This window comes from Streptomyces sp. NPDC059582, from assembly GCF_042735715.1.
Lineage (GTDB): Bacteria > Actinomycetota > Actinomycetes > Streptomycetales > Streptomycetaceae > Streptomyces.
The window spans coordinates 54,923-164,410 of sequence record NZ_JBHWCC010000014.1 but is presented as its reverse complement, the minus strand read 5'-3'; the positions used below and the strand labels follow the sequence as shown (position 1 = coordinate 164,410).

The following is a 109,488-nucleotide window of genomic DNA, read 5'->3' as shown; positions in this document are numbered from 1 at the left end:
GGTCACGCGGCGGGGGCACCGTCGTGTCGTGGGCGGGGCAGCGCGGGGCGGGTCCCCCGTTGGGCCGTCTCCGAGGACGACCAGATCGGCGCGCTTGCCCGGCGTGAGGCTGCCGATGCTGTCCTCCCCGTGGCAGGCGAAAGCCCCTGCCACGGTGTACGCGCGCAGGGCCGCGTCGACCGTGACGCCCTCGTCCGGCCCGATCACCTGCCCCGACGCGGAGGCACGCTCGACCATGAACTGGACGGCCCGCAGCGGCGATCCGTCTGTGACCGGCCGGTCGGAACTGCCCACCAGGGTGATGCCGTGCTCCAGGAACCCCCTCCCCCGGTACAGCCACGGCGCCCGCCGCGCGCCCGTGATCGCGGCGTAGTCGTCGCCGAAGGACCGCATCGTCCAGGCCGACCATCCGGCCCCGCCGGATGCCGGGGTCGTGGGCCACGGGGCGGTCCGGATCCAGGGTGAAGAAGCGTGCGTTGGTCAGTCTCGTGCACAGCATCGCTCGGTTCAGCCGGTCCGCTCCATGCGCTCCACCAGGCTCTTGGGCCGCATGTCGGTCCAGTTGGTCTCGATGTGCTCCAGGCACTCCTGGCGCGCGGCGGGGCCGTGCACGACGCTCCAGCCGGCCGGCACGTCGACGAAGTCGGGCCACAGGCTGTGCTGGCCCTCGTCGTTGACGAGCACGGTGTAGAGGCTGTCGGGGTTCTCGAAGGGGTTCGTCATCAGGTGTTCCGCTCCGTCTCCGGGGTGGGTGGGTGGGATCGGTCGGGATCAGTGCGAACGCGGGGTGGACCCGGCCCGGTCGACCAGGGCGCGCAGCGCGCGGAACCAGGTCTGCGCCAGGTCCTGGACCGACTCCTCGGGAAGCACCCCGGGGGCGAAGGTCCAGTGGGCGGTGAGGCGGGGACCACCGGGGAGGTCCTCGGTGAGGGAGTTCACGGTCAGGGCGTGGGACAGGGGCATGTCCGGGTCGCCGTCCAGGTCCGCCGCGTCGTCCTCGGGGGCGTACGACCAGTCGGTGGCCTCGGGGACCCCGAAGCGGCCCATGTAGTTGAACTCGATCTGGGGGCTGTCGAGTCGGGCGAGGCGGGGCCCGGTGACCGGGTTGAGGTGGCGTAGCAGACCGTGACCGACGCCCGCCGACGGGAGGGCGGCAAGGTGTTCCCGGACGCGTCCCAGCGCCTCGTCGAGCGCCGTTCCGCCCGCGAAGGCGTCGGCCAGGTCGACGGCGCCGGGGTCGAGCCGGACGGGGACGACGCTGGTGAACCAGCCGACCGTGCGGGACAGGTCGTCGTTGCCCGCGAGTTCCTCCTCGCGGCCGTGCCCCTCCAGGTCCACCAGCACTCCGCCGCCCTCGCCGCCCTCGGTGCGCCGCCCGCGCCAGTCGGCGACGGCCAGCGCCAGGGCGGTCAGCAGCACGTCGTTGACGGTCGCGCCGAACGCGCTCGGCACCCGGCTGAGCAGCGGCGCCGTGTGGTCCGCGGGCAGGGTCAGGGACAGGCTGCGCGAGGTGGCGGTGACGTCGAGTCGCGGGTCGAGCGGCCGGGTCACGGGGAGCGGGGCCGCGTCGGCCAGGATCGCGGTCCACAGCGGCAGTTCGTCCTCCCGGGCCGGTTCCTGGGCCCGTTCGGCGAGCAGCCGCGACCAACGGCGGAACGACATGTCGACCGGGGCGAGCGCCGGGGTCCGGCCGGCGGCGACCTCCTGCCAGGCGGCGGCGAGGTCGGGCAGCAGGACGCGCCAGGAGACACCGTCGACGACCAGGTGGTGGACGAGCAGGAGCAACCGCCCCGGCGCGTCCCGGCCGGCGTCGAACCAGACGCCCTGCACCATCCGCCCCGCGTCGGGGTCGAGTCGGTCCTGCGCGGCGCCGGCGTGCTCGGCGACCGTCGCCCGCAACGCGGGCTCGTCGGCGCCCGCCACATCCACCCGCACCAGCCAGGACGCCGCGTCCAGCCGACCGGGCGGCGGCACCTGGAGCGACCATCCCTCAGGGGGGCCGGTACGGGCCAGACGCGCCCGCAGCAGATCGTGCCGGTCCGTGACCGCCTGGAGTACGGCGTGCAGTCCGGCCGGGTCTAGGGCCGCGGGCGTCTGGACGAAGGCGGCCTGGTGGTAGGCCGCGATCGGGCCGCCCAGCTCCCGCAGCGCGTGCATGATCGGCGTCAGCGGCACGATGCCCGAGCCGTCGTCGTGCGCCGGGCCGGCCGTCTCCGGGCCCAGCTGCACGGCGACGGCGGCCAGGGCGGCGACCGTGCGGTGCTGGAAGACCTGGCGCGGGGTGACCCGCAGTCCGGCGGCACGCGCCCGGCTCACCAGCTGCATGGCGACGATGCTGTCGCCGCCGAGCGTGAAGAAGTCGTCGTCGGCGCCGATCTCGGGCAGGCCGAGCACCTCGGCGAAGTGCGCGCACAGCGCCCGTTCGAGGTCGTCGGCGGGCTTGCGGCCGCCCGCCGCGAGGGTGAACTCGGGCACCGGCAGCGCCTTGCGGTCGAGCTTGCCGTTGGACAGCAGCGGCAGCTCCGCCAGGACCAGTACGGCGGCCGGGACCATGTAGTCCGGCAGCGCGGCGGCCACGAAGGCGCGCAGTTCGGCCGGGTCCGGAGCCGGGGCTCCGTCGGCGGGCACGACGTAGGCGGCCAGCTGCTTCAGCCGGGGCCGGTCCTCGCGCGCCACCACCACGACCTGTCCGACTCCCGCGTGCCGGTCCAACACCGCTTCGATCTCAGCCAGTTCGATGCGGAAGCCGCGGATCTTGACCTGGTCGTCGGCGCGCCCGAGATAGTCGAGCCGCCCGTCCGCGCACCAGCGGGCCAGGTCGCCGGTGCGGTACATGCGGGTGCCGGGAGCGCCGTACGGGTCGGCGACGAACCGCTCGGCGGTGAGGTCGGGCCGGCCGAGGTAGCCGCGGGCCAGGCCCTCGCCCGCGAGGTACAACTCGCCTGTCACGCCGAGCAGTACGGGCCGCAGGGCCGCGTCCAGGACGTAGGCGCGGGTGTTGCCGACCGGGCGGCCGACCAGCGGGCGGTCGCTCTCGCCGACGCGGGCGGCCAGGGCGTCGACGGTGGCCTCGGTGGGCCCGTATAGGTTGAACGCGGCGGTGGACTCCAGCGCGGCCAGTTCGCTCCACAGCGCGTCCGGCACGGCCTCGCCGCCGACGCCGACCACCGCGAGCGGGCAGCTGCCGTCCTTGATCAGTCCAGTGTCGGCCATCTGGGCCAGGAAGGACGGCGTGACCTCGATGAAGTCGAGCCCCTGGCGCCTGATCGCCTCGGCGGTCAGCTCCGGGTCGCGCCGGGTCTCGTCGTCCAGGATGTGCAGGGCGTGCCCGTCGAGCAGCCACAACTGCGGCTGCCAGGAGGCGTCGAAGGAGAACGACCAGGCATGCCCGACCCGCAGCCGGCGCCGTCCGGTGGTCTCCTTGGCGAGGTCGTGCAGCGTGCGCCGGTGGCTGTGGAAGAGGTTGACCACGCTGCGGTGGCACACCACCACGCCCTTGGGGCGGCCGGTGGAGCCGGAGGTGTAGATGACGTACGCGGGGTGGTCCGGGTCGGGTCCGGCGGCCGGGTCGGCGACGGGCTGTGCGGCCAGCCGTACGGCCGTCTCGTCCGTGTCCAGGAGCAGGCGCGGTACGTCGCTGTCGGGCAGGTCCGCGGCGAGTGCCACGGTGGTGAGGACGAACCGGGGCCGGGCGTCGTCGAGCATGGCGAGGACGCGCTCGGCGGGCAGGTCGGCGTCGACGGGCAGATAGGCCGCGCCCGCCTTCAGGACGGCGAGGATCGCCAGCATGAAGTCCGCCGTGCGCGGCAGCGACAGGGCGACCACGGTCTCGGGCCCCGCGCCGTGCTCGCCGAGCAGCCCGGCGAGCCGGTTGGCGCGCTCGTTCAGCTCGGCGAAGGTCCACACGGCGGGTCCCGCGACCACGGCGACCGCGTCCGGGGCTTCGGCGACCTGTGCCTCGAAGAGCGCCGGAACGGTCGTGGGCGCGCCGGGGGCGGCGGGCAGGGCGGTGGCGTTCCAGGTCTCCAGGACGGTGTGCCGGTCCCCGGCGGTGAGCAGGTCGACCCGGCCGAGCGGCTGCCCGGTGTCGGCGGTCATCGCCTCGAAGAGCCGGACCATCGCGGCGGAGATCCGCTCGACCATGGGCCGGTCGAACAGGTCCTCGCGGTACTCGGCGGTGAGCGTCAGCCGCTCGGCGGGCTCGACGGCCCAGGTGAACGGATAGTGCGTCGAGTCCCGGTGGTCGCGCACCCCGGTGCGCAGCCCGTCGTCGGCCCCGAGGCCGGGTCCGCCCGCATCGGGGTAGGACTCGAACACGATGAGCGTGTCGAACAACTCGCCCAGTCCGGCTTGCCGTTGGATGTCGGAGAGTCCGACGTGCTGGTGCGCGATCAACTGCGACTGCTCGTCCTGGAGGCGGTCGAGGAACGCCGACAGCGTTTCCCGGTCGTCGACCCGGACCCGCACGGGCACGGTGTTGATGAACAGGCCGATCATCGACCCCACACCGTTCAGGTCCGGCGGCCGCCCGGCGACGGTCGCGCCGAAGACGACGTCCGTGCGTCCGGTGAGCCGGGCGAGCACGATGCTCCAGGCGCCCTGGACCAGGGTGTTGACGGTCAGACCGCGCGAACGGGCGAGTGCCGTCAGGGCCTCGGTGAGTCGCGGGGTCAGCAGCGTGGTGCGGGTCGCGGGCACCGCCGGAGTCCGGTTGGGGTCGGCGGGCACGAGGTGCGTGGGCTCCGCCAGGCCGTCCAGCGCGCCCGCCCAGGCGGCGGCGGAGACCTCGGCGTCCTGGCGGCCGAGCCAGGCCAGGTAGTCGCGGTACGGCGCCGGGGCCGGAAGTTCCCTGCCCGCGTACAGGTCGGACAGCTCCCGGGTCAGCTGCGGCACCGACCAGCCGTCCAGCAGCAGGTGCTGGTGGGAGAGGACCAGCCGGTGCCGATCCGCTCCGACTTTGACCAGCATCAGGCGCAGCAGCGGCGGTTCGGCCGGATCGAACCGGCGCCGCTCCTGGGTCAGACAGCGGGTCCACCGCTCCTCCTGGGCGGTGCCGTCCAGGTCCGAGAGGTCGACGTGTCGCCAGGGCAGCACGGCCGTACGCGGCACCACGGCGACCGGCCGGCCCGAGGCGAGATAGCGGAAGGCGGCCCGGAGGTTGCCGTGCCGGTCGAGCAGCGCCTGACCGGCACGGCGCAGCCGCCCGCTGTCGAGCGGGCCGTCGAGGTCGTACGACACCTGCACGGTGTAGACGTCCGGGCCGTCGGCGCCGGAGTCGAACGAGGCGTGGAACAGCAGTCCCGCCTGGAGCGGCGACAGCGGCAGGACGTCGACGGCGCCGAGGCGGGCGAGCTCCGCGCGCTCGGCGTCCGTCCGCGCCGCGAACAGGTCGGCGTCGGACGAGGTGCCCGCGCGTCCGTCCAGGTCACCGGCGACGGCGGCCAGCCCGGCGGCCGTCTTGTGCCGGAACACGTCGCGGGGGCTGATCGCCAGCCCGGCCGAGCGCACCCGGGCGACGAGCTGCATCGCGACGATGCTGTCACCGCCGAGCGTGAAGAAGTCGTCCTCGACACCGACCCGTTCCAGGCCCAGGACGGCCGCGATCAGGCGGCACAGCACCTCCTCGCGCGCGGTGCGGGGCAGGGTGCCGGTGGTCTCGGCGGCGAAGTCGGGGGCGGGCAGGGCCTTGCGGTCGAGCTTGCCGTTCGGGGTGAGCGGCAGCGCGTCGAGCGGGACGAAGGCGGCCGGGACCATGTGCTCGGGCAGCACGGCCGCCGTGTGGGCGCGCAGCGCCGCGGACTCGGGCGCCGCGTTCGGGGCCGGGACGACGTACGCGACGAGCCGCTGTGCACGGGCGACGACGCAGACGCGGGCCACCGCCTCGTGCCGGGCGAGGACGGCTTCGATCTCGCCGGGTTCGACGCGCAAGCCACGGATCTTGACCTGGTCGTCGGTACGGCCGAGGTACTCGACGACGCCGACGTCGGTCCACCGGGCGAGGTCGCCGGTGCGGTACATCCGTGAGCCGGGAGCGCCGTAGGGGTCCGCCACGAACCTCTCTGCCGACAGCCCGGGCCGGTCGAGGTATCCGCGGGCGAGCTGGACACCCGCGAGGTAGAGCTCTCCGGCCACCCCCGGGGGAACCGGCCGCAGCGCACCGTCCAGGACGTACAGCCGGGTGTTCCACACCGGGCGGCCGATCGGGACGGTGCCCGCGCCGGGCGTCACCCGGATCGCCGTGACGTCGACGGACGCCTCCGTCGGCCCGTACAGATTGTGCAGTTCGGCCGGCAGCAGCGTGTGGAAGCGGTCGACGAGGTCGGCGGGCAGGGCCTCGCCGCTGCACAGCACGCGGCGCAGCGCGGTGCGGCGCGCGGCCGAGGGCTCGTCCAGGAACGCGCGGAGCATCGAGGGGACGAAGTGTGCCGTGGTGATGCCCTGTTCCCGGATCAGCCGGGCCAGATACGCCGGATCCCTGTGCCCCTCGGGCCGGGCGACCACCAGGGTCGCCCCGGTGATCAGCGGCCAGAAGAACTCCCACACCGACACGTCGAAACTTGACGGCGTCTTCTGCAACACCCGGTCCCCGGCGCTCAGTCCGTACGTGTCCTGCATCCACAGCAGCCGGTTGACGATGCCCTCGTGCGGCACCACCACGCCCTTGGGACGGCCGGTCGAACCCGACGTGTGGATGACGTAGGCGGGGTTCGACGGGTCGTAGGAGGTGGGCAGTTCGCCCTCCGGGCCGGCCGGCAGCCCGCCCTCGACGACACACACCGGTCGGGCGTCCTCCAGCATGGACGCGAGCCGTCGCGGCGGTTGGTCGGCGTCCAACGGCAGATAGGCGGCACCGGCACGCTGCACCGCGAGCAGAGCGACGACGAGATCCGTCGAGCGCGGCAGCGCGACGGCGACCGTGCGCTCCGGGCCCGCGCCCAGGCCCGCCAGCACCCGCGCCGTGTGCTCGACGCGTGCGTCCAACTCCGCGTACGTCAGGCACTGTTCGCCGAAGACCAGGGCAGGTGCGTCGGGTGTCCGCGCCACCTGCGCGCGGAACAGCTCCGGCAGCGTGGTCGGCACCACGTCGTGGGCCGTGTCGTTCCACCGCTCGACGACCAGTTGCCGCTCGCGCTCGTCCAGTACTTCGAGATCGCGTACGGGCCGGGCCGGGTCGCCGGCCACCTGTTCCAGCAGCCGGACCAGTCGGCGGGCAAGCAGTTCGGCCGTGCCGTGGTCGAAGAGGTCGGCGCTGTACTCGATCCAGCCCTGGATGCCCTCCCCCTCGCCCTGCTCGATGAAGTCGAAGCTCAGGTCGAACTTGGCGCTCCGCTGTCCGAGCGGTTCGCGCCGGGCCGTCAGGCCCGGGAGGTCGGGGGTGCCGCCGGGGTCGCCGAGGTGGACGACCATCACCTGGAACAGCGGGTGCCGGGCGAGAGAGCGTTCCGGGTTGAAGGCCTCGACCAGCCGTTCGAAAGGCAGGTCCTGGTGGTCGTAGGCCGCGAGGTCGCTCTCACGGACCCGGCGCAGGAGTTCGGCGAAGCCGGGGGTGCCGGACAGGTCGGTGCGCAGCACCAGCGAGTTGACGAAGAAGCCGACCAGGTCCTCCAGTGCCTCGTCACCGCGTCCGGAGACCGGCGCCCCGAGGGGGATGTCGTCGCCCGCGCCGAGCCGGTGCAGCAGTGCGGCGACGGCGGCCTGGGCGACCATGAACATGCTGGCGCCCTCGTCGCGGGCCAGGTCGCGCAGCGACCGCTGCAGGTCCGGGGTGATGGTGAAGCCGACGGTGCCGCCCGCGTGGCCGGACTCGCGCGGACGCGGCCGGTCGGTGGGCAGTGTGAGTTCCTCGGGGAGCCCGCGCAGTCGTTCGGTCCAGTGGGTGAGCAGTTCGTCGGCGCGCCGCGCCAGCAGCTCGTCCTGCCAGAGGGTGTAGTCGGCGTAGGTCGCGGGCAGCGGTCGCCAGTCGGGCGCGCGGCCGGCCGCGCGGGCCGCGTAGGCCGTGCCCAGGTCGGCGAGGAGCGGCCGGTCGGACCACTCGTCGGTGGCGATGTGGTGGAGCAGGAGCAGCAGGATGTGTTCGTCCGGGCGGCCGGTCTCGAACAGGGTGACCCGCAAGGGCAGTTCACTCGTCAGATCGAAGCCGTGGGCGGCGGCCTCGGCCAGCCGTCCGGCAGGCTCGGTGGCGATCGTGATCCGGGCCTGCTCCGGTGCCAGGACGTGCTGGTACGGCAGGCCGTCGGCGTCCATGGGGAAGACCGTGCGCAGGGTGGCGTGCCGGGCGACCAGGTCGCCCACCGCCGCTTCCAGCGCGGCGCGGTCGAGCGTGCCGGTGAGCCGCCAGGCGGCGGGGATGTTGTAGACGGGGGTGGGTCCCTCCACCTGGTGGAGCAGCCACAGCCGGCGCTGGGCGGAGGACAGGGGCAGCCGGGCGGGGCGGGTCCGGTCGGCGGTGAGCGCGGGGCGGGCGGCCGTGCGTGCCTCGCCCAGGCGGGCGGCGAGCCGGGCCACCGTCGGCGCGTCGAAGACCGTGCGCAGCGACACCTCGGCGTCCAGGGCGGTACGGACACGGCTGACGAGGCGCATCGCGAGCAGCGAGTGGCCGCCGAGGGCGAAGAAGTCGTCGTCGACGCCGACGCGGTGCACACCCAGTACGGCGGCGAACTGCTCGCACAGCACCTCCTCGTGGAGGGTGCGGGGCGGGCGGCCGCCGGGGGTGGCCGCGGGGTCCGGTGCGGGCAGCGCGGCGCGGTCCAGCTTGCCGCTGATCGTGCGGGGCAGCGCGTCGAGCGGGACGAAGGCGGCGGGCAGCATGTGCTCGGGCAGCGTGGCCGCGAGGTGGGCGCGCAGCGACGCCGGGTCGATGGTGGCGGCCCCGGCGGGGACCGCGTACGCGACGAGCCGGCGCGCACCAGGGGTGTCCTCGCGCACGAGGACGGCCGCCGCGGCGACCGACGGGTGCGCGGTGACGGCGGACTCGATCTCGCCGAGTTCGATACGGAAGCCGCGCAGCTTCACCTGTTCGTCGGTGCGGCCGAGGAACTCCAGGGTGCCGTCGGTGCGGCGCCTGGCGAGGTCGCCGGTGCGGTACATGCGCTCGCCGGGGGCACCGTACGGGTCGGCGACGAAGCGTTCGGCGGTGAGCGCGGGGCGGCCCAGGTAACCGCGGGCCAGTCCCTCGCCCGCGAGGTACAGCTCGCCGGGCACGCCGACGGGCGTGGGGCGCAGCCGGTCGTCGAGGACGTGGACGCGGATGTTGTCGACCGGCGCGGCCCAGGCGGGGCGTCCGGTGTCGCCGGCGTGCCGGCCGTACGCGTCGACGGCGCACTCGGTGGGTCCGTACAGGTCGTGCGCGGCCGTGCCGGGCAGGTCGGTCAGCCGTCTCCACAGTGCGGCCGGGGTGGCCTCGCCGCCCACCGTGAGCACGGCCGGGACCCGGCCGCCGGGGGCGAGGAATCCGTGGTGGAGCAGCTCGCCCAGATAGGTCGGGGTGAGGTCGACGTAGTCGATGCCCCGGTCGTCCAGGAGGTCGAGCAACGCGGCCGGGTCGAGCATGGTGGCCTCGTCGGCGATGTGCAGCTCATGTCCGGCGAGCAGCCACAGCAGCGGGTCCCAGGACCCGTCGAAGCTGAACGAGGCCGTGTGGACGGCCCGCAGGACCTCCCGGCCGGTGTCCCCGACGGCGGGTCCGATCAGATCGCGCAGATGGGAGCCGAAGAGGTTGCTCAGCCCGCGGTGGGTGCCGATCACTCCCTTGGGGGTGCCGGTGGAGCCGGAGGTGTAGATGGTGTAGGCGGCGGCCTCGGGGTGGTACGTACGCGACGGCAGACGGTCCCCGGCCGGCAGCGGTCCGTCGAGGAGCAGCGGCTCGACACCGGCCGACGCCGGCAGCCGGCCGGCCAGCGCGGTGGTGGTGAGCAGGCAGACCGGTGCCGCGTCGGCGACCATGGACTCCAGTCGGTGGGACGGATGTCCGGGGTCGAGCGGCAGATAGGCGGCGCCCGCGCGGAGCACGCCGAGGATGGCGGGAAGCATGTCCCGCCGGGGCAGGACCAGGGCCACCACCGTGCCCTCGCCGGCGCCGTGTCCGAGCAGCAGGGCGGCGATGGCGTCGACGCGGGCGGACAGTTCGGCGAAGGTCAGGCTCCCGGCGGCGGTGACCAGGGCGGTGCGTCGCGGGTGCATCGCGGCCGTGGCGGCGAACAGTTCGGGCACCGCCCGGGTCTCCACCGGGTGGGCGGTGTCGTTCCAGGCGCCGGTGGCCGCCGCGCGCTCGGCTTCCGTGAGCAGGTCGAGAGCGGCGAGCGGCAGGTCCGGGGCGTCGGCGGCGCGTCGCAGCAACAGCAGGAGCCGTTCGACCACGAGCGCGGCGGTCTCCGGGTCCAGCAGGTCGGTGGCGTACTCCAGAAGCAGGGCGACGCGTCCCCCGGCGCCCTGGTCGACGAAGGTGAAGTCGAGGTCGAACTTGGCCGTGCCGGTGTGCATGTCGAACCACTCGGTGGGCAGGCCCAGCAGGTCCGGGTCGCCGTCGGGGCGGTGGTGGTAGCCCAGCATGACCTGGAAGAGCGGGTTGCGGCCCGCCGCACGCGCCGGGTTGACCGCCTCGACGACCGCGTCGAAGGGCAGGTCCTGGTGCTCGAAGGCCACCAGGTCGGACTCCCTGACCCGGGACAGGAGTTGGCGGAACGTGAGGTCCGGGCCGGACAGGTCGGTGCGCAGCACGAGTGTGTTGACGAAGAAGCCGACGAGTTCGTCGAGGGCGCTGTCCGTGCGGCCCGCGATGGGTGCGCCGAGCGGGATGTCGTCGCCCGCGCCGAGGCGGTGCAGCAACGCGGCCGTGGCGGCCTGGAACAGCATGAACATGCTGGTCCCGGTCGTCCCGGACAGTTCGCGCAGTGCCGCGCCCACCTCGGTGGGCAGCTCCCGGCGCAGGACGGCGCCCTGTCCGGTGGGCTCGGCGGGACGCGGCCGGTCCAGGGGCAGGGCGAGTTCCTCGGGCAGGCCGCGCAGGGTGTCGGTCCAGTGCGCGAGCTGCCGTGCGCCGACCTGGTCGAGGAGCTGTGCCTGCCAGAGGGTGTAGTCGGCGTACTGCACGGGCAGCGGCGCGCGGTCCGGCTCGGTGCCGGAGATCCGGGCCGCGTAGGCCGCGTCCAGGTCGGCCAGGAACGGCCGGTCGGACCACTCGTCGGTGACGATGTGGTGCAGTACCAGGGCCACCACCCAGTCGTCCGCCGCCAGCCGGAACACCGCGACGCGTAGGGGAAGTTGACGCGCCAGGTCGAACGGGTGGCGCTGGGCCGCCTCGATCAGGGCGGGCAGCTCCGCCTGCGTCCGGTCGGTCACCGTGAACGGGAACTCCGCCTCGTGCGCGGGAAGGATGCGCTGGTAGGGCTCACCGTCCTGCTCGGCGAAGACCGTACGGAGCGACTCGTGCCGCGCCACGACGTCGTGCAGGGCCGCTCGCAGCGCGACGAGGTCGAGTCCGCCGCGCAGCCGGAGGACCAGCGGGAAGTTGTAGGCGACTCCGCCGCCGGTGATCCGCTCCACGAGCCACAGCCGGCGCTGGGCCGCGGAGAGCGGGATGCGCTCGGGCCGGTCGCGGAAGGGGGTGACAGCCGGGCGGGCGGGGCGCCCGCCGTCCGCACGGGCCGCCAGGAGTTCGGGGGTGGGAGCCTCGAAGAGGTCGCGGATCGCCAGCTCGGCGCCGAGTTCGGTGCGGGCCCGGCTGATCAGCCGCGTGGCGAGCAGGGAGTGCCCGCCCAGGTCGAAGAAGCCGTCCTCGGCACCGACCTCCGGCAGTCCCAGCACCTCGGCGAAGAGCCGGCAGAGCACCTCTTCCTGCGGGGTGCGCGGACCCCGGCCGGTGCCCGGCGCGACGGCCGGTTCGGCGTCGGGCAGCGCGCGGACGTCCAGCTTGCCGTTGTCGTTCATGGGCAGCCGGTCGAGGGTGACGAAGGCGGCCGGGACCATGTAGTCGGGCAGGCGGGTCTTGAGGTCCTCGCGCACCCGGCGGACCAGCGCGTCCGTGTCGCGGGCGGCCGTCGGGGAGTTGGCGTACGGAGGCTCGCCGCCGCCGGTCCGGTAGAGACCGGCGGTCACCCGGGGCTCCCGGTCGCCGCGGCTGAACACGGCTTCGTAGTGGCCGAGTTCGCGCGACCAGGTGGTGCGGACGCGGTACCCGAGCGAGGCTCCGAGCGCGTGCAGCTCCTCCGGGTCCACTCCCCCGCCGAGCACGTCCGGTCCGCCGATCCCGTCGGCTCCGCCGGCGTCCACGCCGACGGCCCTGCCCGCGTCCAGCGCGTCCTGCGCGGCCAATTCCCCGGCGGTGCGGGCGTCGGGCACTGCCGTGACGCGCAGCCGCTCCGGCCGCTGCTCGCGCAGCCGCTCTTCGAGGCCACCGGAGGACCAGGCCAGCTCCGGGGCGTCGGCGAGCTCGAAGGGGTCGGCGCCCTCGCGGTAGAGGACGGCGTCGTAGCGGTGCCGGGACAGCTCGTTGTGGTGGTGGCCGCGCTTGGTGCGCAGGTCGACACCGTGGCCGAGGGTGGTGAAGTAGTCCGGGTCGACGAGGAGTTCCTTCTCGAGCCGCAGTCCGCGCTCGGCCGCCTTGCGGATGGTCTCCGGGTCGGCGTCCGCTGTCGCCCGGGTGAGCTGGACCGCGGTGTGGAAGGTGCGGGCGAGCCGCAGGTTGCGCACGTCGCCGACGAACAGCGCACCGCCGGGCTTCAGCAGGCGCATGGCGCCCTGGACGACCTCGGTGAGGTAGTCGACGCCAGGGAAGTACTGGATGACGGAGTTGAGGACGACGGTGTCGAAGTAGTCCTCGGGCAGGCCGTCGGTGTCGTGGGCGGGACGGCAGCGCAGCTCGACCTTGGCGGCCAGCTGCGGATCCTGGCGCAGGTCCTCGCCGAGCTTGCGGATCACGGGTGCGGCGAAGTCGGTCGCCCAGTACGCCTCGGCCTCCGGGGCGAGGCGCGACAGCAGTAGGCCGGAGCCGACGCCGATCTCCAGGACGCGGCGCGGGCGCAGTTCGCGGATGCGGGCGACGGTCCGCTCCCGCCACTCGCTCATCTCCTCGAAGGGGATGGGCTGTCCGTCGTAGCTGCTGTCCCAGCCCGCGTAGTCCTCGGTGAAGAGGGCGGTGCTGATCCGCTCGTACTCGTCGGAGTAGACGTCCTGCCATTCGCCGACGTGCTCACGGGCGGCCGACTGCGCTTCCTCGCCGGAGCGTTCGGCGGGGACGACATAGCCGATCAGTCGCCGGGTACCGGGGGCGGAGGGGTCGTCGCGGGCGATCACGGCGGCCTGGGCGACCCGGGGGTGCCGGCTGAGCACGGTCTCGATCTCACCGAGCTCGACGCGGTGGCCGCGGACCTTGACCTGGTCGTCGGTGCGGCCGAGGAAGTCCAGGTTGCCGTCGGCGTTGCGGCGCACGAGGTCGCCGGTGCGGTACATGCGCTCGCCGAGGGCCCCGAACGGGTCGGCGACGAAGCGTTCGGCGGTCAGACCGGGCCGGTCGAGATAGCCGCGGGCCAGTCCGATGCCGGCGATGTACAGCTCGCCGGGCACGCCCTCGGGCACCGGCCGCAGCCAGGCGTCCAGGATGTGGGCGCGGGTGCCCCGGATCGGGCGGCCGACGGTCGGGGTGGCGCTGTCGAGGGTGCCGCCGCCGAGGGTGTTGATCGTGTACTCGGTGGGGCCGTACAGGTTGTAGCCGTAGGTGCCCTCGGTGTCCCGCAGCCGGTTCCACACCGTCTCCGAGACGGCCTCGCCGCCGAGCAGCACCAGCGGCGGCCGGTGGCCCTCCAACAGGCCCTGTTCCATGAGGAGATGGGCGTACGTGGGGGTCACGTTGACGACGTCCACGCGATGCGTCTCGCAGTACGCGACCAGGGCCTCGGCGTCGCGCCGCAGCTCCTCGTCGCAGATGTGCACCTCATGGCCCTCCACCAGCCAGAGCAGTTCCTCCCACGACATGTCGAAGGCGAAGGACACGGTGTGCGCGATGCGCAGCCGCCGGCCGCCGGCCGCCGCGATGGCGGGAGCGAAGATCTCCTTCTGGTGGTTGAGCTGCATGTTCGTCAGACCGCGGTACGGGGTGACGACGCCCTTGGGGCGGCCGGTGGAGCCGGAGGTGTAGATGACGTACGCAGGGTGCTCCAGGCTGAAGGTCCGGCGCGGCGGATCGGCGGGGAGCGCGGCGAGTTCGCCCGTCACGGCCGGATCGTCGAGGAGGAGGCGGGGCGTCGCGGTGGCGGCTCGTGTCAGGCGTGCCGAGACGGCGCGGGTGCAGAGCAGCAGGGCCGGGCGGGCGTCGTCGAGCATCGTCGCGAGCCGGTCGTCCGGGTAGTCCAGTTCGAGCGGCAGGTAGGCCGCACCGGTACGCAGCACGGCGAACAGGGCGACGACCATGTCGATGGAGCGGGGCAGGCCGAGGGCGACGATCCGCTCGGGCCCGGCGCCCCGGGCCAGCAGGAGCCGGGCCACACGGTTGATACGCGTGTCGAGTTCGGCGTAGGTGAGGGTGGTGTCGCCGAAGACGAGAGCGGTGGCGTCGGGGGTGGCCGCGGCCTGGCCGGTGAGCAGGTCGGCGATGGTGTCCTCGGGGTCGCCGACCTGGCTCGCGGCCCGTTCGCGGGCCAGCTCCGCGCGTTCGGCGGGCAGCAGCGGGTCGAGACGGCCCACCGGGGCGGTCAGGTCGTCGCCGAGGCGTTCCAGCAGCAGGGTGAAGCGGTCGAGGAGGGCTTCGGCCCGCGGGCGGTCGACGACGTCGGACCGGTGGGCCAGCATGACCTGGATGCGCTGCCCCGGCGTGACGACGAGGTTCACCGGGTAGTGGGTGGCGTCGACATTGGCGACGGCGGTGGCGCCGTGCCGCTCGGCGAGTTCGGCGAGCCGCTCCTCGGTGTCGCTGTTGCGCAGCACGAACAGGGTGTCGAAGAGCCGCCGGTGGCCGGTCTCGGCCTGGAGGACGCCCAGGCCCAGGTACTCGTACGGCATCACGGCGAGCCGTTCGTCCTGGACGCGGCGCAGCAGGTCGAGGACCGGCTCGGCCGGGTCGTAGGCGATCCGGGCGGGGACGGTGTTGAGGAACATGCCGATGACGTGCTCGATGTCGGGCACCTCGCTCGGCCGCCCCGCGACGGTGGTGCCGAAGACGACGTCTGTACGGCCGGTCGCACTGGCCAGGGTCAGGCCCCAGGCGGCGGTGAGCACCGAGTTGAGGGTCAGGCCGTGCCGTCGCGCCGCGTCGCGCAGCCGCTCGCCCAGTGCCGCCGGGAGGGTCGCGTCGAGCCGCTCGGGGATGTCCGGTTCCAGGCCCTGGTCGGCGGCGGCCAGGAGGGTGGGCTCCTGCAGACCCGCGAGGGCGGCGCGCCAGACGCCGGTGGCGACCTCGGTGTCCTGGACCTCCAGCCAGGTCAGGTAGTCCCGGTACGAGCCCGGCGCGGGCAGCGCGACGGCGTCACCGCCGGACTCGTACAGGGCGAAGAGCTGGTCCAGGAAGATCCAGGCGGACCAGCCGTCCCACAGCAGCAGATGGCGGCCGACGACCAGACGGTCGCCGCGCTCGGCGCCGAGCCGGACGATCAGCATGCGGAAGAGCAGCGGGCGGGTCAGCTCGAAGCGCCGGGTGCGTTCCGCGTCCATCAACTCGACCAGCCGCGCGTTCTGTTCGGCGGCGGACAGGGTCGACAGGTCGACCTCTTCGAGCGGGATCTCCGGGTCGCGGACGATGAACTGGACCGGCTGGCGCAGCCCCTCGCTGGTGAACCCGGCGCGCAGGCCGGGGTTGCGCGCAAGCAGCACCCGGGCGGCCGTGCGCAGCCGGTCCGCGTCGAGCGGGGTGGCGAAGTCGAAGGACTCGTGGACGGTGTAGACGTCCAGGGCGCTGTCGTCGTACGTGGAATGGAAGAACAGGCCTTCCTGGAGCGGGGCCAGCGGCCAGATGTCCTCGACGGGGCCGGGGCTGAGCCGGTGGACGCGCTCGGTCTCCTCGGCGGTGAGGGCGAAGGCCGAGGTGAGGGCACGGGTCGGCGCGACGCTGACGGCAGCGGCGGCGAGGGCTGCCGGGGTGCGGTGCTCGAAGACGTCACGGGGGTTCAGTTCCAGGCCGGCGCGGCGGGCGCGGCTGGAGACGCCGATGGAGGTGATGCTGTCGCCGCCGAGCATGAAGAAGTCGTCGTCGACGCCGACCTCGGCGAGTCTCAGGACCGCGGCGAAGATCTCGGTGAGGGTCCGCTCGCGCTCGTTCCGCGGGGCACGCGTCTCAGCCCGTACCGTCCGCGGGGCGGGCAGCGCGGCCCGGTCGAGCTTGCCGTTGGGCGTCAGCGGCAAGGCGTCCAGGACGACACAGGCGCCGGGCACCATGGGCGCGGGCAGCGACTCGGCGAGCGTGGCCAGGACTTCGCCGGGTTCGAGCGCGGCACCGCGGGCGGGGACGGCGTAGGCGACGAGGGCGCCGCCCACGACGGTGACGGCGGCCTGCGCCACCGCGGGCTGCCGGGTCAACGCGGCCTCGATCTCGCCGAGTTCGACGCGGTTGCCGCGGATCTTGACCTGGCGGTCGGTGCGGCCCAGGTACTCGATGACACCGTCGGCGCGGCGGCGCACCAGGTCGCCGGTGCGGTACATGCGCGTGCCGGGGTCGCCGTAGGGGTCGGCGACGAACCGTTCGGCGGTCAGACCGGGGCGGGCGTGGTAACCGCGGGCCAGCTGGACCCCCGTCAGGTACAGCTCGCCGGGGACCCCTTCGGGGGCCGGACGCAGGCAGGGGTCGAGGACGCGCAGGCCGGTGTTCCAGACCGGACGGCCGATGGGGACCGTGGTGCCAGGGGGGCCAGAGATGTCGAGGATGCCGGGAGTGCCCGAGGTGCCAGAGCTGCCCGAGGTGCCGTCGTAGAGGTGGTGGGTGACGTCGACCGCGGCTTCGGTGGGGCCGTAGAGGTTGTGCAGGGGCACGCCGGTCAGCTCGTGCCAGCGGGCGGCGGCCGCGGCGGGCAGCGCCTCGCCGCTGCTGAAGACGCGGCGCAGGGAGGCCGCCCAGGCGGGGTCGGCGGTGATCTCCTCGGCCTGGAGGAAGGCCTCCAGCATCGAGGGCACGAAGTGCAGTGTGGTGACCCGCCGTGCGCGGATCAGGTCGGCCAGATAGGCCGGGTCGCGGTGTCCGTCGGGGCGGGCGAGCACGACGCACGCGCCCTCGCGCAGGGCCCAGAAGAACTCCCAGACGCTGACGTCGAAGGCGGCCGGTGTCTTCTGGAGCACCCGGTCGTCGGCGGTCAGCCCGTACTGGCCCTGCATCCAGGCGAGCCGGTTGACGATGGCGCGGTGGGTGACGACGACACCCTTGGGGCGGCCGGTGGAGCCGGAGGTGTAGATCAGGTAGGCCGGGTCGTCGGGGTCGCCGGGGGCCGACGGGCCGACGGGGGACGACGGGCCGACGGGCTCCGCGTCGGACGGGGTGTCCAGGAGGAGCGCGGTGAGGTCGCGCACCGACGGCAGTCGTGGAGCGGTGGCGGCGGTGGTGACGACCGTCGTCGCGGCCGAGTCGGTGAGCATGTGGGTGACCCGGTCGGCGGGGTGGTCCAGGTCGACGGGGAGGTAGGCCGCGCCGGACTTCAGCACGCCGAGCAGGGCGACCATGAGGTCGGCCGAGCGCGGGACGGCGACCGCGACGACCGTACCCGGCCCGGCGCCCCGGGAACGCAGCCGGTGCGCCAACTGGGCTGCTCGGACGTCGAGTTCGCGGTAGGTGAGGGCCTCTTCCCCGTGGACGACCGCGAGGGCGTCGGGGGTGCGGGCGACCTGCGCCTCGAAGGAGGCGGCGAGGGTGGTCTCCGCCACCTCGACGCGCGCGCCCGCCGGGTGGGCGTCGGCCAGTTCCTCCGCCGAGAGCAGTTCGAGCCCGGCGGCGGTCTGTCCGGGGTCGGTCGCCAAGGCGTTCAGGATGCGGGCGAGCCGGTCGGCGATCCGGCGTACGGCCGGGGCGTCGAGACGCTGGGCGTGGTGCTTGAGCCGCAGATCCAGCCGGCGGCCGGGCTTCACGACGATCGCGAGCGGGTAGTGGACGGCGTCGTGGAACTCGTGGCCGGTGAGGCGGACCGTGCCACAGTCGTCGGCGAGGCCGGGCGCGGCCGGGTAGTTCTCGAAGACGACCAGGGTGTCGAAGAGTTCGCCGCTGCCCGCGAGTCCGGCGACGCGCTGGAGCTCGGCGAGTCCGAGGTGCTGGTGGTCCAGCAGCCGGGCCTGTTCGTCCTGGAGCCGGACGAGCAGCTCGCCGAGCGTGTCGGCGGACTCCCAACGGAACCTGGTGGGCAGGGTGTTGATGAAGAGGCCGATCATCGACTCGATGCCCTCGACCTCGGCGTCCCGGCCGGAGACGGTGGTGCCGAACACCACGTCCTGCCGGCCGGTCAGCCGCCCGAGCAACAGGCCCCAGGCGCTCTGCACGACCGTGCCGAGGGTGACACCCAGCTCACGGGCGCGGGCCGCCAGCCGGGCGGTGGTCTGCTCGGACAGTTCGACGCGGACCTGCGCGGGCTCGATCGGTGTGCCGTCGGCGGGCGTCCCGACCAGCCGGGTGGGCTCCTCCAGTCCGGCCAGGGCGGTGCGCCAGGCCGCCCGGGCGGTCCCCCGGTCGGCCGCGGCCAGGCTGCGCAGATACGAGCGGTACGGCGTGACCTCGGGCAGGGCGGCCGGGGTGTCCCCGTAGCACGCCATGAGCTCGCGGTGCAGCACGGGCAGCGACCAGCCGTCAGCGACGATGTGATGAAAGGTCAGCAGCAGCCGGCTGCGGTTCCCGGTGAGACGCACGAGCGCGCAGCGCATCAGCGGCGGCCTGGCGAGGTCGAAGCGGCGGGCGCGCTCGTCGGCGGCCGCGGCGTCGGCGAACTGCGCGCCGACCTCTGCGTCCTGGGCACGGAGGTCGACCTCGCGCCAGGGCAGTTCCACTCCCGCGGCCACGATCTGTACCGGCCGGCCGTCGCCGAGCGGGCGGAAGCAGGAGCGCAGCGGCGCGTGCCGGTCCAGGACGCGCTGGGCGGCCCGGCGCAGGGCCACGGCGTCGACCGGCCCGGACAGTTCCAGGGCCTGCTGGACGACGTAGGCGTCGTGGTCCGAGCCGTCCACCACGGAGTGGAAGTAGAAGCCCTCCTGGAGCGGGCTCAGGGGTGTCAGATCCTCGACGGTGAGCGGGTGTCCGCCCTGGAGTTCGGCGCGTTCGGCGTCGGTCAGCCGCAGCAGGGGGGTGTCGTCCTCGGTGCCGGACGGGTCGGCCGCCTCGGCGGCGGCCTCGGCGAGCGCGGCGACCGTGCGGTGCCGGAACACGTCTCGGGAGCTGAGGCGCAGTCCGGCCCTGCGGGCCCGTACGAGGAGCTGGATGGCGGTGATGCTGTCGCCGCCGAGGGCGAAGAAGTCGTCGTCGATGGTGACCGAGCGCAGGCTCAGCACCTCGGCGCAGGCCGCGCACAGCAGCTCTTCGCGGGCGTCGCGGGGCGGGCGGCCGGAGCTGAGGGCGGCGTAGTCGGGTGCGGGCAGCGCGGCGGCGTCGAGCTTGCCGCTGGGGGTGACCGGGAGGCGGTCGAGGGGGACGACGGCCGCGGGGACCATGTACTCGGGCAGCCGCTCGGCAGCGTAGGCGCGCAGGGACTTCATCAGGGCGGTCACGTCGCGGAAGGGGGCCGGCCGGTTGGCCTTCGGGACGGTGCCGTTCGCCTCGTAGAGTCCGGCGTGCGGCGGCTCGCCGAGGGTGTAGAGCACGTCGAGGCCGCCGTCGTCGGCGGCGCCGTTCCAGGTGACGGCGACCCGGTGCCCGTGCCGGGCGCCGAGCGCGTGGAACGCCTCGGGGTCCGGGGCGTCGGTGGGTGCCGGGGTGCGGCTGCTGTCGTCGAGGGTCGTCAGTGCGGCGAGGTCCTCCGCCAGACGGGCGTTGGGTACGGCCGTGACGCGCAGCGGGGCGTGGCAGTCGGCGAGCAGCGCGTCGAGGGTGTCGAGGCCGGCCAGCGCGGTCCAGGGGACGACGTGCGGTACGCCGGTGTCCGCGACCGGGGTGTCGCGGTCGGCGCGCTTGCGGAGCACCACGTCGTAGCGGTAGCGGGTCAGCTCGTTGTGGTGGCTGCCGCGCTTGACGCGGACATCGGCGTCGAAGCCGTCCAGCGTGGCGAAGAAGTCGGGGTCGAGGAGCAGTTCACCCTCCCACGCCAGCGACCGCTCCACGGCGGTGCGCAAGGCCTGTTTGTCCTGTGGGTCGGTGGCCCGGCGGGTCTCCACGGCTGTGCGCAGGCAGCGCAGCAGACGGGCGTTGCGCACGTCGCCGACGAACAGGCTGCCGCCGGGGGCGAGCAGTTCCCCGGCGGCGCGCAGCACCTCGGCGAGGTAGTCGGCGCCGGGGAAGTACTGGGCGACGGAGTTGAGGACGACGGTGTCGAAGTGGCCCCGGGGCAGGCCGGTGGTGTCGTGGGCGGGCCGGACGCTGAGCCGGACCCGGTCGGCGAGCCCGTCCACGGACTCCACCTGGGCCCGGAGGGCGCGCACCGCTTCCTCGGCGAGGTCGGTGCCCCAGTACGTCTCGCAGCCGGGTGCGAGGCGGGAGAGGATCAGGCCGCTGCCGACGCCGATCTCCAGGACCCGGCGGGGTGCGAGTTCCTCGATGCGGGCGACCGTGGCCTCGCGCCACTCCCGCATCTCCTGCACGGGGATGGGCAGGCCGTCGTACATGCTGTTCCAGCCCGCGAAGTTCTCCCGGAAGCCGCGGGAGTCCTCCCGCCGGCCTTCGGCACCCGCGGCGGCGTAGAGCAGTTCGTGGAGGTCCTTCCACTCCTGGACCTGCTCGGCGGCGTCCCGTTCCGCCGAGTTCTCCAGCGAGGGGACGACATAGGCGGCGAGCCTGCGCTCGCCGGGGCGGTCCTCGCGGATCACGACCGCCGCCTGGTCGACGGCCGGATGCCCGCGCAGGACGGACTCGATCTCGCCGGGCTCGATACGGAAGCCGCGGATCTTCACCTGGGCGTCGGCCCGGCCGAGGAACTCCAGGCGTCCGTCGGCCTTCCAGCGCACCAGGTCGCCGGTCCGGTACAGCCGCTCGCCGGGTTCGCCGAACGGGTCGGCGACGAAACGCTCGGCGGTCAGGTCGGGCCGCCCGAGGTAGCCGCGGGCCAGTCCGGCGCCGCCGAGGTACAACTCGCCCGGCACGCCTGTCGGCACCGGCTTCAGACGACCGTCGAGGACGTAGCCGCGGGTGCCGGGGTCGGGGACGCCGATGGGCACGACGGTGCCCGCGGGGGTGTCGGGGTCGCACAGACCGAGGGTGGAGTTGGTGGTGGCCTCGGTGGGGCCGTACGCGTTGAACATCATCCGGCCGCGGGCGTAGCGGCCGACCAGTTCGGGCGAGACCCGCTCGGTGCCGGCCAGCAGGGTGGCGGGCGGCAGTTCGACGTCCTCGGGCATCGCGGCGAGCAGGGCCGGGGGGAGGATCATGAAGGTGATGCCGTGCGCGTGGGCGAAGTCGGCGAGCAGGGTGCCGGGCACGCGCAGTTCGGTGGGCACGACGACGAGCCGGCCGCCGGAGAGCAGGCCGAGACACAGGTCCCAGAAGGCGACGTCGAAGCTCGGTGAGGCGAACTGGAGCACCCTGCTGTGCGGTCCGACACCGAACCGCTCGGTCTGGGTGGCGACCAGCCCCGCGACACCGGCGTGGGAGAGCACCACGCCCTTGGGGCGGCCGGTGGAGCCGGAGGTGTAGATCACGTAGGCGGCGCCCGCGACCGACAGCGGACCGCGGTCGGCGGCGCCCGGGTCGTGGCCGGGGCGGACCGCCAACTCCCGTACGGTGTCGGGCGCGTCCAGGACCACCAGGTCCATGCCGTCGCACGGGGGGATGTCGGCGGCCAGCTCGGCCGTGGTGATCAGGCAGGCGGGGGTGGCGTCGGCCAGCATGTGGGAGATGCGGTCGGTCGGGTAGTCGGTGTCGACCGGGAGGTAGGCGGCGCCCGATTTCAGCACGGCGACCTCGGCGACGATCAGTTCGGCCGAGCGGGGCATCGCGAGGGCCACGACCCGTTCGGGTCCGGCGCCCCGCGCGATCAGGGCGTGGGCCAGCCGGTTGGCGCGCTCGTCGAGTTCGGCGTACGTCAGCCGGGTGTCCTCGAAGACCAGCGCGACGGCCTCCGGCCGCAGGCGCACCTGTGCGGCGAACATCTCGGGCCAGGTGCGCGGGGGAACGGTGTGGTCGGTGTCGTTCCACTCCTTCAGGATGCGGTGGCGTTCCTCGGCGCCGAGCAGCTCCAGTTCGCCGACGGGGGCGTGCGGCCGGGCCAGGGCGTCGGCCAGGAGGGTGGCGTAGTGGTCCGCGGTCCGCCGCGCGGTCGCGGTCTCGAAGAGGTCCCGACGGTAGGTCACCCGCATTTCGGTCGGGCCGACTTCGAGCGTCAGGTCCAGCGGTGCCCGTGTGCCGCTTTCGGACCCGGTGTGCAGCGAGGTGTTGAAGAAGAGGCCGCCGCCGCGGGTGGGCTCCGGCCGCAACCGGGCGGCCAGCACGTCCGGTTCGACCCGGTGCGCCCGCGCTTCCGCGACCGCCTCGGCCACCCTGCGCACCAGTTCCGCGAATCCGGTACCGCCGTCCAGCGCGACCCTGAGCGGCAGCCCCTCGTACCCGACGGTGATGTCGCGGGCGCCTGCGTAGCGGTGCAGCAGCGCCACGTACGCCGCCAGCAGGGTCGCCTCGTCGGCCGTGCGGTCCAGTGCGCGACTCAGGGTCCGCCGCTCTCCGGCCGGCCCGGCCGGATACGGGAAGTCGGCCGGCAGGGCCACCTCTTGGGGCAGCGGATCGAGCCGGCGGCGCCAGTACTCCGCCGCCGCGCCCTCGTCGAGACCGGATACACGTTCTTCGATGCCGGACACAGGTGACCGTGCCTCCCGAATGCGCGGAACCGGCTCAGCCGGAGGATCGCGGTCATACTAAGGTAAGGATTACCTAACCAAAAGCCCCTGGTCTCGGCGCGCGCCATCTCGCCCACTACGATTAAGGTCTGCCTAACCTAAGGGAGTTGGCTGTTGGAGACCGCACGGTGACCGGGGGCAAGCGGGTCCGCCCGGTCCTCCTCGTGGCGCTGCTGAGCGCCGCCCTGATCGGGCTCTGCCTGCTGTCGATCGCGGTGGGCGCGGCCGGGATCCCACTGGACCAGGTGCTACGGGCGCTGTTGGGCCGTCCGCCGAGCAGGCTCGTGGAGAACATCGTCTGGACGGCACGCGTGCCCCGCACCGCGCTGGGCCTCACCGCCGGGGCGGCCCTCGGGCTGTCCGGCGCGCTCATGCAGGCACTGACACGTAATCCGCTCGCCGATCCCGGGGTGCTCGGGGTGAGCGCCGGCGCCTCGTTCGCCATCGTGCTGGCCGTGGGGGTGCTGGGGCTCGGCTCCTTCCACGGATACGTCTGGTTCGCCTTCGCGGGCGCCCTCGCGGCGAGCGTGCTCGTCTACCTCCTCGGCAGGCTGGGGCGCTCCGGTCCGACCCCGGTCAAACTGGCGCTGGCGGGCGTCGCGGTGACCTCGATGCTGTCCTCCCTCACCAGCGCGATCGCGCTCACCGATCCGGACGCGCTGGACCGCTTCCGCTTCTGGTCGGCGGGATCGATGGCCGACCAGGACGGCGCCACGGTCCTGCGGATCCTGCCCTTCCTCGCCGTCGGCACCGTACTGGCCCTGGCCTGCGCCCCGGCACTCAACAGCCTGGCCCTGGGCGACGACGTGGCGGCCTCGCTCGGCCGGCGGCTGGGCCTGGTCCGGCTCCAGGGCGTCACCGCGATCACCCTGCTCACCGGCGCGGCGGTCGCGGTCATCGGCCCGGTCGTCTTCATCGGACTGGTCGTCCCGCACATCGCCCGGGTGCTGGCCCGGGCCGCCGGCATCGGCCCGGACCACCGCTGGCTGCTGCCGCTGTCGGCCGCGCTCGCCCCCTGCCTGCTGCTCACCGCGGACATCGTCGGCCGGATCGTCGCCCGGCCCACCGAGGTCCAGGCGGGGGTCGTCGTCGCCTTCATCGGCGGCCCGTTCTTCATCGCGCTGGTCCGCCGCCGGCGCCTGGCGGAGGTGTAGCCGTGCCCGACTCCCTCTCCGCCGCGGACACGGCGAAGTCGCCCGCGGACGCCGCCGGTTCACCCGTGCCGCACCTCCCCTCCTCCTTCCGTGCCTACCAGCTGACCGTGCCGCCCGTATCCGGGATGTTGCGACCCCGGCTGGTGGCACTGTGCCTGGTACTCGGCGCCGGCGCCTTCCTGCTGTTCTGCTGGGGCCTGACGATCGGCGACTACCCGATCTCGTTCACCGACGTCGTACGGGCCCTGGGCGGCGCCGGCGACCCCGGCACCGTACTGGTCGTGCAGGACCTGCGGCTGCCGCGCGCCCTCGTCGGACTTCTGGCCGGGATCGCCTTCGGTGTCTCCGGCGCGCTGTTCCAGACCATGACCCGCAATCCGCTGGCCAGCCCGGACATGATCGGCCTCACCCAGGGGGCCGGCACCGCCGTGGTCGCGGGACTCGTCCTCGGCTGGGACGCGGGCCTGGGCACCCAGACCCTCGGACTGTTCGGCGCGCTGGCCTCGGCGCTGCTCGTCTACGTCCTGGCCTGGCGGCACGGCACCACCGGCTACCGGATCATCCTGGTCGGCATCGGGGTGTCCTGGATGTGCGCCAGCGCCACCGACTACCTGATGGCCAAGGGCGGACGGTTCGAGGCGCAGGCCGCCCTCGGCTGGCTGGTGGGCAACCTCAACGGCCGTACCTGGGGCGAGACCCGGCCGCTCGCCGTCGCCCTGCTGGTCCTGCTGCCGACGGCGCTGCTGCTCGGCCGGCTGCTGCGCACCCTCCAGCTGGGCGACGACGTCGCCACCGGCCTCGGCACCCGGGTGCAGCCCGTACGGCTCGCCATCCTGCTCACCGGGGTGGGGCTGATCGCCTTCGCCACCGCGGCGGCCGGTCCCGTCGCCTTCGTGGCGCTGGCCGCCCCGCAGATCGCCCAACGGCTGGCGCGCACCGCCTGGCCGCCCACCGTCGCCTCGGGGTTCACCGGGGCCGTGGTGGTCCTGGGCAGCGACCTCATCGCCCGCACGCTCGTCTCCGGCACGGAACTGCCGGTCGGAATCGTCACCGGCGTCCTCGGCGCGCCGATCCTGCTCTGGCTGCTCGTCCGCGCCAACCGCGCGGGTTCAGGAGGTTGATCCCATGTCGGCTGATCCCCTGTCGGCTGATCCCTTGACGGCTGACCCGACCGATCCGACCGACCGCGGGCCGGCCGCCGGCCCGGACCTGCGGGCGAGCGGCCTGCGACTGGCCTACGACAGCCGGCTGGTGGTGGACGGCCTGGACCTGGTCGTCCCGCCGGGCCGGATCACCGCCATCGTCGGCGCCAACGCGTGCGGCAAGTCCACCCTGCTGCGCGCCCTGGCCCGGCTGCTCACCCCGCGGGCGGGCACCGTCCAACTGGACGGCCGGGCACTGCACTCGCTGCCGTCCAGGGAACTCGCCCAACGCCTGGGCATCCTGCCGCAGAGCCCGGTCGCGCCCGAGGGACTGACCGTCGTCGACCTGGTCAACCGCGGCCGCTCACCGCACCAGACCTGGTGGCGGCAGTGGTCGCGGGCCGACGAGCAGGCCGTGAAGCAGGCCTTGGCCGCCACCGGGATGACCGGCCTCGCGGATCGGCCGGTCGACGAGCTCTCCGGCGGACAGCGCCAGCGCGCCTGGATCGCCATGGCGGTCGCGCAGGGCACCGAGGTGCTGCTCCTGGACGAGCCGACGACGTATCTCGACCTGGCGCACCAGATCGACGTGCTGGACCTGATCACCGACCTCAACCGGCGGGAGAACCGCACCGTCGTGATGGTGCTGCACGATCTCAACCAGGCCTGCCGCTACGCCGACCACGTCGTCGCCATGAAGTCCGGACGGATCGCGGCCCAGGGCACCCCGGCCGAGGTCATCACCGTCGAAACGGTGGAGGACGTCTTCGACCTCAACTGCCGGATCACGACGGACCCGGTCAGCGACACCCCGCTGGTGATACCGATAGGGCGCCACCACGCGGCGCCCTCCCTGGAGGCGGCGACGCGGGCCGCGGACTGAGCGCGCCGCACGTCCCGGGTCCGGGGCGGTCGCACGGGCGCCCCGTCGACCATCCCCCGCCGCGCGCGGGCGGCTGTCCGGTCGCGTCCGGCAGGATCGTCGTGCCGGTCCCCGCCGCGCCGGACAGACCGTCCAGGAGGGCGTGCGAAACGCGGCCGTCGAGCACCCGGACGCGCCCACACCGGCGCGCACGGCCCGCAGGCACGCCTCCGTCTTGGGCGCCATGCAGTTCTGGGGCCGGCCTGGCGCAAGGGTGAGCACGTCCCGGGCGAAGGCGCGCCGGAGCGCGTCGTCGGTCATGGCGTGGTCGCCGTGCTTGACGACGACCGTACGGCCGCGCGGGGGAGCGAGTGGGGTGGCCCGGTCGGTGAGTCCGAGCGCGCCGCTCAGGGGCCGGCGGTGAGGTAGCCGCCCATGGTGCGGAAGTAGTCGGTCGCCGCGAACTCCGCGCCGTCCTCGGTGCGTACCCGCCGGACCAGCAGTCCGGGCAGCCGGCCGCTCCTGGCCTGGGCACCGGCGACGACGACGACGCCGTCGCCCTCCCGGATGAAGATCCGGCCCGGAGTGCCTCCGTAGCGGCCCTGCGACACCGCGGCCTCGACGACGCGGATCCGTTCGCCATGGTGGTGGGTGAAGGCGTTGGGGTACGGGTCGGACTGGGCACGCACCAGACGTTCCAGGTCCTCGGCCGGCCAGGTCCAGTCGATCCGGCTGTCCGCCAGGGACCGCTTGTGGAAGAAGCTCGCCCGGCTGCGGTCCTGTGGTATCCAGCGGGCCCTGCCGGAGGCGATCAGGTCGAGGGACTCCGTCACCACCGGCGTGATCAGGTCGACGGTGCGGTGGAACAGGTCGGTGACGGTGTCGGTGGCGCCGACCGGCACCGCCCGCTGCAACAGGATGTCGCCCGCGTCGAGTTCGGCGTTCATGCGGTGCGCGGTGACGCCGACCTCGCGCTCGCCGTTGATCAACGCCCAGATGAGGGGCGAGAAGCCCGCGTAGGCCGGCAGCAGCGAGTCGTGGACGTTGAGCGTGCCGTGCGGAGGGAGGTCGAAGACCTCCGGCGGCAGAACGGTACGCCAGTTGTTGGCGACGATGACGTCCGGCGCCGCGTCCCGCAGCGCGGCGAGGAGTTCGGGGTCGTCGGGCCGGTTGCGCAACAGCACCGGGATGCCGTGCTTCTCGGCGAGGTCCGCCACGGAGTCGTCCCAGATCTTCTCGTACGCGTGCTCGCTCTTGGGATGGGTGACCGCCAGCACCACCTCGTGGTCGGACTCCAGCAGAGCCTGGAGCGTGCGGTGCCCCCAGGTCTGATAGCCGAACATGACGACCCGCATAGTCGATCCTCTCACCGAGACCACCATTGCAAGGTAAGGCTAACCTTATTTACCATCAGGGGCGCCCAAGGGAAGGGAAGTTGCGGTGAACGCACTGCACGACGAACCTGACGCCATCCACGATGTGCTCGGCATAGGTTTTGGCCCGTCGAATCTCGCGCTGGCCATAGCAGTTGAGGAGCACAACGGCCGAGCCGCCCCCGAGGACCGGATCAGCGCGGGATTCCTGGAGCGGCAGCCCTCCTTCGGGTGGCACCGCGGGATGCTGATCGACGACGCGACGATGCAGGTCTCCTTCCTCAAGGACCTGGTCACGATGCGCGACCCGACCAGCGACTTCACCTTCCTGTGCTTCCTTCGGGAACGTGGCAGGCTGGTGGACTTCCTGAACGCGAAGACGCTCTTCCCGCTCCGGATCGAGTTCCACGAGTACTTCGCCTGGGCGGCGGCCCGGCTCTCGCACGTCGTCGAGTACGACGCCGAGGTCGTCTCCGTCGAGCCGGTGATGTCGGACGACGGCGAGGTCTGCTGGTTCGACGTGACCAGCCGTGTCCCCGGCGCCCCGGAACGCACCGTCGTCCGGCGGGCCCGCAATCTCTCGGTGGCCGTCGGCCTGGAGCCCCATCTGCCGCCGGGCACCGTCCTGTCGGACCGCATCTGGCACAACAGCGAACTCGTCCCGCGGGTGGGCGAGTTGGCCGGGTCCGGCGCCCCGGTCGGCCGTGTGCTGGTGCTCGGCGCGGGCCAGAGCGGAGCCGAGGCGGTGGACTATCTGCACCGGTCGTTCCCCGGGTCGGAGATCGTCGCGATCTTCGCCAAGTACGGGTACACGCCCGCCGACGACAGCCCCTTCGCCAATCGGATCTTCGATCCCGAGGCGGTGGACGTCTACTTCCGCTCGACACCGGAGGTGAAGCAGTCTCTGGTCGACTACCACCGCAGCACCAACTACTCGGTGGTCGACATGGATCTCATCGAGTCGCTGTACGCCACCATGTACCGCGAGAAGGTCCTCGGCCAGGAGCGCCTGCTGCTGCGCAACGTCTCCCGCATCCGGGACGTGCGCGCCCTGGAGGACCGGCTGGACGTCACGGTGGAGTACCTGCCCACCGGCGAGCGGGAGGTGGTCTCCGCCGACCTGCTCGTCCATGCGACCGGCTATCGCCCCAGAGACCTGGACTCCCTGCTGGGCAGGGCGTCGAAACTCTGCCTGCGGGACGACAAGGACGCCGTGCTCGTCGGCCGCGACCACCGGTTGGAGTTCTCCCCCGAGGTCACGGCCGGCATCTATGTGCAGGGCGCGACCGAACACACGCACGGCCTCACCTCCACCCTGCTGTCCACCACCGCCGTGCGCTCGGGCGAGATCCTCGACTCCCTGCTCGCCCACCGCGCGAGCGACACGGCCGCCAGGGCCGGCTGCACCGCCTGAACCAGCCGACGGGCGCCGCCCGTTGGCCTCGCGCAGGACGGCGCGCACCCGCGTACCGTCCTGCCGCGCACGGCCACTCCGCCTTCTCCCGCCCACACCGAGCCAAGCACTCGTACTTAAGGTAGCCTCGCCTAAGTTTGCCGCCGTCCGATCCCGGAGGGGTGTGGATGAGTCCTTCATATCCGTCGGGACGCGACGTCCTGCGCGAGGCGGTCGGACGCCAGCGCGGACGCGTCGCGCTCAGCGCCCTCCTCGGCTCCGGACACCAGATCGGCGAGGCCCTCGTGCCGGCCCTGATCGGCGTCGTGATCGACCGGGCCGTCACCCGGTCCGACACCGGCGCCCTCGTCCTGTGGCTCGCGGTCCTCGCCGTGGTCTACACCGGACTGGCCCTGAGCTTCCGCTTCGGCGCCCGGGCCGGCGAACTCGCCGCCGTCCAGGCCGAACACACCCTGCGCGGCGCCCTCGTACGACGGGTTCTGCACCCCGGCGGCGGAGCGGAGGAGGGCCGGCTGCCCGGAGCACTCGCCAACGTCGCCACCGAGGACGCCAAGCGGGTCGGCGCCGTCAACCTGGCGCTGATGTCCGGGATCTCGGCCCTGGTCGGCATCGCGACCTGTGCCGTCGTCCTGCTGCGCATCTCGGTCACCCTCGGCCTGGTGGTGCTGCTCGGCACTCCTGTGCTGATGTGGCTGGGACATCTGCTGAGCAAACCGCTGGAGACCCGCAGCGAGACCGAGCAGGAGCGCGCGGCCCACGCCGCGGCCGTCGCCGCCGACCTGGTCACCGGGCTCCGCGTACTCAAGGGCATCGGCGGCGAGTCGACTGCCATCGCCCGCTACCGCACCACCAGCCGCGACTCCCTGCGGGCGACCCTGCGCGCGGCCCGGGCCCAGGCCTTCCAGAGCGGCATGGTGCTCGCGCTGACCGGCTGCCTGATCGCCGCCGTCGCCCTGGTCGGCGGCCGCCTGGCCGCTCAGGGCGGCATCAGCCTGGGCCAGTTGGTGTCGGCGGTCGGGCTCGCCCTGTTCCTGATCGGCCCGCTGGAGGTACTCGCCTGGGTCAACGCCGAGCTGGCCCAGGGCCGCGCCTCGGCCGCCCGGATCGCGGAGGTCCTGGCCGTCCCGCCCGCCGTCACTGCGGGCGGCGGCCCGCTGCCGCAACCGGTGCGCGGCGCCGTACGGCTCAGCGGCCTCAGCCACGGCGGGCTGCACGAGGTGGACCTGGACATCGAGCCCGGCGAGTTGCTCGGCGTGGTCGCGACCGACCCGGCGCACGCGGCGGATCTGCTTCGTTGCCTGGCCCGGCGGACCGACCCCGACGCCGGAACAGTGGAACTGGACGGCGTGCCCCTGCGGGACCTGGACCCCGCCGAGATCCGCACGGCGCTGCTCGTGGCCGAGCACGACGCGGATCTCTTCGAAGGTACCGTCCACGGCAACGTCACGTCCGCCGCCCCCGCGTGCGGCGACCCGGAACCGGCGATGGCGGCGGCCGGAGTGGCCCAGGTCGCCGAGGCACTGCCGGACGGCGCCCGCACGGCGGTCAGCGAGCGCGGCCGCTCCCTGTCCGGCGGGCAGCGCCAACGGGTCGCCCTGGCCCGCGCGTTGGCGGCCGACCGACCCGTGCTCGTGGTCCACGATCCGACCACCGCGGTCGACGCGGTCACCGAGGCCCTGATCGCCTCGGGCATCCGCGAGATCCGCAAGGGCCGCACCACGGTACTCGTGACGACCAGCCCCGCACTGCTCTCGGTCACCGACCGGGTGGTACTCATCCACGCCGGACGGGTCACCGACACGGCCTCGCACGCCGACCTGGTACGCCGTCACGAGACCTACCGCTCGGCGGTCCTGGCATGAGCGACACCTCGGCGCGCCCGGACGAGGAGACGATGAACGCCCGCGAGCTGCTGCCCACCGCGACCCCGGCCGAGACCCACGCCGCGGTCCGCGAACTGGTGCGCCCGCACCGGGGACCGGCCGTCGGCGCCTTCGCGGCGATGCTCGCGGCCACCGCCGTCGGGCTGCTCGTCCAGCCGTTGCTGGGACGCCTGGTGGACCTGGTGGCCGAGCGGCGGCCGCCCGGGGATCTCACTCTTCCAGTGGTCCTGCTGGTCCTGGTCGCCGTCACCCAGGGCGCCACCACCGCGCTCGGTCTGTCGCTGACCTCCGGACTCGGCGAGACCGTACTCGCCCGGCTGCGCGAGCGGTTCGTGGATCGGGCCCTTCGGCTGCCGCTGGAGCAGGTGGAGAAGGCGGGCACGGGAGATCTCAGCGCCCGCGTCACCCGGGACGTCTCGGTGGTCGGCGAGGCCGTACGCTCCGCCCTGCCCGAACTCGCGCGCTCCCTGCTGGCCATCGTGCTGACCCTGATCGCGATGGCGGCGCTGGACTGGCGCTTCCTGCTCGCCGCCCTGATCTCGGTCCCCGTCCAGGCGCACACCGCCCGCTGGTACGTGCGCAACGCCGTGCCGCTCTACGCCCGGCAGCGGATCGCCACCGGCGACCAGCAGCAACAGCTGCTGGACACCATCGCCGGCGCCGGCACCGTACGGGCGTTCCGGCTGGAGGAGCAGCACACCGCACAGGTCACCGAACGTTCCTCGGCCGCCGTCGAGTTGACGATGCGCGGGGTACAGCTGGTGCTGCGCTTCTACAACCGGCTGCATGTCGCGGAGTACACGGGACTCGCCGCGGTGCTGGTCACCGGGTTCCTGCTGGTGCGCGGCGGATCCGTGTCCCTCGGCACCGCGACCGCCGCGGCCCTCTATTTCCACAGTCTGTTCACGCCGGTGAACTCGGCGCTGGTGCTGCTCGACGACGCCCAGTCGGCCACGGCCGCGCTCGCCCGGCTGGTCGGGGTCGCCGACCGGGCCGCCACCGGGGAGGACCGGCGGCCGGTCGCCGCGTCCCGGACGTTCGACCCCGACGCGGCTCCCGGGACGGTCGGCGTGCACGGCGTCCACCACGCGTACGAGCCCGGCAGGCCGGTGCTGCGGGAGATCGACCTGACGCTCCGGCCCGGGGAACGGGTGGCCCTGGTCGGCCCGAGCGGCGCGGGCAAGACCACCCTCGCCAAACTCGTCGCCGGAGTGCACCGGCCGACGTCCGGCTCGGTACGGCTGGCCGGCCCCGGCCCGTCCGGCCATGACCTGCCGGTGGCCCTGGTCACCCAGGAGACACACGTGTTCGCCGGGTCGCTCAGCGAGGATCTGCGCCTGGCCCGGGCCGCGGCCTCCGACGACGAACTGCGCGCGGCGCTGGCCGTGGTCGACGCGCTGGACTGGGCCGAGGCGCTGCCGCGGGGACTCGACACGGTCGTGGGCGAAGGGGGCCACCGCCTGACTCCCGCCCAGGTCCAGCAACTCGCGCTGGCCCGCCTGGTGTTGGCCGATCCGCCGGTGGCCGTGCTCGACGAGGCCACGGCCGAGGCCGGCAGCACCGGCGCCCGGGTGCTGGAGAAGGCCGCCGCCCGGGCCGTCGAGGGCCGCACGGCACTCGTCGTCGCCCATCGCCTCACCCAGGCCGCCGCAGCGGACCGGGTCGTCGTCATGGAGGACGGCCGGATCGTGGAGAGCGGCACCCACGACGAGCTGTGCGCGGCGGACGGGACCTACGCCTCCCTCTGGCAGGCGTGGTCCGGCACGCGCGCGACAGCCGACCAGCCCCACACTCCGCCACCGCCCCGACCATGAAGGACCACTGATGCTCGGCTCTCTCCGAGGCACACGGCTCGCCGCGGCGCTCGCCTCCGTACTGATGCTCTTCGCCACCGTCGCGGCCTGCGGCTCCTCAGGGAGCTCCGAGGCCGGTTCCGAGAAGACCACGGCCGCCGCGAGCAAGGCCTTCCCCGTGACCATCGCGCACAAGTACGGCAGCACCACCGTCGAGGCCGAACCCCAGCGGATCGTCACGGTCGGCCTGACCGACCAGGACGCCGTGCTCGCCCTGGGCAAGGTTCCCGTCGGCACCACCGAGTGGCTCGGCGGCTACAAGGGCGCCATCGGCCCCTGGGCCGCCGACAAGCTGGGCGACGCGGCGACGCCGACCGTACTGAAGGACACCGGCACCGGCCCGCAGACCGAGAAGATCGCGGCGCTGCGCCCGGACCTGATCCTCGCGGTCTACGGCGGCCTCACCGAGGCGCAGTACGACACCCTGTCGAAGTTCGCCCCGGTGGTGGCCCAGCCGAAGGAGTACAACGACTACGGGGTGCCGTGGCAGCAGCAGACCGAGATCATCGGCAAGGCGCTCGGCCAGGAGGCGAAGGCCACGTCGCTGGTGAGCGGCGTGGAGGCCGACTTCGAGGCCGCGACCGCGAAGAACCCGGTGTTCACCGAGTCCAGCGGTGTCGTGGCCACCCCGTACGAGGGCATCTTCGTCTTCGGCAGCCAGGACCCCCGCTCGCGCGTCCTCACCGATCTCGGCTTCACGCTGCCGTCCGACCTGGACAAGGTCATCGGTGACGAGTTCGGTGCCAACATCAGCAAGGAGCGCACCGACCTGCTGGACACCGACGCCGTCGTGTGGATCGCGGCCGACCCGGCCAAGGACGAGGCCAAGCTCCACAAGGACGCCCTGTACGGCGACCTCGAGGTGGCCCGGCAGAACCGTGAGGTCTACCTCAAGGAGAGCAGCGACTACGGCAACTCCGTCTCGTTCGTGACGGTGCTGAGCCTGCCGTACATGCTCGACCGGCTGGTGCCGCAGCTGGCGGCGGCCGTCGACGGCGACCCGGCGACGAAGGTGCCCGCACCGGCGGCCTGAGCACACCCGGCCGAACCGGCGCACCGCGGCCGGGACACCGAGACACCGCGGCCGGGAAAACCGACGCACACCGGCCGGGGACACGGACCACCCGTTCCCCGGCCGCGATCGTCCCCGTGACCCGCAGTGGTGGCCTGATCTACTGAAGGGCGTCCCCTCGTGAGACGCTTGAAACAGGCGGTGCCGCACATGCTCGGGGTGCCTCATCGCGCGAGGAGCGAGATGAGCACCTCCAACGTTCGCCTCGACGACGGGTCATCCGTTCTGGACGCCCTGGCCACCGCGGTGCTCGATGAGCGGGGTACCGTGCTGCGCTGGTCGCCCGCGGCGGCGCGGCTGCTGGGACACACGGCGGCGGCGGTCTGCGGCCACCCGGTCCGGGACCTGGTCGTCGGCACCCCTGACCTCGCCCGCGCGGTCCCGCCGGCGGATCCCCGGGCGCCGGCCGCGGGCCGGGCGCTGCTGCGGCACCGGGACGGCGGCACCGTCGATGTCGTCTTCAGGGTGACAACGCTGGAGGGGACCGCCGAACTGCTGGTCCTGGCGGCCCCCACCGCGTGGGTGAGCGAGCAGGAACAAGCCGTCTCGCTGCTGCACGCGTTGCTGTCGCAGGTCCGGATCGGCATGGCCATCCACGACACGGATCTGAATCTCGTACGGACCAACGCCACCGCAGAGATGTTCGGCGGCCCGCCGCTGCCGCCCGGCAGCCGGCTGCGCGAGGTACTCAGGGCGGAGGACGCCGACACCGTCGAGACCGCGCTGCGGCTGGTGCTGGAGTCGGGCGCGCCGCAGATCCTCCGGGACCAGCGGATCAGGTCGTCCGAGGTCCCCGGGCGGGAATGGGACATGTCGATCTCCGCCTTCCGGCTCGAGAACGCGCACGGGACCCCGACGGGGATCGCGGTGGTGTTCCTGGACACCACCGCGGAGCTACGGGCCCGACGGGACCTGAACCTGCTGCGCGAGGCCGCGGCCCGCATCGACAGTTCGCTGGATGTCGAGCGCACCGCGCAGGAGCTGACGAAGGTGGTCGTCCCGGTCCTCGGCGACCACGCGATCGTCGACCTCGCCGAGGCCGTGCTCAGCGGTGAGGTTCCGCCGAAGTGGCCGGGCGGCGGAAATCCCCATCTGCGTGTGGTGGCCTCGGCCACCGGCTGGTGGCCGCCGCGCGTGCGGCAGGGTGATGTCCTGCCCCCGCTCCCCGACCACCCGTTCCTGCGGCGTGCCCAGCGCGGCGAGGTGGTCATCCTGAGCCGCGACGAGGTCTGCGGCGCGCTCGGCGATCCGGAGCTGGTCGCGTCGCTCGTCCCGGAGGACCTGCACTCCGTGATGATCACGTCGTTGACGGCGCGCGGCCACACGCTCGGCGACGTGTCGGTCTGGCGGGTGGGGTCGTCCGAACCGTTCACCCGGCAGGAGGCCGACCTGCTGAGGGAGATCGCCTCCCGGGGCGCGCTGGCCGTCGACAACGCCCGCCGCTACACGCGGGAGCACCGCGCGGCCATGGCGCTCCAGCAGCGCATGCTGCCGCCACCGACGACCGACACCCCGGCGGCGGAGACCGCGGGCATCTACCGGCCCGCGGGCGGCGGGGCGGAGATCGCCGGCGACTGGTTCGACGCCATCCGGCTGCCCTCGCTGCGGCTCGCCCTGGTCGTCGGGGACGTGGCGGGGCACGGCCTGGCGGCCACCGCCACGATGGGGCGCCTGCGCACCGCCGTCCACACCCTCGCCGACCTGGAACTGGAGCCCGACGAGCTGCTCACCCGGCTCGGCGATCTGGTCCAGCGCCTGACGGCCGAGGCACCCGGCGGCCCTCAGGACACGGTCGGCGCCACGTGCCTGTACGCCGTCTACGATCCGGTCACCTGCCGCTGTGTCCTCGCCAGTGCCGGGCATCCGCCGCCCGTGGTGACGCGATCCGACGGCACCACGCGGCTCGTCCAGCTCTCTCCCGGCCCTCCGCTGGGGGTGGGCGGCCTGCCCTTCGAGAACACGTCGATCGACGTCGAGCCGGGCAGCCTGGTCACCCTGTACACCAAGGGCCTCATCAACCGCGGCAACGGCGTCGACAGCGGGCTGCGCAACCTGATGGACACCCTCACCTCGCGGTGCCGTCCCAGTGATCCGCTGCCGGACACCGGCCGTGCCATCCTCAGGGGACTCGGCGACCAGCCGACCCGTGACGACACCGCGCTGCTGCTGGCCCGCACCCGGGCCGTGCCGATGGAGAACACGGCCCGCTGGGAGTTCCCCGCCGACCCGGCCGTGGTGGCCGACGCCCGGGAGGCGGCGACCCGGCAGCTGGCCGCCTGGGGCGTCGACCAGCTCGCCTTCAGCACCGAGCTCGTGGTCAGTGAGCTGGTCACCAACGCCGTCCGGCACGCCTGCGGGCCCGTCCGGCTCCGCCTCATCCGTGATGACGTACTGGTGTGCGAGGTCACCGACCCCAGCAACACGCAGCCCCGGCTGCGGCGCGCCCGCACGACCGACGAGGGCGGGCGCGGGCTGTTCCTGGTGGCCCAGCTCACCACCCGCTGGGGCTGCCGGTACGGGCAGCACGGCAAGACCATCTGGACGGAACAGCCCCTGCCCGAACCGGACGGCGCGCGCGGCGTCGCCGTCGCCGTCGCGGACCAGGCCGCCCTCGGCTGACGGAGACCGGCGCGAGGCGCGGAGCGGGTGTCACGCGGGCGAGTCGGCGGGGAAGGGGGCGGGGTAGGGCTCGGCGAAGTCGGCCGAGCGGGCGACCTCGCGCCACTTCAGGTCCGCTTCGAGGAGTCCGCGGTCCAGCATGACGGCCCCTTCGGCCGCGTTGACGCCCAGGGGCAGGTTGTGCGGGATGTCGCGCCGCTTGGCGACCTGGACGAGGATCTCTGCGGCCCGGACGGGATCGCCCGCGGGTCCCTCGCCGTTCTGCCGCAGACGCGCGTTGAGGGCGCCGACCGTCTCGGCGTACTCCTGCGGGATGTCGTGGACGACCATCGAGGATCCGGCCCAGTCGGTACGGAATCCGCTGGGTTCGACGACCAGGACCCGCACGCCGAACGGGGCGGTCTCGGCGCGCAGCACGCGGCTGAAACCGTCGATGGCGAACTTGGCCGCCTGGTAGGAGGCGATCCCCGCAGAGCCGCCGACCCTGCCGCCCATGGACGAGAACTGCATGACCAGCCCGCCCTTCTGCGCGCGCAGAAGCGGTATCGCGGCCTTCGTGACGTTGTACACGCCCCAGAAGTTCGTCTCGAACTGCGCGCGGAAGTCGGCGTCCTCGGTGGTCTCGATCGGCGAGACGTTGGCGTACCCGGCGTTGTTCACCAGGACGTCGATCCGGCCGAAGCGCTCGCGCGCCTCGGCGAGGGCCGCGCGAGCCGCCTCGGGGTCGGTCACGTCGAACGCGATCGGGCGGATCCGGTCGCCGAACTGCTCGACGAGGTCGTCCAGTTGCTCGGGGCGGCGGGCGGTGGCGGCCACGAGGTCGCCGGCTTCGAGGGCCGCGCGAACGAGGGTACGGCCGAAGCCGCGGGAGGAACCTGTGATGAACCATGTCTGCTGCATGGAATTAGTGAAACAGTGTTGCGCTAATAACGCAACACCGTTCCGCTAATAACAGAACGCTGTTCCACTACCATGGGCGCGTGGCTACCTCCGAGTTTCAGCGCGCCCGCTCACCCGAGGCCAAGCGCCTGCGCGAGGCGTCGATCCTGGAGGCCGCCCGGGAGCTCGGACGGGAGCACGGCATCAGGAACGTCACCCTGACGGACATCGCCACCGCGGTCGCGATGCACAAGTCGGCCCTGCTGCGGTACTTCGAGACGCGCGAGGAGATCTTCCTGCGCCTGACCGCCGAGGGCTGGCAGGAGTGGTCGCGGGCGCTCTCCGCGCGACTGCGCGAGAGTGCGGACACCGATCCGGGCCCGGCAGCCGTGGCGCAGGCGTTCGCCGCCACGCTCGCCGCCCGTGGCATGTTCTGCGACCTGCTCGCCCACGCGCCGCTCAACCTCGAGCGCAAGGTCTCGCTCGACGCGGTGCGCGACTTCAAGCTCGCCACGCTCGCGGCCCGTGAGCCGATCGTCGAGGCCGCCCGCGAGCATCTGCCCGGACTGAGCGACGACGACAGCGTCGACCTGATCGCGACCGCCGTCGCGCTGGCCGGGGCGATGTGGCAGATCGCGAATCCGGGTGCGGAGGTCGCCGCCCTCTACCGCAGCGACCCCCGTCTCGCCCACGCCGTCGTGGAGGTCGAGCCCCGTATCGCCCGGATCCTGACCGCGACGATCAGCGGGATGACCGGTCGGCGGCCCGACCGGCCGACGTCGCCCGCCTGACCTCTCCGAGCCGCCCGAGCCCCCCTCCCGCCGCCGATGGTCGCAGTCCGGACCGAAGTCGGGTCGAGCACCCGGTCGGGCTCGGGGCGACCGGGATCAGTCGGCGGGTTTCTCCCAGACCGAGACGTGCCGGCGGCTCTCGCCGGTGAAGGCCTCCCGCGTCCATCCGGCCCAGCGCTCCCGCGGGCGCAGCCCCGCGAGCTGGGCCATCAGGTCGAGTTCCGAGGGCCACACGTACCGGAAGGGAATCGACCTGTACGTGCCTCGGCCGTCGACGACCTCCACGTAGTTCGAGCTCGTCGCCTGGGTGGCGGGGTCGTAGACGTCGAAGGCCCATCGTGTCGGACTCACGTGGAAGGGCACGACGTTCTGTCCGACGGGGAGCTTGCGCAGTTCGGGAATCATGACCTCGACGGCGAAACAGCCGCCCGGTTCCAGGTGGGCCGCCACGTTGCGGAAACAGGCCACCTGCCCGGCCTGCGTCGTCAGATTCATGATCGTGTTGAAGAGCAGGTACGCGACCGAGAACGTCCCGTCCACCCTCGTCGTCGCGAAGTCACCGATCGTGACGCCGATCGCGGCACCGCCCGGCTTGTCCCGCAGCCGCGCGACCATCGCCCGGGACAGGTCGATGCCGTGGACGGGGACTCCGCGGCTCGCCAGGGGCAGCGCGATGCGGCCCGTCCCGATGCCCAGCTCCAGGGCCCGGCCACCGCCGGCCAGCGCTGCCAGGAAGTCGACCGTGGCGTCCACGACACTCGGCTCGAACATGTCCGCCGACGACTCGTCGTAGGCCGCCGCCACCCGCTCTCCGAAGTAACCGTCCTCATCGTCCATCGCGCGACCGTACTGCGGCGGCCCCGCACGGCGCGCGCCGTTTTTCGCGCTATCCGGCGGCCGTGCCGGCCGCCGGGAGTTCCAGCCGCAGTTCGTAGCCGCCGTCGGCCGTCGGACCGGAGGTGACGGTCCCGCCGAGGAGCTCGGCGCGCTGGCGCAGGCTGACCAGCCCGTAGTGCGCGCTGGGCAGGGGCAGGGCGGGCCGGGTGGGTGCGGTGTTGGTGACGGTGACCCGTACGGCGCTGCCCTCGTGGTGGACACACACCGTGGCGGTGGCGCCGGGAGCGTGTTTACGGGTGTTGGTCAGCGCCTCCTGGACCGTGCGGTAGACGGCGCGCTGGACGGTCGGCTGCAGGCCCTCGGGCAGGTCCGTCGTCAGCTTGGCCTCGATGCCGCTGCTGCCGACCAGCTGTTCGAGGTCGGCCAGGGAGGGCTGCGGGGTCAGCTCGGCGGGACGCCCGCCGGAGGCGCGCAGGACACTGACCATGTGGCGCAGCTCGTCGAGGGTCTGGACGCTGAGCCGCCGGATGGTGCCGGCCGCCTCCTTGGCCTCCGGGTCCTGGGTGCCGACCTGAAGCGCTCCGGCCCGTACCGCGATCAGGCTGACCTGGTGGGAGACGACGTCGTGCATCTCTCGGGCGAGCTGGGCCCGCTCCCTGGCCAGCACGGCCTGGGCGGTAAGCAGCTGCTCGTGGTCGCGGGCCTCGGAGATCTCGGCGAGTCGCAGCGACAGGTCGCGGCGCGTCTGGACCAGCTGGCCGAGGAAGACGGGCGCGGCCGCCGTCGCCGCGGTGTAGCCGAGCGTGATCAGCGTGGTCGCCTGCGTCAGATCGAGATCCGGCGCGGGCCACGAGGTCATGTCGCTCAGGGTGAAGGCCAGGGCACAGACGGCCAGGAGAGCCCGGTGACGGCTGATCGAGGCGAGTGTGTACAGCGCGATCAGCGTGGCGATGGTCGCGTCGGAGAGGAGGACCGCCGGAATGGTGAGGAGGAAGGTGAGCAGCGGCCGGCGGTGGCGCAACAGCAGGGCGAAGGCGGCGCCGAGGGCACAGACCATGCGCAGCTCCTCGTGCGCGGTCCAGTGCACCCAGATGTCGAACAGCGACACCACGACCGGCAGCGCGAGGTCCAGCAGCAGCGTGGGCAGACGGCGACGAGTCATCCGGGGGTGCCTCCCTCCTCCTTGAGGAGGCCGGCCCGCTGGGCGAGCAGGGCGGCCTGGACGCGGCCGCCCACCTCCAGCTTGGTGAGGATGGCGCTGACGTGGTCCTTGACCGTGCCGGTGCTCAGGTGCATCCGCGTGGCGATCTCGGCGTTGGACAGTCCCTCGGCGACGCGGACGAGCACGTCACGCTCACGGTCGGTGAGCCGTTCGAGACCGCCGGTGTCACGATCCTGCGGACCGGCGTCCAGGTAGGCGTCCACCACGGTCCTGGTCACCTTGGACGACAGCACGGTGCCGCCGTCGGCCAGGGAACGCACCAGGAACGGCAGCTCTTCGGGGTCGGTGTCCTTGAGCAGAAAGCCCGCGGCGCCCGAGCGGAGTGCCGTCGCCACGTACTCGTCCATGTCGAACGTCGTGAGCATGGCCACCACCGGAGGGTTCGGGAGCCCGCGGAGTTCGGTCAGGACGGTGAGTCCGTCGACGTCCGGCATCCGGATGTCCAGCAGGACCACGTCGGGGGCCGTCTCCTGCGCCGTCCGCAGTGCCTGGCCGCCGGGAACCGCCGCGACGACCTCGATACCTTCGGCGGTGTCGAGGATGCGCTGGAAGCCCATACGGATCAGAGCCTCGTCGTCGACCACCAGTACCCGGATCACCCGTGCTCCACTCGCCATCGGACCACTGTCCGATTCGTACCACGTCGCGGCGGGCGCCGCCCGGTGCCCGACCCGCGGGCGGCGGCCAGCCAGTCGGCGGGGGTGGTTCCGGACACCTGCCGGATGGTCGCGACCGACCCCGCCCACGGACTCTGGAGTACATGACGCACGCCACACCGTCGACCGTGCCGCCCGTCGCGAGAGCGGCGTACGACACCCGCGGGGAGAGCGCCGCCGGCGCCTGCCAAGAGGAGGTCGGGACCATGACGACGTGTCTGACGTTTCTGAGTGCGACCGCCGGAGAGACCCCGAGGGTCTTCGGCGACGCGTCCCCCCGTGAGACCGGCCTGCGGCGGACGGGCTCCCCCCGCCCGGGGTTCCCGCCCTACTCGCTCGCCGTCCGGGGACCGTCCGCACACTGCGCCAGGACCGCCGCCGCCCTGGGCCTCGAGGCCACACCCGAGCCCGCCCTGCGCGACTTCGACTACGGCCGGTGGTACGGCCGAACGGTGGCCGACGTCGTGGCCGACGACCCCCACGGGTACTCGGCCTGGCTCACCGACCCGGACGCCACGCCGCACGGCGGCGAATCGATACGCCAGCTCTGCCTGCGCACCGCGCACTGGCTGAGCCACCTGCCACCCGACTCCCATGGAGCACTGGCCATCGTCGAATCGTCCGTGATCCGCGCGGCGCTCGTGCACGCCCTCGCGGCACCCGTGCGGGCCTTCTGGCACCTCGACCTGCCGGCCACGGTCTCGCTCATCCTCCGCGACGGCGGCTGGGACGTCCGGTTCGGCCACAGCACGCCGCGCGCCGTCCAGCGGACGGGCCACGACATGTGGGGCACGCCGGTACGGCGGTCGGTCGGACCCCAGAGGACCAGGTGGGTGTGCACCGACGCCACCTTCGGACCGGTCGCCTGACCGGTCCGCGAGTCCGGGGCGACGTGTTTGGGCTGCTTGCTTCATCAGCGATCATCGCCCGACTTGTCCCGATATTATTACTCTATGATTCCTGCCGGGCGACTACGGCGCCGTCGCCCTCCCCACGCCGGCGGGTGGGCCGTCGCCCGGCTGGCGCCGGTGATCGTCACCGTCGTGATCGCCGCCCTGGCGTTCGCCACTCCCCGGCAGATCGCCGTCAGCCGTCTTCTGCCGGCCGCGCCGGCCCTCGCCGCCGCCATGTGGCCCGTGATCCCCACGATCCTGCTGGGGGCGTGCTGCCTGCTCGTGATGGTCGGCCTGGGCCTCGTCTACCCCGACCTGGGGACTCCCTACACGGTGGCCGCGATCGCCGCGGTCACCCTGGCGGCCGCGTACGCGAGCCACGTCCGGCTCCAGCGGGAGGAGACGCTCTTCCAGATCCGGCTCGTCGCCGACGTGGCCCAGAAGGTGCTGATGCGCCCGCTGCCCCGGCGGATCGAGGGCATCGAGATCACATCCCTGTACCTGGCCGCCCAGGCGGAGGCGCAGATCGGCGGCGATTTCTACGAGGCGGTCAGCACCCCGTACGGGGTCCGCCTGCTCATCGGCGACGTACGCGGCAAGGGACTGTCCGCGGTGGGGGCGGCCGCGGCCGTGGTCAGCTGTTTCCGGGAGGCCGCCTACGAGGAGTCCGACCTCAAGGGCATCGCCCATCGGCTGGAGACCAGCATCACCCGCCACATCGCCGCGTTCCACACCCAGGACCTGGCCGAGCGGTTCGCCACCGCGCTCGTCGCCGAGGTCCCGCACGGCGGCGGCCACATCAGGATTCTCAACTGCGGGCACCCCCCGCCCCTGCTCGTGCACGACCGGAAGGTCCGCGTCCTGGAGCCCAGCGTCCCCTCGCCGCCGCTCAACCTCGCGACGCTCATCGGCGACCACTACTACGTCGACACCGTCCCCTTCGCCCCGGGCGACCAGCTGCTGCTGTACACCGACGGCGTGACGGAGACACGGGACCGCTGCGGACGGTTCTTCCCGCTGCCGGACTGGATGCGGCAACAGGAGCAGACAGCGCCGCGCGAGCTGCTCGACCGGCTGCACAGTGCGCTGCTCCAGCACAGCGGTGGACGACTCGACGACGACATCGCGGCCCTCGCCGTACGGAGCCCGCACACTCCCCAGGAGCGCCCCGCCTAGACGCCGCCGGGCCGACGGCGTGGGGGCGCGGGTCCGCCGGACCAAGCGCGGGCACCACCGGTCAGCGGGACGGCATCCAGGGACGTCGGTGAGCGGGACGGCATCCAGGGACGTCGGTCTGTGTGACGACGTACACGGGCGTCGGTCAGCGGGTGGTGAGCACCATCCGGAAGCGGGCGCCGCCGGACAGCATCTTCTGAAACGCCGCGTCGGCCTCGCTCAGCGGCACCGTCTCGACCGTCGGCCGGATCCCGTGCAGGGCGCTGAAGTCCATGGTGTCCTGCACGTCCTGCGCGGTTCCGGACGGGTGGCCGCGGACGACCTTCCCGGTCATGAGCAGCTGGAGCGGGCTGATCCCCAGCGGTCCGGGATCCGCGCCGATGACCACCAGTTCGCCACGCGGCGACAGCCCCTCCACGGTCGACGCGATGGCGTCGGAGCTGCCGGCGGTGGCGAGGACGGCCTTGGCACCACCGAGTGACCGGAGTGCGTCCGCGACGGTGGTGTCCGCCGTGCTGTCGACGTAGTGGTGGGCGCCGAGCTGCTTGGCGAAGTCGGCCTTGCCCGGGCCGCGGGCGATCGCCACCGTCTCGAACCCCATGGCGACCGCGTACTGCACCCCCAGGTGTCCGAGGCCGCCGATACCGAGGACCGCGACCAGGTCGCCCGGCCGGGCGGAGCTGCGCCGCAGTCCGTTGAACACGGTCACGCCCGCGCAGGCCATGGGGCCCGCGTCACTGGCCGTCAGGGCGTCCGGGATGCGGGCCAGGGCGTCGACCGGCGCGATCACCTGCTCGGCATAGCCCCCGTCGTACGCCGCCCCGGGGACCTTGAGATTCACGCAGACGACGAAGTCGCCCTGCCTGCAGGGCTTGCAGTGGCCGCAGCTGCCCCCGAACCAGCCGACCGTCACCCGGTCGCCCACCTGCCAGCCGTACTCCTGCGCTCCCTCGCCCAGCTCCTCGATCCGCCCCGCGATCTCGTGTCCGGGAACCAGCGGGAAACGCAGACCGGGCAATCCGGCGCTCACGAAGAACGCGTCGCTGTGGCAGATCCCGCAGGCGTCCACCGCCATGCGTACATGGCGTGGGCCGGGTTGCGGCACCTCGCGCTCGACGATCTCGAACGGCCCGCCGGCGGCGGCCACCTGAGCGACTCGATAGCTACTCATCTGGATCTCTCCGGGATCGGAAACGGCGACCCCCACCACCAGCAAACCAGCTCCGGCCCGATCACGCGCGCCCAGCAGGAGGGGCCCCTGGGGCCCACTCACGGCGCCCCCGCCCGGGATCCGGCAGCGGTTGTCCGGGGCCGCCACGATCCGTCGCGCCGGCGACGAGACCGTGCGGCGAGGCCCCGGATCGTCCTCTGTATCGTGTGCTCGATCCGACGATCCGACGATCCGAGCGCCGCCGGGCGGCGGCCGGATCCCGGCACCGTCACAGTCGCACAGGCCCGAGGGGCTTCGAGGAACGAGGAGTCACGTGAGCGAGACCGAGGTCGTCACCGCGCCCCGCCCGCTGCTGCTGGGCGACGGCCGGCCCGCCGTCGCGGCCTGGTCGCTCGACCCCGGCATGCTCCACCTCAACCACGGATCGTTCGGTGCCGTCCCGCTGGTCGCCCAGCACCGGCAGAACGAGCTGCGGGCCGAGATGGAGCGCGCTCCGGTCGTCTGGTTCCCGCAGCTGCCCGACCGGCTCGCCGCCACCCGCGCCGAGATCGCCGGCCACCTGCGGGTCGAGGCCGCGGACCTGGCACTCGTGCCGAACGCCAGCGCGGGTGCCAGTGTCGTGTACGCGGCCCTGGCCGCGCGCCCCGGACAGGACATCGTCGTCACCGATCACGGCTACGGCGCCGTCACCATGGGAGCCGAACGCCTCGCCCGGCGCTGGGGCGGCCGGGTGCGTACGGCCCGAGTGCCGCTGGCGGCCGACGCCGAGCAGGCGTACCGCGCGGTCATGGACGAGGTCGACGACCGGTGCGCGCTGGTGGTGCTGGACCAGATCACCTCGGCCACCGCCCGCAGGCTGCCGGTGGAGCGGATCGGAGCCGAGCTCGCCCGGCGCGGCGTCACCCTGCTCGTGGACGGTGCGCACGCCCCCGGCATCCTTCCCGCCCCGCTGGAGGGACTGGTCTGCGACGCCTGGGTCGGCAACCTCCACAAGTGGGGCTGCGCACCGCGCGGCACGGCGGCGCTCGTGGCCCGCGGCCCGCTGCGCGAACACCTTCACCCGCTGATCGACTCCTGGAGCGCGGCGGAGCCGTTCCCTCACCGCTTCGACCAGCAGGGCACGGTCGACGCCACCGGTCCCCTGGCGGCGCCGACGGCACTGGACTTCGTCGAACGCACTTGGGGCTGGGAGACCGCCCGCCGGTACATGGACGAGCTGGCCGACTACGGGGCCGGCGTGATCGGCGACTCGTTCGCCGGCCCGGCGGGCCCGGTGGAGCGCGTCGACGTCGGCATGCCCGTGCCGGGCATGCGCCTGGTCCGGCTCCCCGAAGGGCTCGGCGCCACCCGCGTCGCGGCGGACGCGCTGCGCGACCGCGCCACCGTCGAGCTGGGCGCGGAAGCCGCCTTCACCAGCTTCGACGGCATCGGCTACCTCCGTCTGTCGGCCCACGTCTACAACACCCCCGCCGACTACGACCGCTTCGCCGAGACCTGCGTACCCGTCATCGAGGACTGGGCCCGCCAGGCCCGCGCCGGAGGCTGAGCGTGGAGGTCACGGCCCGGGGACCCGGCCGGCCCCGTGCGGGGCCTGGCCCAGGAACGCCGTGACCACCTCCGCGAACGCCTCCGGCGCCGCCTGGTGGATCAGGTGTCCCACCGGGATGGTGACCATACGGCCGCCGGGGATGCGGCGGGCCAGCTCGGCGACGCCGTCCTGGGGAACGTGGCTGTCCGGACCGCCGGCCAGCACGAGCGTCTCGGCGGTGATGGCACCGAGACGCTCCAGCCACTCGGGGTCGGGCAGGTCGATCTGCCTCCTGACGGCCGGGACCAGCTCCCAGTCGAAGGCCAGGTCGCCGTCCGGCCGGGCCGGGGTGACGGGCTCCCGGGGACGCGGCGGCGGAACGTCCTCCAGGACGAGCCGCCCGACCCGCCGCGGATGTTCCGCCGCGAGCAGGTAGGCCACGATCCCGCCCATGGAGTGCCCGATCAGGTCCACTCGGCCGAGTTCCCGGGCGTCGAGGAAGCGGAGCACGTCGGCCACCATGAGTTCGAGCGAGTACTCCCCCGGCCAGTCGCTCCGGCCGTGACCGCGCAGATCGAGGGCGTACACCCGTCTGTCACGGGTGAGGGCGGGCACGAGCGCCTCCCAGGAGGTGGCGTTCTCACCCAGTGCGTGCAACAGCAGGAGCGGCGGAGCATCGCACCGCCCCGACACCTGGTAGGCCAGCCGGACGCCCCCGACCTCGACAGTGCGTTGGTCGATCATGCCCGGAGGATATGCGGGAAGGCGCGGACCGAACAAAAGTCGTGTGCCGCCAACACCGCGTGGCCGCAATGGAGTCGGATCGCAGCCGGAGGGCCGGCACGGGTGCGGCCCGCGTGCCGCGCGGGGACATGGAGGACGTCGAGGACAGCGAAGTCGCACGCCCCGTCGCGCACCCATGGACGGCGGGCGCCCAAGGCGAAAGTGTGGGGGTTGTATGCGCCCTCGTGTACCGGGGCAGGATGCGCAAGGTAAGTGATCATGAGGCTGGGTTCCGCGCCCGTCCCCGACGTCCCAGGAAGGCAGGTCGGCCACCGTGCTGTTGCGTCTGCCCACGTCCGTGTCCGAGGCTCAGGAATGCATGGCCGAGGGGGCCGTCCCGATAGGCGGGGCGACCCTCGTCTGGGCCACCTGGCAGCGGGACGGCTTCCCCGAACAGGCGATGTCACTGCGCAACGTGCCCGAGGCCAACACGGTGGGGCGCGAAGTGCTTGGCGCGGCCGTGCTGCTGCACCAGATCGACGACCGCGTGCCGGAGGTGCTGAGCCGGGCCGCCGCCACGGTGGGCACCGGAGCCGTCCGCCGGACCGCGACGGTCGGCGGCAACCTCGTGGGCAGCACACTGCGTTGCCTGCTGCCCGCCGCGCTCGTCCTCGACGCCCGGGCGACGGTGCTGGAACCGGACCAGCCCTACGAGACCGACCTGGCCGAGGTGGTGGCGAAGCGTCACCTTTTGCTCAGTCTCCACTGGCACGAACCGGTGGCCAGCGGGTATCTCAAGATGTCCGGCGAAGCGGGCGGAGCGCCGCCCCTGGTCGTCGCCACCGCCGTGCACGCCGACGCCGAGGGACGACATCTCCTTCGGGTCGCCGTGCGCGACGGCTACGAGGTGCTCAGCGAGAGCACCTCGGTCGACGCCGACGCCGACCAGGTCGTGCGGACCCTGGCGCGTACGGCTCTCGGCGAGCTGGACTCCACCGCTCGGGAAGCGGTCCGCCGGCAGGTCACCGACGTCTTGTCCCGTGCGAACGGCTGAGGGCGACGTACCGCCGTCACCTCGTCGTCGCAGCGGGGTTCTAGGGTCTGTCGGAGGGGTTGTGCCCACGGCTTCCGAGGTCGGGCGTTCGCCCGGGGTGCGGGCTCGGGCCGTGGGATCCGACGGTCGTCTGCTGCTCGGAGTCCAATATGTGTTCGCCGTACAGGTCCCGTAGCCAGTTGGTCTGGTACATGGTGTCGAGGTAGCGCTCGCCGAGGTCGGGAGCGATGCCCACCGCGGTGATGCCAGGGGTGTCGTGCCGGTTCAGCCAGTCCACGGCGCCGCTGACCACCGTCCCCGTGGAACCGCCGAACAGGAACCCGCGTCTGGCCAGCCGGTGACAGGTGCGGATGGTGTCCGCCTCCTCGACCCTGATGACCTCGTCCACGTAGGACTCGTCGAGCAGCGGCGGCCGCATGCTCATGCCCAGGCCGGGGATCATCCGGCGGCCCGGCTCGCCGCCGAAGGCCACCGAGCCCACGACGTCGACGGCGACGATCCGCACCGACGGGCGGCGCTCGCGGAAGTAGCGCGCGCAGCCCATCAGGGTGCCGGTGGTGCCCGCCCCGACGAAGAGCACGTCGAGGCGTGGGAAGTGGCCCGCGATCTCCGGCCCCGTCGTCTGGTAGTGGGCCCGCCAGTTGCCGGGATTGGTGTACTGGCTGAGCCACACGTACCGTTCGTCGGACGCGCACAGCTCACGGACGTAGTCGATGCGTGCGCCGAGGGCGCCGGCCTTGGGGTCGACCTCCGAGACGACGTGCACCTCGCTGCCCAGCGCCTCCATCAGCAGTCTGGTCGACAGGTTGCAGCGGGAGTCCGTCACACACAGGAACCGGTATCCCTTGCTCGCGGCGATCATGCTGAGCGCCACGCCCAGGTTCCCGGACGAGGACTCGACCAGAATCGAGTCCTGCGTCAGGAGCCCGTCACGCTCGGCAAGCCTCACCATCTCGTTCGCGGCCTTCAACTTGATGGAGCCCGCGAAGTTGAAGCCCTCGCACTTCAGGTAGAGGGCGTGCCCGAAGATCGACTGAAGGTCGACGTAGAGCCCGCTTTCGTTGAAGGCGTAGGGAGCGGAAATGACGGGCACGGTGGGCCTCCAGTTACCAGAGCTGAGGGAAGTGGCTTCAGCCGTACCGGCGCAGGTCGTGGAAGAAGTCGTCGATCAGACGGAGATCTCCCGTCCGGGCCACTTCGTCGTAGACGAACTTGCCGACGGCGAGGTCGAGGACGCCGAGCCCGAAGGGCGAGAAGATCACTGGCCGGTCGGTCGGCAGGGTCACCCGTCCGGCCATGACGTCGTCCAGCGTGCCGTCCAGGAAGTCACGGCTGCCGGTGAGCTGTTCGACCAGGTGGGGTGAGGTGTCGGCCTTCAGACAGTGCTCGACGTCGTCGACGACGTTGGCCGACGCGAGCAGGATCTCGGGGGCGAGGTCGCGCAGGGACACGTGCAGGACCAGCGGGTTGTGCGCGAACCAGGCCGGGTCGGTGACGTGCGGGGAGCCGGCGACGGTCGCGAAGACCACCAGGTCGCTGGCGCGGATCAGTTTCTCCGGGCTGTCGTGGACCGTCACCTCGGTGGCGTGTCCCGCGCCGCCGTCCTGCTGGAGATAGCCGCAGAAGCCGGCGGCGCTGTCCGCGGACAGGTCGTGCACGCCGACGGCGTCGAATGTCCAGCCGGTCCGGGCCAGGAAGGTGTGGATGTAGCGGGCGATCAGGCCGGTGCCGACGAAACCGACACGGGTCGGGCGGGGCCGGCCCCGGCTGAGCCGGTCGGCGGCCAGGGCGGCGGACGCCGCGGTCCTGGTCGCGCTGATGACGGAGCTCTCCAGGCAGGCGAAGGGGTATCCGGTGTCGTGGTCGTTGAGGACCAGGACCGCGGAGGCCCGGGGCAGCCCGGCGCTCACGTTGGCCGGGAAGCTGGAGATCCACTTCAGGCCGTCCACCCGCTGCGGCCCGCCGATGGAGGCCGGCAGCGCGATGATCCGGGCGGTGGGACGGTCGGGGAAGCGCAGGAAGTACGACGGCGGGTTGACCGAGTCGCCTGCGCCGTGCAGCCGGTAGGTGGCCTCGACGAGGTCCACGATCTGTTGTTCGCGGCCGTCGAGGGCGTCTTGCACCTGCGCGCCGGAGATCACCGCGAAGGTCGGCACCGGGGCGGAACGGGGCGTGGTGGTCCGCGTGGCGGCGGACGGCAGGGTGGTCATCGCTGGCTCGCCTCCGAGGTCGGGCAGGAGTCCGCCAGACGCTGGGGCTCGGCCATGGCGACCAGGACCTCGCGCTCACCGGTGTAGGCCTCTCTGCTGTGTGCGCTGCGCACGTTGTCGACGAGCATCAGGTCGCCGGACTGCCAGGGCTCGCGCCGGGTGTGCTCGTCGTAGGTGGCGTTGATGACCCGGACGACGTCCTCGCCGATCGGGGAGCCGTCGCCGAACCGGGTGTTGAACGGCAGTCCGTCCTCGCCGTAGACGTCCACCAGGTACTCGCGCACCTCCGGGGCCAGCGTCCACTCGTTGAGGAAGGCGATCTGGTTGAACCAGCAGCGCCTGCCGGTGAGCGGGTGGCGCACCACCGCGCTGCGGCGCTGTCGGGTGTGCAGGGATCCGTCGGACTGCCAGGCGAAGTCGATGCCCTGGGCGCGGCAGTAGCGCTCGACGGCGTCGTGGTCGTCGGTACCGAACGACTCCTCCAGGGAGGCCCCGATCTCGTCGTTGTAGCTGCGGGTGAGCAGCCAGCCCTCGCGTTCGAAGCGCTCGCTCAGCGTGGCGGGCAGCGCCTGGAGCACGCGTTCCGCGTCCGCCACCGCGGTCGCTCCGCCCTGGCCGGGCGCGGTCAGGCAGGCGAACAGCATCAGGCCCGGGGTCTCCAGCCGGTAGCTCAGCTCGTGGTGCATGCACATCGGCTGGTTGGTCGGCCAGGTGGAGGAGGAGTACAGGCCGGAGCCGTAGGACTGCCGGGGGGCGAAGGCCTCCCGCTCCGTCATCAGGTCGCCGGCCAGGCCCGTGAAGAGGGCGGCGGTCTGGTCCGCGTCCCGCAGTTTCAGGCCCCGGACGAGCAGCGCGCCGTGTTCGGTGACGCGGGCACGCAGCGCCTCCCGGTTCTGGGCCGCCCACCGCGACGCGTCAGCGGGGGCGTCGACGTGCAGGATCGGAGGTGTGTCCGGTCGCAGCTGCACCTCGGGCAGGGCTGCCAGGGATGAGGACGACATCTGGTTTCCTTTCGGTTGCCGCGCAAGCGGCTCAGGGGGAGGCCGGCAGTTCGGCGGACTTCCGCACCGCCTGGGCCGCGGCGGCCGGGCGGGTGCGCGGGAAGTAGTGGCCGCCGTCGGCGAGTTCGTACAGGTCCACCTGCTCGGCCAGCAGTTGCCAGTCGCGGTAGTGGTCGGTGAAGTCCGCCGTGTGCGGGTCGTCCGCCGCCACGACGACGGTGACCGGCGCGGACAGTCTCGCCGTGGGCGGGTTCTCCAGGGCCTCGGCGAAGTAGCGGTGCGCGGCCACGCAGTCGTTGCGGTAGGCGGCACCGATGTGCTCGGCGTGCTGCGCGTTCAGCTCGTCGAGCTCGGTGTAGCCGCCGTCCGCGCTCAGCCGTGCGGCGATCTCGGCGTTGCCGCGGCCCGTCAGTTCGGTGACGGCCGCGCGCCGGTCGGCGGCGGTGCCCGGCAGCTGGGCGCCCAGGAACACCCGCGGGACGTCCACCCCGCGGTCCAGGAGTCTTCTCGCCGTCTCCAGGGCGGGCGCGGCGCCCGAGGAGTGGCCCCAGAGCATGACCCTGGTCAGGCCGCGTGCGGTGATCTCGGCGACGACCTGTTCCACCACACGCGTCATCGGCGCGAACGGCTCCTGCCGGGCGGCCAGGTCGTGGCCGGGCAGGTCGACGGCGTAGACCGCGGGGCCGCTGCCCGCCAGGGCGCCGGCCATCGGCTGGAAGTTGACCGCGTTGCCGCCCGCGTAGGGGAAGCACACCAGGGCGTACTCCGGCGTACCGGCGGACTCCGACAGCGGCTGGAGCAGCCCCGGGTGCTCCTGCGCCGCGCCGTCGAGGAGCGCGGCGAGGTCGGCGAGCACCGGATGGCGGGTGATGTCCTTGAGGGACACCGCGCGGTCCAGGGCGAGGGTGAGTTTCACGGCCGAGAGCGAGGTGCCGCCGGAGTCGAAGAAGTGGTCGTGCCGGCCGATGTGGGGCTCGGGGACGCCCAGCAACTCGGCCCACGCGCCCGCCAGTTTCCGTTCGGTCGGGGTGCGCGGGGCGTTGCGCTCCTCCCCCGCGGCGCCGTCCGCGGTCGGGGCGCTCTGCTGGGCCGACGCGGTCAGGGCCTTCTTGTCGATCTTTCCGTTGGCGGTCAGCGGCAGGCTCTCCTGCCAGTGGAACGCGGAGGGGACCATGTAGGCGGGCAGTACGGCGCCCAGCGCCTCGCGCAGCACGTCCGCCGTCAGGCAGCGGCCGCTGTAGAAGGCGATCAGGTGCGTGCTGCCGCCGGCCAGTTCGGCGACCACCACCGCGCCGTCCCGTACCCCGGGCACTCGCAGCAGGGTGTTCTCGACCTCGCCGATCTCGATGCGGAATCCACGGATCTTGACCTGGTTGTCCCGGCGGCCGAGGAACTCCAGCTTGCCGTCGGGGTGCCAGCGACCCCAGTCGCCTCCCAGGTAGAGCCGCTCGCCGGGCCGGAAGGGATCGTCACGGTAGGCCTCGCGGGTGCGTTCGGGATCGTTGACGTAGCCGCGGCCCACACAGACGCCGGAGAACGCGATCAGTCCGGGTGCGCCCAACGGCACCAGCGACAGGTCCTCGTCGACGACGTGGACCCGTACGTTGTTGACGGGACGCCCCAACAGGACGCGTTCCGGCACCTCTTCCATGACCTCGTGGTTGGTGTCGTCCGAGGTCTCGGTCAGTCCGTACGCGTTGACGAGCTTGATCCCGGGCTGGATCGTGAACCAGCGCTGGACCAGTTCCCGCTTCAACGCCTCCCCGGTGACCGACACACAGGTCAGGTCCGGCAGTTCGCGGGGGTGCCGCTCCAGGTACGAGGCCACCACCTCCAGGTAGGAGGGCACGACCTGAGCCACTGCCACCCGGTCGCGGACGAGGGTGTCGACGAAGCGCTCCACGTCGACCACGACGTCCTGCCCGACCAGTACGGTCCGTCCGCCCACCAGGAGTGCGGCCACCAGCTGCCACAGCGAGATGTCGAAACACTGCGGGGCGGTCTGCGCCACCACCCGGCCCTCGCCGATCCCCAGGTCGTCGATCTTGGCGTAGAGGTGGTTGAGCATGCCCGCGTGCTCGCACATCGCCCCCTTCGGCTCGCCGGTGGAGCCGGAGGTGAAGTAGATGTAGGCCAACTGGTCGGCGGACACCCGTACTCCGACGTCGGTGTCGTCGTCCTGTTCCGCGTACGCCGTCCCGACCGGCAGCCGCTCGACGCCCTCGAGGGTGCCGAGGGCCTCGTCGAGCGTCTCGGTGCTGCCGGACTCGGTCAGCACGAGCCGGCATCCGGCGCGCGACAGGGTCGCGGCGATGCGTCCCGCGGGGAAGTGCGGCTCGATCGGCAGATACACGCCGCCGGCCTTGAACACAGCCAACACCGAGGCCAGCCAGTCGAGATGGCGTTCGGTGACCACCCCGACCACGTCTTCCCGGCCGAGCCCGCGCGCCAGCAGGGCTCGCGCCAGCCGGTTCGCGCGGGCGTTGAGTTCCCGGTACGTCCACTCGCGGTCGCCGTGCACGGCGGCCACCGCGTCCGGATGCGCGTGCGCCCGCTGCTCGAACAGCTCGTGCATCCGGGCCTGCGGCAGCTCGCGGCTGGGGCCGGCCAGCCCGTCGAGCTGGTGGCGCACCTCCTCGTCCGCCAGCAGGCTCTGTCGTGCGTGCTCGGCGTCCGCGTCGGTCGCCAGCAGCCGCAGCGCGGCGAGGTGGTAACCACCGATCCGGGCCGCGGACCCGGTGTCCAGCGCCTCGGTGCGATACCGCAGCCGTAGCACCGGGCCCGTGTCCCGGTCGCTCCAGCCCACGACGAGCACCGTGTCCCCGGCCAGGCCGTCCTCGGCGTCCGCCGGGTCGAACACGATCTCGTACGACGGTCCCGTCGTCCCCAGTTCCCGGCGCAGCTCGCCGACGGGGAAGTCCCGGTGGGCCAGCAGTTCGGTCTCTGCGCGGTGCGCGTTGAGCGCGAGCTCGCGCCAGGACCCGGGGGTGACGGTCAGCCGGCACGGCAGCGGACCGGCGCCCGTCCCTGCGGCATAACCCGTCACCACGTCCGGCTCGGCCGACAGCACGGCGAGGACCTTGGCGTGCGCGGCCAGCAGCACCGAGCTCACCGGCACCTGCCAGGCGCGGGCCAGCTCACGTACCGCGTCCGTCACGTCGTCCGGAACCGCCGTCTCGTGCTCGGCGACTCCCGTGACCGGTTCTCGCACCCACCGCGGCACCGCGGTGGATCCACCGGCGGCCAGTACACGGCTCCAGTACCGCCGGTCCGCCTCCGCCTCCATGTGCGCTCCCATGGGATGGCTCTCCTCAACTCGCCGTTGTCGCGTCGTCATTGGCCGAACGTCTCCCGGTGCCCGTCGCCGAGCCCACGACTTCGCGCCACTCGCGGGATTCGGACATCTCCACGGCGGGGTTTCCTCCCCAGCGCGCGTTCGGGGGGACCTCCTCGCCCTTCATCAGGAACGAGTCGGGCGCCAGTACCGCACCGTCACCCAGCGTCACGCCGTAGTGCACATGGGAGCTGACGCCGAGGGTGCAGCCGGCCCCGAGCGTGGTGTAGTCGGACTTGAAGGTGCCGTCCTCCTGCGAGTGGCACTGGATCTTGCTCCCGGCGCTGAGCGTGCAGTCGTCCCCGATCGTGGCGAGCGTCCGCTCCGTCAGATAGCAGCCGTCGTCGAACACCCTGCTGCCGATCCGCACGCCGAGCATCCGCCAGACCACGTTCTTGAAGGGGGTCCCGTTGAACACGTTGAGGTAGTGGTCCGGCACCTTCCAGAGGCGCTCGTGCCACCAGAAGTACGGGTCGTAGATGGAGCACAGGCGCGGGCGCAGCGGGCCGAACGATGTGATGCAGCGTTCCACCAGGACGAAATAGAGCGTGGTGAACGCCAGCGTGATCGCCAGATAGCCCGCGATCACGACATGCCCGAGTACGCCGTACAGGCTGGCGGAGGCGAGCGCGAAGGCCGTGAGCGCGAAGGTGTGCAGCCAGCGCAGGAACAGGAAGAGCGCCATCGAGCGGATGTTGTAGCGGTTCTTCGCGCCGAGATTGCGGCGCAGTTCCTGGCCGGTCCTGAGATGGTCGAACTGGACGTCACGCTCCACCGTCCGAGGAATCTCGAAGCAGGGTGAGCCGAGCAGTCCCACGCCCTCCCGGACAGGTCCGTCGAGCGGGACCATCACCTTCGTCGCGAGCAGGCAGTTCTCCCCTGTCCTGCCTCCGACGGGATAGGCGATGTTGTTGCCGAGGAAGTTCCGCGCCCCGATCGACACCCGGGACACCCGGAACGACGTGTTCGAGTAGTCCGCGTTGATGATGGAGAGCCCGTCCGCCACCATCGTCCCGGTGCCGACGCGCACCAGATACGGGGTCTCGTGCTGCACCTCGGAGCCGAAGTTGGACCCGGTCTGCTCGACATGTTGCAGGTCGTATCCGAGGGCTTTCAGATAGTGGACGATGTACGAACTGTCACCGAACAGCCAGGCGAAGAACCTGATGTTCGTCATGGTGGCTGCCGCGCGGTGCACCGTGTACTGGAAGCCGTAGAGCGGATAGGTCTTGTCGGGCTTGACGGTGAGACTCATCAGCCGCGGGACGGTGAACAGGAAGGCCATGCCCAGGACGACGAAGCCGACGAACAGGGCGAGGGACAGCAGCAGCGAGTCGAGGAGGAAGTCCGACCACGAATTCGCGGGCCCGTCGGAGTCCAGTCGGTCGCCGAGTGCCGGAACCCCGACGAACAGCATGTACATTCCGCCGACGGTCACCGGTATGTACAGGAAGAACAGCTGGAGCAGGGTGGCCAGGCCGTACCAGGCCCGGCGCAGCGTGCCGCACTTGACCGGTTCGACCCGCACGTAGTCGATCTGCGTGGGTTCCGCCGGGGATCCGTGCCAGTGCTCGCCGGCCGGGATCGTCTGGCCGCGGTACAGGGCGGACGCGTGGCCGAGCTGTGCTCCGTCGCCCATGGACGTGTCGATGTCGAGCACGGTCTTCTCGCCGATGAACACGTCCCGGCCCAGCGTGACCCGACCGGTCTGGATCCGTCCGGCGTGTGCCCGGTAGCAGAGGAGGAACGAGTCCTTGCGGACCATCGTGCCGGACCCGATCGTGAGCAGGTCCGTGCAGACCGGCATGGAGCGGGAGAGGATCGTGACCCCCTTGCCGATCCGCGCGCCGAGCGCCCGTAGGTACAGCACATACAGCGGATTTCCGACGAAGAGCACCATCGGATTGGCGTGGAGCAGTACCTTGACGAGCCAGAAGCGAAGGTAGGTCAGTCCCCAGACGGGGAATTCGTTCGGCTTCCAGCGGCCGACGAGAATCCACTTTCCCACGATCGGGAACACGCACAGGAAGACGAACCCGACGCCACCGAAGAGCAGTGAGCGCGTATATATGTCGAGCACGCCGGTACCGTCGGCGACCCATTCGTAGCCTCTGGCGGTGGTGAATCCGGCAACAAGGGAATAACCCAAGAAAATAAGCAGCTGAATGGTTCCGCAGAGCACGTAGTGCGCGGCACGGGGAGGCCTCGTCACCGGCTCCGGCAGCTGATCCGCCATCGGCAGCGGCGTCGTGAGCGCCACTTCGAGGGGAGCGGGTGCGACATCCCCGAGCGCGGCCGCCAGACTTCTGATCGTGGGATGACGATAGATGTCCTTCATGGACGCGGGCGGCAGATCCGGCTGCTTCCGGACCCGCGCACAGAACTGCGCCATGACCAGGGAGTTGGCTCCTAGGTCGTCGAAGAAGTTACTGTCGACCGAAACGCTTTCCACGCAGACGACGTCAGCCAGTACCTCCGCGAGTTTCTCTTCGGTGTCTTTCGCCATCGAGTCGGTTCCACTGCGTCCGACGACGGCCGATTCATTCCATCCGGATATAAATACCTCGGAAGACTGATCTACCATTTGTCCCCCTGGAGGACATATGCGATGACCCATGGCCACAGGTGACCGGTCCGGTGTCCTCGCACGCCGAAGAACGGCCCGACCGAGCCATTCGAAGCCACGAGGCCGTGCGCTGATGCTGATCACGAATCCGTGGCTTCAGTCTCGACCGTCCGTCGTCGGGTTGCCACTCCGAACGGATCGCGAGGAATCGCCGATGGCGCTCGCGGGCCGGTATTCCCTGGAATCCCGCACCACCGGGCCGGGCGACAGATCACCCGGATGGCCGCCCGCTCCGCCGGGGCACGGCAGGAAATGCGCGGCACCAGGGCTCGTCGCGGCACCTGAAATACCGCCCGAGGTCCACCGACGGCCCGGTCCACGAGGGCGTGGGCCCGTTCCCGTCGGCGGACGGAGGTATGACCGCCCGTACGCGTCGGCGTCCGTGTGATGTTTCGTGCCGGAGCCGAATGAACCGTGCGCGATCGGCAAGGTTGCCTTTCATGCTCGGCACCAAACATCCCGCGACAGGTGAGACCAGGACGACCGCGACCGGGACGGCCCGGACGTCTCCGCACACCGACTCCGCCGCCCCTCCCCCCGGTCCGCCGCCCGCACTGCCGTCCCTCACGGGCCTGCGCTGGATGGCCGCGCTGCTCGTCTTCGGCTTGCACGTGGGCAACGCCGGATACTTCGGTGGCACCGGCGGCCGCATCATGACGTGGGGGTTCGGGCCCGGCGGCAGCGGGGTGTCGTTCTTCTTCATCCTGTCCGGCTTCGTACTGATGTGGTCCGCCCGGCCCGCCGACCGTGCCCTCGCCTTCTGGAGACGGCGCATCGCCCGCGTGTATCCCGTACACCTGGTCACCGCCGCACTCGCGCTGCTCCTCGCCCACACCCTCGGCGTGCTGGCGACGCCCACACCCCGCCAGGGCCTGGCCAACCTGCTGCTCGTGCACTCGTGGTGGCGCCCGTGGTGGCAGACCCTCGACCCGGTCAGCTGGTCGCTGGCCTGCGAGGCCTTCTTCTACGCGCTCTTCCCGCCGCTGGCGTTCGTCCTGCGCCGCCTGGGCCCGCGCGCGTCGGCGGCCCTGGCCGCCGTGTCCGTGCTGTCCGTGCTGTTCCTGGCCCGCTGCGACGTCCACAGCGAGCTGGGCCGGCAGCTGTACTCCCTGCCCCTGGCCCGGCTGCCCGAGTTCGTCCTGGGTGCCGCCGTGGCCCGACTGGTGCTCCTGGGCCGGTGGCGCGGCCCGGGTCTGGAGGCCTCGCTCGCCCTGGCGGTCGTCGGCTACTTCCTCGTACCCCAGGTCAGCGCCGGATACCCGGCCACCGGCTGCACCCTGATCGGCTTCGCCCTGCTCATCCCGGCGGCGGCCTGCGCCGATCTGCGCGGCCTGCCCTCACTGTGGCGGCGACGGTGGCTGGTGCGGCTCGGTGAGCTCTCGTTCGCCTTCTACATGGTCCACCTGCTGGTGCTGCGCACCAGCAGGTGCCTGATCGGCGTCACCCCGCGCTTCGGGGTGACCGAGGGCCTGGCCGCCACCGCCACCGTGTTCGCGGTGTCACTGGGTCTGTCGTGGGTCCTGTACGAGGCCGTGGAGCGCCCGGCCAGGAAGCTGCTGCTGCGCGACCGGCGTTCCCGCGGCGCACGACGGACGTCCACGGCGTCCCGGACCGCGCCGGAATCCCCCACCCGCGACAACCCGGCCACCGTCCGGGACTGAGCCGGCACGCCGCGCGTCCCGCGGCGCCACGACGGCGGCGGCCTGCGCGGGCTCAGCGTGACACCCCGCTCCCGTCGGGTGCGGGCGGCACGTCGCGGGCCGACCGTCCAGGCACCGCCGTACGGCTCACCGCGGCCGCGAGCCGGCACGCCGCGCGTCCCGCGGCGCCACGACGACGGCGGCCTGCGCGGGCTCAGCGTGACACCCCGCTCCCGTCGGGTCCGGGCGGCACGTCGCGGGCCGACCGTCCAGGCACCGCCGTACGGCTCACCGCGGCCGCGAGCTTGCGCAGCCGCCGCCAGTCGAGCCGGGGCGGCGCCTCGGGGACCCCGGGGCGGGTTCGCGGGACACGGACCCGCAGCGCGCGGCGCTCGATGCGGCAGCGGACGGGCGCGGGCAGCAGCAGTGCCTCGCCGTCGAGTCCGACCTCCAGGTCCGGTTCGTCGGCCTCGACGACCACCTCGTGGGCGGTCAGCGCCGACAGCCCGGCCCGGTTCGGGTCCAGCAGCAGTTCGGCCGCCTCGACGGCGCTGTCGACCCGGACGGCGAGGACCCCGAGCCGTCCGGCGTTCAGCCGCTCCCGGCGGCCGAACCCGAACGGGTCGCCGGTGCGGTAGGCGTTGTTGCTCACCAGCACGGCCTGCGGGTCGGTGAGCTCGACGTCGTCGGCCCGGACGGTCAGCCGCGGACCTCGCTGGCGGGAGAGCAGGTCCGGCAGCACCTCCAGTGCGGTGCCGACCTTGTCGTCGCGGTAGCCCGGACTCTGCACGACGGCCCCGTAGACCCCGAAGGAGGCGTTGTTCACGAAGGGACGGTCGGCGGCGAATCCCAGGTCGACATGGAGCTCCACCCCGTCGCTGAGCGCGTCCAGGCAGGTGGCCGGGTCGTCGCGGTCGAGGCCGAGGTCCATGGCGAAGTGGTTACGGGTACCGGCCGAGATGACGAGGAACGGCAGACCGTGTTCCACGGCCACGGCGGCGACCAGGGCCTGGGTGCCGTCGCCACCCGCGACCCCGAGCAGGTCCGCGCCCTCGGCCACCGCCGACCTGGCCAGCTCGGTGACGTCCTGTTCCCGCTCCGGGTCGAGCAGGACCACGCGGGCGCCGAGGCTCTCGGCCTTCTCCCGGAGGGAGAACTTCTCGACCTTCCCGCCACCGGAACGCGGGTTGAGGATCAGGAAGGGTCGCCTCGGTGGTGGCGTCCGGTGCTCCTTCATGCGGGTGGGGCGCAGGCCCGTGCTCCGCAGGGCGTACCGGCCCGCCCACACGGCCACGCACCACAGGGCCACGGACAGCGCGATCACCCACACCAGCCGCAGCGCGACGAACAGCGCGATGACGGCGGCGGGCGTGACGACCGCCAGCAGGGCGGCGGCCGCACGGACCACCCCGCGCCGGGAGAGCGTCCACCAGAGGGCGGCGGCCGTGAGGGCGAGCCCCGCCAGTCCGACCGCCAGGAGCAGCAGGCCGCCCAGGCCGCCGTAGACGAGGGGCAGCAGCGCCGCGGCCGCCGCCGTGGCAAGCGCCGCCCTCGCCACCCACGCCTGCCGGCGGTGCGGTCGCTCGCTGTGTGTCGCAGCCATGGGCCCCTTCCAGAGGGTGTGCGCCGACGCTGGACGCCGTCCCTCACGCCGCGCGGAGAGACGCCCGTCAAGATCTCACGGGGCGCCGTACGAACACCACCTGCCCCCGGCCCGTGCGGGTGAACGTGAACAAGGTGTGTGATCCGAGGTTCCAGGGGGACCATGGAAGCTCAAGCACCTGCGCACCGGGCAGGCCGCGCTCCCGGCCGGAAAGCGGACGACGCCTCTCCGGCGGTCGAAAGGAGTGCCTGCGATGAGCGGAGCCGAGCGCCCTCCCGTCGGCACCGACCGGGATGACACCGGCCGGGCCAGCGGTCTGATGGACCTCCTCGGTGTCGCCGCGGTCCTGCTGGACTCCGAGGGCCGGATCGTCCTGTGGAGCCCACAGGCCGAGGAGCTGTACGGCTACACGTCGCAGGACGCGCTCGGGCAGTACGCAGCGCTGCTGCTCGTGCACGAAGAGCACTGGGACTGGGTGGTCAAGACGTTCACCGAGGTCATGGAGACCGGCCAGAGCTGGGCCGGGTCGTTCCCGATCCGGTGCAAGGACGGCAGCACACGGTTGGTGGAGCTGCGCAACATGCGGCTGACGAACGACAACGGCGACTTCTACGCCCTCGGACTCGGCACGGACTCGCCCACCTTGCGTGAGCTGGAACGGGACGTCGCCCTCTCCACCCGGCTGATCTCCCAGTCGCCCATCGGAGTGGCCATCTTCGACCCCGGCCTGCGGTACGTGACGGTGAACCCCACGCTGGCCCGTATGCACGGGCTGTCGGCGCCGGAGCACCTCGGCCGCTACTACCGCGACGTCATGACGGGCGCGGAGTTCGCGGAGACCGAGGCCGCGTTGTGGCAGGTCCTGCGCACCGGAAGCCCGCTGATAGAGGAGTCCACCATCGTCGGACGCACCCCGGCCGACCCGGGGCACCAGCACGCGTGGGCGATATCGATGTACCGGCTCGAGGACACCCACGGCCGCGTCCTCGGTCTTGCGGAGCTGGTGGTGGACGTCACCCAGCGCTACGAGTCGGCGTTGGAGGCCGCCGAGACACGACGACGCCTGGCCCTGATCGCCAACGGCTCCGCCCGGATAGGCACCACCCTGGAGGTCGGCCAGACGGCCCGGGAACTGGCCGACGTCACCGTGCCCGAGTTCGCCGACCTCGTCGCCGTCGACGTGCTCGACTCCGTCCTGGACAGCCACCGGCCCGCCTCCCGCGACGGCAGCCCCGCGCTCTTCCGGGCCCTCGCGGTGAAAGCCGCCTACCCCACCGACGCCTTCCACGCCGCCGATCCGCCCGGCCAGATCGCCGCGTACGACGTCGACCGGGTGGCGACCCGGTGTGTGCGCACCGGCCGGCCCGTGCTCATCCGCCACGTGCAGCGGGAGGACCTGAGCCGCATCGCCCGCGACGAGGACGCGGCCAGGCTGCTGGACCGGGCCGGGGTGCATTCGTACATGGCCGTCCCGCTCGCCGCCCGCGGCACGATCCTGGGCTTCCTGGGGCTCACCCGCGCTCGTGATCCGCGGCCCTTCGACGAGGACGACCTCGCCATCGCCACCGAGCTGGCCTCCCGGGCCGCGGTCTGCATCGACAACGCCTGCACGCACCAGAGCGTGCGCAACGCCGCCGTGACCCTTCAGCGCAGCCTGCTTCCCGAACACCCGCCGCGCCTTCCGGGTCTTCGGGTCGCCTCCCGCTATCTGCCCGCGCAGGCCGCCTTCGAGGTCGGCGGCGACTGGTACGACGTACTGCCGATGACCGGCGACCGGACCGCGCTCGTCGTCGGGGACGTCATGGGCAGCGGGATCGAGGCGGCCGCCACCATGGGCCGCCTGCGCACCGCCACCGCCGCCTTCACCGAGGTCGACCTCGACCCGGCGCAGGTCCTCCAGCACCTCGACACGATCACCTCGCGGCTGGAGCAGTACATCGCCACCTGCCTGTACGCCGTCTACGACCCCCACCGCGCCGAGCTGCGCATCGCGAACGCCGGCCACCTTCCTCCGGTGGTGGTCTGCGGCGGCGGACAGCCCCAGCTGCTCGACCTGCCGACGGGCACCCCGCTGGGCGTCGGCGGTGTCCCGTTCGAGACGACCGCCGTCGCCTTCCAACCGGGCGACCAGCTGATCCTGTACACCGACGGCCTGGTCGAGACCCGGCACGAACCCCTCGACGAGCGGCTCGACACCCTGCTGACCCTCCTCGACGCGCCCCACTCGCCGTTGGAGGACTCCTGCAACCGGCTGCTCCAGAACCTGCGGCACCCCTACGACCACGACGACGTCGCCCTGCTGATCGCCCGCGCACGCCCCTTCACCTGACTGTGGCACCGCCTGCACCTGACGGTGGCAGCGCCGCCCACGGCGATGTCGCCGATCGGCTCGGCGCCAGGCCAGGGCGTGTTTCGCCCCAGGTGTGCTGCGGCACTAGGGCTCGGGGCGGGACGTCAGTTGTGTCGCCGGGCGTGCGCGGGTCGGAACGGCCCGGGTGTCGGCGGTGCCGGGGGTGGTGGTGCCGGGGGTGGTGGTGCGGGAGACCTCCGGCCGGGGGTTCGAGGGGCTCGCGGAGGGGCGCGGGGTGACGGGCTCGGCGGACCGGGTCGGGCTGGGCACGACCGAAGGGCTGCTCGCGGGCGGCGGCGCCAGAGGCACCGTCGGGGACACGGGGGTCTCCGAGGTCGTCAGCTGGAACGGGAGCGCGACGAGCACGGCGACGGCACCCGTCAGACCGGCCCCGGCCGCGACGCGCAGCAGCCGTCGGCGAGTGGCGCTGCGGCGGATCTCCTCGTACCGGCCGGGGGGCGGGCCGAGGTGTTCGGTGGTGGGGCGCAGGATGACGGCGAGCGGGTCGTCGGGGTCGAGGTCCGGACCGTCGTCAGAGGCTGTGATCAAGGCTTCTCCTCAGGTGGGCGCGGAGCAGTTCTCGGGCCGCGTGCAGGTCGGCCTTGACAGTTCCTTCCTTGCGCCCGGTCAGCACGGACACCTCCCGGACCGGCATGTCAGCGTAGTAGTGCAGCAGGATCGGGACGCGCAGTCTCTCCGGCAGCGACTGCACGAGCAGCCGCACGGAGGGGTCGGCCTGCTCGGTGTACGGGCGGACGGCCGCTTCGGAGGTGACCCGGCGCACGGCTCTGCGCTCGCGCTCCACCTTGCGCCAGTGGTCCCGGACGAGGTTGGCCGCGGTGACGTAGAGGAAGCCGCGGGGCTCCTCCACTGATGTCCAGCGGGCCCAGAGACGGGTGAAGGCCTCCGAGGCGATCTCGTGGGCCGTCTCGTCGTCGTCCACCAGGCGGCGGCACCAGCCGGCCAGGCGTGGGTAGAGGGCGGCGAACAGCTCGGACGCTGCCTTGTCGCGGGACCGTTTCAACGCTCTCCATGGTCGTCACTGTTCATTCGGCTCTGCTCGTCCGTACCTCTCGTGGAGGAGGAGCCCGAACCGGTGGCGTACGTTCCACCGGTCCGGGATCCGGACTGTGTGCGGTCCCGGGTAACGGGAGGTCGGTCAGGGGCTCGTGGAGCTCAGCGCGGCGAAGACGATCACGTTGTCGAGGTAACCGTCACCGGTACGGGCGCCGCCGCACGTGATGAGCCGCAGCTCCGGCCGGTCCACGTCCCCGTAGACCTGGTCCGCAGGGAAGTCCGCCTTGGCAACCGTCCGTACGGACTCGACGGTGAACACCGCCGCCTTCCCGTTCTCCAGGCGTGCCACGATCCGGTCGCCCCGGCGCAGGTCCGCCAGGTGACGGAAGACCCCGTCCCCGTAGGCGCCGACCGTGACATGGGCGAGGATCACCGAGGGGCCGACCTGGCCCGGCGTCGGTGAGTACCGGTACCAGCCCGCCCGGTCGTGCGCCGTGATCGGGGGCACCTGCACGGTGCCGTCCGCGGCCAGCCCCAGTTGCATGACCGGGGTGTCGACCCCGATCGCCGGGATCTCCAGCCCGACCGGGACCGAACGCCCGAGCGCCCGCGCCGTGTCCGCCTGTGCGACGGACCGCGAAGGCGCCGGCGTGGTCCCCCGATCCGCGGTCGTGGCCCGGTCGGTGCCATGGGCGTCGCAGCCCACGAGCGCAGAGGCCAGTGCCGCGGTGACGAACGCACGCCTGGAGAGCAAGGTCATGCCCCGGTCGCCCGCCGGCGACGCACGACAAGGATCGCCGCGCCGCCCACGGCGAGCGCCGCGGCGCCGCCGCCGATCAGCGCGCCGTCGTTCCCGGACTGTTCGGACGCCGACGCCACACCGGTGTCGGGCGCTCCGTCGGGCACCCGGCTGACCTGGCTCGGGGCCGCCGTCCGGACCGGAGCGGCGCTCGGCGCCGCGCTGGGCGTGGCCGAGACGACGGTCGGGGAGGGGGCGGCGGTCGCGGTACGCGAGGGAACCGGGCTCGGGCTCGTCCCGTCGGCGAACGCGGGCATCGCACCCGCCAGCACCGCGGTGCCCGCGAGTGCCAGGGAACTGAGGACAGTTCGACGCATGAATCGCTCTCTTTCGTCGATCCCGCCGACCGGGGGGACCGGCGGGCTGGGTTACGGATCGCGCAGAGAGACGAGACAGCGAGGGAGCGGGTTGTAAAGGGATGGCAAAGGCCGGCGGCGGGGATCCGCAGTCCCTCGGCGGTGCCTGTCGGCACCGGATCGGCAGGCGGTCGGCATGGATACGTCTGCCGCCCGGCTCGACGGGCCGTGGGAGTGGTGGCCCGCGTCCGTCGAGGACGCACGGCACCGTGCGCCGACGACCCGCCGCGCACCGACGGCTCGCGGCCCGCCCGTACTCGGGCGGATCGCCGACCGGGCCGACGTGCTGCGGAGCACCCCACTGGCGGCGCCCCGCAGCCGCGGGCGGTCAGGCCCGGCGTTCGCTCAGCCGAAGGCCTTGACGGCCTGGTAGTAAGTCCACGCCGTGCTGTTGCAGGCGGCCTTGGTGGCACCGCTGTAGCTGTTGCAGACTCGCTTGAGGTCTTCGTAGAGGGCGCTGTCGAGGCGGGACTTGTTGGCGCTGAAAGCGCCCGCGGCCTTGTAGTTGCGGTAACCGAAGTCATGGCGGGCACAGGACGTGGCGAAGGGGAAGCCGAACGGATTGTCCGGCGACGTGGAGCAGTAGTCGGTGGACCAGTCGAACCCGTAGGCGGTCCAGGCCGCCTGGTTCGCGCGGGCGGCGGTCCACTGGTTGTAACTCGACGCGCTGGTCTGCGTCCAGCTCGCGAGGACCTGGGGCTTGTCGGCAGGAGCGGCGTCGGCGGACGTCGCGGTGGCGACCACGGCGGCCAGGGCCAGAGTTGAGCCGGCGAGACCAGTGGCGAGTCTTCGGCGCATCCCACACCTCCACGAAAATGCGGCCCGTCCGTCGGACCGCAGGTTCATGACAATACGAATGCCGCCTGACCTTCGCTACAGCCCTGCTCCGCCTATCTTTTGATGGTGCGTCAGACAATCATGGCGGGCGCCGCCGCGACGGAAGGATGGCGGAAACTCGCCAAGTCCTCGTGGTGAACGCGCCTCGTCCGGCACACGGCGAGGGTGTCGGTGGGCCCACCTCTGATCCGGTGTCCAGGGCCCGCGACGGCCGCCCTTGCCGGCGGCAGGATGCTCCGCGTCGGCAAACGGACCGACGAGGAACCCATTACAGGGACAGCTCAGGGGGACCCCGTGAACGAAGCATTCGCAAGGCGCCTGGCAGGGACCGCGGGCATCGCCTGCGCGGCCGCGCTCATCGTCGAAGTACCGCTGTACTTCGTCTACTCGGGCCCGCCACCGGACTCGAACGTCCTGGCCCGACTTCTGATCGGCATCATCGCCCTCGCCTTCCTGGTCGTCTTCGTGACGGCCTTCCGCGAACTGGTCAAGCGCGTGAGCCCCGCCTACGAGTGGGCCGCCTCGATCGCCTTCGCGACAGGACTCGTCCACGCGACCGTCACCCTGGTCTCCAGCGGCCTGGAAGCGGGCGCCGTGATCGCCGCCGACCACCCGATCGACCCGACCGTCACGGTCAGCGGCACCTACGTCCTGTACGGGTCGATCTCCCGCCTGCTGCTGGCGTTCTTCCTCACCGCGGTGGGCTACACCGTCGGACGCACGAACCTGTTGCCGCGCTGGACCGGCCGGTCGTCGTACGTCCTGGCGGGGATCAACCTCGCGTTCGTGCCGTCCCTGTTCTTCGGCAACACCCCCGCCCACTTCTACGCCGCCAACGGCTGGGGCACGACCGCCCTGATGGGCGCGATCCTCAGCTACTGGCTGCTGGCCGTGGGCATCTCCGCCTGGCGCAGCGCCGGCCGGCCCGCTCTCGCGGGGGCGGCCCCGTCGCCGAAGTGACCTCGAAGCGTCGGCCACTGTCGCGCGCCCGCGGCCGATGGCCGACGCTGTCCCTTGTGAACACCACCGATGACGCCTCCGGCTCCCCCTCCCCCGTCCCGCTCGGCATCTGGCCGACGCCCGTCGAGCCACTGCCCCGGCTCGCGGCCGCGCTGGGGCTCGGCGGGCACGACCTGCTGATCAAGCGGGACGACCTGACCGGCCTGGGCGGAGGGGGCAACAAGGTGCGCAAACTGGAGTGGACCGTCGGTGCCGCGCTCGCCGACGGAGCGGACACGCTGGTGACCACCGGGGCTCCGCAGAGCAATCACGCCCGTCTGACCGCCGCCGCGGCCGCCCGTCTGGGCCTTCGCTCCGTCCTCGTCTTCCCGGGGACCGGCAGCGGGTCGCAGTCGGGCAACCTGGTGCTCGACGGACTTCTCGGCGCCCGCGTCGTGTGGTCCGGTGCCTCCGGCCGGGCGGCGCTGGACGCGGCGGCCACGGCGGTGTGCGCACGCCTCGAAGAGGAGGGTGCGCGCCCGGCCCTCATCCCCTTCGGCGGTTCGAGCGCGGTGGGGGCACTGGGGTACGTCCGGTGCGGAGAGGAACTGATGGACCAGGTGCCCGACCTCGACACCGCGGTTGTGGCGCTGGGATCGGGCGCGACCATGGCCGGGCTGGTCGCCTCGCTCGGCCCGGACCGCGTCATCGGAGTCGACACCGGCGCCCTCGGCGACCCCACGCCGGTGGTGGCCGCGTTCGTCGCGGACCTCCTGCCCGAACCCGTACGGCCCGAGCGGCTGAGGATCCGCGGCGACCAGATCGGCTCCGGCTACGGGACCCTGACGGAGGGGGTCAAGTCCGCGCTGACCGTCACGGCCCGCACGGAAGGGATCATCCTCGACCCGGTCTACACCGGCCGCGCCATAGCGGGGCTGATGGCCGCCGTGCGGGACGGCGACATCCGGCCGGGCCGGACGACCGTGTTCGTCCACACGGGAGGACTGCCGGGGCTCTTCGGGCACCCGGACGCGGTCGCCTACGGGGAGAACAGCGTGATCAGCGGTCTTTGAGGCGGGACCACGACGAGGGGACTCCGAGGCACGGCCTTCGCGACGGGACCACGACCAGGGAACTCCGAAGCACAGCCTTCGCGACGGGACCACGACCAGGGAACTCCGAAGCACAGCCTTCGCGACGGGACCACGACCAGGGAACTCCGAAGCACAGCCTTCGCGGCGGGACCACGTCGGCACGGTCCGTGAGACGCGGTCCTCGAAGCGTGTCGGTGGTCAGTGGTGAGTGATCAGGGATCAGGGATCAGGGATCAGGGATCAGTGGCCAGCGGTCAGCGGTCTTGGGGGCCGGTCGGCGGGCATTCCAGTGCCTGGTCCAGTGACGCGTCTCCGGGGCCCGGGGGCAGCGCCAGGTGCGCGAGGTCCGCCGGCGGCGGGGTCGTCACCGGCCACAGCGGGGCGGGGGTGCCGTCGGCGACCGCGGCGGGGGCGTCGGTCAGGTTCATGCGTTCGCGCAGACGGCCGTAGAAGTCCATCGGCCCCAGCCGGACGGCCCGCAGCCGGCGCGGAGCCGCGTACACGCCGATCCAGTCCCCCGGGTCGAGCACGCCCCGGAGCTGGCCGTCGATGCTGACGGCGGCCTGGCCCGACCGTTCGAGCACGCGCAGCGCGATCGGCTCGTCGGGCGCGGCCACCACCGAGCGGTTGAACGCCATGTGCGGGGCGACGGGGGTGAAGATGAGGCCCTCGGCTCGGGGGGAGACGACGGGGCCGCCGGCCGCGAAGCTGTAGGCCGTCGAGCCCGTCGGGGTCGCGACCAGCAGCGCGTCGGCGGAGTAGGACGCCAGGAGCCGGCCCGCGATGTAGACGCCGACCGACACCTGCCGGTCCCTGGCCAGCTTCTCCACGACGACGTCGTTGAGCGCCGCCACGTTCAGCGCGATGCCCCAGTCGTCACCGGAATCGCAGTCGACGCGGATCCGCGGCGGTGGCAGTATCGGGCCACGGCCGTAACGCACAAGTTCCTGCATGTCGGAGGGAACCTCCAGCATGCGTGAGGCGCGCATGGTGAGCAGCATGCGGCTCTCGACGGTCAGCCGTTCGTCCCGCACGGCGTCCAGCGCCGCGCACACCACGGTGACGGGGACCTCCGTCAGGAACCCCACCCGGCCGAGGTCGACGCCCAGCACCAGCGCGTCGTGTTCGGCGGCCAGCCGGGCGCCCCGCAAGAAGGTTCCGTCACCGCCGAGGGTGACGATGAGGTCGGGATCCCCCGCGGACTCGACCTCCTCCTCGGCGCTGTGGCGCCCGCCGTCGCGCCAGACGTCGATGTCGGTGCACTGCACGGCGTTGTCGGCGCACCAGCCACGCACGGACCGGGCGGCCTGCGTGGCTTCCTCACGCCCTCCGTGCACGACCAAGCCGACACGACGCACCGTCACAGCTACCTCCGGGCCGAGCCTCGCGGATGAGGATGGCAGGTATCCGCATTCCTGCTGGCTGCCATCCTCATCGTGCGACGGGCCCCGCCCGGAACGCCACGCCGCTGCGCGTCCCTCCACGGGTCGGTGCGGGCGCCCCGCGCCTCCGGGCCGCTCAGGTGCGCGCGTCGGGCACCGGGAAGATCATGCAGCTGCTGGTGGCGTGGGCGAGCAGGCGGTCCCGCGCGTCGAGCAGCTGGGCCTCGGCGAGCGCGGTCCGGCGACCGCCGTGGACGACGGTGCCGATGGCGCGCACCCTGCCGGTGTCCACCGTGATCTTCCGCAGGAACTTCACGGTCAGGTCGAGGGACGTGTACGCCGCGCCGTGCGGCAGCGTGGACTGGACGGCGCAGCCCGCCGCCGAGTCCAGCAGGGTGGCGTAGACGCCGCCATGGACGCTGCCGATCGGGTTGTAGTGCTCCTCGCCCGGAGTGAGTGAGAAGACCACCCGACCCGGCTCCACCTCGTCGAGCGAGAAGTCCAGGGTGGCGAGAATGGGCGGCCCCGGCACTCGCCCCGCCTGCATCTCGCGCAGGAAGTCGATACCGGCGCTCCGCATCGCGGCCTCAGCCGTGACCGCGGGGTCGTCCCACTCGTACGTACGTGTCCGTCCCACGGTGCACTGCCTCCTGATCTGGCTTCGTCCGTCAAAGCTAGCCGTGCCGCGATCTGACTGTCAACGGCGAAGCCAGATGCTTACCATGGACGGATGGACTGGCTTGAGGTGAGCACCGAGAACTGCCCCGTCCAGCGCACGCTCGACGTGGTCGGGGAGAAGTGGACATTGCTGATCCTGCGGGACGCCGCCAACGGGGTCCGTCGCTTCGACGACTTCCGACGGCACCTGGGCCTGTCGGAGGCGGTGCTGAGCGACCGGCTGCGCAAGCTGACCTCGGCAGGCGTACTGAAGCCCGTGCCCTACCGGGAACCGGGCAGCCGTTCCCGCAACGAATACCACCTCACCCGCAAGGGCTGGGACCTGTGGCCGGTCCTGGTGGCGCTGCGCCAGTGGGGCGAGACGCATTCCGCCGACCCGGACGGCGCCGTACTCGACATCCACCACACCGAGTGCGGCGCCCCCGTGCGGGTGGTCGTCGAGTGCTCCATGGAGGGGGCCGCGCTGACCCCCGCCGAGGTCACCGCCCAGCCCGGACCGGCGGCCCGCCGACGGGCGTGAGCCGACGGGAACGGACGTCAGGCGTGAGCCGTGAGCCGTCAGGCGTCAGGCGTCAGGCGTCAGGCGTCAGCCGTCAGCCGTCAGCGGTCAGCCGTCAGGCGTGAGCCGTCAGGCGTGAGCCGTCAGGCGTCAGGCGTCAGCCGTCAGCCGTCAGGCGTCAGGCGTCAGCCGTCAGGCGTCAGGCGTCAGCCGTCAGGCGACGGGAACGGACGTCAAACAGGCGACAGACGTACGCGGTTGAAACAGGCGAATGACCAACAGCGGTCATTCAGCATGCTTTTCAGCCTATGTCTTGCCACATCCTCCACCATGCCTCCACACTTGGTCACCCAGCGAGGCGTCAAAAGGCGCATACCGGCCTCGTTGACGGGGGGACACAACTGTGCGTCACGTCGGGCTGCCAGAAAGCCTCGGAGAGCGACTGCGGGCCGCAGCCGGGTTGCCCGCCCTCACCATCCACCGATCCGGTCTGCTGGGACTGGCCACGGCCCTCGACCGGCACACGCACGCGGGGCCGCCGCCGGAAGCGGGCGCGGCCGCCGAGGCGTTGGACGCCGGCCCGGAGACCTGGGCCCAGCTCGACCTGTTCACCCTCTTCGGGCGCACCGAGACCTACCGGACCCCCATCGCGGCGGAGCGCGGAACACGGCTGCGGGCGGTGCTCGGACTGCTCCCCTCGCTCCTGGTGTTCCTCCCGCTCGCCGTCACCTGGTACGGCCTGAGCCGGGCGACCCATGCCTACCAGCAACTGCGTTCCAGCGCGGAGGGGCGCCGTATCGCCGAGGGCCGCACGTTCCTCGACCTGTGGCAGGACGGATTCGCCGGTCATCTCAGCGGTGCCCTCACCTTCGGCGCGCAGGTGTGGTGGACGATCGCCTCCCTCGTCGTCCTCGTCCTCGCGACACTCGCCGCGGGGCTGGTGCGCCGCGCGGAGGAGAGATCCGCGGAACGGGCCACCGAGGAAGCGACCGCGCTGCTGCATCCGCTGCTCACCCAGGCCCAACTGGCCCTGCTGCCGCTGCGGATGGACACCCCGGCCCGCTTCGCCGCCGAGCTGAGCAGGGCCGCCGCCCAGCTGACCCCCCTGCTGGAGTCGGCCCATCGCACGCACGCGGAGAGCCGGGACCTCGCCGACATCACGGCGAAGCTGCTGCGCGCGGCGCAGCAGGACACCGCCAAGCTCGCCTCCGCCGCGGCCGCGCTGGACGACGCGGCGGCCCGGCTGCGCGGCACCGGCGACCGGATGACCGCGACCACCGACCGCACCACCGCGGCGGCGGAGGCGATGAGCCGGCTGGTGAAGGAGGACATCGAACAGGCCCGCAGCCGGCTCGCGGAGGCCGCAGCCCGGGCATCCGGTGACATCAGACGCGCGGCCGAGACCTCGTCGGTGCGGGTCGAGGCGCTGACGGACGAGGCGGTCCGGACCGTGTCCGCCCTGACCGACGAGGCGGTGCGGACGCTCTCCGCGCTGTCCGACGCCGCGACCCGGCAGATGAACGGCCTCGGCACACAGGTGGAGAAGGCGCTCGACCGGGCCTCCGTGCAGGGCGAACGGCTCGTCGGCAACGCCTCGGCGCAGGCCGGTGCCTCACTGACCAGGCTGCTGGACGAAGTGCGGGTGGCGGCGGCGGCCCTCGACCGGTCCAGTTCCCGACTGGGCTCCGCCGGAGGCGGGTTGGCCGAATGGCTGCAGTACGCGTTGGGCGAAGGCGCCGACCGGATCGCTCGTACCTACGAACTCGCCATCGCCACCGCCGCCGTGGAACTCAGCCGGCGGTTCCACGAGGCCGGCGGTGGGGTCGAGACGGCCCTCACGGGGCTGACCGACGCGGTCGGCAGACTCGACGGCACGGTCCACACCCTGCACGAGACGGCACTGCACCCGCCCCATGAGCGTCCGGCCGACGGAGCGGGCCCAGCGGGCCGACCCCCGATCGGCGCGGCCCCCGTCGACGTCGACGTCAACGGGGAAGGCCACGCGGGCCATCCACTCGTCGGCGCCGTCAACGGCACCGTCCACCTCACCCAGCCCCGCCCGACCGGCACGCCGGGCATCTCCCCCGAGCCGGGCCGCCGCCCCGCGCCCCGCTCGACCCTCCCGCGCGATCCGCGGACCGAGCCACAGGACGCACCTCGGGACAAGCCGCGCACCGGGCCACGCGACCAGCCGCAGGACAAGCCACAGGACGAGCTGCGGACTGGACCCGGGGACCAGCCGCAGGACACGTCACAGGACGAGCTGCGGACTGGACCCTGGGACCAGCCACAGGACAAGCGAGTGACCGGGCCCGGGGACCAGGAGCGCGACGAACCACGGGCCGAGCCGCCCTCGACGGCCGGACCGACGCACCCGCATCGGCCGCACCACCCGCAGGAGGCTCCACACGACGACGATCGCCACCACGGCCGCCATGACAGCCACCACGAAGACCGCCCCGCCGACGGCCATCACGGCAGCCGGGACGGCGGACCGAACGACGGACCGGACGGCGGCCGATGAAGGGCCCGGCACCGACGCACCTCGCCGGGTGGCTCTTCGCCGACCTGCTCCTCGTCCTCGTCCTGATCGTGCTCGGCGGCCAGAGCATCCACGCCACCGAAGCCGAGGACCCCGATCCCTCGCCCGGCGCGTCCGCTTCGGCGCCGACCACATCCGTGACCTCGGCGTCGCCGGCCAAGCCTTCCCCCAACCGGTCCGGCATGGATCCGGTGAGCAGGAACCTGCCCCTGCTCACCGACCAGAGTGTCGCGGACGCCCTGCGGGGCCCCGGCGGAGCCGCCCACGACAAGGCGGTACGCCGGATCGCCAAGGAGGTGGACCGGGTGCTGGCGGGCGAGAAGCGACGCGGAGCGATGATCTTCGTCTGGGGCACGGACGGCGGCTGCGCGAACTGCGCGGCGACATCCGGTCCGAGCACGACCTACGCCGAGGCCGCGGCGAAGGCGATCCAGCAGAGCCATCACCCGCTGCTGCCCCGCGCGACAGCCTTCTACCGCGGCTACATCAAGCTGAGCGGCGCCTCCGGGACCCTGCGCATGGAGGTCTTCTTCTACTACTCCTGAGCGCCGCCACGGCCGACCACCGACAGCCGAACACCCCACCCGCCCAGCGCGGGTCCGTACCGAGCACTACCTCTGAGGAGACCGCAGGTGACATGGGACGACCCGGCGCAGGCCGTGCGTTTCGTCCGGGAGGTCCGCGAAGCCGTCGACGGCTGGCGGGACATCCCGGAAGAGGCTCTGGACGACTACACCAACGCCACTCAGCACACCGACGAGTTGGAGACGGTCGCCGTCACACCGGTGACGATCGGCGTGGTGGGTGAGTTCACCGCGGGCAAGTCCACTGTGATCGGCGCGATCCTGGGCAAGCCCGACCTGTTGCCGGTGGCACAACGGGCCTCCACCGCGCAGGTCACCGCGTTGCGGCTGCGCCCCGGTCCCGAGGGGAACGCCACCGCGCTGGATCCGCAGGCGACGCTCGAACTGCTCAGCCCGGCCGAGGTGGTCGCCTGCCTGACCTATATGGGCGAGAAACTCGGCGAGGACCTCAGACGAGCGAAGGCGTCCCTCGACCGCCGCCCCTTGCAGGCATTCCTGGAGGCGCTCGGCGGCACCGCGACGGAACCGGGTCCCGGCGCGGAGGAAGCGCCCGCCGCGGGGCTCCCCGTCTGGCGGGACCCGGGCACCTGGCAGCGCTTCGACACCTGGGCGCGCGGCGCCCTGTGGGCCGCGCCGGAGGACAACGAGCAGATCCGCGACCGGGTGCGGGAACTGCACGCCCTGAGCGAGGGGGCCCTCAGCCTGTCGCCCGCGCTGCTCGGCACCACCGTCCTGCTGTCGCGCGACAACGCGCTGGCCCTGGCCGACATGGGCCGGCCGAAGGACCCCGGCGCCCCCTATCCTGGCCGCGCGCACGCCCATGGCCGGGTCGACGGGACAGCCCTGGCCAAGATCCTCACCTCGGATCCGAAGGAGAACACCGAACAGCGCAAGCTGGTCTCGCCGCTCATCCGCAGGATCAATCTGGATGTCACCGTGCGCCCCGGCACCTGGGCGCCCGTGGAGTCCGACGACGGCGGCGCGGTGCTGCTCGACTTTCCCGGGCTGGGCGCGGCCGGGCGCCGCGACGACTACCTGTGCCTGTCCCAGCTGAAGAACGTCGAGACGATCCTCGTGGTGGCCCGGAGCGAACTGATGGGCTCCGACCTGGCCGCCGGCTTCTACGGGATGATGGAGGCCCAGCGGCCGGACCAGGAGGCCCTGCGGGACTCCATCCTGGTCGCCTTCAACAAGTGGGACACCGCGACCGTCCCCCGACTGCCCGACGGCGTCGGCCCGACCGGCGACACCGTCACCGAGCACTCCGACGACCTGCACTCCCTGCGGACCGACGCGGCCAAGCTGTTGTTCCAGCGGCGGGACCGGTTCCAGCCGGTCTCCGTCTTCGCCGCGCTGACCACCGAGGGCACCGAACTCGACTGCGCGCCGGACTACTTGGCCGCGCTCAACGAGGAGAAGGTCGCCGACATCAGCAGGAAGCGTCGGGAGTGGGGCACGCTCGCCGGACGCATCGCCGCCGTCGACCCCGACCACCACTGGGTGAACCAGCTCGGCGAGTACGCCCGCGACGGCGGACTGCTGGCACTGCGCGGGCTGCTCACCCGGCACATCGAGGAGCACGGCGCCCGGCTGAAGCGGAAGACCATCAAGGAGCAGTTCTCGCGCACCCATCGGGCCTGGCGCACCGTGGAAGTGCGCGCCGGCGCCCGGGGGGTCGCGGCCGGCAGTCCCGAACACGCTCAGATCATGGCCCGGTTCGAACAGCTGCGGACGGCGGCGGAGAAGCTGATGACCAGCCTCCACGAGCTGCGCAACCCGGCCAAGGCCCGCCAGGACGGCGGCGGTTCGGTGCTGGCCCGGCTGGAGGAGCGCACCGTCGCGGCGGTGTTCGCCTGGAAGCTGTGGGGCGACCTGTACGCCGCGCTTCAGGACGGGGTGGTCACGAAGACCGTCGAGCCGGAGGAGGAGGAAGTACCGGCGTGGGTGCAGTTCCTGCCGGACGACGAGCGGCAGGAGTTCCTCGACCACCTCCAGGGCAGCACCCGTGAGCGTCAGGCGGACACCACGGCCGCCTTCCACGAGCAGTACGAGAAGACCGTACGGTCCCTGTACGACGCCGCGTTCGAGCAGCTCTCCCGGTGGGCGGAGTCCTGGGCGGCGGAGCGCGGGGAGGCGTTCGGGGAGGTGCGGGACTGGCTGACCGACGAGGAGACCGCCGTACGTCTGGAGAGCCTGTTCGCGGCGCTGCCGGACCGGAGCGTCCCGCCGTCGTTCCGGCTGACCCAGCTGAAGGTGCTGGCCCGGACCGAACGGCTCGCCGCAGCCGCCAAGGGGGGAGCCGGGCTGCTCGTCAAAGCGCGCGGCGGGGCCCCCGTGCAGGGTTTCCCGCAGTTGGAGAGGCACGTCCTGCCGTGGAGCCACGAGTACGAGGACGATCCGTCTCCCGAACGGCGCAACACCGAGAGCAGCCAGTACGCGGTCGCCCTGTTCCGCAGCCGGCTCGTCGCCTCGGTGTACGAGCAGACCGCCGCCGCCTTCGCGGACATGCTGTCGGCGGCCCTGACCCAGATGATCAGCATGGTCCAGGAGAACGCCGGAGCGGTACCGGACGAGCTCCAGGTCGCGGAGATGGTCACCGCGGCCGCCCGCGGCGACGAGGCCGAGAGCAAGCAAGAGCACGGCCCTCGGCCGAGACTGCGTGCCGTGCTGCGCCGTTGGGAGGCCGACAAGTGAGCATCCTGAACATCACCTTCGAACCGGTGGCCGGACTGCTCGGCACCGACCAGGTCTTCACCAGCGTCGAGCAGGACGGCCGCTATCCCCTGCCGGCCGTGGCGCTGGACGCCGTCAACGCGGTGCTGGGATACCCGCGTGAGCTGTCGGTCGTCCAGACCGAGGGCGGCCCCGCCGCACTGCGCCAGTGGCTGGAGAACAACTGGATCTGCGAAGCGTTCACGGGCCAGCATCCGGTCTACGGCCGCCAGGTGGTCATCCCGGGCTTCAGCATTCCCGCCGAGGTCGTCCGCCCGCCCGGCACTCCGGCCGGCGACGTGCGTGTCACCATCAGCTGGAAGCTGTCCTTCCACGACGAGAAGAGCGTCTCGGGCGAGGACTTCGCGCCCGTGGAGCTCACGTTCAGCACGGAGGCGGCCACGCCGTCGGCCGCGCCGCTCCTCGACGGCATTCCCCGGCACGTCGGCGACCGTCCCGTCTTCGTGCACTTCGCGGCCGTGGACTTCGGCAACACCAGTTCGACCGCCACGCTCTACAACGGCGAGGAGAACATCACCTGGCGCATCGACCCCGCCCAGGGCCGCACCCTCGCCGTCGAACTCGCCGCCGCGCTGCGCCCCCACACCACCTCGCCCGGAGGCTCCGCGGCCACCGCGGACGGCCTGCGCAAGCCTCCCGCGCAGTGGACCGGGCGAGCCGACGAGCTCGCGGCGGCGGTGCTGTCCGCACGGCCTGAAGCGGAGCGCACCGCGAGCCGGCTCGTCGAACTGCTCACCGTCGGCGGCGACGGCCCGGACCGGCGGCTGGTGGAGCGCACCGCCCAGGAACTCGAACGCCTGGCCCGGACCGCCGAGCACGCCGACTGGCTGGTGCCCCGGCTCTTCCGGGCATACGACCGCGCCTTCCGCGTACCGCCGTTGAAGCGGCTGGGCCTGGAGCGGATCAACTTCGGCGAGACGACCGACACCTACGAGGTCGCCAGCGCGCTCAACGTCCGCGACGGCGCCCTGCACCTGTCCGACCAGCACTCGGGGTCGCTGCGCGGACTCAAGCGGATGCTGCGGCGTCCGGACCGCGTCCCCGTGCCGCGGCTGGGCGAGGGCGTGGTCCATCACTCGGACGACCTCGTCGCGCTCGCCTTCGTCCGGCTGATCGAAGCCGTCGAGACCAGGACGCGCCACCCGCAGTCGCAGGAACAGCGCCATCTGGTCGAGGCCGTCATCACCTATCCGACGACGACCTCGCCGGACGTGCAGAAACGGCTGGAGAACGTGCTGCGCGCGAAGGCCGGTCTGAGCCAGGTCTTCGTCAGCTACGACGAAGGGGTCGCGGCCGGACTCTTCTTCGTCCTGCGTGACTTCTCCGGCAACACCGGTTCCGGGGTGGAGGCCCTGCGGGCCGCGGCCCGGCCGTTGCCCGGCCGGCCTTTCCCGACCTGGCGGCAGACGATGCTCGTCGTCGACATCGGCGGCGGCACCACCGACATCGCCCTGCTCGGTCTCACCCTCACCGACTACAGCGGCACCCTGACCGACGACGAGGCCCGCACCCGAGGGCGGCGCTACGAGCTGCGCCCGGAGGTGCTCGGCTCCACCGGCCACCCGGACCTCGGCGGCGACTACCTCACCCTGCGGGTGTACTACCTGCTCAAGGCCACCCTGATCGACCGGCTGGTGCGGCAGGCGTACGAGACCGAGCAGGCGGGCTCCGCCGGGACGGGCGCCGGGACGGGCACCGGCGCCTACCGGGAGCTGCTGGACCTGATCCCGGAATCCCTGACGACCGGCTCGTCGGGACCGCCCCGCCTGGCCCCGGCGGTCCTCGCCCATCTGTCCGGCTCGGAACTCCCCCACAGACTGGCCCAGGATCCGGTCCGCACGGCCCTGGCGAACGTGCTGCCCACCGGCTGGGCCCGCGGTGACGCCCGGGAGAACCCCGTCTTCCACGCGCTGTGGGCGGCGGCCGAGGAAGCCAAGATCCATCTCGGGGCCGACGGCACCGTTCCCTGGCGCGCGCTCCGCCCCGATGTCATCAAATGGCTGTCGGGAGTACCGACCGAAGGGCCCGGCCGCACCGTCCTGGACCTGGTCGAACAGATCGACGATCCGGAGATCCTCACCCTGGCGAAGGACGACTTCGACCGGATCGCGGCACCTGTGTTCCGGGAGGCCGCCACGATCGCGGTGGAGCTGGTGCAGAGCCGCTTCGCCCTCGACGAGACGCTCGCCCTGGACCGGATCATCCTCTCGGGGCGCAGCACCTCCATGCCCCTCGCGAAGGAGTCCGTCGCGGACGAGATCGCGCCGTTCAGGCTTCCCGACGGCAGGCCGCTCTTCCGCAACCCCGCCGCGATCGAGGTCGAGGCGCCCTTCGCCAAGCAGGCGACCTCGATCGGCGCCGCCTGGGCCCACGCCCGTAGCCGAGCCGCCCGGCACCAGTGGACCGACGGACCCGGCAGTGCCCCGCGGACGAGCACGGTGGACATCATGGTCGGCGACATCTGCCCCACGCTCCCCTGCGACTTCAGTCTCGTGACGGCCGACAACGACCTGGAGAAGGTCTTCACCGTGGGCACCCCCTACGAGGCGCTCGCCAACGACCGGCTGGCCGTCCGGTCGGGCTGGCACGCGGCGAGCCCGGTGCTCGATCTGCACCGGCCGCTCAACGGGCGGGTCAGCATGAGCTGGGGGTCCTTCTCGGTGACCCGCAGGGCCATCAACGACGACGTCCAGCTCGACGACGACCTGTGGTGGGGGCGGCTCTCGGAGGGCGTCAAACCCGGCATCCGGATGCAGGTGGAGATCGACGAGCGGCTCGAACCCCGGCTGCACTTCTGCAACGGCCGCCAGGCACACCTCGTGGTCGACCGCGCCGGTGGCCAGACCGTCGAACTGGCCGGTACCCGGCACGCGGTGTTCGGGGCCGAGGGTCACCTCACCGCCCTGCTCGGCACCATCCGCATGTACGGCGTCAACCGGCTCGGTGAGCGCACCGAGCCGGTCGTGGTCGTCCCCGCCTGGGCGGACGACGGCACCCCGCTGAGCGCGCGACTGCCCGAGATCTTCCACCCGGACCACACTCTGCCCGGCTCCGGCGAGCCGCTGCCGGGGCTGCTCGTCCCCGTCCCTCCGATGGCCGGTTCCAGTCAGTACGTGGTCGAGGTCGTGGACGCCGACGGACAGCCGCACACCCTCGACCGCCTTCCGGTGCCGGCCCGCCGACGGGCGGGCACCGAACAGTACGTCAGCCTCGACAGCCGCGGCCGGCTGCGGGTCCACGGCGGGCGGCCCCCGTATCTGACCACCAAGAGCATCCACACGCTCCAGGAACATCCCGGCGCGGTCTACTCCACACCCATGTCCCAGGACCTCGAGAGCCTCTATCCCGACTGGAACCCCTTCAACGGCAAGCACTGATCGACAGCGCGAACGGCATGGCGAACGAGCGGGAGAGGAAAGGGAGGCGGACTCGATGCCGGAGGAGACCGCGGACGCCGTGCGGCAGGCGGCCCAGCATGTCGCCGACGCCCTGGCGGCGTTGGAGACCGAGAAGGACAGGAGAGACGCACGCAGGTGGCTGCGCGACGCGGTGAGCCGCCTGCGTGAGGTGTTCGCCGAGGCGGACCCGCCGCGGGCCGAGCACGAGGTCGGCCTGCAGAACCTCATCGCCCAACTCTCGATACTCGAACTGGCCGTGACGAGGGCTCACGGCAGACCGGCGGCCGGTCCATCCGTGAGGGCAGCCGCCGACGAGGGGACCACGGCCGTAGACCCGTCCCGGTCGTCCCGGCAGATCCCGCCGACCAAGGACTCGGAGGCAGTACCGGGTACGTCTCCCGCAACCGCGCCAGGCGCGAACACGACGCCGGGTACGCCTACCGAATCCACTCCGCCCACGGACTCGACGCCGGCTACGCCTTTGGCGACGGTTCCACCCGTCGACGCGACGCGTCCACCCGGCTCCGTGACAGCGCCCATGCCCGTCGAGACGCCCTCGCCCCCGCCTTCGCCTTCGCCTTCGGAGGTGTCGGCATCCGTCGTCGTGGGGGCGCCGCAGCGTCCGAAGGTGCCACCGAGGGTGCCGGGCCCGGGCACCGGCGCGTCCACGACCGCCGCCACCTCCGAACAGGACCGTGGGCCGACGGGGTTGCGGACCGCCGAGGACCGTGGGCTGGGTGAAGTGTGGTCCGCCGAGGACCGTCGGGAGGCCGAGTTGCGGACCGCGGTCGAGACCTGGTGGCCCAGGAAGCCCGCCCCGTCCGGGGGTGGCATCGGGTTCCGCCCGGAGATCCCGGACCTTCTGCACGAGGTGGCGAAGGAGCGGATCGCCGGGGCCGGCACCCTGGAAGGCCTCGCCCGAGGGCTGCGGCTGGACACCCTCCGGATACCGGCCGAGGCCGCCCGCTCGCCGCTGGGGGACCTGGACCGGGTGCTGGGCAGCCATGCTTCGGGAGACTCCCTGCTGCCGGGCTGGGGTGAGGTGCTGCCCGCCCTGGGGGACCGGAACTCGCCGCACGAAGCGCTCGAAGACCTCCCCTCGTTGTGGCGCGAGCTGGAGCGGGTGGCCGCGGACGGGCAGGACGCGGTGCCGGACGGCTCCGCTCCGCACACGGTCTCGCCCGAGGAGGTCGAGGCGCTGCGCTGGCTGGCCCGCCGGGCGCTGGACCTGGCGGCGGTGGTACAGGAGAGCACCCTGGTCGGGTGCAGCGGCCTCGCCTTCATCGACGCGCCCGGCGCCGACCGAGGGGTCCACCCCCTCGCCGCGAAGACCGAGTTCTGGAAGCGGCGGTTCAACAGCTGTGTCCGCAACCTGCGTCAGCATTCGTGGAACCGTGCCGAGGGATCCGAACGGGAGGCCTACCTGACGGCCCTGATCCAGTTCGACGAGGTCCTCGCCCAGATCGTGCCCGACCCCGTACCCCACGCGGACAGCTGGTGGCAGCGGCAACGCGCCGAGTCCGCCGTACGGTTGAGGACCCTCCTCAAGGCCCAAGGCGCCGACCACCGGGGCGGTTTCGTCAAGTACGAGATCAAGGAGAATTTCAAGGGCCTCGTCCAGGACGAGATCCACGTGCGCAAACGCGGTGACACCGCCGAGGTTTTGTGGTGGCTCCGGCTGCCCTACGTCGTGAACGAAGGCGACACCACGACACTGTCCGGTCGGGCCATCCTCACCCCGCGCGACAAGCGGTGACATGACCGGCCCCCGTCGCGCGCCACGCTCCCGGCCCGACCCGCCCCCGGCCTGGGCGGCCGAAGTGGCCCGCGTCCTAAGCGCGACCCCGACCGGGGAGCGGTCCGGGCTGCGAGCCACCCTCGCCCAGGACATCGGCCGCAACCGGGCCGCCGGAACGCCGGTGGACCACCGGATCGCCCTGCTGCACGCCGGGGGTCTGCCCGCGTCCTCGCGGGACGTGCTCGGTGCGCCGCTCGCCGCCGACCGCGGGCGCGCACCGGGACCTCCCGTGCGCCACGAACTGGTCGACGCCCCCGTGGGCCCGGCCGCGCCCGACCAGGAGGGACGGATCGCGGAACGTACGGTCCGCCAGGCCCACGCCGTGCTGGTGGCCGTCTCCTACCCGGTGCTGGTCGCGGCCGCGCGCGGTGTGCAGACCGGCGCCCGGCTCGGCGCGGAGCCGCGCGCCCTGCGCAGGATCCTGCCGACCGCCCTCGCCGCCGTCGGCGAGGAACGCACCGCGGTGGTGGTCCTGGGCGCGGACGCCCAGGGCGTCGGCACGCGTGCCCAGCTGCGCGACTGGTCGGCGGCGGCCGTACGGCGGGTGCTCGGTGAGCCGGGCGCCGCCCTGACCGTCGTACCCGTCATGCCCGAGCACGCCGCCGCGGCCCGCACGCCGCGCGAGCGGACCGCGGCGGGGCTGACCGAGCTGGCCGACCGGGTTCTGGGCCCGTGGACCGAGTCGGCCGCGGACGCCGTCGACCGGCTGGCCCGACACCGCTACACCTCCGCCCTGCGCTCGGCCCGTCAGGGCTTCGCCCGCATGGCCGACGCCGGACCGGCCGCCTCCCCGCCGGACCCCGACCGGCTTCTCGACCCCGCGTACACGGCCGAGTTGCACGCGCGGTTCATCGCCGCGTCGTGCCGCCCGCTCACCACCCTCGCGCTGCGAGCAGTCAAGGAGGAATCATGGTGAACGTCCTCGCCTTCGTCGTTCTGGGCCTCTCCCTGCTCGGCAACGCCCTGCTGCTCCGGCTGCTGCACCGGTGGCGTCGGCAGGTGGAGGCACTGGCGGCCCGCCCCGAGCAGGTCCGGGTGGAGGTACGGGAGGTGGTCCGGGAGGTGCCGGTGGAGGTCCCCGGCCCCGAACGGGTCGTACGCGTGCCGGGTCCCGAGCGCCTCGTCGAGGTTCCCGGGCCGGAACGGGTCGTCCAGGTTCCCGGGCCGGAACGGGTCGTGCGGGTGGACGTGCCGGGGCCCGAACGGGTCGTCCGGGTCGGGGCCGTGTCGCAGTTCGGCGCCGGTCCGTTTCCGACAGGGGTGCCCGGCGGCCTGGCGCTGGGGCGTGACAGCGTGCCGGACACCGTGGTCGACGGTGCGGACCTGGGCTCCCTGCGGGTGCGGGGCACCTCGCAGCGCGGCGGTCGCAACCGGGCCGACCAGCGGTTTCGGCGCGACGCGTTCCTGACGCGGATCCTGCCGGAGTTCCCCCGCCCCACGCTTCTGTCGGCGGTCTCGGCCGGACATCCCCTGGGCCGTTGGTCCCAGGCCGCGGCCGGCCTGCTGTGCGAGTCGCTCGCCACACAACTCGGCGCGTTCGCCAAACCGTTGGAGAGCGCCCTGGCGAGCGACGAGTCGGCCGAGGCCGTGACCGACCTCCTGCGTACCGCGATCCGTGGCACGGCCGGCAGTCTCGAACGGCTGGCCCACCGCCACCAGGCGGAAGCCGAGGACGTGTCCGCCGACGTACTGGCGGTGCTCACTCCCCTCGGCCAGACCTCGGTCCGCCGGCACCTCGTGCTCGGCACCGGCAGCGGTGTGGCCCTCCTGCTGCGCGACAGATCCTGGCATCCGGTCCTGGAACTCGGCCCGGACACCGCGTGGACCACCGCGCGGGCCCTGCCGTCCGGCTGCGAGCTGCGCCGCCAGAGCGTGGCCACCCGCCCGGGAGACACCCTGGTGCTGTGCACCGGCGCCACCGCGGAGCTGGTCCGTTCCCCGGAGGTCGCGAAGTTCCTTGCGGAGACCTGGCGGCCGGGCGCGGCCGATCTGCTCGGCTTCCTGCAACAGACCGCCTTCCGGACGACCGGCGGCGACACCGACCGGACACTGGTGTGTCTGTGGGAGGCGTTCTGACGTCAGGAGGTGCTCCTCGCCTGCCGCCTCACCTGCCGACCGGGCCTCACCTGCCGAGCGGGCCGCATCGTCCGATGAGGCGGCCCGTGCCGACGTCGCGTCGCTGTCGCTCCGTGCCGAGCGTGCGCAGCAGGACCGTGCCGCCGACCGTCACCGCAAGGGCTCCGGCCGCGACCAGCCCGCCACGGGAGCGCCAGGACAGGACCGACCAGGAGGACCGGGCGGACAACGCGGACCCCGTGCTCAGCCAGGACCCGACGGACGCGAGCGACGCGGCGGAGCCGAGGGAACCGACGGACAACACGCTGCCGACCGACCCGACGGACAGCGCGCTGCCCACCGAGCCGATGGACAGGACCGAGTTCACCGACCCGATGCAGAGCACCGAGTCCCTCGACCACAGCGAGTACCGGGAACCGCCGTCGGCGCGGGTTCGGATCGTCATGGGCCGATACTGCCAGAGCCGGTGTGATCAGCGGTGCCCGTGGCCCGACTCGAGCCGCGCGGTGACCGCGCGTGCCATGGCTTCCTCGCCCTTGGCGTTGGGGTGCGCGGGGGCCGCCGGGGACGCCGGTTGCAGTGGCTCGATCCAGCGGTCCGCCGGCGCCTTGCACATGTCGTGGCCGCGCGTGGGCCCGTACGTGTCGACGTACTCCGCGCGGTTCGTCAGGGCCACCAGGCGCAACATCAGGTTGACCCGCTTGCCGGTGTCCCGCAGATAGGGGAAGTCCTTCGCCGCGAACGGCACTGAGGGGTAGCAGCCGCTGCCGTCGTCGGGCAGCAGGTCCGGGTAGCCGACCACGAGCACCCGGGCATGCGGCGCCCTGGCGTGCACCGCGCGCAGCACCGCGGCGACCTTGGGCGCGGTGTCGAGGATGTTGAGCAGCAACTGGTCGGTGCCGGAGGAGGCGTAGTGGCGCTGGCACGGGTTGCCGGTCAGGTCCGTCGCGCTGAGCCGGGCGCAGGTGGCGATGATGGAGCCGAAGCCGACGTCGTTGCCGCCGATCTGGACCGTCACCAGGTCGGTGTCGCGCCGTACCGCGTCGAGCTGGGGGCCGTTCGTCCCCTGCGGCTTCCACATCTGCACGGTCGTCGCCCCGCCGCAGCTGACGTCCTTGAACGCGGTCGTTCTGTGCCACGCCGAGACGAGCGAGGGGTAGTTGTGGTCCGAGCGGGCGCAGTTCGCGTCCACCTGCCGGGGGATCAGCGGTCCCGAGGTGTAGGAGTCGCCGAGGGCCACGTAACGCGTACCGCGGCCGGGGTGCGCGCCGTGGGCCGTGGCCGGTGCCGCCGCGGCCAGTCCGAGGGCGCAGGCGCTGACCGCCGCTCCCACCGCCATGCCACGTCGGCGGCGCGGGACGCTCGCGGCCGGCTTGCCGTGATCCTTCATGAAGCACTCCCCCAGGATTCAGGCCGGCGTGCCACCCCGCGCCATTGCGGCGTTCGCACGTTCGACTCGGTTTTGTATACCGGTCGGTACGTTCCCGGGGCCAGAGGTCGGCACGAGTCAACTCGGGCCGGATCCGGCGGGATTGCCCGCGGTGCGGCCCGCCGGACGAAGCCGTCGGGCCGCCCGCGGCGGCGGCCGGCGTACCTGTCGGTCAGCCGATGTGGTAACTGTCGCCGTACACCTGCCAGTCCAGCGGCGGGTTCAGGTCGAGGTTGCCGTTGCGCAGGAACACGCGCTGGGCGGTGTCGACCCGGCTGGTGTCGCTGTGCGCCTCCTCCTGCCGCATGGCCCACACCCTCGCGTCGAGGAAGGCGTTCAGGTACGTCGTCTCATTGCCGCCCTGCGCCGGCGGCTTCGCCTTGTTCAGGGCGCGCTTGCGGATGTTGCGGAAGCTGGTGGGGTCGGTGCCGTCGCCGTGCATGACGATGGCGTCGTAGTAGGCGAACTGGCCCAGGACGCGCAGCCCGTCCGTCTTGCCCTGCTGCACCGCCGGGTTGAAGTACACCCGGTCGCGTTCGTCGTTCTGCGCCTGCTGGAACTGGGAGTCCTGCGCCGCCTTGCGCCAGTCCGCGGGGAAGTTGGGGTCGAGGCCGCTGTGCGAGTCGGTGCCGTTCACCGCGCGCAGCGCCGGAAGGTACCGGGCGAGGACGTTGCCGGGCTTGCGGTCGGCGTAGAGCTGCACGAGGTCGAGCATGTCGCCGGTGCCGGAGCAGAAACCGATGATGCCGGCGGTGTAGCCGCGGCCGTCGCCGATGTCCTCGATGTACTTGTACTGCGCCTTCCAGTCGAGCGAGGAGTTCTCGGCGCTCGACACCAGCTTCATGGCGATCTCCTTCTTCGCCGGGTCGTCGAGGCCTAGGGCGGCGGCCCTGGGGGTCGCCGCGGCCGACGGGGAGCCGAGCAGGGGGGCCGCCGCCAGGGCGCCGACCAGGGCGAGGACCGTGCGGCGGGAGGCGGTGAGACCCGCCGCCTCGGTGGAAATGTGCACCACGGGAGCTCCAAGTGAAGGTGGGGGGCGTGGAGTTGGTCCGTACCACTTACTGACAGGAAGGTTTACTATCAGACCTTGCGGACAGCGGTAACCCGCCTCGTGACAGGTTCGTAGGTTCGAACAAGAAACCGAATGGGTACGCGACATCCCCAAGTGGGTCGAGTCCGCACGAACCGCGCGGGACTCACTCGGCCGAAATCCGCGCCGGACGGAACTCCCTTGCACCGCTGGGGAGTTCAGCCCAGTGGCGGGCGGTCGGCGGGACGGTCCGTGGGCACGCGGAGGGAGTTCGGCATGGCACGCATACTCGTCATCGGCGGCGGGACGGCGGGCGCCGCCACGGCACTGGCCCTGCACAGGGCCGGGCACGAAGCCACCGTGTACGAGGCGCACCCGGACGCGGCCGAGGATCTCGGCGCGTTCCTCACGCTGGCGAGCAACGGCATGCGGGCCCTCGCCCAGATCGACGCCGCCGCCGCGGTCACCGCCGCCGGCTTCCCGCTCACCACGATGCGTGTCCTCGACGGTTCCGGCACCGAACTGGCGACGCGGCCGCTCGGGGAGGCCGACGACCCACTGCTCCGGTACCGGTGCCTGCGCCGCGGCGAACTCAACGCCACTCTCCAGGCGGAGGCCGTACGCCGGGGCATCGACATCCGGCACGGCGCCCGGCTCCTGTCCGTCCAGGACGGCCCGGACGCCGTCACCGCGCGCTTCGCCGACGGCAGCACCGCGAGCGGTGACCTGCTCATCGGCGCCGACGGGCTCAACTCCGCCGTGCGGCGGTCCGTGGCCCCCGCCGCTCGCCCCCGGTACGCGGGCGAGCACGTCTTCTACGGCTGCACCACCGACGCTCCCACGGCCGCGGAACGCGAGAGCGGGCGCATCACGTTCCTGCGCGGCACCGCGGCCGCCTTCGGCTACGCGGTGAGCCCCGCCGGGGAGACGTACTGGTTCTGCCGCGTCGCCGGTGAGCCGTCGGCGGGGCGGGAGCTCACGGACGGCGTCCCGGCCCTGTGGCGCGAGCTGCTCGTCCCGCTGCTGCGCGCGGACGCCGCCCGGTCGGACCGCGCACCCGCGGCCGACATCGTCGAGGCCACCGCCGACGGCGTCATGGTCACCCGGGCCACCGAGATGCCGCCCGCCACGCCATGGCACTCCGGACGGGTCCTACTCATCGGCGACGCCGCACACGCCGCCTCGCCGGCGACCGGACAGGGGGCGTCGATGGCACTGGAGGACGCCGTCGTCCTCGCGAAAGCCCTCCGGGACGCCCCGGACACCGAGCGGGCACTCACCGCCTACGAAGCGCTCCGCCGCCCACGCGTGGAGCACAACATCACCGTGAGCGGGCAGATCTCACGGCGCGACCACTCCCCCGCGGCCGCCCCACAGGGCTCACCCACCCCACAGAGCGCACCCACCCGACAGAGCGCACCCACCTCGCAGGGGGCGCTCACCCCACACCGGGCATCCGCCCCGCAGGGCGCGCCCGCCCCCCGCCCGGCCGACGACGAACTGATCCGGCAGCTGGAGTGGGACACCGACCTCTGGTCCCTGATCACCAGTGGGGAGCAGGTCCGGGCAGCCGGTCGCCGGTGATCCCGGGGGCTTCGCGCGGTTCACTCCAGGCCGTGCGGCCCGCCTCGGCTCTGCTCCGGCCGCGGCGGCCGGCCGGGCGGAGTCTCTCCCGCGGTGAGGTGTTCCAGCACCTCGGCCAGCTCCTGGCAGGCCCGTTCCACGGAACGTCTGGTGTTGTGCTGCTCGACGATCACGGCCGACAGGAGCAGGGCGGTCAGGGCCATGGACCCGTTGAAGGCCTGGAGCTTGAACATCACCTGGACATGGTTCAGCCCCGCGAACGGGCCGATCTCGTCCGTCGCCGCGATGGTCGCCATGACGGAGGCGAACAGGGCGCACAGCATGCTGCCGGCCAGCTGGAACCGCAGGGCCACCCAGATCAGCAGCGGGTAGACGAGGAACATCAGGCTGACACTGCTGAGCGTGGCGAGCGGCACGAAGACACAGGCGATGAGGGCCACCCCGAGGGCCTCCTTCCACCGCGAGAAGTGCGGGGGCCACCGCGCGCCGTGCAACACCAGCAGGAGCGGGGTGACGATCAGGACACCCATCGCGTCGCCCACCCACCAGGCCGGCCAGACCGTCCAGAAGTCGTCCGCGGCGAGCTTGCCCGTGGCGACGAGGAGACAGACACCGGTCGTCGCGCTGATCAGCATCCCCGTGAAGGCCCCCAGGAATACGAGGGCGAGTCCGTCCCGCAGTCGGCTGAGGTCGGTGCGGAATCCCACTTTGCGCAGCATGAGGTACGAGCAGATCGGGGCCGCGGTGCCACCGATCAGGTTGCCGAGCAGATCGGCCCCGAACTTGGTGATGGACATGACGATCAGCAGGGCGCCGAGGGTGATGCCGGGCCAGCAGCGCAGCCCGAAGATCAAGAGGCCGGCGAGCGCGATGCCCGTGGGCGGCCAGATGGGGGTGAACACCGCGCCTTCGACGACGAGCTGCCGCAGAAGTCCCAGCCGTCCCGCCGCGAAGTAGGCGGCGGCCACAGCCAGTGTCTGGAGGCCGACGACGACAGGTCGGCTCAGATCCTGGGTACGCACCACAACAGCCATCAGACACCGGGGCCGCCGCGTCGGCGAGGCGAGGGGCGCGAGGGCCCGCCCTACGGCCGCACGTCGGGGCCGTCGTGGCGGACCACGAGCACGGCGGCGTCGTCCTCGTGTCCCACCAGCTCGGAGACCTTGATCAGGGCCGCGGCGAGCGGCTCCGCGTCCATACCCGCCACGGCGGCGATACCGGTCAGCCGCACGACGTGACCGAGCCCCTCGTCGATGCTCATCGAGGGCCCTTCCACCACCCCGTCCGTGAGCAGGACGAAGACCCCGCCGGTGGTGAGCCTGGACCGGGTCGTCGGATACTCCGTCCCCTCCTGGATGCCGAGGGGCAGTCCTCCCTCGTCCGCGGCGATGCCGGACTTTCCGTCGGCCGTGGCCCAGACGCAGGGAACGTGCCCGGCCCGAGCGCTCTCCAGTACGCCGGTGGCCGGGTCCAGTCTCATGAACGTGCAGGTCGCGAAGAGGTCGGTGCCGAGGGAGAGGAGCAGGTCGTTCGTGCGGGCCAGGAGCTCCCCCGGCTCGCTCGTGACGGAGGCAAGGGCCCGCAGGCCGACCCTCACCTGGCCCATGAACGCGGCGGCTTCGATGTTGTGGCCCTGGACGTCGCCGATGGACAGACCGACGCCCCCGTCGGGGAGCGTGAACGCGTCGTACCAGTCGCCGCCGACGTTGAGGCCGTAGCAGGCCGGCACATAGCGGGCGGCCACCCGGAATCCGGGGGCGGAGGGCAACTCTCCCGGCAGCATGCCGCGCTGTAGAGCGATCGCCAGTTCGACCTGCGAGCGCTGAAGTTCAGCACGCTCGCGGGCCTGAGCGGTCAGTGACCCGAGTCTGGTCAGCAGCTCGCCGGTGTCGCCTGGTCGGCTCATGTGAGGCATCGATCACTCCGGGGACATATTAGCTCCAACCGTGCGAATCCCCCTCACGGAGGACTACAGGGGGGAGGTTCGAAGATTCTTCGAAACATTTCGAAGACCCGACCCAAGCATCTTGACCTTGCCTTTTCAGGCTCCCTGGATCTCCGCACGCCCGGCCGGCCACCGATATCCCTGACCTCGAAACACGCGGGCTTCATGCTCATCCTGCGATCTTCGAATGTTTCGATGGAGGGCACGCGCACCTTCGACCAGTACTGGAGCGTCCGGCAGTCGCAGCGGACCGGCTGCCCGGCGATCCGGTCGGCCGCCGCGGCCGAACCATCACCACCGGCAACCACTTCGACGCCTGGGCCCGGTCCGGCATGAACCTGGGCACGTTCAACTACATGATCCTCGCCACCGAGGGATACCAGAGCAGCGGGAACTCCAACATCACGGTGGGTGAGGCCGGTTCGGGCGGCGGCGGAGGGGGCGGTACGGGCGGTTGTGCCGCCGCCCTGTCCGCGGGCCAGCGGTGGAGCGACCGTTACAACCTCGACGTCACGGTCACCGGCTCCGGCAACTGGACTGTCACGACGAACGTACCGTCCCCGGCGAAAATCCTCTCCACCCGGAACACCAGCGCCAGTTGCCCCAGCGCCCAGGTACTGACCGCCAAACCCAACGGCAGCGGCACCTTCGGCGTCACCATCCAGGCCAACGGCAACTGGACCCGGCCCACGGTCTCCTGCGGCACGACCTGACCGGAGAACACCACCGCGAAAGCACCGCACCCGTGGCGCGCCGGTCCATGTGCGCCGCGCCACCCCCCGGCGAGGCGCACACCGAGGACGGGTTCGACATCACGGAACCGTGCGGCACGCGGTGCCGTCCAAGTGGTGCATCCTCCGAGACGGTCGTAGCGTCGGTAGTCGTAGCGTCGACAGAAGAGGCCGACGGGGTGCGGCTCGGACAGGCGGCGGGGAGTTGGACATGCGGAGACACACATTGAGAGCAGTGATCACCCTCTGTGCGGCTGCGTCACTCGCCACAGCCCTGGGACCGGCCTCCGCCTCCCCCGCTGCGGCACCGCCGGGCGCACACAGCCAGGTGACCCAGCAGGCCGGCGACACCGTGCTCGTCGATTGTTCCTGGAAGGCACAGGTCCGCCCCAGCGACTTCATCCTCGCCTGCGGTGACGGCAACAGCCGCCTCACCTCGATGCACTGGACCCACTGGGACTCGGGCTCCGCGGTGGGCACGGGCTACAACGCGGTGAACGACTGCAAGCCGTACTGCGCCGCGGGCAAGTTCCACTCGTACCCGGTCATCGTGGTGCTGGAGCGCGCGAAGTCCTGGAAGAGGAGCCCGGCGACTCAGCAGTACGCCCAGATGAGCCTCGTGTACCCCGAATCCAGGCCGGAAGGGTACGAGCGCGTGGTCACCTACCCGATGTGGAATTAGCGCACGGCGGCCGCCGTGAGGTCGCGGCCGGCCCCGGCACACCCCGTCGACGACGTGCCGGTGTGCCGGAGCCCCTCGGCGGCAGACGGGCTCATCGGCCGGCGACGCAGGCGGCCCGCTCAGCGCGGGCGATCATTGCGACTCTCCCGCCGTGGGCCGGCGCGAGAGGGCCGTCGCCCGGCGGATGTCGGTCAGCGGGCGCAACCGGTAGGTGTACGCGTAGTCGCGGCTCGCGAGGAGCTTGTACTCGTCGTGGGTGTGCGCACCCCAGCTGTTGTCGCCGCCGACGCCCATCTGCCGGTGGCCGAGCCGCAGGACGACCTCCGCGCGCGGGGTGAGCTGGTAGTCGTGGCGAGCCCCGACCGACAGGTCCTCGGGCGTGAAGTGCGAGGCGTTCACTTCCAGCAGCGGTTCGCCGGAGACGAGCAGGCCGGTCCCGTCGGCACCGGTGAGGGCGACCCAGCGGACGTCGGTCTTGTTGCCGTTCTCCTGCGGGCGCAGATAGGAGGTCCACTGCCCGCTGACGGTGCCGGAGTACCGGCCCACGTCGGTGGCGTCGTTGCGGTCCCAGTGATTCTCCTCGGGACCGCGGCCGTAGTAGTGCAGCCGCTCCAGGCGGGCGGGCAGGAGCAGCAGGCTGCCGACCTCCGGGATGTACGGCAGTGAAGCCGCGCCCGGGTGCAGGGTGTTGTCGACCTTGATCTCGCCACTGCCGAAGACGGTGTACGTCGTCGTGTACGTCGACTCCGTCGTCGTGGGCAGCGTCCCGGCGACCTGGATCTCGACGGCGCGGTCGCGCAGCGCCCGCACGCTCACGCCGGTGACCGTGCGCAGGGCGCCGGCGTCGCGCCAGGTCTCGTTGCGGGTGTGCTGGCCGTTGCCGCGGTCGTTGTCGGTGGGAGCCCGCCAGAAGTTCGGGACCGGCCCGGAGGCGATCAGCTGGGCGCCTGCCGCCCGGTACGAGGTGATGACGCCCGTCGTCTTGTCGACGGTGACCGAGAAGCCCTTGCCCGTGACGGTGACCGACGCCTCGCCGTCCTCGTGGCGGAGCGCCGGGACGTCGTCCAGCGGCACGGGCTGGACGGCGGGGCTGCCCGCGGCGACGGCGAGTTGCTGCTTGGCCACCTCGAAACCGGCCTCCGCCCATTTCGTGGCCTGCCGGGTGGTGAAGGACAGACGCAGGAAGTACTCCGCGCCCGGCGCCGGATCGCCCGGCACCGTGAAGGGGACGGTGATGTCCTTGCCGGTCAGCGGCGCCACGTCCAACTGGTCACGGCTCAGCTTTCCGCGTTGCACCACCTCTCCGTCGGCGTGGAGTTCCCACCGTCCGTCGAATTCACGGAGGTTGGTGAAGAGGTACTCGTTGGTGAGCGTGACGGCCGCTCCCTGGGCGAGCCGGCCACCGGCGGCCGGTGCGGCGTTGACGGCCTGGTAGATCTGCTTGACCTCGGCCGACTTGCCGGTGGTCCCGCGATCGGCGGTGATGATGCCGTCCCCGGAGAAGGCGCCGTCGTTGGGGTTGTCGCCCCAGTCGCCGCCGTAGGCGTAGAACGTCTTCTCGCGGGGCCGTCGCGTGGTGTGGGCGACGGTGGCGGCGTCGAACCAGAACCGTACTCCCTCGTCGCCCGGGCTCCGGTCGTCGGAGGCCAGCTCGGCGGCGCTCAGGGCCCTGGCGTGGACACGGGCCTGCCGGATGGTGCCGCTGAACTCGCGGGTGGGGTTGTCGACGTCGGTGGCCAGCGACAGGGACGCGGTGTTGCTGCTGGGTCCCTTGACGGTGGTCGTGCGGGTGGCCCGCACCGCGCCGTCGACATGGAGGGTCAGGGTGCCCGCCTGCGCGTCGAAGACGCCCGCGACGTGGTGTTCGCCGCCGGTCCAGTCGTCCGGCAGCGCCCAGCTCGCGGTGATCCGCCGGCCGCCGGAGTAGATGAAGAACTCCAGGTTCCGGTCCGACTGCTTCAGGGCGTACTGGGTGTCGCCCTTGGCGATGATCGGCTGACGGTAGCCGGTGAAGTGCGGGGTGACCCAGGCCTCCAGGGTGAGGGAGCCGGTGAGGTCCAGGCGCGCGTCGCGGGCGAAGACGGTGCCGCCGCTGACGCCCTTGTCGCGGGTGAAGGTGCCGCTGGGGGCGATGATCTCGCCGTGCAGCGCGGCGGGGCCCGCCTCGGTGAACAGCTGGTGCGTCGGGGTGGGCCAGTTGAGGGCCTGGTCGACGAAGTCCCAGATCCAGCCGCCCTGGAGCACGTCGTGGCGGCGGACGAGGTCCCAGTACTTCTTGAAGTTGCCGCTGGAGTTCCCCATCGCGTGGGAGTACTCGATCATCACGTACGGCCGGGTGTCCGCCGTGTCGTTCGCCCGTGCCTCGACACGGGCGGGCGTGTCGTACATCTCGGAGCGGATGTCGCTGATCCCCGGGCTGTCGTCGCCCTCGTACTGGATCACCCGGGTGGTGTCGTAGGAGCGGATCCAGTCGTGCATGGCGGTGAACGTGCTGCCGCTGCCCGCCTCGTTGCCGAGCGACCAGATGACGACCGAGGCGTGGTTCTTGTCGCGGTGGACCATGTTCTGGGCGCGGGCGACGCAGGCCGCGGTCCAGTCGGGGTGGTCGCCGGGGAACTCGCCGCGGATGCCGTGGGTCTCTAGGTTGGTCTCGCCCACGAGGTAGAGGCCGTACTCGTCGGCGAGCTCCAGCCACTGCGGGTTGTTGGGGTAGTGCGAGGTGCGGACGCTGTTGATGTTCAGCCGCTTGATGATCCCGATGTCCTCGACCAGGTCCGCGCGGGTCAGGGCCGAGCCGCGGAGCGGGTGCATCTCGTGGCGGTTGGTGCCCCTGAAGGAGACGGGCTTGCCGTTGATGCGCATCAGCCCGTCCTTGAGCGCGAACTCGCGCAGGCCGACCCGGTGCGAGAGGGTCTCGATCACCTTGCCCGCCGGGTCGCGCAGCCGGAGCACGGCGGTGTAGAGGTCGGGGTGTTCTGCCGACCACAGGCGCGGTGCCGGCACGGCCTTCGCCGCCTGTACGGTCCTCTCCTCGCCGGAGCCGAGGGCGACGGCCTGGAGCAGCGGCCTGGACCACACGGGGTGCCCGCCCGCGTCGTACAGCTGGGTCTCCACGGAGTAGCGGCCGCCGCCCGTCCCGCCGTAGTCCCGCACGCTCGCGGTGACCGACAGCTCGGCCGCCCGGTAGTCGTCGCTCAGCGGGGTGTCCAGCCTGAAGTCGCGCAGGTGCACGGCGGGCGTGGAGTACAGGTATACCGAGCGGAAGATGCCGCTCAGCCGGATCATGTCCTGGTCCTCCAGCCAGTCCCCGTCGGAGTAGCGGTAGACCTCCACCGCGATCCGGTTGGTGCCCGGCCGCAGGTGCGGGGTGATGTCGTACTCGGCGGGGTCGTAGGAGTCCTCGTGGTAGCCGACCAACTCGCCGTTGATCCAGACGTAGTGGGCGGACTTGACCCCCTCGAAGTGCAGGAACGTCCGCCGTCCCGCCCAGCCGCGCGGGACGGTGAAGGTGCGGCGGTACTGGCCCACGGGGTTGAAGCGGGTGGGGGCGGCGGGCGGCCGCGCCTCCTCGCCCAGGCCGTTGGGTCCCCACCACGGGTAGGTGAAGTTGATGTAGACGGGCCGGTCGTAGCCGTGCAGCTGCCAGGCGGAGGGCACCGGGATGCTGTCCCAGCCGCTGTCGTCGAGGTCGGTGCGGTGGAAGTCGGCGTCCCGGTCGTCGGGCCGGTCCGCGTGGGCGAACTTCCACGTGCCGTCGAGGCTCAGCCGGTACGGGGAGCGGGTGCGGTCGGCGGCCAGAGCCTGGGCCTGGTCCGCGTACGGCATGAGGGTGGTGTGCGGGGGCTCGGTACCGAGGCGGAAGACGCCGATGTGTCCGTTCCACTCGGGGGTGCCGTCCGCCGCCGCGCGCAGACCGGCCGCGTGTCCCGCGGCGGACGGGCCGCAGAGGGCGAACGCGCCGAACACGGCCGCTCCGCCCTCCAGGAGGCGACGGCGGCTGACGGCCGTACGCGGCGGGCGGTCCGGGTGGTCCGTGGGCGACACGTGCGGGTGTGCCATGAGCGTGACCCTCCTGGGGACGGACAGTGCGCTGCTGCGCGGGCCGAGGGTGCGTCAACTCCTGTCCGATGCTGTTGGTAATCCGAACATCGCACTCTCGGGGAGATGGCGCGCCGATGCCGGGACGAGCAGCCCAGGGGGACGGGAGTTGACGTCGAGACAGATCTCAACCGCTGGTGGCACAGGTAGCCGCCAAACCAGGCTCACCCTAGAACCCGAACACAACCGAAGCAACGATCCTGTCGGTCCTTGTGTGTTCCTGAGGGTCCCGCGATCAGTGGGCGGTCGCCCCGGGCCGGGATCGCCGCGCGTTGTTGTAGATGCGCAGGAGGTGCTTGGAGACGGCACACGGCGTGGCGTCGACACGGCACTGTCGGCAGGTCCCGATGTGCTGCTCGTAGTTGACACGCGCTTCGTGCAGGGCGTCGCTCTGTGTAGTCATACAGCTCTCCGAGTGGGGGCGGCGCCCCCCTCACGGGGCGCCGATCTACTGGATGGCACATCCAAGCGACAAGATGATCATGTTACTGGGAGTAGTGGGAAATGTGGGTCCGACCACATTCCAGCCGAGTGAGGTCGACCGCGTCGGCGAGGGCCTGCATGCCCTTGTCGTTGGGGTGCAGATGATCGCCGTTGTCGAAGAACGGAAGGATGCGCTCACGGTCGTAGGGGCTGCGCAGAATGTGGTCGAAGTCGGTGACGCCGTCGAACGCGCCGCCGTCCCTGACGAACGCGTTGACCTCCTGGCGTACGGCTTCGGCGGCCGGGTCCCACTCGGACCAGCCCTTGAACGGGCCCACGGTGGCGCCCACGACACACTTCCCGGCCGCGTGCGCCCGGTCGATGACCTGCCGGTATCCGGCGATCAGGTCGGCGGACGTGACGCCCCTATGCGCCTTGAGGTCGTTGACGCCCTCGAAGAGGAAGACGGTGCGGACCCCCGGCTGGGACAGCACGTCGCGCTGAAGCCGGCTGAGCGCGCTCTGTCCGGCACCGTCGGCCAGCACCTTGTTGCCGGAGATGCCCTCGTTGGCCACGCCCTGGACCGAGCTGTCCGCCTGCCGCAGCCGACGGGCGAGGTAGTCGGGCCAGCGGCGGTTCAGATCGGTGCTGGACTGCCAGCCGTCCGTGATGGAGTCGCCGAGCGCGACGACCGCACCGGTGGCGGTGTCCGTCCGGACCGAGACGGCGTCCAGGTAGAACCAGGAGCCCACGGCGTCGGTCCAGTGGGCGGCGCCCGCCTCGGCCGTGTGGTCGCCCTGGGAGAGGTACGACGTCTGCATGGCCATGCCGTGCCCGGTCGCGGGACCCGCCGCGTCCGGGCTGTGCAGGCTGATCGCCAGGTTGGTCGCGGCGGGCACTCGGCCGGACAGGGGGTCGCTCAAGGCGGTGGCACCCGCGGGCACGGTCACCGACCCCTCGCCGCCGAACGTGAGCCGCCGGTTGCTGCCGGCGACCAGTTCGGCGCCCGCCTTCTGGAAGCCCGCGTACACGCTGTCGAACGTGACGGGCCGGTCGCCGAAGGCGTTGGACAGCCGGACGCGCAGGCCGTCACCGCCGACGCTGGTGTGCACCACCAGCCGGTAGCCCCGGCCGGCGACACCCTCGCCCATGCGGTCGGCGGCGGCACCCCAGGTGATCACGTCGTGCCGGTTCTGCGCGGAACGGACCGCGGCGGGTGGGACGGACGAGGCGGGCGCGACGGTGGGCTCCGCCGCGCCCCGGGCTGCGGGCGCGGCGGCGGGCAGGGCGGCCGGTGCGGCCGCGGGCATGACCGCCGGTGCGGCCGCCGGTGTCGTGGCGACGAACACCGCGGCCAGCAGGCCGCAGAGCCACGGGAGTCGGGCCGTCATCGGGTGAAGCCCTTCAGCGTGACGGACTCGCCGGGCCCCAGAGCGACCGTGCGCGAGACGCCGCCGTGTGCCACTGTCGTCGTCCGGCCGCCGACGCTGCGTATCCGTACCGTCGTCGGGGTCCCGTCCCGCCAGTGTAGGTCGACGACGAAGCCGCCGCGCGCGGCGATTCCGGTGAGGGAGCCCCGCGCCGCCCAGGCGTCGGGCAGGGCCGGGAGCAGTTCCAGGTGCCCGGGGCGGGAGTACAGGAGCATCTCGCTCACGGCGGCGGGCGTGCCGAAGTTGGCGTCGATCTGGAAGATGCCCCGGCCGCGTTCCACTTCGTAGATGTCGAAGAGGTTGAAGGCGGTGCCGTTGCTGCCGTCCGTCGACGGGCGGAGGTTGTTGACGATCAGCTGGTAGGCCTTCTCCGCGTTCTTCAGCCGGGCCCAGCACAGGGCGCGCCAGGCGTTCGCCCAGCCGAAGCTCTCCGAGCCGCGCGCGGTGAGCAGGGCGGTGGCACCCTCGACGATGTCCTTCGGGGTGGAGCCGTCGGGGCGGATGCGGTCGCCGGGGAAGAGACCGACCAGCGGGGACAGGTGACGGTGGGTGGTCTCGCCGAGGTTGTCCGGCGACATCCACTCCTCCAGCCAGCCGGTCTTCGCACTCACCTGGGGCAGGTACAGCTTCCTGCGCAGCGCGGCGACGGTGTCGGCGTAGCCGGTGTCCTTCTTCAGCTCGGCGGCGGCGGTGAGGTAGTTGCCGAACAGCGCCCACACCAGTTCCTGCGCGTAGGTGATGCCCTTGGCGTCGAGCGGGCCGTGTTCGGGCGACCAGTCGCTGTCGGCGATGAGCACCTCCTTCGAGGTGCCGGGGAGGGTCGTGGTGAGCAGCCGCGCCTCCCAGAACTCGCAGGCGCCCTTGAGCAGGGGGTAGATGTTCGCCAGGTGGGTGCGGGAGTGGGTGTACTCGTAGTGCTCGAAGAGGGTGTTGCACAGCCAGGCGTTGCCCGCCGGGTGCCACCACCAGCCGCCTCCGCCGTACGGGTTGGTGGAGATGGCGACGGTCCAGCCGGCGTTCTTGCCCGTGGAGTTGCGGTAGCGGTTGCGGGAGTCGTTGAACAGCCGGTGGGTGAGGTCCGTCCACGACGGGAGCTGGGCGAGGCAGTAGTCGGTGAGGGCGTCGAAGCACTGCGACAGACCGGCCCGGTCGGCCATCCAGTAGTTCATCTGGATGTTGATGTCGGTGTGGTAGTCGCCCATCCAGTCCGGGTCGTTGCCGTCGAGCCACAGACCTTGCAGGCCCGCCGGAAGGCTGCCGCGGGAACCGGAGATCATCAGGTAGCGGCCGAACTGGACGTAGGCGGCCTCGAGTTCGGGGTCGGGTTCGCCGCTCTGGTGCCGGTTGTTGACGCGCTCCCAGGTGTCCAGCGCGCGTTGCTGCTCGGTCGAGGCGCCCAGGTCGATGTCGAGCCGGCCGTACAGGGTCCGGTAGTCGGCGACGTGCGTGTGCCGCAGCGTGTCCGCCGGGTGGGCGGCGGCTTCGCGGACCTTCGTCCGGGCGAGCTTCGCGGGGTCGAGGGACGGGTCGCGGTATCCGGCTCCGGCGTCGGGGGCGTAGTTGGTGCCGCCGCTGACCACGACGGTGAGGTCCTTGCAGCCGGAGAAGTCGATTCGGGTGCCGCGCACGCTCACCCGGCCACCGCTGCCGTGCGCGGTGACGGCCGCCCCGTAGCGCAGCCCGTTGGCGAAGGAGGCGCCGAACGACACCGCCGCGTCCTCGCCGTGGGTGCCCTCCAGGGTGACCGTGCCGGTGTAGCGCCCTCCCCCGCTCTGCGTGAAGTGCAGGACGATCACGTCGTCGGGGCGGCTGGCGAAGATCTCCCGCCGGTACGTCACCCCCGAGCGGACGTACGAGGTGGTGATCAGGCCCTGGGCGAGGTCGAGGGTGCGGCGGTATCCGGAGACGGTGCCCAGGTCGTGGTCCGGGATGTCGACCGCGAGGCGGGCCAGGAGGGTGAGCGAGCCGAAGTCCTCGCGGCCGTAGGGGAACTGGCCGTCGGCGTCCAGCGTGTCGTTGAGGCCACCGGTCCACATCGTGGCGTCGGTGACCAGGAGCAGTTCGCGGCCGGGGTCGTTGCTCGCGAGGGCGCCGAGGCGGCCGTTTCCGACGGGCAGGCCCTGTTCGATCATCGAGTGCTCGCCGGCCGGGGCCTGCCACCACAGCGTGTGGCGGGCGTCACCGGTCACCGAGGGAGCCTCGGCGGGGCGTGCCGGTGCGGCGGTGGCGGTGAAGGCGGGCAGGCCGCCGAGGGCTCCGGCGATCCCCGCGGTGGCGGCCAGGGAGAGCAGGGTTCTTCTGGTGGGTTCAGGCGTGTGCATGACAGCTCCTGGGCGCGGGAGGGGGCCCGGCCGGGTCGGCCGGGCCCCGGGGAGGATCAGGACGACTTGGGTACGTCGATCCGGTCGACGTCCGGTGCGTAGTCGGTGCCGCTGTCGAAGGTGATCGTGTTGGCGCCCGCCTTCAGCGTCACGGGAACGCTGACGGTCTCGACGGTGCCCCAGTCTCCGGTGGCGGGGAACTTGTGGCGGACCGCACCGCCGCCGTTCGCGGAGACGGCGGCCGACCGGCTGTCACCGCTGATGTAGGCGATCTTCACCTGGTAGGTGCCGGCCTTGGCGACGACCACGTCGTTGAAGGTCAGCTTGCCACCCTGGTAGAGGTTGCCGGCCTTGTGGCCGCCGGAGCAGGCGGAGCAGTCGGCGACGGAGGCGTTGCCGGCGAGCGTGTTCGCGGGCGACTCCGCCTCGTAGCCGGTCCAGGCGAGTGCGCCGCCGCGCGGGGTGAGGGTGAACAGGCGGGAGCCGTGGGCGGGCAGAGCCTGGGTGATCTTGCTCTGGTACGTGCCGAGGTTCTCGTGGTTCCACAGGTCCCGTACGGCCGCCTTGCCGGTGAAGCCGAGGGCGGCCCAGTCGGCGGTGACGGCGGCCGGCGCGTCGGCGAGGTTGAACAGGGCGACGGTGTAGGTGCCGTCGGGGTTCTTCGCCGCCCACACCTGCTGCGGGTCGGACGGGGTGACCGGGCGGGCCGGCGGGGTGTCGCCCTGGTCGACGGCGATGACCTCGCGGTTGGTCAGCAGGGACAGGCCGTAGGAGTCCAGCTTGGTGAGGTCGTCACCGGTGTAGAGGGGGGACTTGGCTATGGCCCAGAGCGTGGCGTAGGTCTGGCGCTCCGCCTTGGTGAGACCGTCCATGGCGCCGCTGCCGACGTCGAGGGAGTCGAGGTCGTTCCAGCCGCCGGGGCCGGCGTGGCGGGTCCAGGCGGGGGTGTCGTCGAAGCGGTCGTCGACGGAGTTCTCCCAGCTCACCAGAGTGTTGCAGTAGCACTCGACGTCGGTGTCGACGCGCCAGCCGTTGGAGTACTTCTTCCAGTCGGCGGCGTGTCCGATGTCGAGGGACCAGGAGACCTCGAGGTGGATCGGACGGCCGGTGGCGGCGATGGCCTGCTGCCAGGCGGCCACGTCGGCAACGTTGTCGTACTGGTCGCCGCCCTTGCCGGAACCGGGACCCACGCCGTCGAGTTTGAGGAAGTCGTAGCCCCAGTCGGCGAGCAGCCGTGCCTGGGAGTCGACGTACTTCTGGGTGCAGGGGCGGGAGAAGTCCAGCTTGTAGGCGCTGTCCCAGCCGTTGGTGGTACGCAGGTCACCGTAGACGATGTCGGCGGTGGCGCAGCCGTCGGCGTTCCAGATCGGCGACTTCCCGTCGTTGTACGCCTCCTTCTCCAGGCCGACCGGCAGGTAGATGCCGGCCTTCAGGCCCTTGGCGTGGATGTCGGCCGCGACGGCCTTCATGCCACGCGGGAAACGCACCGGGTCGGCCTGCTGACGCGCGTACTGGTCGAACTCCGGCTTCCACGTCATGTCGCGCCACCAGCCGGCGTCGATGTTGACGTACTCGTAGCCGTACTTCTTCAGCTTGGCGGCCAGGGCGGCGGTCTGCTTGAGGACGTTCGCCTCGGTCAGGTAGCTGTAGTCGCCGTCCGGGTTGAGGCCCGGGTACTTGGACGACTGCATGCTCCAACTCGACCATCCCATGTAGGGCTTGGCGGCGAGGGCAGGAGCGGTGACGGTGGCGGTGGTGTCCGCCTGCGCGGCGGGGACGGTCGCCGCGAAGCCCAGGGTGAGGGCGAGGACGACCGCGGCTCTCAGGCCGCGGGCGGGCAGGGGGGAGTACGAGGGTGACCGCATTGGGGCGTGCCTCCGTGGCATCAGGTCTTGGGCGGCTCAGCGAACTCGTCCCGGACGTGCGGGACGTGGTGATCGTGCTCCTTTCCGGCGGTTCATCGGCGCTCCTGGCGCGGGTCGGGTCCGATGAAGGACTGGATCGCGGTGGCCGCGGCACCGCGGGCCCACTCCTCGAAGGGCAGTGGGCGGGTCTGTACGTCGCACCGGGCGGCGGAGCCGAAGGCGGCCGCGGCGAACGTGTCGCGGATCTGGCCGGCGAACAGGTCGTAGGCGGCCAGTCCCTCGCCGGAGATGATCACGCGTTCGGGTCCGAGCAGGTTGACGACGGTGGCGATACCGCGGCCGATCGCCTCTCCCGCCCGGGCGTACACCTCGCGCGCCCCCGGGTCACCGGCGTGCGCGAGGGCCACCGCCTCGGCGGTGTCGGCGACCTGGACGCCCGTCACCTCCCGGACGCGGGCGACGATCGCGGAGTCGGCGGCGATCGCCTCCACACAGCCGCGGTTGCCGCAGTGGCAGCGTGGGCCGGCCGGGTCGACGGTCACATGGCCGATCTCGCCCGCGACGCCCTGGGCCCCGGCGACCACCCGGCCGTGCACCACGAGGCCGCAGCCGATGCCGGCGCCCACCGTGACCAGCGCGAAGTCCGTCAGGCCCGCGCCGGCGCCGAACCACTGCTCGGCGACGGTCAGGGCGCGGACGTCGTTGTCCAGGGTGACCGGCAGCCCGGTGGCCACGGCTGCCAGGTCGGCGAAGGGGACGTCGCGCCACTCCAGGAAGGGCGAGTAGCGCACGGTGCCGGCGGCGCGGTCGACGTCCCCCGAGACGGCCAGTCCGAGGCCCAGCACGCGGACGCCGAACCCGTCGGCCTCGACGAGCAGTTCCCGCACCAGTTCGGCGAGCGCGGCGAGCACCTCGCGCGGGCCACGGGAGTCGAGCGGCACGCGGCGGGCGACCCGGATACGGCAGCACAGGTCCGTGAGCACACCGATGATCTCCTCGCCGGTCACCTTGACCCCGACGAACAGCGCGCGCCCGCCGTCGACCCGCAGCAGGTTGGCGGGCCTGCCGAGCGCCCGGCGCGTCTCCTCGTCGGCGTTCTCCACGAGGTAGCCCGCCTCCAGCAGCGGACGGACCGCCTTGGTGACCGCGGCCGCGGACAGCTCGGCCCGACGGGCGGCCTCCAGCCGGGTCAGCGGGCCGTGGGACAGCACCGTGGTGAAGATCTGCGCGGCGGCCGGCGTGTGGGCCGGGAACGCCTCGGCAGGCGAGGGCGAGGACATGGCCCGGAACCTAGGCCTCTTATTTTCCGCTGTCAATGAAAGAAACAGGATTCACCCAAAGATTGGAGAATGGGGTCCTGCGCATGGAAAATGCCTGGCGAGAGTAAGGTTTTGCTTAGCGTTCGAAGGAACCATTCGTGACGAAAGGGAGTCGCGAGGTCGGCGTCCGGGACGCCTCCCCCACCTCTCTCGCACGCGAGAGCCAGGTCACATTCCGATCGAGGGCAAGGTCACAGCCGCGCCCTCTGCTGCACCTTTGTCGATCTGGCCTAGCATCCGAGCATGACGGTCCTGCCTGACGACGGGCTCTCGCTGGCCGCCGAGTTCCCTGACACGACACATGAGCAGTGGCAACGCCTGGTGGCGGGTGTGCTGCGAAAGTCGGGCAAGGAGGTCTCGGGCGACGCAGCCGAAGACGCCCTGTCCACCGCCCTCGAGGACGGGTTGCGTACCCGGCCCCTCTACACCGCGCGCGACGCCGTGCCGGACCCCGGCCTGCCCGGGTTCGCGCCGTTCGTGCGCGGGGGCCGAGCCGAAGGGAACACGACCGGCGGCTGGGACGTACGCCAGCAGCACACGACGGCGGACAACGCCGCGGTCCTCACCGACCTGGAGAACGGCGTCACCTCGCTGTGGCTCGTCGTCGGTGACGGCGGCGTCCCCGTGGAGTCGCTGGGCGCCCTGCTCGACGGTGTCTTCCTCGACCTGGCCCCGGTCGCCCTGGACGCGGGACGGTCGACCGAACCCGCCGCCCGCGAGCTGCTGCGCCTGTACGACGAGCGCGGCGTCGCCAAGGACGCGGCGCGCGGCAACCTGGGGGCCGACCCGCTCGGTCACGAGGCCCGCACGGGTGAGGACCTCGGCTTCACCGCCGCGGCCGGACTCGCGCGACTGTGCGCCGAGGAGTACCCGGGGCTGCGGGCTCTGACCGTGGACGCGCTGCCGTACCACGAGGCCGGCGGCTCGGCCGCGCAGGAACTGGGCTGCTCCCTGGCGACCGGCGTCGCCTACCTGCGTGAGCTGGCCGAGGCCGGGCTGAGCGTCGAGCAGGCCTGCGCACAGCTGGAGTTCCGCTACGCGGCCACCGCCGACCAGTTCCTGACGGTCGCCAAGCTGCGCGCCGCGCGCCGGCTGTGGGCGCGGGTCGCCGAGGTGTGCGGGGCGCCGCAGGCGGGCGCGCAGGTGCAGCACGCCGTGTCGTCGCCGGTGATGATGTCGCGCCGCGACCCGTGGGTGAACATGCTGCGCACCACGGTCGCCACCCTGGCCGCCGGGGTCGGCGGTTCCGACTCCGTCACCGTGCTGCCCTTCGACCGCTCGATCGGGCTGCCCGACGCGTTCGCGCGGCGCGCCGCCCGCAACACGTCGACCATCCTGATGGAGGAGTCGCACCTGGCGCGGGTCATCGACCCCGCGGGCGGCTCCTGGTACGTGGAACGGCTGACGGACGAACTCGCCCGTGCGGGTTGGGAGTTCTTCCAGTGGGTCGAGGGGGCCGGCGGCCAGGCGGCCGCCCTGCGCTCGGGCCGTCTCGGCGAGCGGCTCGCCGCCACCTGGGAGGCGCGTGGCGCCCGGCTCGCCAAGCGCCGCGAACCCATCACCGGCGTCAGCGAGTTCCCGCACCTCGCCGAGCGTCCACTCGAACGCCCGGCCGCGCCCGAGCCGCCGTCCGGCGGGCTGCCGCGGGTCCGGCGCGACGAGGCGTACGAGCGGCTGCGCGCCCGCTCCGACGCCCATCTCGCCGCCACCGGGTCCCGGCCGCGGGTCTTCCTCTCCTCGATCGGGCCCGCCTCCGCCCACACCGCGCGCACGACGTTCGCCGCCAACCTCTTCCAGGCGGGTGGCATCGAGCCCGTCACCGAGGGGACCTTCGCGGACAGCGGCGCCACCGAGGCCTGCCTGTGCTCCAGCGACGCGCTCTACGAGGAGCGGGCGGCCGCCGTGGCCGAGGAACTCAGGTCGGCGGGCGCCTCGCAGGTGTTCCTCGCCGGTCGTCCCGGGCAGTACCCCGGTGTCGACTCGTACGTCTTCGCGGGCTGCGACGCCGTGGCCGTGCTGTCCGCGACCCTCGACCGCATGGGAGTGTCCTGATGGGAATCCCCGACTTCTCCGGGATCGAACTGGGCAGCCCGACTGTCGACGGCGGGGCCGACGAGTGGCGTGACGCGCTCAAGACGGCCGCCGGCGGGGACGACCTCCTCTGGGAGACCCCGGAGGGCATCGCGGTCAAGCCGCTGTACACCGGGCGTGACCTGGAGGGCCTGGACTTCCTGGAGACGTACCCGGGCATGGCGCCGTATCTGCGTGGGCCGTACCCGACGATGTACGTCAACCAGCCCTGGACCATCCGCCAGTACGCGGGCTTCTCCACCGCCGAGGAGTCCAACGCGTTCTACCGGCGCAACCTGGCGGCCGGTCAGAAGGGCCTGTCCGTCGCCTTCGACCTGCCCACGCACCGCGGCTACGACAGCGACCACCCGCGGGTGACCGGCGACGTCGGCATGGCGGGCGTGGCCATCGACTCGATCTACGACATGCGTCAGCTGTTCGACGGCATCCCGCTGGACCGGATGTCCGTGTCGATGACGATGAACGGCGCCGTGCTGCCGGTGCTCGCGCTGTACATCGTGGCGGCGGAGGAGCAGGGGGTGCCGCCGGAGAAGCTGGCGGGGACCATCCAGAACGACATCCTCAAAGAGTTCATGGTCCGCAACACCTACATCTATCCGCCGAAGCCGTCGATGCGGATCATCTCCGACATCTTCGCCTTCACCTCGCAGCGGATGCCGCGCTACAACTCCATCTCGATCTCCGGCTACCACATCCAGGAGGCCGGCGCGACGGCCGACCTGGAGCTCGCCTACACCCTCGCGGACGGCGTGGAGTACATCCGGGCCGGCCGGGAGGCCGGACTGGACGTGGACGCGTTCGCGCCGCGGCTGTCCTTCTTCTGGGCGATCGGCATGAACTTCTTCATGGAGATCGCCAAGCTGCGGGCGGCCCGGCTGCTGTGGGCGAAGCTGGTCGGACAGTTCGACCCGCAGAACGCCAAGTCGCTCTCCCTGCGCACCCATTCGCAGACCTCGGGCTGGTCGCTCACCGCGCAGGACGTGTTCAACAACGTGACGCGCACGTGCGTCGAGGCGATGGCGGCGACCCAGGGGCACACGCAGTCGCTGCACACCAACGCCCTCGACGAGGCGCTCGCGCTGCCCACCGACTTCTCGGCGCGCATCGCCCGCAACACGCAGCTGCTGATCCAGCAGGAGTCCGGCACCACCCGGGTCATCGACCCGTGGGGCGGCAGTGCCTACGTCGAGAAGCTGACGTACGACCTCGCCCGCCGGGCCTGGCAGCACATCCAGGAGGTCGAGGAGGCGGGCGGCATGGCGCAGGCCATCGACGCCGGCATCCCCAAACTGCGGGTGGAGGAGGCCGCAGCCCGCACCCAGGCCCGGATCGACTCGGGCCGCCAGCCCGTCATCGGCGTCAACAAGTACCGCGTCGAGACGGACGAGCAGATCGACGTGCTCAAGGTCGACAACTCGTCCGTACGCACCCAGCAGATCGAGAAGCTGCGGCGGCTGCGGGCGGAGCGGGACGAGACCGAGTGCCGGGACGCGCTGGACGCGCTCACCCGGGCCGCGGGGGGCGAGGGCAACCTGCTGGAGCTGGCGGTGCGCGCGGCGCGCGCGAAGGCCACCGTCGGCGAGATCTCCGACGCCCTGGAGAAGGTGTACGGGCGGCACGCGAGCCAGATCCGTACGATCTCCGGTGTGTACCGCAACGAAGCAGGCGAGTCCCCGTCCGTCGACCGCACCCGGGCGCTGGTGGACTCCTTCGAGGAGGCCGAGGGGCGCCGGCCGCGCATCCTGGTCGCCAAGATGGGCCAGGACGGCCACGACCGCGGCCAGAAGGTGATCGCCACCGCCTTCGCCGACCTCGGCTTCGACGTGGACGTCGGCCCGCTGTTCCAGACCCCGGCCGAGGTGGCCCGTCAGGCCGTGGAGGCGGACGTGCACATCGTCGGGGTGTCGTCGCTGGCCGCGGGTCACCTCACCCTCGTTCCGGCGCTCCGGGAGCAACTGGCCGAGGAGGGGCGCGAGGACATCATGATCGTGGTCGGTGGGGTGATTCCGCCGCAGGACGTGCCGACGCTGCTGGAGATGGGCGCGGCTGCCGTGTTCCCGCCCGGGACGGTGATCCCGGACGCGGCGTACGACCTGGTGGAACGGTTGTCGGCCGATCTGGGACACGGCCGCTGAGCCCATGGCGATCGACCTCGACACGTATGTGAAGGGTGTCCTCGACGGGAAGCGTGCGATCGTGGCGCGCGCCATCACGCTCGTCGAGTCCACCCGGCCCCAGCACCGGGCCCTGGCGCAGGAGTTGCTGACCGCGCTGCTGCCGCACAGCGGCCGGGCCCGGCGGATCGGGATCAGCGGGGTGCCGGGCGTGGGCAAGTCCACGTTCATCGACGCGTTCGGCACCATGCTGACCTCGCTCGGGCACCGGGTCGCGGTGCTCGCCGTCGACCCGTCCTCGAGCCGTACGGGCGGGTCGATCCTGGGCGACAAGACCCGTATGGAGCGCCTGGCCGTCGACCCGGCGGCCTTCGTACGGCCCTCCCCCACCGCGGGCACCCTCGGCGGGGTCGCCAAGGCCACACGTGAGTCGATCGTGGTCATGGAGGCCGCGGGCTACGACGTCGTCCTCGTCGAGACGGTCGGCGTCGGCCAGTCCGAGACGGCCGTCGCGAACATGGTCGACTCCTTCCTGCTGCTCACCCTGGCCCGCACCGGCGACCAGCTCCAGGGCATCAAGAAGGGCGTGCTGGAACTGGCCGACGTGATCGCCGTGAACAAGGCGGACGGCCCGCACATCCGCGACGCCCAGGCGGCCGCACGGGAGTTGGCGGGTGCGCTGCGGCTCATGCACGGCAAGGACGCGGCCTGGTCGCCCCCGGTGCTCAGTTGCAGCGCGCGGGAGTCGACCGGCCTGGACACCGTCTGGGAGCGGCTCGAACAGCACCGCACGCTGCTGGACTCCACCGGCCGGCTCACCGCCAAGCGGCGGGAGCAGCAGGTCGACTGGACCTGGTCGATGGTCCGCGACGAACTGCTCGGCCGCCTGCACGCCGATCCGGCCGTGCGCGAGCTGGCGCCCGAGCTGGAACAGCAGGTCAGGAACGGGGAGTTGACAGCGACGCTCGCCGCCGAACACCTCTTGAAGGCGTTCGGCGGACAAGCGCGCTGAGGCGGGACGGCTCAGGTCGCGGTGGCTGCCGCCGCCGCGCGTCCCGCCTGACGGCCGGAGAACAGGCAGCCGCCCAGGAAGGTGCCCTCCAGGGATCGGTAGCCGTGCACTCCGCCGCCCCCGAAGCCGGCCACCTCTCCGGCCGCGTACAGACCGGGGACGGGGGTCCCGGTCTGGTCGAGAACGCGGCCGGAGAGGTCGGTCTGGAGGCCGCCCAGGGTCTTGCGGGTGAGCACGTTCAGACGCACGGCGATCAGCGGACCGGCACCGCTGTCCAGGATGCGGTGCACCGCGGCCGTGCGGCTGAGCGAGTCGCCCGGGTAGTCGAGCGCGTTGCGGATCCCCATCACCTGGACGTCCTTGGTGTACGGGTTGTCGATCTCCCGGTCGCGCGCCTCGATCTGCCGTTTGAGGTCGGCCAGGTCGATGAGTCCGTCCCCGGTCAGCTTGTTCATGCCGGCGACGAGCTCGGTCAGCGTCGAGGCGACGACGAAGTCGGCCCCGTTGTTCTTGAACTTCTCGATCGGCTCCGGGGTCTGCCAGATGCGGGACAGCAGCTGCCAGACGTTCTTGTTGGTGAGGTCCGGATTCTGTTCGGAACCGGAGAGCGCGAACTCCTTGGCGATGATCTTCTGGGTGGTGACGAACCAGGAGTAGTCGTGGCCGGAGTCGGTGATCGTCTTCAGGGTGTGCAGCGTGTCGTAGCCCGGCAGGTCCGGGGCGTCGAACCGGCGGCCCTTCGCGTCGAACCACATCGAGGACGGGCCGGGCAGGATGCGGATGCCGTGGTTGGGCCAGATCGGGGCGTAGTTCCTGAGGCCCTCGGTGTAGTGCCACATGCGGTCCGGGTTCACGATACGGCCGCCCGCCCGCTCGGTGATGGCGAGCATCCGGCCGTCCACGTGCGCGGGGACACCCGTGACCATGAACTTCGGCGGGGTGCCCATCCGGGCGGGCCAGTTCCGCCGGACGAGATCCTGGTTGGCGCCGATGCCGCCGGAGGTGACGACGACCACCGGGGCGCGCAGCTCGAAGTCGCCCACGACCGTGCGCGAGCTGGGCTTGCCGCGGGCGGCGCCGCTGGGTTCGAGGACCGCGCCGCGGACGCCGGTGACGATGCCGCCCGTGGTGACGATCTCGTCCACGCGGTGCCGGAACTTGAAGCCGACCTTCCCCGCGGCGGCCGCGGCCCGCACCTTCTTCTCGAACGGCTCGACCACGGCCGGCCCGGTGCCCCAGGTGACGTGGAAGCGGGGCACGGAGTTGCCGTGCCCGGTCGCGAGCCCGCCGCCGCGCTCCGCCCAGCCGACGATCGGGAACCACTGCACGCCGAGCCCGGACAGCCACGACCGCTTCTCGCCGGACGCGAACTCCACGTACGCCTTGGCCCATTTGTAGGCCCAGTGGTCCTGGCCGGTGGGATCGTCGACGCCGCGGTCGAAGCCGGCCGCGCCCTGCCAGTCCTGCCAGGCCAGGTCGTAGGTGTCCTTGACGCCCATCAGGCGCTGTTCGTCGGAGTTGACGAAGAACAGTCCGCCGAAGGACCAGAAGGCCTGGCCGCCCAGGCTCGCCTCGGGCTCCTGGTCGAGCAGCAGCACCTTGCGTCCGGCGGCGACGAGTTCGGCGGTCGCGACGAGTCCGGCGAGCCCGTGGCCGACGACGATCGCGTCCGCCTCCTGGGACTCCGCGGCGAAGGCGGGGAAGGCCGCGACCGTCTGGACGAGGGCCGCCCCGGCGAGTGCCCCGCCCGTCACGGTCAGAGCGTGGCGGCGGGTGATCCCGGTGGGGGGTGCGGGGTGCTCCATGGACTGCCTTCCGGGGTGGGACGGGCGGGAGACACGAGCGGGCACAACGGGTCGCATGGACAAGGGAGTTCACCGGAGTTGACGCGAGTTCAAGGGACTGCGAAGGCTGTTCCTGCGCGAACCGCGCTGTTACCGTCGGTAGCCCACAGGAAACCAGCTCGTCACATCACTGCGGTAGTGGCCGGGCGTCAACGTGACCACCGCTTCGTTGTATCCCGGAGACAGCGCACGGACGGAGAGGGGCACATGACCGTCGTCCACGGACCCGAAACGGTCGCCTCGATATTGCGGGCCATGGCCGCCGACTCGGACGTGTGCGGCGAGCTCGTCCGCGCGGCCCGGACCCGCTCGCCGGAGCTGGCCCGGCTCGCCGAGGCGGAGACCCGCTCGCACGTCACCGCGATGATCGGGGCGGCCGGTTCCTGGTTCACCGCGCTCGACCGGGTCGAGGCCATCGAGGAACAGGACTTCACCGCCGCGCTGCTGCTGGGCGCGGACCGCGCCGTCCAGGGGGTACCGGTCACCGCCGTCCTGCGGGGGGTGCAGGCCGCGCTGACCCGCGCGGTGGAGATCACCATGGACCGCTGCCGTTCGGTGGGCGTCCCCGACGGCGCGCTGCTGTCGGTGGTGCTGCGGATGAAGGAGTACGGGGACGCGCTGGAACGGCATGTCGTACACGGGTACCGCGCCGCCGAGGGCACGGCACCGGGCGGCGCCGACGGGACGCGCGTGAGGCTGCTGCGGCAACTGCTGGTGGGCGGACTCGTCCCGGCCGCCGAGGAGCTGGCACGGGCCGGGCTGCGCCCCGACGCCGAGGGCCTGTTGCACTGCCTCGTCGCCGACCCGGGCCACCCGGACGCGCTCCGGTTCCCCCGCGCGACCACCGCA

General features: G+C 72.3%; 65 protein-coding genes and 2 pseudogenes (1 of these 67 running past the window's edge). 32 read left to right on the top strand and 35 right to left on the bottom strand.

Going from position 1 to position 109,488, the window contains the following annotated elements; all coding sequences use genetic code 11:
* From ACFV0T_RS15360 to ACFV0T_RS15350, 3 genes and pseudogenes are all read right to left on the bottom strand, one after another.
* Positions 1 to 393, bottom strand: a pseudogene (locus tag ACFV0T_RS15360) (amidohydrolase family protein); the annotation flags it as partial.
* Between the two features lie 114 nt (positions 394 to 507).
* Entirely contained in the window at positions 508 to 723 is a 216-nt protein-coding gene (locus ACFV0T_RS15355) for an MbtH family protein (protein WP_385778576.1), read from the bottom strand.
* A 48-nt stretch (positions 724 to 771) separates the two neighbouring features.
* Positions 772 to 22,884 carry a non-ribosomal peptide synthase/polyketide synthase gene (locus ACFV0T_RS15350; RefSeq protein ID WP_385778574.1) on the bottom strand — a complete coding sequence of 7,371 codons (22,113 nt, stop codon included), beginning with the start codon at positions 22,882 to 22,884 and terminating at the stop codon, positions 772 to 774.
* Positions 22,885 to 23,051: 167 nt separating this feature from the next.
* Between ACFV0T_RS15350 and ACFV0T_RS15345 the strand changes: the two genes are divergently transcribed.
* The 3 genes from ACFV0T_RS15345 (at position 23,052) to ACFV0T_RS15335 (ending at position 26,102) form a co-directional block, all read left to right on the top strand.
* Positions 23,052 to 24,077, top strand: coding sequence for a FecCD family ABC transporter permease (locus tag ACFV0T_RS15345; protein ID WP_385778590.1), 1,026 nt, complete (start codon positions 23,052 to 23,054; stop codon positions 24,075 to 24,077).
* Between the two features lie 65 nt (positions 24,078 to 24,142).
* Positions 24,143 to 25,198 (top strand): FecCD family ABC transporter permease, encoded by a 1,056-nt coding sequence (locus ACFV0T_RS15340; protein WP_385778588.1) that lies wholly within the window; start codon positions 24,143 to 24,145, stop codon positions 25,196 to 25,198.
* Positions 25,199 to 25,202: 4 nt separating this feature from the next.
* The gene (locus ACFV0T_RS15335) at positions 25,203 to 26,102 is read left to right on the top strand and encodes an ABC transporter ATP-binding protein (RefSeq protein ID WP_385778572.1); all 900 of its coding nucleotides are present in this window, start codon (positions 25,203 to 25,205) and stop codon (positions 26,100 to 26,102) included.
* A gap of 386 nt (positions 26,103 to 26,488) precedes the next feature.
* On the opposite strand, the gene ACFV0T_RS15330 is transcribed toward ACFV0T_RS15335, so the two are convergent.
* Complete coding sequence (locus ACFV0T_RS15330; protein ID WP_385778586.1) at positions 26,489 to 27,436, bottom strand: methionyl-tRNA formyltransferase; 948 nt, start codon at positions 27,434 to 27,436, stop codon at positions 26,489 to 26,491.
* Positions 27,437 to 27,521: 85 nt separating this feature from the next.
* Here ACFV0T_RS15330 and ACFV0T_RS15325 point away from each other — a divergent pair, with 85 nt between their 5' ends.
* From ACFV0T_RS15325 to ACFV0T_RS15305, 5 genes are all read left to right on the top strand, one after another.
* The gene (locus ACFV0T_RS15325) at positions 27,522 to 28,868 is read left to right on the top strand and encodes a lysine N(6)-hydroxylase/L-ornithine N(5)-oxygenase family protein (protein WP_385778570.1); all 1,347 of its coding nucleotides are present in this window, start codon (positions 27,522 to 27,524) and stop codon (positions 28,866 to 28,868) included.
* 167 nt (positions 28,869 to 29,035) lie between these two features.
* Positions 29,036 to 30,730, top strand: coding sequence for an ABC transporter ATP-binding protein (locus ACFV0T_RS15320; protein WP_385778568.1), 1,695 nt, complete (start codon positions 29,036 to 29,038; stop codon positions 30,728 to 30,730).
* Positions 30,727 to 32,565, top strand: coding sequence for an ABC transporter ATP-binding protein (locus ACFV0T_RS15315; RefSeq protein WP_385778566.1), 1,839 nt, complete (start codon positions 30,727 to 30,729; stop codon positions 32,563 to 32,565). Before ACFV0T_RS15320 ends, ACFV0T_RS15315 begins: the two co-directional genes overlap by 4 nt.
* Positions 32,566 to 32,575: 10 nt before the next feature.
* On the top strand, positions 32,576 to 33,637 hold the full coding sequence (locus ACFV0T_RS15310; protein ID WP_385778564.1) for an iron-siderophore ABC transporter substrate-binding protein: 1,062 nt from the start codon (positions 32,576 to 32,578) through the stop codon (positions 33,635 to 33,637).
* A 222-nt stretch (positions 33,638 to 33,859) separates the two neighbouring features.
* Positions 33,860 to 36,295, top strand: coding sequence for a SpoIIE family protein phosphatase (locus tag ACFV0T_RS15305; RefSeq protein ID WP_385778562.1), 2,436 nt, complete (start codon positions 33,860 to 33,862; stop codon positions 36,293 to 36,295).
* 30 nt (positions 36,296 to 36,325) lie between these two features.
* Here ACFV0T_RS15305 and ACFV0T_RS15300 read toward each other — a convergent pair whose 3' ends face one another.
* Positions 36,326 to 37,195: an SDR family NAD(P)-dependent oxidoreductase gene (locus ACFV0T_RS15300; protein WP_385778560.1), complete on the bottom strand. Its 870-nt coding sequence runs from the start codon at positions 37,193 to 37,195 to the stop codon at positions 36,326 to 36,328.
* Between the two features lie 80 nt (positions 37,196 to 37,275).
* Here ACFV0T_RS15300 and ACFV0T_RS15295 point away from each other — a divergent pair, with 80 nt between their 5' ends.
* The gene (locus ACFV0T_RS15295) at positions 37,276 to 37,965 is read left to right on the top strand and encodes a TetR family transcriptional regulator (protein ID WP_385778558.1); all 690 of its coding nucleotides are present in this window, start codon (positions 37,276 to 37,278) and stop codon (positions 37,963 to 37,965) included.
* A gap of 96 nt (positions 37,966 to 38,061) precedes the next feature.
* On the opposite strand, the gene ACFV0T_RS15290 is transcribed toward ACFV0T_RS15295, so the two are convergent.
* From ACFV0T_RS15290 to ACFV0T_RS15280, 3 genes are read right to left on the bottom strand one after another with little or no spacing between them, the layout of a single operon-like run.
* Complete coding sequence (locus ACFV0T_RS15290; RefSeq protein WP_385778556.1) at positions 38,062 to 38,802, bottom strand: class I SAM-dependent DNA methyltransferase; 741 nt, start codon at positions 38,800 to 38,802, stop codon at positions 38,062 to 38,064.
* 49 nt (positions 38,803 to 38,851) lie between these two features.
* Positions 38,852 to 39,964 (bottom strand): sensor histidine kinase, encoded by a 1,113-nt coding sequence (locus ACFV0T_RS15285; protein WP_385778554.1) that lies wholly within the window; start codon positions 39,962 to 39,964, stop codon positions 38,852 to 38,854.
* Positions 39,961 to 40,623, bottom strand: a complete 663-nt coding sequence (locus ACFV0T_RS15280; RefSeq protein ID WP_385778584.1) for a response regulator — start codon at positions 40,621 to 40,623, stop codon at positions 39,961 to 39,963. Before ACFV0T_RS15280 ends, ACFV0T_RS15285 begins: the two co-directional genes overlap by 4 nt.
* Before the next feature lie 161 nt (positions 40,624 to 40,784).
* Between ACFV0T_RS15280 and ACFV0T_RS15275 the strand changes: the two genes are divergently transcribed.
* Together ACFV0T_RS15275 and ACFV0T_RS15270 are read left to right on the top strand one after the other, a co-directional pair.
* Positions 40,785 to 41,549 (top strand): histidine phosphatase family protein, encoded by a 765-nt coding sequence (locus tag ACFV0T_RS15275; RefSeq protein WP_385778552.1) that lies wholly within the window; start codon positions 40,785 to 40,787, stop codon positions 41,547 to 41,549.
* A gap of 84 nt (positions 41,550 to 41,633) precedes the next feature.
* Positions 41,634 to 42,749 (top strand): PP2C family protein-serine/threonine phosphatase, encoded by a 1,116-nt coding sequence (locus ACFV0T_RS15270; protein WP_385778550.1) that lies wholly within the window; start codon positions 41,634 to 41,636, stop codon positions 42,747 to 42,749.
* A 145-nt stretch (positions 42,750 to 42,894) separates the two neighbouring features.
* Here the strand turns inward: ACFV0T_RS15270 and ACFV0T_RS15265 are convergent, their stop codons facing one another.
* Positions 42,895 to 43,920: an alcohol dehydrogenase gene (locus ACFV0T_RS15265; protein ID WP_385778548.1), complete on the bottom strand. Its 1,026-nt coding sequence runs from the start codon at positions 43,918 to 43,920 to the stop codon at positions 42,895 to 42,897.
* A gap of 313 nt (positions 43,921 to 44,233) precedes the next feature.
* On the opposite strand from ACFV0T_RS15265, the gene ACFV0T_RS15260 reads away from it, so the two are divergent.
* Complete coding sequence (locus ACFV0T_RS15260; protein ID WP_385778546.1) at positions 44,234 to 45,466, top strand: aminotransferase class V-fold PLP-dependent enzyme; 1,233 nt, start codon at positions 44,234 to 44,236, stop codon at positions 45,464 to 45,466.
* Between the two features lie 9 nt (positions 45,467 to 45,475).
* Here ACFV0T_RS15260 and ACFV0T_RS15255 read toward each other — a convergent pair whose 3' ends face one another.
* A complete protein-coding gene (locus ACFV0T_RS15255; RefSeq protein WP_385778544.1) occupies positions 45,476 to 46,192 on the bottom strand; it encodes an alpha/beta fold hydrolase in 717 nt (238 codons plus the stop codon).
* 313 nt (positions 46,193 to 46,505) lie between these two features.
* Between ACFV0T_RS15255 and ACFV0T_RS15250 the strand changes: the two genes are divergently transcribed.
* Positions 46,506 to 47,225: an FAD binding domain-containing protein gene (locus ACFV0T_RS15250; protein WP_385778542.1), complete on the top strand. Its 720-nt coding sequence runs from the start codon at positions 46,506 to 46,508 to the stop codon at positions 47,223 to 47,225.
* Positions 47,226 to 47,265: 40 nt separating this feature from the next.
* Here ACFV0T_RS15250 and sbnA read toward each other — a convergent pair whose 3' ends face one another.
* From sbnA to ACFV0T_RS15225, 5 genes are read right to left on the bottom strand one after another with little or no spacing between them, the layout of a single operon-like run.
* A complete protein-coding gene (gene sbnA, locus ACFV0T_RS15245; protein ID WP_385778541.1) occupies positions 47,266 to 48,318 on the bottom strand; it encodes a 2,3-diaminopropionate biosynthesis protein SbnA in 1,053 nt (350 codons plus the stop codon).
* A 37-nt stretch (positions 48,319 to 48,355) separates the two neighbouring features.
* Positions 48,356 to 49,435, bottom strand: coding sequence for a 2,3-diaminopropionate biosynthesis protein SbnB (gene sbnB / locus ACFV0T_RS15240; RefSeq protein WP_385778539.1), 1,080 nt, complete (start codon positions 49,433 to 49,435; stop codon positions 48,356 to 48,358).
* On the bottom strand, positions 49,432 to 50,436 hold the full coding sequence (locus tag ACFV0T_RS15235; protein ID WP_385778537.1) for a TauD/TfdA family dioxygenase: 1,005 nt from the start codon (positions 50,434 to 50,436) through the stop codon (positions 49,432 to 49,434). Before ACFV0T_RS15235 ends, sbnB begins: the two co-directional genes overlap by 4 nt.
* A 31-nt stretch (positions 50,437 to 50,467) precedes the next feature.
* Positions 50,468 to 53,734, bottom strand: a complete 3,267-nt coding sequence (locus ACFV0T_RS15230) for an amino acid adenylation domain-containing protein (RefSeq protein ID WP_385778535.1) — start codon at positions 53,732 to 53,734, stop codon at positions 50,468 to 50,470.
* Positions 53,735 to 53,747: 13 nt separating this feature from the next.
* Entirely contained in the window at positions 53,748 to 56,276 is a 2,529-nt protein-coding gene (locus ACFV0T_RS15225) for a Pls/PosA family non-ribosomal peptide synthetase (protein WP_385778533.1), read from the bottom strand.
* Between the two features lie 560 nt (positions 56,277 to 56,836).
* Between ACFV0T_RS15225 and ACFV0T_RS15220 the strand changes: the two genes are divergently transcribed.
* Entirely contained in the window at positions 56,837 to 58,057 is a 1,221-nt protein-coding gene (locus ACFV0T_RS15220; protein ID WP_385778531.1) for an acyltransferase family protein, read from the top strand.
* Positions 58,058 to 58,250: 193 nt separating this feature from the next.
* Here the strand turns inward: ACFV0T_RS15220 and ACFV0T_RS15215 are convergent, their stop codons facing one another.
* Positions 58,251 to 59,639 carry a diacylglycerol/lipid kinase family protein gene (locus tag ACFV0T_RS15215; RefSeq protein ID WP_385778529.1) on the bottom strand — a complete coding sequence of 463 codons (1,389 nt, stop codon included), beginning with the start codon at positions 59,637 to 59,639 and terminating at the stop codon, positions 58,251 to 58,253.
* A gap of 253 nt (positions 59,640 to 59,892) precedes the next feature.
* On the opposite strand from ACFV0T_RS15215, the gene ACFV0T_RS15210 reads away from it, so the two are divergent.
* A complete protein-coding gene (locus ACFV0T_RS15210) occupies positions 59,893 to 61,968 on the top strand; it encodes a SpoIIE family protein phosphatase (protein ID WP_385778527.1) in 2,076 nt (691 codons plus the stop codon).
* Positions 61,969 to 62,073: 105 nt separating this feature from the next.
* Here ACFV0T_RS15210 and ACFV0T_RS15205 read toward each other — a convergent pair whose 3' ends face one another.
* The 5 genes from ACFV0T_RS15205 to ACFV0T_RS15185 form a co-directional block, all read right to left on the bottom strand.
* Positions 62,074 to 62,538 (bottom strand): hypothetical protein, encoded by a 465-nt coding sequence (locus ACFV0T_RS15205; protein WP_385778525.1) that lies wholly within the window; start codon positions 62,536 to 62,538, stop codon positions 62,074 to 62,076.
* Positions 62,522 to 63,013, bottom strand: a complete 492-nt coding sequence (locus ACFV0T_RS15200) for an RNA polymerase sigma factor (protein WP_385778523.1) — start codon at positions 63,011 to 63,013, stop codon at positions 62,522 to 62,524. Before ACFV0T_RS15200 ends, ACFV0T_RS15205 begins: the two co-directional genes overlap by 17 nt.
* A gap of 135 nt (positions 63,014 to 63,148) precedes the next feature.
* A complete protein-coding gene (locus ACFV0T_RS15195) occupies positions 63,149 to 63,766 on the bottom strand; it encodes a class F sortase (protein ID WP_385778521.1) in 618 nt (205 codons plus the stop codon).
* Complete coding sequence (locus tag ACFV0T_RS15190) at positions 63,763 to 64,122, bottom strand: sortase-dependent protein (RefSeq protein WP_385778519.1); 360 nt, start codon at positions 64,120 to 64,122, stop codon at positions 63,763 to 63,765. The genes ACFV0T_RS15195 and ACFV0T_RS15190 overlap by 4 nt, the downstream gene beginning before the upstream one ends.
* Before the next feature lie 384 nt (positions 64,123 to 64,506).
* Positions 64,507 to 64,959, bottom strand: coding sequence for a phospholipase (locus ACFV0T_RS15185; protein WP_385778517.1), 453 nt, complete (start codon positions 64,957 to 64,959; stop codon positions 64,507 to 64,509).
* A gap of 333 nt (positions 64,960 to 65,292) precedes the next feature.
* Here ACFV0T_RS15185 and ACFV0T_RS15180 point away from each other — a divergent pair, with 333 nt between their 5' ends.
* Entirely contained in the window at positions 65,293 to 65,958 is a 666-nt protein-coding gene (locus ACFV0T_RS15180) for a hypothetical protein (protein WP_385778515.1), read from the top strand.
* 56 nt (positions 65,959 to 66,014) lie between these two features.
* A complete protein-coding gene (locus ACFV0T_RS15175; RefSeq protein WP_385778513.1) occupies positions 66,015 to 67,010 on the top strand; it encodes a pyridoxal-phosphate dependent enzyme in 996 nt (331 codons plus the stop codon).
* Between the two features lie 275 nt (positions 67,011 to 67,285).
* Here the strand turns inward: ACFV0T_RS15175 and ACFV0T_RS15170 are convergent, their stop codons facing one another.
* Together ACFV0T_RS15170 and ACFV0T_RS15165 are read right to left on the bottom strand one after the other, a co-directional pair.
* Positions 67,286 to 68,395, bottom strand: a complete 1,110-nt coding sequence (locus ACFV0T_RS15170; RefSeq protein ID WP_385778511.1) for an NAD(+)/NADH kinase — start codon at positions 68,393 to 68,395, stop codon at positions 67,286 to 67,288.
* A gap of 154 nt (positions 68,396 to 68,549) precedes the next feature.
* The gene (locus ACFV0T_RS15165; RefSeq protein WP_385778509.1) at positions 68,550 to 69,050 is read right to left on the bottom strand and encodes a PaaI family thioesterase; all 501 of its coding nucleotides are present in this window, start codon (positions 69,048 to 69,050) and stop codon (positions 68,550 to 68,552) included.
* Positions 69,051 to 69,143: 93 nt separating this feature from the next.
* Here ACFV0T_RS15165 and ACFV0T_RS15160 point away from each other — a divergent pair, with 93 nt between their 5' ends.
* The 8 genes from ACFV0T_RS15160 (at position 69,144) to ACFV0T_RS15125 (ending at position 82,721) form a co-directional block, all read left to right on the top strand.
* Positions 69,144 to 69,611 carry a winged helix-turn-helix transcriptional regulator gene (locus ACFV0T_RS15160; protein WP_385778507.1) on the top strand — a complete coding sequence of 156 codons (468 nt, stop codon included), beginning with the start codon at positions 69,144 to 69,146 and terminating at the stop codon, positions 69,609 to 69,611.
* 382 nt (positions 69,612 to 69,993) lie between these two features.
* The gene (locus ACFV0T_RS15155) at positions 69,994 to 72,114 is read left to right on the top strand and encodes a hypothetical protein (protein ID WP_385778505.1); all 2,121 of its coding nucleotides are present in this window, start codon (positions 69,994 to 69,996) and stop codon (positions 72,112 to 72,114) included.
* Positions 72,111 to 72,677, top strand: a complete 567-nt coding sequence (locus tag ACFV0T_RS15150) for a hypothetical protein (protein ID WP_385778503.1) — start codon at positions 72,111 to 72,113, stop codon at positions 72,675 to 72,677. Before ACFV0T_RS15155 ends, ACFV0T_RS15150 begins: the two co-directional genes overlap by 4 nt.
* 87 nt (positions 72,678 to 72,764) lie before the next feature.
* Positions 72,765 to 75,410: a dynamin family protein gene (locus ACFV0T_RS15145; protein ID WP_385778501.1), complete on the top strand. Its 2,646-nt coding sequence runs from the start codon at positions 72,765 to 72,767 to the stop codon at positions 75,408 to 75,410.
* On the top strand, positions 75,407 to 78,826 hold the full coding sequence (locus ACFV0T_RS15140) for a hypothetical protein (protein ID WP_385778499.1): 3,420 nt from the start codon (positions 75,407 to 75,409) through the stop codon (positions 78,824 to 78,826). The genes ACFV0T_RS15145 and ACFV0T_RS15140 overlap by 4 nt, the downstream gene beginning before the upstream one ends.
* A 55-nt stretch (positions 78,827 to 78,881) precedes the next feature.
* Positions 78,882 to 80,603 carry a hypothetical protein gene (locus ACFV0T_RS15135; RefSeq protein WP_385778497.1) on the top strand — a complete coding sequence of 574 codons (1,722 nt, stop codon included), beginning with the start codon at positions 78,882 to 78,884 and terminating at the stop codon, positions 80,601 to 80,603.
* 1 nt (position 80,604) lies between these two features.
* Entirely contained in the window at positions 80,605 to 81,561 is a 957-nt protein-coding gene (locus ACFV0T_RS15130) for a hypothetical protein (RefSeq protein ID WP_385778495.1), read from the top strand.
* Positions 81,555 to 82,721, top strand: a complete 1,167-nt coding sequence (locus tag ACFV0T_RS15125; protein WP_385778493.1) for a protein phosphatase 2C domain-containing protein — start codon at positions 81,555 to 81,557, stop codon at positions 82,719 to 82,721. The genes ACFV0T_RS15130 and ACFV0T_RS15125 overlap by 7 nt, the downstream gene beginning before the upstream one ends.
* Before the next feature lie 46 nt (positions 82,722 to 82,767).
* On the opposite strand, the gene ACFV0T_RS15120 is transcribed toward ACFV0T_RS15125, so the two are convergent.
* The 3 genes from ACFV0T_RS15120 to ACFV0T_RS15110 form a co-directional block, all read right to left on the bottom strand.
* Positions 82,768 to 83,166, bottom strand: a complete 399-nt coding sequence (locus ACFV0T_RS15120) for a hypothetical protein (protein ID WP_385778491.1) — start codon at positions 83,164 to 83,166, stop codon at positions 82,768 to 82,770.
* Positions 83,167 to 83,193: 27 nt separating this feature from the next.
* Positions 83,194 to 84,111, bottom strand: coding sequence for an SGNH/GDSL hydrolase family protein (locus ACFV0T_RS15115; RefSeq protein ID WP_385778489.1), 918 nt, complete (start codon positions 84,109 to 84,111; stop codon positions 83,194 to 83,196).
* 211 nt (positions 84,112 to 84,322) lie between these two features.
* Positions 84,323 to 85,162 carry a chitosanase gene (locus ACFV0T_RS15110; RefSeq protein WP_385778487.1) on the bottom strand — a complete coding sequence of 280 codons (840 nt, stop codon included), beginning with the start codon at positions 85,160 to 85,162 and terminating at the stop codon, positions 84,323 to 84,325.
* Positions 85,163 to 85,456: 294 nt separating this feature from the next.
* On the opposite strand from ACFV0T_RS15110, the gene ACFV0T_RS15105 reads away from it, so the two are divergent.
* Positions 85,457 to 86,764, top strand: coding sequence for an FAD-dependent oxidoreductase (locus tag ACFV0T_RS15105; RefSeq protein WP_385778486.1), 1,308 nt, complete (start codon positions 85,457 to 85,459; stop codon positions 86,762 to 86,764).
* A 20-nt stretch (positions 86,765 to 86,784) separates the two neighbouring features.
* Here ACFV0T_RS15105 and ACFV0T_RS15100 read toward each other — a convergent pair whose 3' ends face one another.
* On the bottom strand, positions 86,785 to 87,789 hold the full coding sequence (locus tag ACFV0T_RS15100) for an MASE1 domain-containing protein (RefSeq protein WP_385778484.1): 1,005 nt from the start codon (positions 87,787 to 87,789) through the stop codon (positions 86,785 to 86,787).
* Between the two features lie 59 nt (positions 87,790 to 87,848).
* On the bottom strand, positions 87,849 to 88,670 hold the full coding sequence (locus tag ACFV0T_RS15095) for a PP2C family protein-serine/threonine phosphatase (RefSeq protein ID WP_385778482.1): 822 nt from the start codon (positions 88,668 to 88,670) through the stop codon (positions 87,849 to 87,851).
* A gap of 231 nt (positions 88,671 to 88,901) precedes the next feature.
* Here ACFV0T_RS15095 and ACFV0T_RS15090 point away from each other — a divergent pair.
* Positions 88,902 to 89,422: pseudogene (locus ACFV0T_RS15090) on the top strand (glycoside hydrolase family 11 protein); the annotation flags it as partial.
* Between the two features lie 253 nt (positions 89,423 to 89,675).
* On the top strand, positions 89,676 to 90,122 hold the full coding sequence (locus ACFV0T_RS15085) for a hypothetical protein (RefSeq protein ID WP_385778480.1): 447 nt from the start codon (positions 89,676 to 89,678) through the stop codon (positions 90,120 to 90,122).
* A 132-nt stretch (positions 90,123 to 90,254) separates the two neighbouring features.
* On the opposite strand, the gene ACFV0T_RS15080 is transcribed toward ACFV0T_RS15085, so the two are convergent.
* The 6 genes from ACFV0T_RS15080 to ACFV0T_RS15055 form a co-directional block, all read right to left on the bottom strand.
* On the bottom strand, positions 90,255 to 94,181 hold the full coding sequence (locus ACFV0T_RS15080) for a glycoside hydrolase family 2 TIM barrel-domain containing protein (protein WP_385778478.1): 3,927 nt from the start codon (positions 94,179 to 94,181) through the stop codon (positions 90,255 to 90,257).
* Between the two features lie 274 nt (positions 94,182 to 94,455).
* Positions 94,456 to 94,623 (bottom strand): hypothetical protein, encoded by a 168-nt coding sequence (locus ACFV0T_RS15075; RefSeq protein WP_385778476.1) that lies wholly within the window; start codon positions 94,621 to 94,623, stop codon positions 94,456 to 94,458.
* 82 nt (positions 94,624 to 94,705) lie between these two features.
* The gene (locus ACFV0T_RS15070; protein ID WP_385778474.1) at positions 94,706 to 96,034 is read right to left on the bottom strand and encodes an SGNH/GDSL hydrolase family protein; all 1,329 of its coding nucleotides are present in this window, start codon (positions 96,032 to 96,034) and stop codon (positions 94,706 to 94,708) included.
* Positions 96,031 to 98,394 (bottom strand): glycoside hydrolase N-terminal domain-containing protein, encoded by a 2,364-nt coding sequence (locus ACFV0T_RS15065; protein ID WP_385778472.1) that lies wholly within the window; start codon positions 98,392 to 98,394, stop codon positions 96,031 to 96,033. Before ACFV0T_RS15065 ends, ACFV0T_RS15070 begins: the two co-directional genes overlap by 4 nt.
* A 56-nt stretch (positions 98,395 to 98,450) precedes the next feature.
* A complete protein-coding gene (locus ACFV0T_RS15060; protein ID WP_385778470.1) occupies positions 98,451 to 100,259 on the bottom strand; it encodes an alpha-galactosidase D in 1,809 nt (602 codons plus the stop codon).
* A gap of 92 nt (positions 100,260 to 100,351) precedes the next feature.
* Positions 100,352 to 101,539 (bottom strand): ROK family protein, encoded by a 1,188-nt coding sequence (locus tag ACFV0T_RS15055; RefSeq protein WP_385778468.1) that lies wholly within the window; start codon positions 101,537 to 101,539, stop codon positions 100,352 to 100,354.
* Between the two features lie 282 nt (positions 101,540 to 101,821).
* Here ACFV0T_RS15055 and ACFV0T_RS15050 point away from each other — a divergent pair, with 282 nt between their 5' ends.
* Genes ACFV0T_RS15050 through meaB form a run of 3 tightly spaced genes read left to right on the top strand, consistent with a single transcriptional unit; the run spans position 101,822 to position 106,795 of the window.
* Positions 101,822 to 103,630, top strand: a complete 1,809-nt coding sequence (locus tag ACFV0T_RS15050) for a methylmalonyl-CoA mutase family protein (protein WP_385778466.1) — start codon at positions 101,822 to 101,824, stop codon at positions 103,628 to 103,630.
* A complete protein-coding gene (scpA, locus tag ACFV0T_RS15045; protein WP_385778464.1) occupies positions 103,630 to 105,804 on the top strand; it encodes a methylmalonyl-CoA mutase in 2,175 nt (724 codons plus the stop codon). Before ACFV0T_RS15050 ends, scpA begins: the two co-directional genes overlap by 1 nt.
* Positions 105,805 to 105,808: 4 nt before the next feature.
* The gene (meaB, locus tag ACFV0T_RS15040) at positions 105,809 to 106,795 is read left to right on the top strand and encodes a methylmalonyl Co-A mutase-associated GTPase MeaB (RefSeq protein ID WP_385778462.1); all 987 of its coding nucleotides are present in this window, start codon (positions 105,809 to 105,811) and stop codon (positions 106,793 to 106,795) included.
* Positions 106,796 to 106,806: 11 nt separating this feature from the next.
* On the opposite strand, the gene ACFV0T_RS15035 is transcribed toward meaB, so the two are convergent.
* Complete coding sequence (locus ACFV0T_RS15035; RefSeq protein ID WP_385778460.1) at positions 106,807 to 108,600, bottom strand: FAD-binding dehydrogenase; 1,794 nt, start codon at positions 108,598 to 108,600, stop codon at positions 106,807 to 106,809.
* A 246-nt stretch (positions 108,601 to 108,846) separates the two neighbouring features.
* On the opposite strand from ACFV0T_RS15035, the gene ACFV0T_RS15030 reads away from it, so the two are divergent.
* Positions 108,847 to 109,488, top strand: the 5' portion of a protein-coding gene (locus ACFV0T_RS15030) for a PucR family transcriptional regulator (protein WP_385778458.1). 531 nt of this gene lie beyond the right edge of the window; only the first 642 of its 1,173 coding nucleotides appear in the window; its start codon is at positions 108,847 to 108,849; its stop codon lies off the right edge, out of view.

Coding starts and splice junctions, on each gene's coding strand:
- ACFV0T_RS15355 (WP_385778576.1), bottom strand. CDS start 723: ATGACGAACCCCTTCGAGAACCCCGACAGCCTCTACACCGTGCTCGTC.
- ACFV0T_RS15335 (WP_385778572.1), top strand. CDS start 25,203: ATGTCGGCTGATCCCCTGTCGGCTGATCCCTTGACGGCTGACCCGACC.
- ACFV0T_RS15330 (WP_385778586.1), bottom strand. CDS start 27,436: ATGCGGGTCGTCATGTTCGGCTATCAGACCTGGGGGCACCGCACGCTC.
- ACFV0T_RS15320 (WP_385778568.1), top strand. CDS start 29,036: ATGAGTCCTTCATATCCGTCGGGACGCGACGTCCTGCGCGAGGCGGTC.
- ACFV0T_RS15315 (WP_385778566.1), top strand. CDS start 30,727: ATGAGCGACACCTCGGCGCGCCCGGACGAGGAGACGATGAACGCCCGC.
- ACFV0T_RS15310 (WP_385778564.1), top strand. CDS start 32,576: ATGCTCGGCTCTCTCCGAGGCACACGGCTCGCCGCGGCGCTCGCCTCC.
- ACFV0T_RS15305 (WP_385778562.1), top strand. CDS start 33,860: ATGAGCACCTCCAACGTTCGCCTCGACGACGGGTCATCCGTTCTGGAC.
- ACFV0T_RS15300 (WP_385778560.1), bottom strand. CDS start 37,195: ATGCAGCAGACATGGTTCATCACAGGTTCCTCCCGCGGCTTCGGCCGT.
- ACFV0T_RS15290 (WP_385778556.1), bottom strand. CDS start 38,802: ATGGACGATGAGGACGGTTACTTCGGAGAGCGGGTGGCGGCGGCCTAC.
- ACFV0T_RS15285 (WP_385778554.1), bottom strand. CDS start 39,964: ATGACTCGTCGCCGTCTGCCCACGCTGCTGCTGGACCTCGCGCTGCCG.
- ACFV0T_RS15275 (WP_385778552.1), top strand. CDS start 40,785: ATGACGCACGCCACACCGTCGACCGTGCCGCCCGTCGCGAGAGCGGCG.
- ACFV0T_RS15270 (WP_385778550.1), top strand. CDS start 41,634: ATGATTCCTGCCGGGCGACTACGGCGCCGTCGCCCTCCCCACGCCGGC.
- ACFV0T_RS15265 (WP_385778548.1), bottom strand. CDS start 43,920: ATGAGTAGCTATCGAGTCGCTCAGGTGGCCGCCGCCGGCGGGCCGTTC.
- ACFV0T_RS15255 (WP_385778544.1), bottom strand. CDS start 46,192: ATGATCGACCAACGCACTGTCGAGGTCGGGGGCGTCCGGCTGGCCTAC.
- sbnB (WP_385778539.1), bottom strand. CDS start 49,435: ATGACCACCCTGCCGTCCGCCGCCACGCGGACCACCACGCCCCGTTCC.
- ACFV0T_RS15235 (WP_385778537.1), bottom strand. CDS start 50,436: ATGTCGTCCTCATCCCTGGCAGCCCTGCCCGAGGTGCAGCTGCGACCG.
- ACFV0T_RS15230 (WP_385778535.1), bottom strand. CDS start 53,734: ATGGGAGCGCACATGGAGGCGGAGGCGGACCGGCGGTACTGGAGCCGT.
- ACFV0T_RS15225 (WP_385778533.1), bottom strand. CDS start 56,276: ATGGCGAAAGACACCGAAGAGAAACTCGCGGAGGTACTGGCTGACGTC.
- ACFV0T_RS15220 (WP_385778531.1), top strand. CDS start 56,837: ATGCTCGGCACCAAACATCCCGCGACAGGTGAGACCAGGACGACCGCG.
- ACFV0T_RS15215 (WP_385778529.1), bottom strand. CDS start 59,639: ATGGCTGCGACACACAGCGAGCGACCGCACCGCCGGCAGGCGTGGGTG.
- ACFV0T_RS15210 (WP_385778527.1), top strand. CDS start 59,893: ATGAGCGGAGCCGAGCGCCCTCCCGTCGGCACCGACCGGGATGACACC.
- ACFV0T_RS15195 (WP_385778521.1), bottom strand. CDS start 63,766: ATGACCTTGCTCTCCAGGCGTGCGTTCGTCACCGCGGCACTGGCCTCT.
- ACFV0T_RS15190 (WP_385778519.1), bottom strand. CDS start 64,122: ATGCGTCGAACTGTCCTCAGTTCCCTGGCACTCGCGGGCACCGCGGTG.
- ACFV0T_RS15185 (WP_385778517.1), bottom strand. CDS start 64,959: ATGCGCCGAAGACTCGCCACTGGTCTCGCCGGCTCAACTCTGGCCCTG.
- ACFV0T_RS15160 (WP_385778507.1), top strand. CDS start 69,144: ATGGACTGGCTTGAGGTGAGCACCGAGAACTGCCCCGTCCAGCGCACG.
- ACFV0T_RS15150 (WP_385778503.1), top strand. CDS start 72,111: ATGAAGGGCCCGGCACCGACGCACCTCGCCGGGTGGCTCTTCGCCGAC.
- ACFV0T_RS15135 (WP_385778497.1), top strand. CDS start 78,882: ATGCCGGAGGAGACCGCGGACGCCGTGCGGCAGGCGGCCCAGCATGTC.
- ACFV0T_RS15130 (WP_385778495.1), top strand. CDS start 80,605: ATGACCGGCCCCCGTCGCGCGCCACGCTCCCGGCCCGACCCGCCCCCG.
- ACFV0T_RS15125 (WP_385778493.1), top strand. CDS start 81,555: ATGGTGAACGTCCTCGCCTTCGTCGTTCTGGGCCTCTCCCTGCTCGGC.
- ACFV0T_RS15120 (WP_385778491.1), bottom strand. CDS start 83,166: ATGACGATCCGAACCCGCGCCGACGGCGGTTCCCGGTACTCGCTGTGG.
- ACFV0T_RS15115 (WP_385778489.1), bottom strand. CDS start 84,111: ATGAAGGATCACGGCAAGCCGGCCGCGAGCGTCCCGCGCCGCCGACGT.
- ACFV0T_RS15105 (WP_385778486.1), top strand. CDS start 85,457: ATGGCACGCATACTCGTCATCGGCGGCGGGACGGCGGGCGCCGCCACG.
- ACFV0T_RS15095 (WP_385778482.1), bottom strand. CDS start 88,670: ATGAGCCGACCAGGCGACACCGGCGAGCTGCTGACCAGACTCGGGTCA.
- ACFV0T_RS15080 (WP_385778478.1), bottom strand. CDS start 94,181: ATGGCACACCCGCACGTGTCGCCCACGGACCACCCGGACCGCCCGCCG.
- ACFV0T_RS15075 (WP_385778476.1), bottom strand. CDS start 94,623: ATGACTACACAGAGCGACGCCCTGCACGAAGCGCGTGTCAACTACGAG.
- ACFV0T_RS15070 (WP_385778474.1), bottom strand. CDS start 96,034: ATGACGGCCCGACTCCCGTGGCTCTGCGGCCTGCTGGCCGCGGTGTTC.
- ACFV0T_RS15065 (WP_385778472.1), bottom strand. CDS start 98,394: ATGCACACGCCTGAACCCACCAGAAGAACCCTGCTCTCCCTGGCCGCC.
- ACFV0T_RS15060 (WP_385778470.1), bottom strand. CDS start 100,259: ATGCGGTCACCCTCGTACTCCCCCCTGCCCGCCCGCGGCCTGAGAGCC.
- ACFV0T_RS15055 (WP_385778468.1), bottom strand. CDS start 101,539: ATGTCCTCGCCCTCGCCTGCCGAGGCGTTCCCGGCCCACACGCCGGCC.
- ACFV0T_RS15050 (WP_385778466.1), top strand. CDS start 101,822: ATGACGGTCCTGCCTGACGACGGGCTCTCGCTGGCCGCCGAGTTCCCT.
- scpA (WP_385778464.1), top strand. CDS start 103,630: ATGGGAATCCCCGACTTCTCCGGGATCGAACTGGGCAGCCCGACTGTC.
- meaB (WP_385778462.1), top strand. CDS start 105,809: ATGGCGATCGACCTCGACACGTATGTGAAGGGTGTCCTCGACGGGAAG.
- ACFV0T_RS15035 (WP_385778460.1), bottom strand. CDS start 108,600: ATGGAGCACCCCGCACCCCCCACCGGGATCACCCGCCGCCACGCTCTG.